General features: G+C 44.7%; 106 protein-coding genes, 1 other RNA gene and 3 pseudogenes (1 of these 110 running past the window's edge). 42 read left to right on the forward strand and 68 right to left on the reverse strand.

Translation table 11 applies throughout. The features are described from left to right. Window positions 1-100, forward strand: a pseudogene (locus FTU42_RS09560) (IS1 family transposase); the annotation flags it as partial. Here FTU42_RS09560 and FTU42_RS09565 read toward each other — a convergent pair. The 6 genes from FTU42_RS09565 to ssrA all read right to left on the reverse strand — a co-directional run bounded on the left by FTU42_RS09565 (window position 81) and on the right by ssrA (window position 4,162). Then, window positions 81-401: a hypothetical protein gene (locus tag FTU42_RS09565; protein ID WP_180083328.1), complete on the reverse strand. Its 321-nt coding sequence runs from the start codon at window positions 399-401 to the stop codon at window positions 81-83. The pseudogene FTU42_RS09560 and the gene FTU42_RS09565 sit on opposite strands and share 20 nt — an antisense overlap. 1 nt (window position 402) lies before the next feature. After that, window positions 403-942, reverse strand: a complete 540-nt coding sequence (locus FTU42_RS09570) for a hypothetical protein (RefSeq protein ID WP_180037527.1) — start codon at window positions 940-942, stop codon at window positions 403-405. Between the two features lie 222 nt (window positions 943-1,164). After that, window positions 1,165-1,407: a hypothetical protein gene (locus tag FTU42_RS09575; protein ID WP_081241765.1), complete on the reverse strand. Its 243-nt coding sequence runs from the start codon at window positions 1,405-1,407 to the stop codon at window positions 1,165-1,167. Between the two features lie 125 nt (window positions 1,408-1,532). Beyond that, entirely contained in the window at window positions 1,533-2,357 is an 825-nt protein-coding gene (locus FTU42_RS09580) for a hypothetical protein (RefSeq protein ID WP_180083329.1), read from the reverse strand. Window positions 2,358-2,429: 72 nt separating this feature from the next. After that, entirely contained in the window at window positions 2,430-3,629 is a 1,200-nt protein-coding gene (locus tag FTU42_RS09585; protein WP_180037523.1) for a tyrosine-type recombinase/integrase, read from the reverse strand. A gap of 174 nt (window positions 3,630-3,803) precedes the next feature. After that, window positions 3,804-4,162: a transfer-messenger RNA gene (gene ssrA, locus FTU42_RS09590) on the reverse strand. 130 nt (window positions 4,163-4,292) lie between these two features. Here ssrA and glpK point away from each other — a divergent pair. Next, on the forward strand, window positions 4,293-5,768 hold the full coding sequence (glpK, locus tag FTU42_RS09595; protein ID WP_159138468.1) for a glycerol kinase GlpK: 1,476 nt from the start codon (window positions 4,293-4,295) through the stop codon (window positions 5,766-5,768). Between the two features lie 82 nt (window positions 5,769-5,850). Here glpK and FTU42_RS09600 read toward each other — a convergent pair whose 3' ends face one another. Further along, on the reverse strand, window positions 5,851-6,348 hold the full coding sequence (locus FTU42_RS09600) for a thioesterase family protein (protein WP_005172294.1): 498 nt from the start codon (window positions 6,346-6,348) through the stop codon (window positions 5,851-5,853). Between the two features lie 105 nt (window positions 6,349-6,453). Between FTU42_RS09600 and hemB the strand changes: the two genes are divergently transcribed. Both hemB and thiO read left to right on the forward strand, forming a co-directional pair. After that, window positions 6,454-7,467: a porphobilinogen synthase gene (gene hemB / locus FTU42_RS09605; protein WP_159138477.1), complete on the forward strand. Its 1,014-nt coding sequence runs from the start codon at window positions 6,454-6,456 to the stop codon at window positions 7,465-7,467. Between the two features lie 15 nt (window positions 7,468-7,482). Next, entirely contained in the window at window positions 7,483-8,610 is a 1,128-nt protein-coding gene (thiO, locus tag FTU42_RS09610; protein ID WP_159138469.1) for a glycine oxidase ThiO, read from the forward strand. Here the strand turns inward: thiO and FTU42_RS09615 are convergent. Beyond that, a complete protein-coding gene (locus FTU42_RS09615; protein ID WP_159138470.1) occupies window positions 8,599-9,504 on the reverse strand; it encodes a TIGR01777 family oxidoreductase in 906 nt (301 codons plus the stop codon). The two genes, thiO and FTU42_RS09615, sit on opposite strands and share 12 nt — an antisense overlap. A gap of 152 nt (window positions 9,505-9,656) precedes the next feature. Continuing rightward, complete coding sequence (locus FTU42_RS09620; protein WP_005096058.1) at window positions 9,657-10,118, reverse strand: ABZJ_00895 family protein; 462 nt, start codon at window positions 10,116-10,118, stop codon at window positions 9,657-9,659. A 468-nt stretch (window positions 10,119-10,586) separates the two neighbouring features. On the opposite strand from FTU42_RS09620, the gene FTU42_RS09625 reads away from it, so the two are divergent. The 3 genes from FTU42_RS09625 to FTU42_RS09635 are packed head-to-tail and all read left to right on the forward strand — an operon-like array spanning window position 10,587 to window position 16,569. Then, entirely contained in the window at window positions 10,587-11,840 is a 1,254-nt protein-coding gene (locus FTU42_RS09625) for an exonuclease SbcCD subunit D C-terminal domain-containing protein (RefSeq protein WP_005096057.1), read from the forward strand. 8 nt (window positions 11,841-11,848) lie between these two features. Further along, a complete protein-coding gene (locus tag FTU42_RS09630) occupies window positions 11,849-15,460 on the forward strand; it encodes an AAA family ATPase (RefSeq protein ID WP_159138471.1) in 3,612 nt (1,203 codons plus the stop codon). A 5-nt stretch (window positions 15,461-15,465) separates the two neighbouring features. Then, window positions 15,466-16,569, forward strand: coding sequence for an acyltransferase (locus tag FTU42_RS09635; protein ID WP_159138478.1), 1,104 nt, complete (start codon window positions 15,466-15,468; stop codon window positions 16,567-16,569). 33 nt (window positions 16,570-16,602) lie between these two features. On the opposite strand, the gene FTU42_RS09640 is transcribed toward FTU42_RS09635, so the two are convergent. Continuing rightward, window positions 16,603-17,289 carry a YggS family pyridoxal phosphate-dependent enzyme gene (locus tag FTU42_RS09640; protein WP_159138479.1) on the reverse strand — a complete coding sequence of 229 codons (687 nt, stop codon included), beginning with the start codon at window positions 17,287-17,289 and terminating at the stop codon, window positions 16,603-16,605. Window positions 17,290-17,412: 123 nt separating this feature from the next. Here FTU42_RS09640 and FTU42_RS09645 point away from each other — a divergent pair, with 123 nt between their 5' ends. Next, the gene (locus FTU42_RS09645; protein WP_004279279.1) at window positions 17,413-18,450 is read left to right on the forward strand and encodes a type IV pilus twitching motility protein PilT; all 1,038 of its coding nucleotides are present in this window, start codon (window positions 17,413-17,415) and stop codon (window positions 18,448-18,450) included. A gap of 30 nt (window positions 18,451-18,480) precedes the next feature. Further along, complete coding sequence (locus FTU42_RS09650) at window positions 18,481-19,602, forward strand: PilT/PilU family type 4a pilus ATPase (RefSeq protein ID WP_074384137.1); 1,122 nt, start codon at window positions 18,481-18,483, stop codon at window positions 19,600-19,602. A gap of 71 nt (window positions 19,603-19,673) precedes the next feature. On the opposite strand, the gene fur is transcribed toward FTU42_RS09650, so the two are convergent. Beyond that, entirely contained in the window at window positions 19,674-20,111 is a 438-nt protein-coding gene (gene fur, locus FTU42_RS09655) for a ferric iron uptake transcriptional regulator (RefSeq protein ID WP_005096051.1), read from the reverse strand. Window positions 20,112-20,223: 112 nt separating this feature from the next. Here fur and FTU42_RS09660 point away from each other — a divergent pair, with 112 nt between their 5' ends. Continuing rightward, entirely contained in the window at window positions 20,224-20,622 is a 399-nt protein-coding gene (locus FTU42_RS09660) for an outer membrane protein assembly factor BamE (RefSeq protein WP_004279275.1), read from the forward strand. A 100-nt stretch (window positions 20,623-20,722) separates the two neighbouring features. Here the strand turns inward: FTU42_RS09660 and FTU42_RS09665 are convergent, their stop codons facing one another. The 9 genes from FTU42_RS09665 to FTU42_RS09705 form a co-directional block, all read right to left on the reverse strand. Continuing rightward, on the reverse strand, window positions 20,723-21,055 hold the full coding sequence (locus tag FTU42_RS09665) for an RnfH family protein (RefSeq protein ID WP_005096050.1): 333 nt from the start codon (window positions 21,053-21,055) through the stop codon (window positions 20,723-20,725). Further along, entirely contained in the window at window positions 21,055-22,134 is a 1,080-nt protein-coding gene (locus tag FTU42_RS09670; RefSeq protein WP_159138472.1) for a hypothetical protein, read from the reverse strand. The genes FTU42_RS09665 and FTU42_RS09670 overlap by 1 nt, the downstream gene beginning before the upstream one ends. A 143-nt stretch (window positions 22,135-22,277) precedes the next feature. Next, window positions 22,278-22,733, reverse strand: coding sequence for a bacteriohemerythrin (locus FTU42_RS09675; RefSeq protein ID WP_005096048.1), 456 nt, complete (start codon window positions 22,731-22,733; stop codon window positions 22,278-22,280). A gap of 282 nt (window positions 22,734-23,015) precedes the next feature. Then, complete coding sequence (locus FTU42_RS09680; protein ID WP_159138473.1) at window positions 23,016-23,864, reverse strand: class II glutamine amidotransferase; 849 nt, start codon at window positions 23,862-23,864, stop codon at window positions 23,016-23,018. A gap of 132 nt (window positions 23,865-23,996) precedes the next feature. Continuing rightward, window positions 23,997-24,905, reverse strand: a complete 909-nt coding sequence (gene argB, locus FTU42_RS09685) for an acetylglutamate kinase (RefSeq protein ID WP_005096046.1) — start codon at window positions 24,903-24,905, stop codon at window positions 23,997-23,999. A gap of 10 nt (window positions 24,906-24,915) precedes the next feature. Beyond that, on the reverse strand, window positions 24,916-26,334 hold the full coding sequence (locus FTU42_RS09690) for a phosphomannomutase/phosphoglucomutase (protein WP_034608695.1): 1,419 nt from the start codon (window positions 26,332-26,334) through the stop codon (window positions 24,916-24,918). A 380-nt stretch (window positions 26,335-26,714) separates the two neighbouring features. Further along, on the reverse strand, window positions 26,715-27,167 hold the full coding sequence (gene dut / locus FTU42_RS09695; protein ID WP_005172331.1) for a dUTP diphosphatase: 453 nt from the start codon (window positions 27,165-27,167) through the stop codon (window positions 26,715-26,717). A 47-nt stretch (window positions 27,168-27,214) separates the two neighbouring features. Then, on the reverse strand, window positions 27,215-29,254 hold the full coding sequence (locus FTU42_RS09700) for a UvrD-helicase domain-containing protein (RefSeq protein ID WP_005096042.1): 2,040 nt from the start codon (window positions 29,252-29,254) through the stop codon (window positions 27,215-27,217). Between the two features lie 137 nt (window positions 29,255-29,391). Beyond that, window positions 29,392-30,045 (reverse strand): OmpA family protein, encoded by a 654-nt coding sequence (locus tag FTU42_RS09705; RefSeq protein ID WP_074384135.1) that lies wholly within the window; start codon window positions 30,043-30,045, stop codon window positions 29,392-29,394. A 253-nt stretch (window positions 30,046-30,298) separates the two neighbouring features. Between FTU42_RS09705 and FTU42_RS09710 the strand changes: the two genes are divergently transcribed. From FTU42_RS09710 to FTU42_RS09735, 6 genes are all read left to right on the forward strand, one after another. Beyond that, a complete protein-coding gene (locus FTU42_RS09710) occupies window positions 30,299-31,225 on the forward strand; it encodes an acyltransferase (protein WP_074384134.1) in 927 nt (308 codons plus the stop codon). A gap of 18 nt (window positions 31,226-31,243) precedes the next feature. Then, complete coding sequence (locus FTU42_RS09715) at window positions 31,244-32,308, forward strand: hypothetical protein (RefSeq protein ID WP_005172337.1); 1,065 nt, start codon at window positions 31,244-31,246, stop codon at window positions 32,306-32,308. 159 nt (window positions 32,309-32,467) lie between these two features. Then, complete coding sequence (gene minC / locus FTU42_RS09720; RefSeq protein ID WP_005096035.1) at window positions 32,468-33,178, forward strand: septum site-determining protein MinC; 711 nt, start codon at window positions 32,468-32,470, stop codon at window positions 33,176-33,178. Window positions 33,179-33,244: 66 nt separating this feature from the next. Continuing rightward, window positions 33,245-34,057 (forward strand): septum site-determining protein MinD, encoded by an 813-nt coding sequence (minD, locus tag FTU42_RS09725; RefSeq protein WP_005096033.1) that lies wholly within the window; start codon window positions 33,245-33,247, stop codon window positions 34,055-34,057. A 2-nt stretch (window positions 34,058-34,059) separates the two neighbouring features. Next, window positions 34,060-34,332 carry a cell division topological specificity factor MinE gene (gene minE / locus FTU42_RS09730; protein ID WP_005096032.1) on the forward strand — a complete coding sequence of 91 codons (273 nt, stop codon included), beginning with the start codon at window positions 34,060-34,062 and terminating at the stop codon, window positions 34,330-34,332. Window positions 34,333-34,775: 443 nt separating this feature from the next. Continuing rightward, a complete protein-coding gene (locus tag FTU42_RS09735; protein WP_005096030.1) occupies window positions 34,776-35,063 on the forward strand; it encodes a PA4642 family protein in 288 nt (95 codons plus the stop codon). Window positions 35,064-35,127: 64 nt separating this feature from the next. Here the strand turns inward: FTU42_RS09735 and FTU42_RS09740 are convergent, their stop codons facing one another. Continuing rightward, on the reverse strand, window positions 35,128-38,181 hold the full coding sequence (locus FTU42_RS09740) for a DNA translocase FtsK (RefSeq protein ID WP_180083330.1): 3,054 nt from the start codon (window positions 38,179-38,181) through the stop codon (window positions 35,128-35,130). A 250-nt stretch (window positions 38,182-38,431) separates the two neighbouring features. On the opposite strand from FTU42_RS09740, the gene trxB reads away from it, so the two are divergent. The 3 genes from trxB (at window position 38,432) to FTU42_RS09755 (ending at window position 41,055) form a co-directional block, all read left to right on the forward strand. Then, the gene (trxB, locus tag FTU42_RS09745; RefSeq protein WP_005172342.1) at window positions 38,432-39,394 is read left to right on the forward strand and encodes a thioredoxin-disulfide reductase; all 963 of its coding nucleotides are present in this window, start codon (window positions 38,432-38,434) and stop codon (window positions 39,392-39,394) included. Window positions 39,395-39,486: 92 nt separating this feature from the next. After that, the gene (gene aat, locus FTU42_RS09750; RefSeq protein WP_005172344.1) at window positions 39,487-40,218 is read left to right on the forward strand and encodes a leucyl/phenylalanyl-tRNA--protein transferase; all 732 of its coding nucleotides are present in this window, start codon (window positions 39,487-39,489) and stop codon (window positions 40,216-40,218) included. A gap of 21 nt (window positions 40,219-40,239) precedes the next feature. Continuing rightward, window positions 40,240-41,055 (forward strand): arginyltransferase, encoded by an 816-nt coding sequence (locus FTU42_RS09755; protein ID WP_005096022.1) that lies wholly within the window; start codon window positions 40,240-40,242, stop codon window positions 41,053-41,055. Window positions 41,056-41,067: 12 nt separating this feature from the next. Here FTU42_RS09755 and rimI read toward each other — a convergent pair whose 3' ends face one another. The 7 genes from rimI to FTU42_RS09790 form a co-directional block, all read right to left on the reverse strand. Beyond that, complete coding sequence (gene rimI / locus FTU42_RS09760; RefSeq protein ID WP_005096020.1) at window positions 41,068-41,526, reverse strand: ribosomal protein S18-alanine N-acetyltransferase; 459 nt, start codon at window positions 41,524-41,526, stop codon at window positions 41,068-41,070. A gap of 102 nt (window positions 41,527-41,628) precedes the next feature. Further along, the gene (locus FTU42_RS09765; protein ID WP_005096018.1) at window positions 41,629-42,513 is read right to left on the reverse strand and encodes a metal-dependent hydrolase; all 885 of its coding nucleotides are present in this window, start codon (window positions 42,511-42,513) and stop codon (window positions 41,629-41,631) included. Between the two features lie 196 nt (window positions 42,514-42,709). Then, the gene (gene tuf / locus FTU42_RS09770; protein WP_005095265.1) at window positions 42,710-43,900 is read right to left on the reverse strand and encodes an elongation factor Tu; all 1,191 of its coding nucleotides are present in this window, start codon (window positions 43,898-43,900) and stop codon (window positions 42,710-42,712) included. Window positions 43,901-43,992: 92 nt separating this feature from the next. Continuing rightward, window positions 43,993-46,128 carry an elongation factor G gene (gene fusA / locus FTU42_RS09775; protein WP_005096016.1) on the reverse strand — a complete coding sequence of 712 codons (2,136 nt, stop codon included), beginning with the start codon at window positions 46,126-46,128 and terminating at the stop codon, window positions 43,993-43,995. A gap of 128 nt (window positions 46,129-46,256) precedes the next feature. Beyond that, on the reverse strand, window positions 46,257-46,727 hold the full coding sequence (gene rpsG / locus FTU42_RS09780) for a 30S ribosomal protein S7 (protein ID WP_004279240.1): 471 nt from the start codon (window positions 46,725-46,727) through the stop codon (window positions 46,257-46,259). Between the two features lie 178 nt (window positions 46,728-46,905). Continuing rightward, window positions 46,906-47,280 (reverse strand): 30S ribosomal protein S12, encoded by a 375-nt coding sequence (rpsL, locus tag FTU42_RS09785; protein WP_002050319.1) that lies wholly within the window; start codon window positions 47,278-47,280, stop codon window positions 46,906-46,908. Between the two features lie 154 nt (window positions 47,281-47,434). Continuing rightward, complete coding sequence (locus FTU42_RS09790; RefSeq protein WP_159138582.1) at window positions 47,435-48,937, reverse strand: EcsC family protein; 1,503 nt, start codon at window positions 48,935-48,937, stop codon at window positions 47,435-47,437. A 275-nt stretch (window positions 48,938-49,212) separates the two neighbouring features. On the opposite strand from FTU42_RS09790, the gene FTU42_RS09795 reads away from it, so the two are divergent. Continuing rightward, window positions 49,213-50,442 (forward strand): beta-ketoacyl synthase N-terminal-like domain-containing protein, encoded by a 1,230-nt coding sequence (locus FTU42_RS09795; RefSeq protein WP_159138581.1) that lies wholly within the window; start codon window positions 49,213-49,215, stop codon window positions 50,440-50,442. 23 nt (window positions 50,443-50,465) lie between these two features. After that, complete coding sequence (gene hemJ, locus FTU42_RS09800) at window positions 50,466-50,918, forward strand: protoporphyrinogen oxidase HemJ (protein ID WP_100328923.1); 453 nt, start codon at window positions 50,466-50,468, stop codon at window positions 50,916-50,918. 57 nt (window positions 50,919-50,975) lie between these two features. On the opposite strand, the gene FTU42_RS09805 is transcribed toward hemJ, so the two are convergent. The 5 genes from FTU42_RS09805 to FTU42_RS09825 form a co-directional block, all read right to left on the reverse strand. Then, window positions 50,976-52,214, reverse strand: a complete 1,239-nt coding sequence (locus FTU42_RS09805; RefSeq protein WP_252766813.1) for a hypothetical protein — start codon at window positions 52,212-52,214, stop codon at window positions 50,976-50,978. A 171-nt stretch (window positions 52,215-52,385) separates the two neighbouring features. Then, window positions 52,386-53,825 carry an amino acid permease gene (locus FTU42_RS09810; protein WP_074384173.1) on the reverse strand — a complete coding sequence of 480 codons (1,440 nt, stop codon included), beginning with the start codon at window positions 53,823-53,825 and terminating at the stop codon, window positions 52,386-52,388. Between the two features lie 151 nt (window positions 53,826-53,976). Next, window positions 53,977-54,339: a RidA family protein gene (locus FTU42_RS09815; RefSeq protein ID WP_159138579.1), complete on the reverse strand. Its 363-nt coding sequence runs from the start codon at window positions 54,337-54,339 to the stop codon at window positions 53,977-53,979. 45 nt (window positions 54,340-54,384) lie between these two features. Continuing rightward, the gene (alr, locus tag FTU42_RS09820) at window positions 54,385-55,497 is read right to left on the reverse strand and encodes an alanine racemase (protein WP_159138578.1); all 1,113 of its coding nucleotides are present in this window, start codon (window positions 55,495-55,497) and stop codon (window positions 54,385-54,387) included. Window positions 55,498-55,520: 23 nt separating this feature from the next. Beyond that, on the reverse strand, window positions 55,521-56,780 hold the full coding sequence (locus FTU42_RS09825) for a D-amino acid dehydrogenase (protein WP_180071956.1): 1,260 nt from the start codon (window positions 56,778-56,780) through the stop codon (window positions 55,521-55,523). Window positions 56,781-56,918: 138 nt separating this feature from the next. On the opposite strand from FTU42_RS09825, the gene FTU42_RS09830 reads away from it, so the two are divergent. Next, window positions 56,919-57,386: an Lrp/AsnC ligand binding domain-containing protein gene (locus FTU42_RS09830; RefSeq protein WP_005095994.1), complete on the forward strand. Its 468-nt coding sequence runs from the start codon at window positions 56,919-56,921 to the stop codon at window positions 57,384-57,386. Window positions 57,387-57,496: 110 nt separating this feature from the next. Here FTU42_RS09830 and lysM read toward each other — a convergent pair whose 3' ends face one another. From lysM to FTU42_RS09860, 6 genes are all read right to left on the reverse strand, one after another. Further along, window positions 57,497-57,994 carry a peptidoglycan-binding protein LysM gene (lysM, locus tag FTU42_RS09835; protein ID WP_005095992.1) on the reverse strand — a complete coding sequence of 166 codons (498 nt, stop codon included), beginning with the start codon at window positions 57,992-57,994 and terminating at the stop codon, window positions 57,497-57,499. A 185-nt stretch (window positions 57,995-58,179) separates the two neighbouring features. Further along, window positions 58,180-58,416: an acyl carrier protein gene (acpP, locus tag FTU42_RS09840; protein ID WP_004646101.1), complete on the reverse strand. Its 237-nt coding sequence runs from the start codon at window positions 58,414-58,416 to the stop codon at window positions 58,180-58,182. Window positions 58,417-58,499: 83 nt separating this feature from the next. Then, window positions 58,500-59,234, reverse strand: coding sequence for a 3-oxoacyl-ACP reductase FabG (gene fabG / locus FTU42_RS09845; protein ID WP_159138576.1), 735 nt, complete (start codon window positions 59,232-59,234; stop codon window positions 58,500-58,502). Continuing rightward, window positions 59,231-60,217, reverse strand: a complete 987-nt coding sequence (gene fabD, locus FTU42_RS09850; protein WP_005095987.1) for an ACP S-malonyltransferase — start codon at window positions 60,215-60,217, stop codon at window positions 59,231-59,233. The genes fabG and fabD overlap by 4 nt, the downstream gene beginning before the upstream one ends. 222 nt (window positions 60,218-60,439) lie before the next feature. Next, entirely contained in the window at window positions 60,440-60,622 is a 183-nt protein-coding gene (gene rpmF, locus FTU42_RS09855) for a 50S ribosomal protein L32 (protein ID WP_004279227.1), read from the reverse strand. A 77-nt stretch (window positions 60,623-60,699) separates the two neighbouring features. Further along, entirely contained in the window at window positions 60,700-61,257 is a 558-nt protein-coding gene (locus tag FTU42_RS09860) for a DUF177 domain-containing protein (RefSeq protein WP_074384127.1), read from the reverse strand. A 97-nt stretch (window positions 61,258-61,354) separates the two neighbouring features. Between FTU42_RS09860 and FTU42_RS09865 the strand changes: the two genes are divergently transcribed. The 6 genes from FTU42_RS09865 to rluB all read left to right on the forward strand — a co-directional run bounded on the left by FTU42_RS09865 (window position 61,355) and on the right by rluB (window position 65,874). Further along, a complete protein-coding gene (locus FTU42_RS09865) occupies window positions 61,355-62,017 on the forward strand; it encodes an elongation factor P hydroxylase (RefSeq protein ID WP_005095983.1) in 663 nt (220 codons plus the stop codon). An 87-nt stretch (window positions 62,018-62,104) separates the two neighbouring features. Next, window positions 62,105-62,722 (forward strand): L-threonylcarbamoyladenylate synthase, encoded by a 618-nt coding sequence (locus FTU42_RS09870; RefSeq protein WP_005095982.1) that lies wholly within the window; start codon window positions 62,105-62,107, stop codon window positions 62,720-62,722. Between the two features lie 41 nt (window positions 62,723-62,763). Then, entirely contained in the window at window positions 62,764-63,048 is a 285-nt protein-coding gene (locus FTU42_RS09875; protein WP_005095980.1) for a hypothetical protein, read from the forward strand. Window positions 63,049-63,359: 311 nt separating this feature from the next. Continuing rightward, window positions 63,360-64,154, forward strand: a complete 795-nt coding sequence (locus FTU42_RS09880) for a ScpA family protein (protein ID WP_005172392.1) — start codon at window positions 63,360-63,362, stop codon at window positions 64,152-64,154. Beyond that, window positions 64,151-64,741, forward strand: a complete 591-nt coding sequence (gene scpB / locus FTU42_RS09885) for an SMC-Scp complex subunit ScpB (RefSeq protein WP_005095975.1) — start codon at window positions 64,151-64,153, stop codon at window positions 64,739-64,741. Before FTU42_RS09880 ends, scpB begins: the two co-directional genes overlap by 4 nt. A 41-nt stretch (window positions 64,742-64,782) precedes the next feature. Beyond that, the gene (gene rluB / locus FTU42_RS09890; protein ID WP_074384125.1) at window positions 64,783-65,874 is read left to right on the forward strand and encodes a 23S rRNA pseudouridine(2605) synthase RluB; all 1,092 of its coding nucleotides are present in this window, start codon (window positions 64,783-64,785) and stop codon (window positions 65,872-65,874) included. Between the two features lie 54 nt (window positions 65,875-65,928). Here the strand turns inward: rluB and FTU42_RS09895 are convergent, their stop codons facing one another. Genes FTU42_RS09895 through FTU42_RS09920 form a run of 6 tightly spaced genes read right to left on the reverse strand, consistent with a single transcriptional unit; the run spans window position 65,929 to window position 75,397 of the window. After that, window positions 65,929-67,665 (reverse strand): ABC transporter ATP-binding protein, encoded by a 1,737-nt coding sequence (locus FTU42_RS09895; RefSeq protein WP_159138575.1) that lies wholly within the window; start codon window positions 67,663-67,665, stop codon window positions 65,929-65,931. A 10-nt stretch (window positions 67,666-67,675) separates the two neighbouring features. Next, window positions 67,676-68,827, reverse strand: coding sequence for an ABC transporter permease (locus tag FTU42_RS09900; protein WP_159138574.1), 1,152 nt, complete (start codon window positions 68,825-68,827; stop codon window positions 67,676-67,678). Window positions 68,828-68,834: 7 nt separating this feature from the next. Beyond that, entirely contained in the window at window positions 68,835-69,773 is a 939-nt protein-coding gene (locus tag FTU42_RS09905) for an ABC transporter permease (RefSeq protein WP_159138573.1), read from the reverse strand. A 12-nt stretch (window positions 69,774-69,785) separates the two neighbouring features. Continuing rightward, window positions 69,786-71,792, reverse strand: coding sequence for a M3 family metallopeptidase (locus tag FTU42_RS09910; protein ID WP_100534700.1), 2,007 nt, complete (start codon window positions 71,790-71,792; stop codon window positions 69,786-69,788). A 19-nt stretch (window positions 71,793-71,811) separates the two neighbouring features. After that, window positions 71,812-73,617 carry an ABC transporter substrate-binding protein gene (locus FTU42_RS09915; RefSeq protein WP_100534764.1) on the reverse strand — a complete coding sequence of 602 codons (1,806 nt, stop codon included), beginning with the start codon at window positions 73,615-73,617 and terminating at the stop codon, window positions 71,812-71,814. 22 nt (window positions 73,618-73,639) lie between these two features. After that, complete coding sequence (locus tag FTU42_RS09920; protein ID WP_159138572.1) at window positions 73,640-75,397, reverse strand: ABC transporter substrate-binding protein; 1,758 nt, start codon at window positions 75,395-75,397, stop codon at window positions 73,640-73,642. Between the two features lie 744 nt (window positions 75,398-76,141). Between FTU42_RS09920 and FTU42_RS09925 the strand changes: the two genes are divergently transcribed. From FTU42_RS09925 to FTU42_RS09945, 5 genes are all read left to right on the forward strand, one after another. Further along, window positions 76,142-78,808 (forward strand): TonB-dependent receptor, encoded by a 2,667-nt coding sequence (locus FTU42_RS09925; protein WP_159138571.1) that lies wholly within the window; start codon window positions 76,142-76,144, stop codon window positions 78,806-78,808. A 150-nt stretch (window positions 78,809-78,958) separates the two neighbouring features. Beyond that, the gene (locus FTU42_RS09930) at window positions 78,959-79,660 is read left to right on the forward strand and encodes an energy transducer TonB (protein ID WP_159138570.1); all 702 of its coding nucleotides are present in this window, start codon (window positions 78,959-78,961) and stop codon (window positions 79,658-79,660) included. Window positions 79,661-79,696: 36 nt separating this feature from the next. Beyond that, entirely contained in the window at window positions 79,697-80,587 is an 891-nt protein-coding gene (locus FTU42_RS09935) for a MotA/TolQ/ExbB proton channel family protein (RefSeq protein WP_159138569.1), read from the forward strand. Window positions 80,588-80,603: 16 nt separating this feature from the next. After that, window positions 80,604-81,029: a biopolymer transporter ExbD gene (locus tag FTU42_RS09940; protein WP_159138568.1), complete on the forward strand. Its 426-nt coding sequence runs from the start codon at window positions 80,604-80,606 to the stop codon at window positions 81,027-81,029. Window positions 81,030-81,050: 21 nt separating this feature from the next. After that, window positions 81,051-81,467: a biopolymer transporter ExbD gene (locus FTU42_RS09945; protein WP_159138567.1), complete on the forward strand. Its 417-nt coding sequence runs from the start codon at window positions 81,051-81,053 to the stop codon at window positions 81,465-81,467. A 56-nt stretch (window positions 81,468-81,523) separates the two neighbouring features. Here FTU42_RS09945 and bfr read toward each other — a convergent pair whose 3' ends face one another. Next, entirely contained in the window at window positions 81,524-81,988 is a 465-nt protein-coding gene (gene bfr / locus FTU42_RS09950; RefSeq protein ID WP_005095949.1) for a bacterioferritin, read from the reverse strand. A 342-nt stretch (window positions 81,989-82,330) separates the two neighbouring features. Between bfr and FTU42_RS09955 the strand changes: the two genes are divergently transcribed. Next, complete coding sequence (locus FTU42_RS09955; protein WP_159138566.1) at window positions 82,331-83,398, forward strand: aldehyde reductase; 1,068 nt, start codon at window positions 82,331-82,333, stop codon at window positions 83,396-83,398. Between the two features lie 121 nt (window positions 83,399-83,519). Here FTU42_RS09955 and rlmF read toward each other — a convergent pair whose 3' ends face one another. The 6 genes from rlmF to FTU42_RS09985 form a co-directional block, all read right to left on the reverse strand. Beyond that, on the reverse strand, window positions 83,520-84,494 hold the full coding sequence (rlmF, locus tag FTU42_RS09960) for a 23S rRNA (adenine(1618)-N(6))-methyltransferase RlmF (RefSeq protein WP_100357348.1): 975 nt from the start codon (window positions 84,492-84,494) through the stop codon (window positions 83,520-83,522). Between the two features lie 226 nt (window positions 84,495-84,720). Then, on the reverse strand, window positions 84,721-86,760 hold the full coding sequence (gene ligA / locus FTU42_RS09965) for an NAD-dependent DNA ligase LigA (protein ID WP_159138564.1): 2,040 nt from the start codon (window positions 86,758-86,760) through the stop codon (window positions 84,721-84,723). Window positions 86,761-86,868: 108 nt separating this feature from the next. Beyond that, window positions 86,869-87,861, reverse strand: a complete 993-nt coding sequence (locus FTU42_RS09970) for a cell division protein ZipA C-terminal FtsZ-binding domain-containing protein (protein WP_159138563.1) — start codon at window positions 87,859-87,861, stop codon at window positions 86,869-86,871. 1 nt (window position 87,862) lies between these two features. After that, window positions 87,863-91,315 carry a chromosome segregation protein SMC gene (gene smc, locus FTU42_RS09975; RefSeq protein WP_159138584.1) on the reverse strand — a complete coding sequence of 1,151 codons (3,453 nt, stop codon included), beginning with the start codon at window positions 91,313-91,315 and terminating at the stop codon, window positions 87,863-87,865. Between the two features lie 11 nt (window positions 91,316-91,326). Next, window positions 91,327-92,022: a GntR family transcriptional regulator gene (locus FTU42_RS09980; protein WP_005095938.1), complete on the reverse strand. Its 696-nt coding sequence runs from the start codon at window positions 92,020-92,022 to the stop codon at window positions 91,327-91,329. 199 nt (window positions 92,023-92,221) lie between these two features. After that, window positions 92,222-93,025, reverse strand: a complete 804-nt coding sequence (locus tag FTU42_RS09985; protein WP_005095936.1) for a sulfite exporter TauE/SafE family protein — start codon at window positions 93,023-93,025, stop codon at window positions 92,222-92,224. Between the two features lie 27 nt (window positions 93,026-93,052). Here FTU42_RS09985 and FTU42_RS09990 point away from each other — a divergent pair, with 27 nt between their 5' ends. Both FTU42_RS09990 and FTU42_RS09995 read left to right on the forward strand, forming a co-directional pair. Further along, window positions 93,053-93,808 (forward strand): biotin--[acetyl-CoA-carboxylase] ligase, encoded by a 756-nt coding sequence (locus tag FTU42_RS09990; RefSeq protein ID WP_159138562.1) that lies wholly within the window; start codon window positions 93,053-93,055, stop codon window positions 93,806-93,808. 13 nt (window positions 93,809-93,821) lie between these two features. Next, window positions 93,822-94,565, forward strand: a complete 744-nt coding sequence (locus tag FTU42_RS09995; protein ID WP_100355527.1) for a type III pantothenate kinase — start codon at window positions 93,822-93,824, stop codon at window positions 94,563-94,565. On the opposite strand, the gene FTU42_RS10000 is transcribed toward FTU42_RS09995, so the two are convergent. From FTU42_RS10000 to ffh, 3 genes are all read right to left on the reverse strand, one after another. After that, the gene (locus FTU42_RS10000) at window positions 94,516-95,121 is read right to left on the reverse strand and encodes an alpha/beta hydrolase (protein ID WP_100534710.1); all 606 of its coding nucleotides are present in this window, start codon (window positions 95,119-95,121) and stop codon (window positions 94,516-94,518) included. The genes FTU42_RS09995 and FTU42_RS10000 overlap by 50 nt on opposite strands. A gap of 137 nt (window positions 95,122-95,258) precedes the next feature. Continuing rightward, window positions 95,259-95,831, reverse strand: a complete 573-nt coding sequence (locus FTU42_RS10005) for an alpha/beta hydrolase (RefSeq protein WP_005095930.1) — start codon at window positions 95,829-95,831, stop codon at window positions 95,259-95,261. A 150-nt stretch (window positions 95,832-95,981) separates the two neighbouring features. Further along, a complete protein-coding gene (gene ffh, locus FTU42_RS10010; protein WP_005095929.1) occupies window positions 95,982-97,388 on the reverse strand; it encodes a signal recognition particle protein in 1,407 nt (468 codons plus the stop codon). 138 nt (window positions 97,389-97,526) lie between these two features. Between ffh and FTU42_RS10015 the strand changes: the two genes are divergently transcribed. Then, window positions 97,527-98,336, forward strand: coding sequence for an inner membrane protein YpjD (locus FTU42_RS10015; RefSeq protein WP_005095927.1), 810 nt, complete (start codon window positions 97,527-97,529; stop codon window positions 98,334-98,336). Between the two features lie 60 nt (window positions 98,337-98,396). Here the strand turns inward: FTU42_RS10015 and FTU42_RS10020 are convergent. Then, window positions 98,397-98,663: pseudogene (locus tag FTU42_RS10020) on the reverse strand (class I SAM-dependent methyltransferase); the annotation flags it as partial. Here FTU42_RS10020 and FTU42_RS10025 point away from each other — a divergent pair. Then, window positions 98,652-99,044: pseudogene (locus FTU42_RS10025) on the forward strand (inner membrane protein YpjD); the annotation flags it as partial. The pseudogenes FTU42_RS10020 and FTU42_RS10025 overlap by 12 nt on opposite strands. A 102-nt stretch (window positions 99,045-99,146) precedes the next feature. Next, entirely contained in the window at window positions 99,147-99,623 is a 477-nt protein-coding gene (locus FTU42_RS10030) for a hypothetical protein (RefSeq protein WP_005095921.1), read from the forward strand. Between the two features lie 55 nt (window positions 99,624-99,678). On the opposite strand, the gene FTU42_RS10035 is transcribed toward FTU42_RS10030, so the two are convergent. The 12 genes from FTU42_RS10035 to paaA all read right to left on the reverse strand — a co-directional run bounded on the left by FTU42_RS10035 (window position 99,679) and on the right by paaA (window position 110,748). Beyond that, window positions 99,679-100,278 (reverse strand): DapH/DapD/GlmU-related protein, encoded by a 600-nt coding sequence (locus FTU42_RS10035; protein ID WP_159138561.1) that lies wholly within the window; start codon window positions 100,276-100,278, stop codon window positions 99,679-99,681. A gap of 31 nt (window positions 100,279-100,309) precedes the next feature. Then, on the reverse strand, window positions 100,310-101,248 hold the full coding sequence (locus FTU42_RS10040) for a PaaX family transcriptional regulator C-terminal domain-containing protein (RefSeq protein WP_159138560.1): 939 nt from the start codon (window positions 101,246-101,248) through the stop codon (window positions 100,310-100,312). A 63-nt stretch (window positions 101,249-101,311) separates the two neighbouring features. Beyond that, window positions 101,312-102,604, reverse strand: a complete 1,293-nt coding sequence (gene paaK / locus FTU42_RS10045; RefSeq protein WP_159138559.1) for a phenylacetate--CoA ligase PaaK — start codon at window positions 102,602-102,604, stop codon at window positions 101,312-101,314. 59 nt (window positions 102,605-102,663) lie between these two features. Further along, window positions 102,664-103,875 (reverse strand): 3-oxoadipyl-CoA thiolase, encoded by a 1,212-nt coding sequence (gene pcaF, locus FTU42_RS10050; RefSeq protein WP_159138558.1) that lies wholly within the window; start codon window positions 103,873-103,875, stop codon window positions 102,664-102,666. Between the two features lie 11 nt (window positions 103,876-103,886). Continuing rightward, a complete protein-coding gene (locus FTU42_RS10055) occupies window positions 103,887-105,440 on the reverse strand; it encodes a 3-hydroxyacyl-CoA dehydrogenase (RefSeq protein WP_159138557.1) in 1,554 nt (517 codons plus the stop codon). A gap of 3 nt (window positions 105,441-105,443) precedes the next feature. Continuing rightward, the gene (paaG, locus tag FTU42_RS10060) at window positions 105,444-106,235 is read right to left on the reverse strand and encodes a 2-(1,2-epoxy-1,2-dihydrophenyl)acetyl-CoA isomerase PaaG (protein ID WP_159138556.1); all 792 of its coding nucleotides are present in this window, start codon (window positions 106,233-106,235) and stop codon (window positions 105,444-105,446) included. Beyond that, window positions 106,235-107,005 carry an enoyl-CoA hydratase-related protein gene (locus tag FTU42_RS10065; protein WP_100355538.1) on the reverse strand — a complete coding sequence of 257 codons (771 nt, stop codon included), beginning with the start codon at window positions 107,003-107,005 and terminating at the stop codon, window positions 106,235-106,237. The genes paaG and FTU42_RS10065 overlap by 1 nt, the downstream gene beginning before the upstream one ends. A gap of 40 nt (window positions 107,006-107,045) precedes the next feature. Next, window positions 107,046-108,104 (reverse strand): 2Fe-2S iron-sulfur cluster-binding protein, encoded by a 1,059-nt coding sequence (locus FTU42_RS10070; RefSeq protein ID WP_159138555.1) that lies wholly within the window; start codon window positions 108,102-108,104, stop codon window positions 107,046-107,048. A 75-nt stretch (window positions 108,105-108,179) separates the two neighbouring features. Then, window positions 108,180-108,680: a 1,2-phenylacetyl-CoA epoxidase subunit PaaD gene (gene paaD / locus FTU42_RS10075; RefSeq protein ID WP_005172460.1), complete on the reverse strand. Its 501-nt coding sequence runs from the start codon at window positions 108,678-108,680 to the stop codon at window positions 108,180-108,182. 28 nt (window positions 108,681-108,708) lie between these two features. Beyond that, window positions 108,709-109,464: a 1,2-phenylacetyl-CoA epoxidase subunit PaaC gene (gene paaC / locus FTU42_RS10080; RefSeq protein ID WP_159138554.1), complete on the reverse strand. Its 756-nt coding sequence runs from the start codon at window positions 109,462-109,464 to the stop codon at window positions 108,709-108,711. Between the two features lie 17 nt (window positions 109,465-109,481). Then, a complete protein-coding gene (gene paaB, locus FTU42_RS10085) occupies window positions 109,482-109,772 on the reverse strand; it encodes a 1,2-phenylacetyl-CoA epoxidase subunit PaaB (protein ID WP_004279183.1) in 291 nt (96 codons plus the stop codon). A gap of 31 nt (window positions 109,773-109,803) precedes the next feature. Then, window positions 109,804-110,748, reverse strand: coding sequence for a 1,2-phenylacetyl-CoA epoxidase subunit PaaA (paaA, locus tag FTU42_RS10090; protein WP_005095897.1), 945 nt, complete (start codon window positions 110,746-110,748; stop codon window positions 109,804-109,806). 262 nt (window positions 110,749-111,010) lie between these two features. Between paaA and paaZ the strand changes: the two genes are divergently transcribed. From paaZ to FTU42_RS10105, 3 genes are all read left to right on the forward strand, one after another. Next, a complete protein-coding gene (gene paaZ, locus FTU42_RS10095) occupies window positions 111,011-113,122 on the forward strand; it encodes a phenylacetic acid degradation bifunctional protein PaaZ (protein ID WP_159138553.1) in 2,112 nt (703 codons plus the stop codon). A gap of 193 nt (window positions 113,123-113,315) precedes the next feature. Further along, window positions 113,316-114,755, forward strand: a complete 1,440-nt coding sequence (locus FTU42_RS10100) for an MFS transporter (protein WP_159138552.1) — start codon at window positions 113,316-113,318, stop codon at window positions 114,753-114,755. Between the two features lie 185 nt (window positions 114,756-114,940). Beyond that, window positions 114,941-115,343, forward strand: the beginning of a protein-coding gene (locus FTU42_RS10105; protein ID WP_005095890.1) for a tRNA-dihydrouridine synthase. The gene runs 533 nt beyond the window's last position; the window shows 403 of its 936 coding nt (coding positions 1-403); its start codon is at window positions 114,941-114,943; the stop codon falls past the right edge of the window.

The following is a 115,343-nucleotide window of genomic DNA, read 5'->3' on the forward strand; positions in this document are numbered from 1 at the left end:
GCGAGGCTTTAGGAGAAGCTGCAACTTCTCCAAAAAGCTTGAAAATCATTTCAAAGCCTTTGATTTAGTGTTCTTTTATATCAATAATGGATTCGTTTAATGCCAGCATACTTTTTGAAACACCACCCCGAATCTTTAACATTTTTATATAAAATGCAGATACTTGATGACCCTAAAATACTTTTATATTGGGTTTTAGCTTTATTTATGTTTAAATATGAATATATACTTTCACATAAAACTTTTAATTCCCTCATAAATTCATCAGTCATATAAGTATTATGAAAATCTTTTAAATCACATGATTCTAATAGAAGCAAACCTTCTCTATATGAAGATAAAATTTCAGTTAAACAAGCACACCTTGATTTAAAAACTTCTAAATCTAATTTATTATTCATTTCAGCATTCCACAATATCAACTTTCGATTTTTCAAAAATATTTCTAGGTAATTTAAAATAATTTACAAAATCTGTTTTATAAATTATTTTAGGAATATGATATTTATCCCTCTTCAAGATTTCCTTATTAATTAAATAAAATAAATTTTCATCTTCTAATTTAGTTAAATAATCAAAAAGTTCCTTATAGAAGTTAATTCTATATTCACATTTTATTTTGTGACTTTGAAGATAAGTAAATAGCTCTGACCAAAAAATATAGTTAGCTTGATTCTTAAACCAATCTTCATGACTTTTAGCTTCAATAGATAAAAGATACGTATGTTGTGTAAGACTCAAATAGTCTTTCTTAACGCGAGTAATCATTGAATTTTTCAGTCGATCTTTTGCATTTTTTTGATCACCTACCTCAACATTAGTAAGCTTTATTGTCTGGTCGATTATGTCGGAGAATTTTCTTAGCGAACTTTCAGTTAATTTGTCTTGTTTCACACAAGATAGCTTAGAACTCTTCTTTGGTTTAGCTTGTTTTTTGGACATTATTAGCTCCAAATTCATCATTCTAAAAATTTCATAAAGGCTTTTTTTGAGCATGAGAAATCTTAGGACCTAAATCTCAATCAAATTTAAGCTAATGATATTTTTAAAAAATCAATTATAAATTTTTTCTGGATGAGCTAGCTTTTCTTGTTATTGCGTGTCTTTTTTAGATCAAATGCAATAAGACTTAATAACATGAAAAACTAGCTCTATTTGAAAGAATTAGCGAGCCTTTTTCAGGTTCTCATGCCATTCTACAATTTCGTCATAATCAAAATATAATGCGCTTTGTCGAGCAATGCCCTGCTTTATAGGTCTAGGAAAGTCTGGATCAGATGCCAATAAATCCTTAATTGTTTGACTCGTTACATCCAACATTCGACATAAGGTAGATTGCTTAATGCGTATTCTATCCCTTGGAACCAAGCTATTCGCTTCAAGTAACTCTTTTACTTTATCAGCCATATCAAGATCACTCCTTATCATTTAAGATCTTGAAGCGAGTTTGTCAAAAAAAGTTAGGTGTTTTTAAGTGCCACTATAATAAATAGTAGTGACACCAAATCATAAATCATTGATTTAATAAAAAATTATCTTTTATTTATATTTGTGACTCTTTTCAATCTTAATCTATCATTAGATTCTTTTATTATTTTTCCCTCTGCATCAACAGTAATACTTCCTATATCTCTTTCATTTAGAAACTTATTGGCTAGCTGCTCATGTGACAATTTAGGCTTTCCATTTTTGTAAATAAAATCCCACAACTCCATACACTTCCTCATCTCTGGAGCATATGTTGGAGATTTTTCATTAAATGCAGGATGATTATAAATATCACTCAAATTTTGAGCTTCCTTTAAAGTATTATTCTCTTTTTCCAATCGTTCATATTTAGATCTAAGAATTTCCAGCTCTCTTGATAGACTTTTTTCTTCTGAAAGGATATTCATAAATTGATCTTTATCAACCAATAAACCACTAATATCCAACCACAATCCATCTAATCTTTTATTTGCAATTAAAGAAAACTTACATGGTAAATTAATTTTATAAGATTCAGGTTTTAAATTTGCTATGCAATATTCCAAATATGATCCATTTTCAGAAATAGACACATAATCAATCAAAATTCTATTTTCTAATTTTGTATTACTCATCATTTTATCTAAAAATTTTAAAATATTATCTCTTAATAAAATTTTTAGCTCACCTTCATGTTTTTTAAATCTAATTAATTCCAATTCAAAAGAACTTCGATCAATTGAATAATTATATATCTCTCCTAAGTAACCATCATAATAGCAATATATATCGAGCTTATTATTTTTAATTAAATTATATACATCATTATAATAACAAGAAAATTCTTCTGCTTTCTTCAAGGCAATTTCTAGTGGGATATAATCAGGCATACTTAGTCCAAAAAAAAGGTAGTGAAACATTCACTACCTTTATAGCCATACTTTTACATGTATGTCCAAATTCTATGCTGAAATTTCATCCAAATAGTCAGCATATTCCTGCATCAACTCGACTCTTTGAGAAAAATACTTTGCTTTATTATATTTTCCCTTCACACCACCCTGTACATGGGCCAATGAGAATTCAACATGCCGCTCATCATAATCCTGCTCATTGAGAATCGTAGATGCAATATGTCTAAACCCATGCGGCGTTTGACGACCAGCATATCCCAAACGGCGTAAAGCCATAATAAAGACTGTATCAGAGGCTGGCTCATTTACATCTGTTCTGCTTGGAAAAAGATAATCACTTTTTGGATTAAGATCTTTCAGTCGATTTAGTAATTCACACACTTGATTAGGCAACGGAACAATATGTTCTCGCCGCTTCTTCATTCTTTCAGCGGGTATAGACCAAATTTTCGTCTTGAAGTTAAATTCGTCCCAAGTCGCTTCCCTAAGCTCAGAAGGACGACAGAATAAATAACTAAGTAGCAATAAGCCTATTCTCGTTTCTTCTGCTGGATACCGTCGAATAGTTCTGAGTAAATCTGGAACATCTTCAGTACCCACATGTGGCATACTTTTCGACACACCATTTTCTAGATATTTATGTATACCTTCTAATGGATTATATTCAATACGTCCCGTAACTTTTGCTAGATTATAAATATCACGACACATGGTTAAAATTCTTTTAACCTGTTCATTAATTCCCTGTTCAACTTGAATAGCTCGCAAATGGTTAAACCATTCAACAGCTAGAATCGAATCAAAAGGTCTATGACCAAATTTTGGGAAAATATGTTTTTCTAATGCACCTTTATTTCTAACAAAAGTAGCTTCAACCCAGTTCCCTTGACGGATCGTTAGCCATTCTTGAGCTAAGGCTTTGAACAAATCTTTACGCTCACTAAGTTCTTTCTCTTGCTTCTGCTTTTTAGTAAAAACTGGATTTTTACCATCAACTATATCATTAAGTAATTCCCGAGCTTTTTTTCTTGCCTTAGCACCTGAGATTAGCGGATATGCTCCCAAACTAATCCAAGACCATTTTCCATCTTCTCTTTTATAACGAAAAACCCAAGATTTTTTCCCACTTGGCGCAACCCTAAAATAAAGACTTTCACTGTCTTTAATTCGGTACTCACTTGCCTCAGGTTCTAGGTTTTCCAATGCTGTATCAGCGATTGGAAAACGCTTTATTTGCGTCCGCTTCATGATTTGTACACATCCAGTTCAATTTTTCCGTTGTGTACACCCTATGTGTACAGCCTCACTTCAAAATGTTCTTAAATGATATGTAATGATCTTAAAACAAAAAAGGCTTGAACCCTTACGGTTCAAGCCTTTAGCTGAAGATCTTGGAAGATCTTCGGATTTACTTTTGAATTTTGGTGGAGGTGGCGGGAGTTGAACCCGCGTCCGCCAGCACTACGCTCGAGAATACTACATGCTTAGATATCGTCTATTGTTTTAACTCTTTGTGACCCGACGAACAGGATACAAATCGCGATCCTCTTAGTTTAGTACAAAGCCCCGAGGCTTGGCTTTATACGGACTTGTGTGCGTGCGCTTCAGTCGGACTCTCTAACCACAAGTATTCGGAGAGGCGGACAAGCTGCCCTTAGGCAGCTAGAGCGTATGATTCGTCGTTTGCGACTAAAAAATGCAAATTTGATTTACGAGAGAAAATGCGCTCTCGGCATGCATCTATGAGTTTCATCACCAGCGTCGAAGCCAGAAACACCCCCAAAGTACAAGGCAATCATAGCATAGATGTCAAAAATTACGATGCATTTTCTAAACATTTACACAACTTGATGCGCTTAATTACATTATTGCGCTAATATTTTACTTTTCAAGCCGAATAACAGAAAAATTATGAGCTATTTACTGGCCCTAGATCAAGGAACCACATCGAGTCGGGCTATTATTTTTAATGAACATGGACAAATTCAGGCAACGGCTCAACGTGAAACCCATATTCAGACGCCACATTCAGGTTGGGTCGAACAGGATGCTCAGGAAATCTGGAGCACGCAGATTGCGGTGGTACAGCAAGCGCTTGCTACGGCGCGTATTCTCGCCAAAGATATTAAAGCCATTGGTCTGACCAATCAGCGCGAAACCACGGTGGTTTGGGATCGAAGAAATGGTAAACCGCTCGCGCCGGCCATCGTCTGGCAAGACCGTCGAACGTCTGACTGGTGTAACCAGCTGATTGAACAGGGCTGGATGACCAAAATTCAGCAAAAAACCGGTCTACGGATTGATCCTTATTTTAGTGCAGGAAAATTGGTCTGGTTTCTGGAGCATGTAGAAGGCGTACGTGAACTGGCTGAACAGGGTCATGTCGCTTTTGGTACTATCGATAGCTGGCTGATCTGGAACCTGACTCAAGGCGCAGAACATGTGATTGAAGCCAGCAATGCTTCCCGTACCATGCTGATGAATCTGCATCAACAAACTTGGGACGAAGAACTACTGGAGCTGTTTCATATTCCTGCTTCGGTCTTACCAAAAATTATTTCCTCGGATAATTATATCGCTGACACCGCTTCAGGTTTACTCGGTGCCAATATCCCCATTACCGGTATTCTAGGTGATCAGCAATCTGCACTGTTTGGTCAATCCTGTTTTGAAGTGGGGAGCGCAAAAAATACCTATGGCACCGGCTGTTTTATGCTGTTCAATACCGGTCAAGACATCCAGCTCAGTCAGAATAAACTGCTTTCTACCCTTGCCTGGCAAGCGCAGGGTCAAACCACCTATGCACTGGAAGGCAGCGTGTTTATGGCGGGTGCGGTAGTGCAATGGCTACGTGATGGTCTCGGGATTATTCAAAAAAGCAATGATATCGAAAAACTGGCCTGTAAAGTTGAGGATACCGACGGCGTGGTTTTGGTTCCGGCCTTTACCGGACTTGGCGCACCGCATTGGGACAGTGAAGCGCGTGCCCTGCTCTGTGGCATGTCTCGTGGTACGACTCAAGCGCATATCGCCCGAGCAGCCTTAGAATCAATCGCTTTTCAGGTATCGGATGTCCTCAGTGCAATGCAATCCGATATTGCCCACCCTTTAAAAGAATTACGGGTCGATGGCGGTGCCAGTAGCAATGACATGCTGATGCAGTTTCAGGCAGATATTCTCAATGTGCCGGTGCTGCGTCCGAAAATGCTGGAGTCTACCGCTTGGGGGGCAGCCGCCATGGCCGGATTAAAATCCGGAATATTTTCCAGTCTGGAGGAAATTTCGCAGTCTTGGCAACTTGAACGTGCCTTTGAACCAAAAATGCAAAATGATGAGCGTGAAGCTCATTTAGCCAAATGGCAGAAGGCCTTAAATCGGGCCAAATAAGATCTATAACCTGTATCAATCTGAAGGTCGAAAGCTAAAAAAGCACTGTTCAACAGTGCTTTTTATTTTCTATCTCTTACCCTCAATAAGCATAAGATGCAATCGCTGTAGCAATTGGCTTATCTTCATCATTGATCATGGTCATACGCATGGTGCAGCCCTTACGCCCCAAACGTAAGGTTTCTGCCCGCGCGATAAAATATTTACCGCGCCCGGGTGCCAGATAATCCACCCGCATATCCACTGTCGCCAAACGCGAGACTTTTTTAATGGTATCGGCAATGGTTTCAGGTTCGGCTTTTTTATATAGCTCCCCCATCGCTACAATTCCACCGACACTATCGAGTACCGTGGCCGCAAGACCGCCATGCAAAATTTGAAACGCGACATTACCAATCATAAAATCCTGCATTTCGACATAGGCTTCGATCTGGCCTTCCACCACCCGCATGCTCATACCATTATGCTTAAAAAAAGGAGAGCTATTAAAAGCATGTACCAACTGATTTAAGACCACATCAATATCCACCTTTGCCCCCAAGTGTATATTACCTGTCCAGCTTTTCTCTGTCTTAGTCATCACTCTGCTCAAATCCACCGCAATAAAAAACCGCTAATTTATGCCCAAAAATTTCAGTTAGGGCTACAATAGGTGCCTAGTTTAATACTGATTGCTGAGATTTTTATGACCTATACGTTCAATCGTCCCGCGTTTCCTGCAACTCGCATGCGTCGTATTCGTAAAAATGAGCATTTACGTTCTATGGTACGTGAAACGCATATCAGTGCAGATCACCTGATTTATCCAGTATTTGTACTGCCGGGACAAAACCAGAGTCAAGATATTCCCAGTATGCCGAATATCCAGCGCCTGTCAGCAGACTTGCTGTTAAAAAAATCAGAGCGTCTGCTGGAACTGGGTGTCAATAAACTGGCACTGTTTCCAGTCACACCACAAGAAGATAAAAGCCTGACCGCCGAAGCGGCTTGGCGCGAAGATGGTCTGGTCCAACGCACTTTGCGTTTATTAAAAAAAGAACTGCCAGAAATGGTGCTGATTACTGATGGTGCACTCGACCCATATACCACGCATGGTCAGGATGGCATTATTGATGAGACCGGTTATGTCTTAAATGATGAAACGGTCGAATGTCTGATTAAACAGGGTCTCAGCCATGCCGAAGCAGGCGCAGATGTATTTGCCCCAAGTGACATGATGGATGGCCGGATCGGTGCAATTCGTCAGGCCTTTGAACAAAATGGGCATATCTATACCTCAATCATGGCTTATTCAGCCAAATATGCATCCAGCTTCTATGGTCCATTCCGTGATGCAGTCGGTTCTGCCAGCAATTTAAAAGGTGGCAATAAATACAATTACCAGATGGATGTCGGTAACCGTGCCGAAGCACTGCATGAAATTGCGCTGGATATTCAGGAAGGCGCAGACATGGTGATTGTCAAACCGGGCATGCCTTATCTGGATATCGTCCGTGAAGTTAAAGACACTTTTGGTGTACCAACCTTTGTCTATCAGGTCAGTGGTGAATATGCGATGCTGGCCGCTGCCATTCAAAATGGCTGGTTATCTGACAGCGTGATTATTGAATCGCTGATGAGCTGCCGCCGCGCCGGTGCCGATGGCATCTGGACTTACTTTGCCGAAGAAGCTGCGCTTAAACTGAAAGACATGAAGTAAAAGGATTTCGGCGCAATGCATATCGCCATTATCGGCGCTGGCATCACCGGGTTGATGTCGGCGCTGGAACTGCTTGAACAGGGATGTTCTGTCACGATTTTTGATCAGCAAGTTGCCGGGAAGGCTGCGTCCTGGGCCGGAGGCGGGATTCTTTCTCCGATGTATCCCTGGCGCTACCCCGCTGCAGTCAATACGTTGGCCCGGCATGCCAAACCGCTCTATCAGGACTGGAATCAAAAACTGCAGCCAGTGACCGGTATCGATTTCCAGATTCATGAAAGTGGTATGCTGATTTTTGATGAAGCTGATTTTGAGATTGGCTTGTGCTATGCAGGAAAATATCAGGATCCTCAGCAACAGGCCGAATTGCTTGATCAGACTCAGCTACAACAAATCAATCCCCGAATTGATCAGCGCAAGTTCAAACAGGCGATTTACTTTCCGGAACTGGCCAATATCCGCAATCCGCGACTATTACAGTCGGTCATCAGCTATTTAAAACAGCATCCGCATGTCACCTGGCAAGAGCACTGTAAAATCACTCAGCTCAATATTCAGCAAGGCTGGGTAACGAGTGTGTCCAGTGAAAGTGGTCAACACTTTCAGGCAGATCAGTTTGTAATCGCCACAGGCGCATGGTCTGCAGGCTGGTCAGAACAGCTTGGCTGTGAAATTCCGGTGCAACCGGTGCAAGGACAAATGCTGCTGTTTAAAACCCCAGAAAACTGGCTACCGAGCATGTGCATGAACAAGGTCATGTATCTGATTCCACGGCGCGACGGACATGTTGTATGTGGTTCCAGTATGCGTCAGGTCGGTTTTGACACCTCGCCTTCTGCTGAAATCCGGCAAGATATTCTACAGGCTTGTCTGGAGATGGTGCCGGAACTGGCGGATTTTCCGCTGGTCAAGCAATGGGCCGGATTAAGACCCAGCTCACCCGATGGTATTCCCTATATTGGCAAAATCCCCGAATTGCAAAATGCCTGGGCCAATTTTGGCCATTTCCGCAATGGCTTATGCATGGCCCCAGCCTCAGGCAAGCTACTTGCTCAATTGATGCTTGAACAAACGCCGACCATTGTAGATCCACAGCCCTATGCTCCGGCCCATCTATTGGAGCCAGGTCGCTTAGTGCTTTAGGATATTATGCAGCGCTTCTTTCAAGGTTGGATAATCAAACTGAAATCCCGCATCCTGTAAAGCTTGAGGCTGTACATACTGACCGTTTAAAACCAGTTGCGATTGTTCTCCCAGCATCATTTTCAAGCTGCATGCTGGCAGTGGCAGTAAAGGTTTGCGTTTCAGTAGCTGTGCAGCAGTCCGGGCAAACTGTGCCTGACTGACTTTTTCCGGAGCAACCACATTAAAAATCTGCCCGGTCGTCGTTTCAAGCATCAAGAATTCAATCGCACGCAATACATCTTCTAAATGCACCCAAGTGACTGGCTGACGCCCATGACCAATCCGCCCGAACAGATTCAGTTTAATCGGCAATAACATCTGCGGCAGAATTCCACCACCTTTGCCGAAGACCACAGCAAAGCGAACAATTTTGGTGTTCTGACTGCTATAGGACAAAGCCAGTTGTTCCCACTTCGCACAGAGCTCAGACATAAAAATATCTTGTGGCGGGCTTTGTTCCGTACAGACCTGCTCCCAGCACTCACTCGGGTCAATACCATAATAACCAACGGCTGAGGTTGAAATAATCCGTTTCGGTTTGATCTGGTATTTTTCTAAATAGTCAAATAACTGTTTGGTGGTGTCTAAACGGCTATCCAGCAATTGCTTTTTACGCGCTGCTGTCCAGCGTCCCTGACCGATGCTTTCGCCAGCCAGATTAATCACATAATCAATCTGAGGCTGTTTTAATTCATCCAGCTGGTTAATCCAGTGAAAATCTGGATGCGGTTCAGATTGATTCTTGCGGCGGGTCAGCCCAATCACCCGATAATCACGTTCCAATAAAAAACGCACCAGATGACTGCCAATAAAACCACTCGCTCCGGTCACCAACACTACAGGTTTATCCATAAGTCATTCTTAGCCCTGTTATTTTTTCTATTTAAATTATACGCAACTTATTCTGGGGTTTTTCAATCAATGCCCTCTTTGTCGTGGTGAATTTGTATCCTGCCTGATGCGATCAATCTATCAAGATCAATCGTCATAAAGCCACCTACCTATCAGGCCTGCGGCGAATTGCCAAACATTTGATCTGCCATACGCTGTGCCTGCTTGCCATAGAACCAGTAAGTCAATAGATATAACGGAATCGCGATCAGCAAGAACATGATCAGCACAATACTTATAAATTGTGGCTGCTGTAGATATAGCAAAAAGTCCTGCCAAGCATTTGGATTAGAGCGCGTAGCAATCAGAATACCAAGTAACAGAAATAGCAGGTTATAGCCCCAATAAATCAGACTAAACCCCAAAGTGAATTTTTTACGTTCCGACTGCGTTGGGGCACGTTTTTGCTGTTTTAAAAACTTAAATAAGATCCAGATCATGGCTACCAGATAAGGAACAACCGTCAGTACGGCGCCCATCCCCGTTGGCATCAGTGCTGCCAGCACCCCGCAAATGCAGGTAAAAATAAAGCAGATAATAAAAAACCAGATAAAATAACGGGTTAAAGGCAACATAGGAATCACTCGGTGACATTCATCAAGCTAGTATAAAAAAAAACAGGTTTTTTTTCATTTTATTGTCAACCATCGGCCAGAAGGTGACGTTATATAGGGTACAAGGTACAAAAATTTGGACTGGCATCCACGAATTTTTGCTGACCTTAGAGCTAAAGCAATAAGTCCAGTGTACAGGGAAATTTTGAATAGCAGCCAAAATCTTCATGTAACACAAATTTGACCGACGATTTCACATCACTCGAATCGTCGGTTTTTATTTTTTAAAATTCCGATTTTTCAGCCTGATGAATTGCATGACTGTTCAAGACTGGGTGATTTAGACATGACTATCCTGCCATTTTGCCTACTGATTAAAATAAATTCAGCCTGACATCAGCAACAATTCGCTGAAATATCTTTTTTAAGTAGATTTTCCCCTCAGCTTTTTCCTATAGTAGCAAGGCAGACATTTCAGGGTTCATCTACATGGCAGTTCATTTTCTTCACACTTCCGATTGGCATCTGGGGCAATTTTTCCATAACCATGACCGTGAATTTGAACATGCCCAGTTTTTGACTTGGTTGCTCGATCAAATTAAAACAAAACAGCCGCATGCCTTGTTGATTGCCGGTGATATTTTTGATGTGATCAATCCAGCCTCAAGTGCGCAAAAGCAACTGTATCAGTTTCTGGCCGATGCACATGATCTGGCCCCGCATATGCAGACTTTGATGATTGCCGGCAACCATGATTCCGGTTACCGGATTGAGCAGGTTGAACCTTTTCTGTCTAAATTCAATGCCAAAGCTGTGGGAATTGTGGGCCGAACCGCAGAAAACACCCTGAATCTAGATCGCTTGCTGATTCCGATTTATGATCAGGATAAAAATATTATCGCCTGGTGTCTGACCCTGCCCTATTTACGCAGTGCCGAAATTACCGGGCTGAATGAACATACCAGCAATAGCCAGAATGCGATTAGCTATCTGCATCAACAACTGATTGCCGAAGCCAAGGCCCGTAAACAGCCGCATCAAGCTCTGATTCTAATGTCGCATGCACATATGCAAGGTGGCGAAACTTCCGACTCGGAACGGCCAATTATTGTCGGTAATGAAGAAGCGCTCTCGACGGCGCTGTTTGATGAAGTGATTGATTATGTCGCACTCGGTCATCTGCATAAACCACAAAAAGTTGGTCAGCCGCATATCCGTTATAGTGGCTCACCGATTCCGCTGTCATTTAGTGAAATCAACTATCAACATCAGGTGGTTGAGGTCAGAATTGATCCTGAGCAAAGCCCGGAACAGCGCTTTCAATACGATGTTCTAAAAGTGCCACGCACCGTCGAGCTGTTCCGGATTCGGGAAAAGCTGGAAGATTTAATTGCTAAACTTCAGGCCTTGCCTGCCGGAGAAATCGAACAACTGTCGGCACGACATTTTCTGGAAATAGAATACACCACCGATGCGCCGCCACCAGTCGATTTACGCCAGCAAATTGAACTGGCTTTACCCACCAACCGTTACCGCTTGCTGCGCATCAGCCGGATTTATCAGCAACAGGCCGAACATACGCAAGGAGATTCGAAAATTGATCTGGCACCACCGACGCCGGAATCGCTGTTTTTGAATATCTGGAAAAAAATGGGCTATGAACATGATCATTCTGTACAACAGGATTTTCAGCAACTTCTGGTTGAAGCCCAGCACGAACTTGCTCAGAAACAACAAGCCTAGGATCGGCCATGAAAATTTTACGTTTGAGTCTCAACAATCTGGCCTCCCTCACCGGCACCCATCATATTGATTTTGAATCCAGTCCTTTAACACATGCCGGCCTGATTGCGATCACTGGAAAAACCGGGGCTGGAAAATCGACCCTGCTCGATGCCATGTGTCTGGCGCTCTATAACGAAATTCCACGTCTAAAAGGTGCGACTGGCAGCCTGAAAGATGCCGGCGGTCAGGATGTTTCGATTAAAGACTCCAAGAATATTCTACGCCGTGGCTGCGTGCATGGTTTTGCCGAGCTGGAGTTTATTGCACTGGATAGCAAACGCTATACAGCACGCTGGGAGATTCGCCGGGCACGTCAGAAAGTCGATGGCAATCTAAAAGTAGATCGTTATATCAAGTGCATCGATGATGATACGACGCTAACGCAAAAAATATCTGAAGTTACTCCCTTAATTGAAAAACTGCTGGGCCTGAGCTTTGAACAGTTTACCCGCGCGGTACTGCTGGCGCAGTCGGAAGTTGGCGCATTTTTAAAAGCCAAAGATCATGAACGTGCAGACTTGCTGGAATATCTGACCAATTCGCAGATTTTCAGTGAGGTCAGTAAAAAAGCAGCGGAAAAGCATAGTCAGGTTCGACAAAAGCGCCATGAACTGGAAAACTGGCTCGGTCATCTGGAATTATTATCCGAAGACGATATTGCCCAGCTGCAACAGCAACATACTGCCTTCAACCAGATACTTGAGCATTTTAACCAAAGTGAAAAATTACTAGAAAATGACCTAAAATGGCATCGGCAGAAACATGCTTTATATACTGAAATTCAGGCCAAAAAAGAAATTTACGATGTACAGCTGGATGCCAATCAGAAGCTGACCGCACAAAAGCAGTTGCTGGTTCATTTGGATCAGTTTCAGGGCATTCGCGAACAGTTTATCCAGCAGAATCAAATGCTCACGCAGCAACGGCAGCTTACGATACAACAACAATCATTCGAACAGCAGCTGCAACAGGTACAACAGCAACGTGATACTGAATTTGCACAACTTGCTCAGATCCAGCAACAACAGCAGGCCCAGGTTCAACATATGCATGCCATGCAGCCGCATCTGGAACAAGGTCTAAAACTGGATCATGAGATGCATCTGGTCGGCAATGACTATAAGAAAAAATCAGCAGATTTATTGGACTATGCACAGCAGTATATCCAACCCTTGCAACAACAGATTGAATCATCGAAACAGCAACTCGCATCTGCTGCCGAGCAGCAACAGCAACGCCTGACGCAACTTGAACAGCAGGCTGATCTTGCCGTGTTTGATCTGGAACCACAAAGTACACTGCAACGACTGCAAGACTATCAAAAGCTGTATCAACAGATGCAGCAACAGGCGCCGGCAGTACTCTCTCAATCGCGTACTGAACTGGAACATTCCCGGCAGCAGCTGGCTCAACAAATCGAAAGTTTGCAGCAACAATTTGGCAATCAAGCCCAATTGGAACAACAGCTTCAGCAGCAGCAGACTGTACAGCAACAGAGCACGACTCAACTGCTTAAACTGGAAGGCTTGATCCAGCACGTGGCACGTCTAGCGGAACAGGAAGCCGAACAACAGCAACTCAAACAAGACGTAGCGCATGCACAGACAGAATTAACCCAGCTTGAACATACGGAAATTCAACTGCAGCAAATAGTCAGCAACACCGAACAGGAATTTGAACAACTACAAAATATGCTGCAGCAACAGCGCCTGCTGCAAACCCAAAGCGTGCAGGAACTGCGCGCGCAGCTCAAACCTGATGAAGCCTGTATGGTCTGTGGCAGCCAACAGCATCCGTTTGTCCAACATCAAGCATTATTAGACACAGCGCTAAACCAGCTGCAAGATCAACAGCTGCAACAGGCACAACAACAACTGAATCAGCTTAAAGATGATTTAAAAGCAACCCAGATTCAACAATCCAAAATCAAGATGCTCCTTGAGCAAAAACAACAGCGTTTAATCCACATTGAACGGATACTGAATGAACAGCACCAGACATTACAACAAAACTTAAAAGAGTTAGGACTTGAGCCAGCCAATCCTGATCATTCAGCTCAGTTGCTCCATCCCCTGCAAACACAGCTTGGCCAATGGCAACAGCAACACACTCAGGCAAACGAACAGTTCAAAATCCTGCAACAGACTTGGCAAAACTGGCGACAACAGCAACAGCAACTCGACAGCTTACAACTGAGTCTGCAAAAAATGCTGCAACTGGATCAACTGATTGAGCCAGTTCTTACAGTACTGCCCGAAGCACAGCAGCTCGCTTGGCATAAGAATGCGCCTGCTGCCTGTACCCAGCTGCAACAACATTTGCAGCAGCGATTACATCTTGTCAATCAAGTCAAAACTGCGGAACAGGAGCTACAAGGTTTCAAGCAGCAACTGAATCAGGCTCAACAGCAACTTCAGCTACATGAGCAGCGGCATACGCAAATACAGGCCGAGACCCATTATTTGCTTGAACAAGGCAAAGACTTACGTCAGCAACTCAATCAGCTGACCGAACAACATGCCGGTCAGACCTATAAGCTGGCAGCAGAATGGCGACTGCAACTGGATACCCAGTTAAAAGCGCTTGATAGCCAGCTTCAAGCACAACGTCAGGTATATGAACAGCATGAGCAAGCTCTGCATCAGGCTTTGCTTAAACAGCAGGCTTTGCTGACCCAAATGCAACAGCTAACTCAACAGCAGGCACAATCTGATCAGGCCATCCGTACATGGCAAAATCTGCATCGACATTTTAATGCGGAACTGATCCAACAATGTCTGACCATTGGTCTGAGTGAACATCAGCAAATCCGGCAGCAATTACAGGCACAACATCAAGCACTGGAAAATGCCAAAATTGCCTGGCAAACGCTGGAAGATCAATACCAGAAGCATCTCCAGCAACAGCCTGAACTTGCTTTTGAGGAAGTGGAAGCACATTTAAATAGTTTGGCACAGGAAAAAACCGAGCAACAAAACAGCTTCAATGAGATTGATACCAAACTGCGTATGAATGCCAATAATCAAAATACCTATGCCAAATATCAGCAACAGATTGAACAGGTCAAAGCCGAAGAATATCGCTGGGGCCGTATCTACGATTTAATCGGACATAAGGAAGGTACCAAGTTCCAGAAAATTGCTCAGGAACATCATCTGGATATCTTGGTGGAATACGCCAACCAACAACTGCAACCGCTGGCACCGCGCTATCAGTTGCACCGTATTCCAGACAGCCTGAGTCTGGCGATTATTGATCTGGACATGAACAGCGAAGTACGTCCGGTCTTGTCTTTATCTGGCGGAGAAACCTTTCTGGTTTCTCTGGCCTTGGCACTGGCGATTGCCAATATGGCTTCCGGTTCGATGAAACTGGAATCGCTATTTATTGATGAAGGCTTTGGTACTTTAGATCCAGCCTCATTACATATGGTGATGAATGCACTGGATCATTTACAAAGTCAGGGTCGTAAAGTGGTCTTAATCTCGCATGTGCAGGAAATGCATGAACGGATTCCAGTACAGATTCAGGTCAAGCCAGTCGGTGCTGGCGCCAGTACCATTCAGATTATAGGTTGACAATGATGCACCCTGCCCCAGACAAGCTCTCGCCCTATTTCAGCTTACAGCTCGAGAGCCTACGGGGCATCAGTGCCATTGTTGTACTGTTCACGCATTGCTTTCAGGCCTTTATCGCCCCTTTTGACCTCAGCCTGTATTCATGGGTGCGCCTGCTTGGTCAGGCCGCGGTCATGATTTTCTTTGTTCTGAGTGGTTATCTGATTGGCTATTCGATCCAGCACAATATTCATCAGCATGGTCAGTTCAATCTGCGCCGTTATACCCAACAGCGTTATCGCAGGATTTTGCCACCCTTTCTGTTTGCCATGGCTCTGAGCCTGTTGTTGTATCTGTTGGCACCACTACTCTTTGCCACTCAAAGCCATGCCTTTCAAAACAGTTTTGGCATGATGATCCGGACTGACTATGGTCTCGATTCAGGTGATTTTATTGGCGCTCTGCTGTTTTTGAATGGCTTCATCACGCCTACAGTTTCAGCCAATGCCCCGCTCTGGAGCCTGAGTTATGAAGTCTGGTTCTATGTCTTGGCCGGATTTCTGCCTTTTTTCAAAGATTCAGAAATAGCCAAAATCGGCTTTCTTAGTGTTTTAATCGTTTTATCCATCCTGAATATTCAGTTTTTTATTTATTTTCTGGTCTGGCTGATGGCCTTTGCCTGTTCATTTCGTCATATCCAGCGACATTTTCTAAACCGGTTACAAGTGCTTAAACTGGGGTTATTTGGCTTGGCATTTCTAATCGCCTGCATTGATGCTTACCAGTTTCATATCGTCGATCAAGCCCGACAATATCGCGCTGCAAATTTTACTCTCTTTAATTTCTGTATCGGCCTAGCATTTAGCTGCTGGCTGGTACAACTCCAGCAGCAGCGCAGTCACTACAATCCGGTCTGGGTACAATCCGCTGATTTTTCCTATACCTTGTATGTAACCCATTTCCCTTTGCTGCTGTTTATTCTGGGCTGTGTTCCGGCAACCTTGGCTTATGGTCTGGGCGGCGCTGTTTTAGCCTTGCTCGGCAGTATGGGCAGCCTGATTGTCTTTGCCTGGCTCATGGCAAAATGGCTGGAGCCACAAAGAAAAAAAGCGTTATCGAATAACGCTTAATCATACTTTTTCAAAATAACCCGACAACGCCTGTTAATCCTTTTGAGGACGTGCACCAAATAATGCCGTGCCGACACGCACCATGCTGGAACCGGCAGCAATTGCAGCCTGCATATCGGCCGACATGCCCATACTTAAAGTATCCCAATCTTCAGGATGCGCATGCTGAGCTTTCACCCTATCAAATAAAGCTTTAGCCTCGATGAAAGCTTGAGGATTGCCCGGCGCTGGAATCACCATCAAGCCACGTAAGCGCACATTTGGCAGTTGGCTGATTTGTCTAACTAAATCAGTAACTTCTTCCGGTTGGCAACCATCTTTCGTATCCTGAGCATCAATATTGACCTGAAGACAGATATTCAGCGCGAGCTGATCTTCTCTACGCTGATTGGATAAACGCTCGGCAATAATCAGACGATCCACCCCATGCACCCAGGCAAAATTTTCTGCCAGATGTTTGGTCTTGTTACGCTGTACATGGCCAATAAAATGCCATTCAATTTCCAAGTCTTTTAGAGCCGTAATTTTTTCCAGCGCTTCCTGCAAATAGTTTTCGCCAAAGGCACGTTGTCCCGCCTGATACATATCAGCCAGTACTGCACTCGGCTGGGTCTTGGAAACGGCCAGCAGTTGCACCGAATCTGGCTCACGACCGGCCTGAGCACAGGCTGTTTCAATTTGCGCTAAAACCCGATTTCGTGACTGTTGCAACATATTCATTGATGGGGTTCTCATTTCATTCATCTTTTTTTCCCTTGCCCATAAACTAAGGGTTGGTTAAGCTGTGGGAAAGCCTTATTATTCTATCAAAATAATTAACATTTTAATGAACTCGGGGACCTTATGGATATCACAGAATTGTTGGCATTTTCTGCTAAAAATGGTGCGTCGGATTTACACTTGTCTGCAGGCTTACCGCCAATGATTCGTGTCGATGGGGAAGTTCGTCGTATCAACCTGCCAGCATTAGAACATAAAGAAGTACATAAACTTGTTTATGACATCATGAACGATAAACAGCGCCGTGATTTTGAAGAAAATCTGGAAACTGACTTTTCTTTTGAAGTACCCGGTGTGGCCCGTTTCCGTGTCAACGCATTTAACCAGAACCGTGGTGCCGGTGCAGTATTCCGTACCATTCCATCCAAAGTTCTGACCCTTGAAGATCTGGGCATGGGACAGATTTTTAAAGACATCTGTGAATATCCGCGTGGTCTGGTACTGGTCACAGGGCCAACCGGGTCGGGTAAATCAACCACCTTGGCGGCGATGCTGGATTATATTAACGACAACCGTTATGACCATATTCTGACCGTCGAAGATCCAATCGAATTTGTGCATCAATCCAAGAAATGCCTGATCAACCAGCGTGAAGTGCATCGTGATACGCATGGCTTTAATGAAGCCCTGCGTTCCGCACTGCGTGAAGACCCTGATATTATTCTGGTCGGTGAGATGCGTGACCTTGAAACCATCCGTCTGGCCTTAACTGCGGCAGAAACTGGTCACCTGGTGTTTGGCACCCTGCATACCACCTCTGCGGCCAAAACCATTGACCGTGTGATTGACGTATTCCCTGCCGAAGAAAAAGATATGGTTCGTGCCATGTTATCGGAATCATTGCAGGCTGTGGTTTCACAGGCCCTATTAAAGAAAAATGGCGGCGGACGTGTTGCAGCGCATGAAATCATGATTGGTATTCCTGCAATCCGTAACCTGATTCGTGAAAATAAAGTCGCACAAATGTATTCTGCGATTCAGACCGGTGCCAACTATGGCATGACCACACTGGATCAGACTCTGAAAACCCTGGTATCTAAAGGTCTCATCAGCCCGCAAGTGGCACGTACTGCAGCCAAACAGCCAGAAGCATTCTTATAAGAAAAATTAATTGTATTGGGGTTTTTATACATGGATTTTAACGGCTTACTCGATTATATGGTGGAGAAAAAAGCATCGGATCTGTTCATTACAGCCGATGTCGAACCTTCAATCAAGATTAACGGGCAGATTTTACCGATTGGTTCGATAAAATTACCCGGCGCGGCAGTAGGACAACTGCTCCATTCCATCATGAGCGACAAGCAGCGTAAAGAATTTGCAGACACGCGTGAATGTAACTTTGCCATCAGTACACCGGATAAAAGTGCCCGCTTCCGTGTCAGTGCCTTTCAGCAGCGTGATCAGCCGGGTATGGTGTTACGTCGGATTGAAACCGTGATTCCAACCATGGATGAACTCAAATTACCGCCGATTCTAAAAGAACTGGCGATGACCAAACGCGGCATCATTATTTTTGTCGGGGCAACCGGTACCGGTAAATCAACTTCGCTGGCCTCGCTGGTCGGTTATCGCAATGAAAATTCCAAAGGTCATATCATTACCATTGAAGATCCGATCGAATTCGTTCACCAGCATAAAGGCTGTATCATCACCCAGCGTGAAGTCGGGATTGATACCGATTCCTTTGAAATTGCCCTGAAAAACACCTTACGTCAGGCACCGGACGTGATTCTGATTGGTGAGATTCGTTCGCGTGAAACCATGGATTATGCGATTGCCTTTGCCGAAACTGGTCATCTGGTCTTTGCGACCCTGCACGCTAACAACGCCAACCAGGCCATTGACCGGATCATTCATTTCTTTGAAGCAGACCGGCATAACCAGCTGTTCATGGACTTGTCACTGAACATGAAAGCCATTGTGGCACAGCAACTGATCCCAACCATCGATGGCAATGGTCGTCGTGCCGCGATTGAGATTCTGATTAACTCCCCCCTGATTGCTGACCTGATCCGTAAAGGTGATGTGCATGAGATCAAGGACCTGATGAAGCGTTCCCGTGAACTGGGCATGCAAACCTTCGACCAGGCACTGTATGACCTGTATAAGGCCAAGCAGATCAGCTATAAAGATGCGCTGAAACATGCGGATTCACCCAATGACTTACGTCTGCAAATCAAACTGGCAGAAGAAGGCGGCAGTCATTTATTACGTGCACATTCCAATATCACCTTTGATGGCCAGTCCTGATCAGATTGAACACATAAAAAAAACAGGCTTCAATCGAAGCCTGTTTTTTTTTGTTTCAACCGGAGCGCAAATTATTTTTTACGAAACACTTCCTGACAGGCCGGCGCATCGCAGTAGCCATACAGATTCAGAGAGTGACCGGTTAATTCAAAACCAAATTTTTCAGCAACATCATGCTGCTCTTTTTCAATCGTATCATTGATGAATTCAACGACTTTGCTGCAATTCAAACAGACTAGGTGATCGTGGTGATCTTCCTGCATGATCTCGAAAACGGAATGATTGTTTTCAAAATTATGACGCTCAATAATACCCGCGGCTTCAAACTGTGTTAACACACGATACACAGTTGCTAAACCTACATCTTCACCCTGATCGAGTAAAGTCTTGTAAATATCTTCCGCACTTAAATGATGTTGTCTTGAATTTTCTAGTAATTCTAATATTTTAATTCGTGGAAGGGTAACTTTCAGTCCAGCTTTTCGTAAATCTTGGTTTGAAATAGTCATGTAAAAAGGTCTCTCAACAAAATCAAAGTTGGAATATGCAACAAACTTTAGATGCAGTATGATCTATCCTTGGATCAAATGCATCATAATTAATTTGGGATAGTTTAGCAAAATGCAAAAAATCATGTTGACGTTATTCGTCACTTCCTTGCTCGTCGGCTGTTCGACATTAGGTGTTTATAAAGTAGATATTCCACAAGGAACCCCTTTAACCCAAGCTCAAGCCGCTAAAATTCAAGTGGGAATGAGTCATCAACAGGTGCGTTTCTTACTGGGCAGTCCAACGGTAAGCGATCCGCTGAATCCTTTACGCTGGGACTACATCTATAACTATACCCCAGGAACCTACGCTAAAAAAGCCAAGATCCCGGCAGCCCAAGGCCAGCATTTGAAAATTTACTTTAACCAGTCTGGTATCGTGGAACGTGTTGAAGGTCTGGAAACCATTCCAGAATCTCAACCCGGCTTACCAGGTTCAAAAGAAGCAATTTTAAATGCGCCTCCACTATAGTCGCTTTCTCATGAAAAAGCCCCTGAATCATCAGGGGCTTTTTTGATTAAGTCGATTGATTGAGCAGATCATTGAAACTAATGCTCATTCAAGCCGCTTTCTATTCGGAAGATGGTTTCAGCTTTCTTAAAAGATTGCCTCTGGCATAACGACCCACCGGATTTTTCTCGGCACGTTTACGTCGGATATCTTTAGGATTGATAGTCAGTGCTCGGTAAATTTCGACTCGATCACCTGCTGCCAGTGGCTGCTGATGATCTTGCAAGCGTACACCGAAGATACCCAAAGACAAAGGTTCAGGTAGGGTAACCTGCTCTACTATGCCACTTTGCTGGATGGCATCCAATGCTGTCATGCCGGGCTGAAATGGTACAGCCAGATGAAACTGTTGCTCCGGAGTCGCATAGGCCACCCAGATCAGTGCATTATTCATCAGAACAGTTGTCCTAGAACAGCGACCATCGCCACGATAATCGAAACAGGCAATACCACACGGACAGCAATACGCCACAGGTTATAGAACCCTTCAGAGCTAAAATTCATTGATTTACGTAAATGGCTGATCTTCATGATCCAGCCCGCAAAGAGCGCGTAAATCAAACAAATCAATAAGCCCCAAAGCAGTAAGACTACGTTGAACATTGGTGTCACATTTGGAATGGCCCAGATCAGGGTGACGACAGCCATAATCGCCCATTGAATCGCAGGGTGAAGCTGACGTTGCTGTAACTGCTCTCGTGCCATCTGCAGGATGAATGCAGCAGTCGCTACAATCGCGGCCACCAACGTAAATGCAGGGATTTGTGCTGGTACAGCAAAGAAGGCAAATACAATCACAGCAAGCAATTGTGCGATCCAGATCGGCAAGACCGTCTTGCTGGCGACATCCTGCTGTTGTACAGCACTCAGGCTAGACTGCCAGTACAAGCCCATGCCTAGGCCACTTGCAACCAGTGCCAATACGGTGGCATTGCCCCATTCCGAGAATTCAACTGGCGTGACTTGCCATGCAGGTAGCGCAGTTCCCATCACATTTGCCAAGATCAGAGATGCCAGTACGCCAATCGCCGTAATAACTAACAAAATTTGACGCGGCAGCAGTGACAAGACCAGAGCGGCAATTACCAGACCTATAAACAAAAGATTCGGTGCAAGATCAAGAGCAGCAAGCGCCAGAACATTGCTGGCATTGTTCAGCATGGCACCGGCCAGAAAAGGAATAAAGATCACACTGAGCCAGCCGACTATACGCCATTTTTGTGAGGCATCTGCTTCACGGGTCAGCGTTGACAGTGCCTGTAATGCCGTTGTTTTAGAGCGCTTGGCCAAAGCAATTTCCAAGTAGCAGATGGGAAGCGCCAGAATCAGCATAGTGGCTAACCAGAGCATCCAGAAATCCAGCTGACGATCAATCTGTATACCCGTTATCGGTGCGAGCGTCGCGATGATAATAAACGATAAACAGAAAGCCATCAGCGGTGATAACCATTTTGACATAGCATTGTCCTGCATGATGCATTCCTATAAAAATCTAGCGCTATTTTGCCTTGTGAAGCGGTGAAAATCAAAAACAAAAAGCAAACCACCATGACAGTGATTTGCTGCGCAAAATTTATTATTAAATTGTAATTTTTGTTATCTCGTTACGTCTTTTATTATGAGAAGAAACGAGCGAACCAGTTTTTACCTTTTTTCTGTTCTTTTTCTTTGATAATGCCCATCATATTTTCTTTGACTGCGCCGACATAATCAGCGTCATCGTGCTGAATATGGTTGATTAACCATTTAGATAATACTTCATGCAGCTCTGATTCAATCGACTGCCCCAGTTCAAAACGATCACGATAAGACTCGATTTTCTTGATAAACAGGTCATGTACACGTTTATGTGGAACTCGGTATTTATAACCCGCTTCTTCCTGAAGAGATTCTTCAAAAGTAAAATGCGACTGGGTATAATCGATAATATTTTCGAGGATCTGTTTAATACGGGCACGGTCGGTATTTACATTGATCTCATCAATTTCATTGATATAATCGAGAATTCGTTTGTGCTGATCGTCAATCACATCGATACCAGTATTATAGTCTGGAACCCATTTCATTTTCATTACGACCACCTATAAAATATTAAGGACTTATCACATAAAAATCATCATATAACGTATTGATTTGAATAAAAATGAAGTAAATTAGTCGGCTTTCGGCTTAATTTAAGAGAAACCTTGCAATTAACTGTTTTCATTAGGAATATATTTTAAACCCGAGTATAAGAATCAGATATTTTTTAATCAATCTACTATTTCTAATAATATGGTTTCTCTTTAATTTAAATAAAAAAGATATTAAAAAATAGGAATTAAATCCCATCTTTAAAATAAAAAAATCTATTTTTAATATAAATCTGCTTTGGTCACACGTTTTAAGGACGGATCTAGACGTTCCCGTTCCAACCGATCTACCCGAGTCAGTTGCGAACGGAACTTGGTACCCTCTTTAAACAGAATCATTTCACCCGGCTGAAAAGCGGTCCATTCCTCATTTTGTGTCAATGGCTCGGTGGTAATAACCGCAACCCTGTCCTTAGGCGTAGTGACCTGACTAAAGTCCACCTCGACATCAATATCAATCAGCTGTGCCGGTCTAAACGGGTATTCACGCACCAGCCAGTGCAATTTGGTAATGGCATAGCTAAACAGCGCCTGCCCATTGGAAAGACAGAAATTAAAAGTGCCGTGTTCTGCAATCGTAGGTGAAACCTCAGCAAGTAGTTCAAAGACCTGATCCAGACTCGGTTCATCATAACCAAAGCGTTTGACCAGCTGATCGAGCAAATAGCAAAAAGCGCGCTCACTATCAGTATTGCCGACTGGGGTAAAACGGCCACTCAGCACCGGAAAATACTCATGCAAATCGCCATTATGGGCAAAAATCCACTGCCGGCCCCACAGTTCGCGGCTAAATGGATGCGAATTTTCCAGATTGATTTTGCCTTGGGTGGCTTTACGGATGTGCGCAATCACATTACGGGATTTGATCGGATAGTTACGCACCAGCTCGGCAATCGGAGATTCAACCGCAGACTGGTTATCGACAAATAGGCGACAGGCTTTATCCTCAAAAAAAGCAATTCCAAAACCGTCGGCATGATCCGAGGTAATTCCGGCCCGCTGGGAAAACCCACGAAATGAAAAGGTAATATCCGTCGGGGTGGCACAATTCATTCCGAGCAGTTGGCACATGGTCTGGTTTCAGCTTTCTATTTTCTTAGATGCTTATTGTGCATGACTACCCGAGTCATTTCAAATAGCTATCAGTTATAAATAGAGATAAAAAAGAGCCTCAATTGAGGCTCTTTTCCGCAAAAAAACAACTTATGGACGAGGTGGATGGGCACGGTTGGTAATCAGTGTACCAACGCCATGATCGGTAAAAATTTCCAATAAGCTGGCATGTGGCACACGACCATCTACAATATGCGCGCTCACTACGCCACCTTTGACCGCATCCAGTGCACAGCCGACTTTAGGAATCATGCCACCATAGATCACACCTGTTTCAATCAGACGGTCAACTTCCTGAGTGCTTAAACCCGTCAGCAGGTTTTTATTTTCATCCAGAACACCTGTAATATTGGTCAGCAGAATCAGCTTCTCTGCACCTAGGGCTTCTGCGACTTTACCTGCCACCAAGTCTGCATTGATGTTATAGGTATTGCCTTCTTCATCCACACCCAGCGGTGCAATCACGGGAATGAAATCGCTGTTGGTGAACATTTCCAGCACATCGGTTTTTACGCCAACGACTTCACCGACCAGACCCAAATCAATTTGCTGAACCGAACCATCTTCAGCCACTTTTTCCATCAGCAGTTTTTGTGCACGAATCAGGTTGCCGTCTTTACCGGTCAAGCCAATGGCACGACCACCATGCTGGTTGATCAGGTTCACAATCGATTTATTGACACTACCGCCAAGTACCATTTCCACGACTTCCATCGTGGCAGGATCAGTCACGCGCATCCCGTCGATACGGTCTGATTCACGGCCCAACTGTTTCAGCATGGAATCGACTTGTGGCCCCCCACCATGCACCACAATCGGATTAATACCAACCGTTTTTAATAATACGATATCACGTGCAAATGAACTTTCCAGCTCAGGATCGGTCATCGCATTACCGCCGTATTTTACTACCAGGGTTTTACCCGCAAAGCGTTGAATATACGGCAAAGCTTCTGTCAAAATCTGTGCTTTGTCGATGCCTGTTTGTTGATTTGGCATTCGCCTCTCCTTATTGAGCATCTAAAATATCTTGAGCGATCTGTGGATAACGGTCACGCAACATGGCTACAAACAGCTGACGAATTTCATTCAGGCCCTGAGCATCATTGGCATCAAAGCGCACTGTGAAATACTCACCTGTATTGGATGCTCGAATGATGCCAAAACCATCCTCAAAATCAAGACGTATCCCATCAATTTTACTGATTTGCGCACGAATTCTTTCAGATTGCTGTTCAACAAAGTCTAAAAGTTCAACCGGATGCACATGATGCGTTGCAATATAAAGATCTTCGGTCCCATGCCGTTTCGGATAAGCCGCTAAAGCTTGTGCAAGACTTTGACCAGTTTGATCCAGATATTCCATGACTCTGAGCGCTGCATAGAGTCCATCATCATAGCCCCAGCCACGGCCATCATTAAAGACATAATGCCCGGCATATTCTCCACCAAAAATCGCCTGCTGCTGAGATTGTGCCAGATAAGTTCTCAGAAATGAGCTTCCGGTACGAATCATCACCGGCTCACCGCCCAAACGTTGCACGGTGTCTCGCACCAGGGTTGAACATTTGACATCATAAACAAACTTGCGTGGTGCTGAGTCAGTGAGGCAAATTTCGGCAAACAGGCACAGTAACTGATCCGCCGTGATAATCTGGCCCTGTGCATCAATCAAGACCACGCGATCGCCATCGCCATCCAGGGCAATGCCCAGATCAGCCTGCTGTTGCATGATGCTTTGGCGTAAAGTCTCCAGATGTTTGTCTTGCGAAGGATCTGGTGCATGGTCTGGAAAATGCCCATTGGCATCACAACGCAAAGCCATCACCGCACAACCCATTTTTTGAAGCACCAGATTGGCACAGCGCCCGGCTGAACCATTCAGACCATCCAGAACCACTTTAAATGAGCGCTTCAACTGGATATCTTTTAATATACCATGCTGATATTTTAGACAAAATTCTGGAATAACTTGATGAGTCTGTTCGTCTAGGCAAAGCTGCTGATTGCTATAATGTGGTTTGGCCAGATGAGCCACCTGCTGGATCATCTCTGGGCAAGGCGGCTCACCAGAGACAATCCATTTAATACCATTATCTTCTTTGGGATTGTGACTGGCCGTGACCATGATGCCATTGCCATCAAATTGCCGTGCGGTGAAATACAGCATCGGACTGGAACAACAACCGACAATGGTGGCTTCAATCGAATAAGCTTGAAAAATACGGCGAATGGTTTCTGCAAAAGCCGGACTGCTAAGCCGTGCATCATAGCCAATTGCGACACGTGTCTGTCCCGCAGCCTGATATTGCTGTGCTAAACCGTGAGCAATTGCATCGATAATCCCAGCACCCAGTACACTGACTTTACCGCGTATGTCATAGGCTCGAAAAATGTGCATGGGGAATAGATGATTCATAGATCCCATAAAACTGTTCTTTTCACTAAATATAAGGAGATATAAAATGACTTATTTCATCATCATGACTTTAAACATTTGTTTTTGTTTTAAGACCCGCTACTTTTAAACCATTTCAATGTAACAATCAATTATAAAAATATTACCGTTAACTGAATAATCAGAAAATTTCTGTGATGAAATAGTCCTTATTTAATTATATTTATTTTTAATTTCCCCGGCTAAAATTAAAATAAAGATATAAATTTCAATTTTGAATAACTCTATTTATATAGAAAATAAATTTTTATTTTTAACTCCATTTTAAGCGTCATATTATGTTTAGGATTTACTTTGTTGTATTTAAGAAATGACCTACATCCATTCATTGTTTGCAGGTCATCTTCTCTTTAGTTTTTACCGGTATGGCCAAAGCCACCAGCACCACGCTCAGTGGCTTCAAATTCACTGACCAGATCAAATTCAGCTTGTACTACCGGCACCAGCACATATTGCGCCAAACGTTCACCCGGCTCCAGACTGAAAGCAGTCTGACTACGGTTCCAGACCGATACCATCAATTCACCCTGATAATCTGAATCGATGAGACCTACCAGATTACCCAGCACAATCCCGTGCTTATGACCTAAACCTGAACGTGGCAAGATCAAACCTGCAAAAGCAGGATCTTCGATATAAATCGCCAAGCCTGTTTTCACTAAAACGGTTTGACCCGGTTCAATCACTGTCGTTTCATGGACGCAGGCACGTAAGTCCAATCCTGCTGAACCTGTCGTGGCATAAGTTGGTAATGGCCATTCCTGACCGAGACGCGAGTCAAGGACTTTCACCTGAACTTTCATGTGTTCATTCCTGTTGTTGCATTTAAAATATGTATAAGCGTTGAACTTTATCGTTTGATAAGATTGCGCAAATTATCCAGATAATGCTGCGCCTGTAATTTCGGATCGATATTACCCGCCAGCTTTTTCTTGCGACCTAACCATTCCAGTTCATCTTCCGGTAATTCATCCAGAAAACGGCTTGGAGTCATTTGCTTCATCTGTCCGCCAGCCTTGCGCTGTTCGGCCAAGGTAATGGTCAGACCCTGACGTGCACGGGTAATCCCGACATACATCAGGCGACGTTCCTCTTCAACCGTCTCCGCAGCAATCGAGTTCTTATGCGGCAGAATTTCTTCTTCCAGCCCGATCAGATAGACATAAGGGAACTCAAGCCCCTTAGAAGCATGTAAGGTTAACAAGTTGACTTTGTCAGTATCTTCTTCTTCCTGTTGCTGCTCCAGCATATCCAGCAGCACCATTTTACGAATCACGCTTTCAATATTTTTTTCATCGACATCTTCAGCGCGGTTAATCAGGCTTTGGATGCTGCTGTAAAGCACTTCAATATTGTCGAGCTTGGTTTTTTCCTGTGCCGGCGTGGCTGCAGTTTCCTTGATGTAATCGATATAACCTGCTTCAATCATCATCTGACGGATGATCGGTACCGGTTCATCATCATCAAGTAAATTGCGGGTAAAGCCCTCAATGAAGTCGGCAAACTCTGCCAATTGTGTGGTGGCCTTTTTCGGAATCGCCATGGTCAAACGCTGATCCGCTGCCGCAGCCAGCAGTGACAGGTTATTTTCCTGAGCAAAGAGACCCAGTTTTTCCAGTGTCACCGGCCCAATGGCACGTTTTGGCGTATTGATAATCCGTAGGAAAGCGCTGTCATCTTCAGGGTTAATGATCAGGCGTAAATAACTCATCATGTCCTTGATTTCGGCACGCGCGAAAAAAGATTGACCGCCAGACAATTTATACGGAATCTGCATCTGACGGAGATGGGTTTCTAAAATACGCGCCTGAAAATTGCCGCGATATAATACCGCATAATCTTTCCAGCTTTTCCCATTCATCAATTTATGCGTGATCAGGTCTTTGACCACGCGTTCTGCTTCATCATCATCATTACGGCAAGTAATCACCCGGATCACTTCACCATGGCCTTTGTCTGACCAGAGTTTTTTATCAAAAATATGCGGGTTATTGCCAATCACGGTGTTGGCTGCTTTAAGAATACGACTGGTCGAACGATAGTTCTGTTCCAGTTTAATCACTTTTAAATTCGGGAAATCTTGTTGCAGCAAGGCCATATTTTCCGGTTTAGCCCCACGCCAGGCATAGATGGACTGGTCATCGTCGCCTACGGCGGTGAACTGCCCCATTACGCCAACCAGCAATTTCACCAGAATATACTGTGCAGTGTTGGTGTCCTGATATTCATCGACCAGCAAATAACGCACCCGGTTTTGCCATTTATCCCGTACTTCGGCATTTTCCTGTAGCAGACGTGTCGGCATCACGATCAGGTCATCAAAATCTACGGCATTATAGGCACGCAGATTACGTTCATAAAGCTGATATAAATGCGCAAACTGGACATCTTCGGCAGTTTCACAAGTGGTATGCGCCTGCTCGGGTGGAATCAGATCATTTTTCCAGTCCGAGATCATTTTCATGGCTTTGGCAATCAGTTCTTTGCTTTCTGCACCGGATAAATTGTCACGATGCATCAAATCCATCAGAATACGTTTGCAGTCGTCAGCATCCAGAATCGAAAAATTATTTTTAAGGGGGGTATGTTTCAGCTCCAGACGCAGCATATTCAGGCCAAAGGTATGGAAAGTCGAAACTGAAACGCCTTTACTTTCTTCACGGGTTAACAATTTGCTGACACGCTCTTTCATCTCACGTGCCGCTTTGTTGGTAAAGGTCATTGCAGTAATACGATGCGCAGGAATCCCGCAATGCTTGACAAGATATGCGATTTTTCGCGTGATCACTGAAGTCTTGCCTGAACCCGCTCCTGCAAGTACTAACAAGGGTCCTTGAGTGTATTTCATGGCTTCAAGTTGCTTGTCATTTAACTGACTGGCGAGTGACATATGGCTTCCTCTTCTAGATTCGGCTCCGATTATAGTCATCTCTGCCTCAGTTGCCTAATTTAAAATACGATTAATCAGGTCAATGTTCAGATATAAAAAAACCACCCGAAGGTGGTTTTTTTATATGCGTTTAAAGATTATTGAACAGCATATACCGCGATTTCTACACGACGGTTTTGTTCTTTACCCGCCGCAGTTGTATTGTCTGCGATCGGGTTGGCTGAACCTAAACCTTGAGCATTAATACGTGTACGTGAAACACCTTGACCTGATAAATAAGTTGCTACAGAGTTAGCACGTGCTTGAGACAACGGGATGTTGATTGAGTCATTACCGGTACTGTCTGTATAGCCAGTGACCAAAATACCGCTCTGGTTATCTTCGGTTAATACTTGAGCCACTTTATTCAAAGTGCCATAGAAGTTTGGTTTGATGTTCGATTTGTTGGTATCAAATGTAATGCTACCTGGCATTACAAGGTTAATCGAACCATCTGCATTACGGTTAACATCTACGCCAGTTCCGGCTGTTGCTTGACGTAATTTTTTCTCTTTGTTATCAAGATAAACACCTGCTGCACCACCAACAACAGCACCAATCGCTGCTGCACGGTTGTTTTGACGGCTGGTATTCGCATTACTCTTAGAAACACCGTAACCTGCTGCAGCACCAATTAAAGTACCTAAAGCAGCTTTATCATATTCCACACCACCGAGGTTATTACCAGTTGATTGACAACCTGTAAGTGCTACGGCCCCTGCTACAGCTGCTGAAATTACTAGTGCACGCATCGCATGACTCCTTATTGTATGCTTTGTTGTATAAGCGAAATAATGATTTAAATTGAACGGGATAACCATTGAATTTTTGTTAATAATAAATCGTTTCGCAATATTTTGTAATGTTTATATGTAACTAAAACAATGGACTTCATCACAATATCTTCATAGTTAGGCCTTTAGGCTTTTTTATTTGCCTCACTCTCATTATATTATTCAAAATATGAAAAAATTTAAGCGATTAATCTCTGGGGACTGTTTTGATATGTCATCGAATAGCAATAAACAAGCAACTTTAAAAAAACTTACACGTGGCTTGGCTGTCACCTCAGTGATGACAGGCAGTACTTTTTTTCATGGCCCTCCGGTTCTGGCGCTGGGTTTTACCAAGTTTTTTAAAAAATCTGCAAAAGTTGATGAAACCAATATCAAGATTACCAACAGCTGGTTAGGCGTCAATAACTGGCTGATTGACAATGTGCTCAACAATACCGAATGGCAAATAACAGTAGATGAATCACTTGATTTAAATATGCAGGGCCGTTATTTGATGACCTGTAATCATCAAAGCTGGGTCGATACCACCGTCAATCAGTACTTCGGCTTGACCCGTATGCCGCTGACGCGTTTTTTTACAAAATGGGAACTTATTTTTATTCCTTTTGTCGGTCAAGCCTTTAAAATCTTAGGTTTTCCGATGATGAAACGGCATAGCAAGGAACAGATTGCTAAAAATCCTGCGCTAAAATACCGCGATATGGAAGAAGCACGTAAATCCTGTGAGCAGCTGATCAGTCAGCCCTTTACCCTGTTAAATTATCTGGAAGGCACGCGTTTTACCAAAGACAAACATGATCAGCAGCAGTCTCCTTACAAATACTTACTTAAACCTAAGGCCGGTGGTCTGGCTTTGGCGCTGAGTATTCTCGGCGATAAAATTGATGCGCTGGTCGATATGACCATCGTTTATCCGGACGGTATTCCGGGTTATGGTGAATTTTGGTTAGGTGAAGTGCCACGAATTGCGGTAAATTTAAGAAAAATTGAGATTCCTGACTGGGTACTCGGCGGCAATTATGAAGATGATGCTGAATACCGTGCACGTTTCCAGAAATGGATTGATCAAATCTGGACTGAAAAAGATCAACTAATAGCGCAAATGCAGCAGAACTTTGACCAAAGCGCTGTCTGATTTTTTGCCTGAGTAACTATGAAGAACGACAACCCCGACATCACCTCTAGCTCATTTAAGTTTATTCGTAAAGGCACCTGGGGCTGGAAAGTTGCACTGATTTACGACATTTTTATGATGGTCTTAATCATCATTAATCTATTTTGTCTCAGTGCCAATGCCATTTTAATGAGCGATTTTGGTCAATGGTTGTTTGACTTCATTCGTTTGCCGGAAATTTTGCAGTTTTATAAAAGTGATTTACGCCCTTGGGTCGTTATTACTGAGGGCTGGTTTACCACCTTCTTGATCTGTGAATTACTGGCACGTTGGGGCATTGCCATTGTTCAGCGCCATCATCGGCGCTGGTGGTTTTTTCCATTCGTACATTGGTATGAAATTCTCTCCATTATTCCACAACTGCGCTTTCTGCGTCTGTTACGTGCGGTCGCGATTGGCTATAACTTGCATAGTCACGGTTATAAAGTCATTCCCGAGCGCTGGTATCGTCAAGGCAATTTTTATTACAACATGCTGATGGAAGAGCTTTCCAGCCGTGTGGTGCTGACTGTACTGGACGGTATTAAGCGTGAACTCAGCACCAGTACATCACATAAAAAATTGATTGATGATTTGGTAGAACATCATCGTAAATTACTGGCAGTTGCCTTGGCAGACATCTTGCAGGAATCTTTGGGTAAAGAGTTGCAGGCACAACGTTCCATGATTGCTAAAAATGTCGGGCAAGTGGTCAATCAAGCCATTGAAGACACCCCGGAACTGACCCAGTTATTGCGATTAATTCCACTTGTCGGCAGCCGGATTGAACAACAAATTCAAAGTATTGGCCAACGTCTAGGGGAAAATATCACCCAAGGTCTGATTGATCCCTTTACTCATACCGGCCAAAAAGAAAATCCGACTTTTACCCTAATTTCAGATAAAATCAGCCAGATTCAGATTGAACATAATCCACATATTGATAAGTTGGTCGAATCGGCTGTTTTTGAAACACTTGAAGCGATCCAAAAACAGGTGAAAGTCAAACAGTGGCAACAGATTTTAGAAGAACATGAGCAAAATCAGCGCTCAATAGATAGATAACATTTAAAGTGCAGAACCAGATAAAATCATCCGGTTCTGTTGGCATAAAAAAATAACTGAGATCGCTAGAGAATTACGCCAATTTGTTCTAGGATTTGCACTATTTACAACATTGCTTCGACATAAAACCAGCAAGTCAGAAGTATTTAAGGAAGAATTATGGCTGATATACGGATAAAAGGCAGAATGGTCAATGCAATACGCATTAGCTTAGATACCAATGATCATGATGCCATCCGCCAGCAACTTAGCCCAAAATTACAAGCTGCATTCCCATCTGGCACTTTGGCCGTCATTGAAAGTTCAGTTGAACAGGAACTGATTGCCCTGATTCAGCTGTTAATCGACTTAGATGTACAGCCAATGGCCGTGACTGAGGGTTTACTGGGTGATCAGGCGCGTTCCATTCAGTTCCCGGTTCTGCCACCCGATCGCCAGTTAGAAGAAGTGAAAGCCACGAAAGAACAGGTGGTAGAAGTTAAGCCAGAAGCAGCGACAAGTGATGATCAGGCAGCTGCTGCCCCAATCGTTGCGCATGTGACCTCATATCATGATGAAATTCTGCGGACGGGCCAATGTATTGTGCAGCATAATGGCGACATTATTATCAATGCCGGCATCAACAGTGGTTCAGAACTGATTGCTTCAGGCAATATCCATGTGTATGGCAGCGCACGTGGTCGTGTCATTGCAGGTGTCGGGGGGAATACGGCAGCTCGTATTTTCTGTCACAGCCTTGAAGCAGAACTGATCTCGATTGCGGGAACCTATTGCGTAGCGGATGATATTCCCCCGCATGTCGTTAAGAAATCAGTGCATATTTACTTGAATGATCAACAAGAGCTTGTATTTGAAGCTCTACAATTTTAATGTATAAATAAATACCAAAAACCCCATTTTAAACAGGGGATTTGAACCATAACAGGAGTGGATTCGGTGGCGAAAATTGTTGTCGTAACGTCAGGCAAAGGTGGTGTAGGTAAAACTACAACAAGTGCATCTTTTGCAACAGGTTTAGCCCTACGCGGTCACAAAACTGTTGTGATCGATTTCGATGTAGGTTTACGTAACCTTGATTTGATTATGGGCTGTGAACGCCGTGTAGTTTATGATTTTGTGAATGTTTTAAATAACGAAGCACGATTACAGCAAGCACTGATTCGCGATAAAGATATTGAAAATTTATATATTTTACCTGCATCACAAACACGTGATAAAGATGCCTTAACAGATGAAGGTGTTGCTCGTGTAATGGATGAACTTTCGCAGGAATTTGATTACATTATCTGTGATTCACCTGCCGGTATTGAACGTGGTGCTATTTTGGCCATGTACCATGCTGATGAAGCCATCATTGTCACCAATCCTGAGATTTCATCAGTACGTGACTCTGACCGTATTATTGGCATGCTTGACAGTAAAACTAAAAAAGTAGAACAAAACGAAGGTCGCATTCGTAAGCATCTGTGTATTACCCGTTTCAACCCGGAACGTGCCGATAAACAGGAAATGCTGACGATTGACGATATTTCTAAAGATATTTTACGTGTACCGACCTTGGGCGTTATTCCTGAGTGTCCAAGTGTTTTACAGGCATCGAACGAAGGTAAGCCGGTGATTCTTTTTACTGAGGCTGCAGCAGGTCAGGCTTATGATGACCTCGTAGCACGTTTCCTTGGCGAAGAACGTCCTTACCGTCATATCGAGGTAAAACCTAAGGGCTGGTTAGCACGACTATTTGGAGCGTAGACATGGCAGGATTCTGGAGTAAACTTTTTAGTGGCGAGGATAAACCATCAAGCGCACGGACTGCTAAAGACCGTTTGAAGGTTATCGTTGCTTCCGAACAAGGCTTGGGTCGTCGCTTGAGCCAGGACAAAATTGATCAGATGAAGACAGAAATCATGCAAGTGGTCAATCGCTATGTACGTGGTGTCGATGAGCAGCATATTCAAATGTCGGTACGTTCTGAAGCCAATATTGAAATGCTTGAGATGAATATCAATTTACCTGAAGAACGATAATCTGATTTTTGATTGGTCAAGCAAATTGATTCAAGGCAAAATATGAGGCCGGATTAGTAAAGCACGGCTTTACCCGGCCGCAAGACGAGAAGCTAGGCTTCGAGTGGGCTGGTCGTAAATACTGCTTTACCCAGCCGCAAGACGAGAAGCTAAGCTTCGAGTGGGCTGGTCGTAAATACTGCTTTACCCGGCCGCAAGACGAGAAGCTATGCTTCGAGTGGGCTGGTCGTAAATACTGCTTTACCCGGCCGCAAGACGAGAAGCTAAGCTTTGAGTGGACTGGATCAGTAAATTAAAGCACGGCTTTTAAGGATTTACTCAATCCCAAGACTAGAAACAATGTTTCTAGTAGACAGAGTCAGCTCAAAAGACACTGTCTCTTGCTCATACAAATTTTGCCTTTTTTCATGCCGAAAAAACTACATTAGATCAAGGAAATTGCGATGGCATTATCTCAACCAGCGACCTTTAACGAAGAATGGTCAGATGAACGTGTATTTGCCTACCTGAATCAGCTTCCTCCTGCAGGTGTAAATGCTGACTTTCACGTGCTTTATCATGCTTTCAAGCATATGCGTCCATTTGATTATGAACGCCTGTTGACGAAATTTGTCGCTGATGGCCGTGATGTCAATGCAACCAATCCTGAAGGGCAACGCATTCATGACGTGATTGCCACCTTCCCGCGTCAAAGTGCCGAGTTCTTGGCGGTATTGGCAAAGTTTGCCTGATTTTAGCTACCGTATTAAAAAAGCCTGCAATTGCAGGCTTTTTTATGGTTCAGTATAAAGAAACTTAAACTAGAATCTCGCGTTTACCATTGGCCCCCATGCCACTGACAATACCATTCTCTTCCATCTGGTCAATGATCCGCGCAGCACGGTTATACCCCAGACTAAATTTACGCTGTAGCGAAGACGTTGAAGCCTTACGGGTTTCGAGTACAAATGCTACGCACTGATCATACAGTGCATCTCGATCTGGGCCACCCTCTCCACCCTCTTCAAAACCGCGATTTGATGGTTCCTCATCATACGGCGTCAGGATTTCATCGACATAATTGGGCGCACCACGTTCACGCCATGCATCACAAATCCGGTTCACTTCATCATCGGCAATAAAGGCACCATGCACACGCTCAGGCTCAATTTTACCAGGCCCCAGGAAGAGCATATCACCATGACCGAGCAAGTCTTCTGCACCGCCTGCATCCAGAATAGTACGTGAATCAATTTTTGAGTTGACACGCAGTGCTACACGGGTCGGAATATTGGCTTTGATTAAACCGGTGATCACATCCACCGATGGACGCTGAGTGGCAAGCAGCAAGTAAATACCGGCCGCACGGGATTTTTGTGCCAGACGCGTAATCATTTCTTCAGCTTTTTTACCGACCTGCATGATCATGTCAGCAAATTCATCCGCGACAATCACAATCGAAGGCAACGGCGTTAAACGCGGTGCACGCTCACCCACCACTGAATCGCTGGCCTTCCAGGTTGGATCGATCAGGTCTTCACCATTGGCAATCGCTTCTTCGACCTTGCGGTTATAGTCACTGAGTTTACGAATTTTCAGGAAAGACATCAGTTTATAGCGACGTTCCATTTCATTGACACACCAATTTAATGCGTTGACTGCATCTTTCATATCGGTGACGACTGGCGTCAATAAATGTGGAATATCATTATAGTTGGCCAGTTCCAGCTGCTTTGGATCGATCAGAATCAAACGCAACTGTTCAGGGCTGTATTTGAGCAACATCGATAGAATCATCGAGTTGACTGCCACCGACTTACCTGAACCCGTGGTACCCGCCACCAGCATATGCGGTGCCTTGCCCAAGTCAGCAATTACCGGATTACCGGAAATATCCTTACCCATTGCCATCGAAAGAATGCTGTTCGGATCAGTGAAGGCTGGAATGGTCAGAAGCTCGATCAAACGTACCATTTCACGGCTGCTATTTGGCACTTCAATCCCGATATACGGTTTACCGGGAATCACTTCAACCACACGTACCGATGCCATCGACATCGAGCGTGCCAAATCTCGGGAAATATTAGTGACTTTAGAGGCCTTCACACCCGGCGCCAGATCCAGTTCAAAACGTGTCACCACTGGGCCCGGCTGTGCTTCAACCACCTTGGCTTTGACATTGAATTCCTGCAGCTTGATTTCAAGCAGTTCAGATAAACGCGACAATTGTTCTTCAGTGAAATTCACTTTTTTATTCGGATCGACTTCATCCAGCAGGTCCAGACCCGGAAGAGGCGATAAATCTTTACGGCGCTCAGCCACCTGCATCGCACGTGACATCGGACGGCCTGAAGCATCAGTTAAAGGTGCATCAAAATCAAACTCGTCTTCATCTTGTGGTTTTCCAGCCGTTTCTTGCCAGGCTTCTACAAATTCTTCTTTAGATAAAGCCTCGCGTACTGCGGCATGAGTTGCAGAAGAATCAGATACCGGTTGTGCTATAACTTGATGCTGAATCGGGGCCTGTACAAAAGCAGAAGATTGCGCATAGCTAGAGGCACGTATAGTTTGTTTTGGCTCATCCTCTTCAATCAGCAAATCACCCAGGTCATCCAGATCGGCTTGCAATGCACTATTTTTGACTACATGTGCTGTTGCGACAGATGCCAGAACCGGCGCCGCGCTTGTAACTTCTTCGGCAAAGCTCTGGGGTTTTGCAGCAGGCGCAGCATTAAATGGACTATGCACATCTGTCGCCGTTTTTCCTTGTGGAACGGCAGCCAGAAGTTCATCAAAGATTTCATCATCATCCCAGTCCAGCCCAGTATGCGTAGCAGGCGCTGTTCTGGCTTGAACATGTTGAGACGGCGCAGCTTGAGAAACCGCCAAGTGTGAGGCTGGAGCACTATGCTGCTCTTCTTCGGCAGCTTTAAGTAATGCATCAATATCCTGTTTATGGCGCTGATCTTCACTGGAATGTAAGGCACGCCATACTTCGCCTGTTGCCACGACGCGGTCTGGCTGTTGCGGCACTTGCGGTGCTTGCTTCAATGTCTCGACTGGCTCAGAAGCCTGCTGTACAGCCTCAGGAATATCGTCATGTAACTGTGGCTGCTGCGATTCTTTATCAGCAAAATCATCAAATAAGCGTTCAGCAACCTGATCACGCACTACCGGATCGATGTCTACCAGTTCATGCTCAGGTGCAGGGGTTACTGCGACCATTTTCTTCGCAGCATTCACTGGCTCTTTTTTAATCACAGGCGCAGTCCGGTCAAAATCGGACATACCTTCAGGGATATTGCGATAGAACAGATCCTGTAAATAAGCCGGTGTTGCTTTGAGACTGCTCCAGGTCTTGTTCCACTTCACCCCAAAGGCCAGTGTAAATAACATCACCCAAAATACCAACAGGAAGAATGCAGCACCATATACCGTCAGCAACTGTTCTAAACTCTGGCCTAATTCATAGCCAATAATACCGCCGGAAGAGTTATCCAGCGTATCGGCAGGCACTTGCCAGAATAAAAACAGCAGTGCTGACGTGGTCAATAACAGGAAGAATTGCGCAGCATAGCGGAATGGCCGGTTCAGGAAGCTACGTGGCCACCAGACCTGAACCGCTTCCATAAACAGATAGACAGGAATCAGCAGGCTTGCCCAACCGAGAAAGCCAAACAAAAGGTCTGCAATCCAGGCACCCGCAACCCCACTGGCATTCGAAACGGTCTGCGTATCACTAGAGATATGCATCCATCCCGGATCAAATGGCGTATAGGTCACTGTTGCAAGAAACAGATAAATCCCAAATGAGACTAAAAATAATGTCATTACTAAGCGCTGTGCATAGGCACTCGACACCGCTGTCATATACTGTCCTGTAACCAATTCTTCATGAATATTCTTTTGCTTCAATGCTTGAAAAAAGCGACGCAATAAAAGGCATATTATGCACCTGTTCTGTGAAAAAAGATGCACTATTGTGCAAGCACACTGTGTACTTATTATATATAGCCCAAATCGATTTCAATGATCAATAATATCGACTTTAATCTCACCCCACTGTTATACAGTTTCACGTATAATTCAATAAATTTCTAAATAAAAAAGGATACAGCTGATGAGCGCACGTCACTCACGACTGATTATTTTAGGTTCTGGCCCCGCAGGCTACAGCGCAGCAGTCTATGCAGCGCGTGCAAACCTAAAACCAACCCTCATTGCCGGTTTGCAACTGGGCGGCCAATTGACCACGACCACGGACGTGGATAACTGGCCCGGTGATCCTGAAGGCTTAACCGGTCCAGCATTGATGGAGCGTATGCAGGCGCATGCAGAGCGCTTTGGCACTGAAATCGTGTATGACCATATCAATGAAGTAGATCTAAACCAGCGCCCTTTCGTATTGAAAGGCGATATGGACGAATTTACCTGTGATGCTTTAATCATCTGTACCGGTGCAACAGCTCAATATTTAGGTCTTGAATCTGAAGCTGCCTTTATGGGTCAAGGCGTCAGCGCTTGCGCCACTTGTGATGGTTTCTTCTACAAAAACCAGAAAGTCATGGTTGTGGGTGGTGGTAACACCGCTGTTGAAGAAGCCTTATACTTATCCAATATCGCTTCGCATGTGACTCTGGTTCATCGCCGTGATTCATTACGTTCTGAAAAAATCTTGCAAGATCATTTATTTGCTAAAGAAAAAGAAGGCAAGATCAGCATTATCTGGAACCATCAGGTGGATGAAGTTTTAGGGGATGCACAATCTGGTGTGACCTCGGTACGTATCAAGTCGACCCAGGATGACTCTACTCAAAACGTCGATGTAACGGGTATGTTTGTTGCCATTGGCCATAAGCCAAACAGTTCAATGTTTGACGGTCAGTTGCAGCTGCGCGACGGTTATATTCAGGTGCAAAGTGGTACTGCGGGTAATGCAACCCAAACTTCGGTACCGGGCGTATTTGCTGCGGGCGATATTGCTGACAGCATTTACCGTCAGGCCATTACTTCTGCGGGTTCAGGCTGTATGGCTGCACTCGATGCAGAAAAATATCTTGATGCGATGGGCAAACTAGACTAAGCAGCAAGAATAAAAATGCCGTCCATTATGGGCGGCTTTTTTATTGCTAGAATTAGCTTATGATTCATCTATAGTTTTATTTCAGGTTTGCCATGCATCTACTTCCTCCCTCACAATTTATCTTCCCTGACCCGATGCAGGTTGACCCTGAAGGCGAAGGACTGATTTGTATTGGTGCTGACCTCTCCCCTTCCACACTTTTTGAAGCCTATACCCATGGCTTATTTCCCTGGTTTTCTGAGGGAGAACCTATTTGCTGGTGGAGTCCGGAACCGCGCTGCATTATTCGGCCCCATGATTATCATCCAAGTAAATCCCTGATCCGCAATATGAAAAAATGGGATTATCAAATCACGGTCAATCATGCTTTTGAAAGGGTGATTCGTTCCTGCTCATTGCCGCGTGCTTATGCAGAAGATACCTGGATCAGTGAAGATATTATCGCAGGATACTGCGACATGTTCGATGCCGGATATGGCTATAGTATTGAGATCTGGGATGAAAATCGCATTGTAGGTGGGCTTTATGGTGTGACGATTGGACAGGGTTGTTTTGGTGAGTCCATGTTTAGTACACAGACCGATGTTTCTAAAATGGCTTTTTATACTTTAATGCTGATTGGACAGGAAAATAAGCTGCCCTGGATTGACTGCCAGTTGGTCAATGACCATCTTTTAAGCCTCGGCGCCTGTACACTTTCTCGCCAAGACTATCTTAATTCGTTACAAGATGTTGTAAAACAGCCTGCTATCGATTGGAAAAAGTATCAAGAGGGTGTATTTTCAAGTAAAACAATAGCGCAAAACGCGCGACTCAGTGAATGAAAATAACAGAGGGTACTTGTTATGAACTCTTATCAGCCAAAGTCCCTACTGAACGATTTACAGTATTATATTACGCCGCCGCACGATTGCAGCTACTTGCCCAACAAGTCGGCACGTATGGTTTTTCTGGATCCTGCGCATCGCATTGATGTGCTGACCCTGTCAGAACTGTCGCGCACCGGTTTCCGCCGCAGTGGCGATTTTGTTTATCGTCCGGAATGTCATCTGTGTCGTCAATGCTTATCTTCACGCGTGCCAGTGGCTGAATTTTCCATGAACAGTTCACAAAAAAAAGCCTGGAAACGCAATCAGGATCTTCGGGTGAAAATTACCAGTCCAGAGCAGGCCGGTGATACGCATTATGCGCTGTATGAACGCTATATCAATGAACGCCACGCAGATGGTGACATGTTCCCTCCGAGTCGCGATCAGTTCGAAAAGTTTTTATTGCAAAGTTGTACGGACAGCTTCTTTTTAGAATTATGGCTGGATGATCGCTTGATCAGTGTTTCCACCTGCGACTTGCTGGATGATGGCATCTCGGCTGTATATACCTTCTTCGATCCGGATGAAAATCGCCGCTCTCTCGGTGCATTTGCAATCTTGAAACAGATTGAACATGCGCAAAAACTTGGCTTGCAATTCATCTACCTCGGTTATTGGGTGCCACATTCCAACAAGATGAATTATAAATCTCAGTATCTGCCGCTAGAACTCTTGATTGATGGTCAATGGCGACGTTTAAACCGTGCGCTGAGTGAGCTGGAGATTCAGCACCTGGGAAACTCATTGATGACGACCTTACCCAGCGGATGGAATCACCAGATTATTAAATAAGGTCGTCAGTTTCTATTTGAACAGGCTAGCAAAGTCATCCGTACATGCCTTGACCATAATGATGGCATGTTCGCGTGTTCCGTTTGAACCCGGATAATAATTTTTGCGTAAATCAATCTGATGAAAGCCTGACTTCTCATAAAGCTTGATGGCAGCAATATTAGTTTCGCGCACTTCCAGGAAAATCTGCACCGGATTATTTTTCAGCATGGCGACTGAGGCATCCAATAATTGATAACCCAAGCCCTGACCTTGCTGGGCCGGATCAATTGCCATAAGCAGTAAATTGGCTTCATCCAGCACCGGTTGTAAAATACAAAATCCCAGCACCTGCCCTTGCTGCTCGATCACGGTACTTTGATAAGCAGTCACCGCATCTTCAAACTGTTTTAAAGTCCAGGGATGTGATTGAACAGATTTTTCAATCTTTGCAACGGCTGCTACATCCGCTGCTTGCATTAAACGAATCATCTTCGTTCATCTTATATAGAATTAACTTCCGCATTATAGAAACTTCATCCAAAAAATCGAGTAAAAAAAAGAGCAATTTCAATCGCTCTTTAATTTTCAGTCCTATTCAAGTCCGAGTTTGGCTTTCCAGACTGTTAACAGGCCATGTGTATCATGAGCATTTGGATGAAAGCCAGGTTTAAAGTACATTAACATTTCACGACCCATGCCCGTAATTACCCCTTTTGATGGGCTATACGCGTAGGTATATATCGATTTCAGCGATTCCAAATTCAATTGATTGTCCTGCTTGAGTAAACGTGCCAGAAAATAGCTTTGTACAACAGCTAAGGTTGCCATCGAAATGACCAAAGATGAGGTCCGTAGCGCATAGGCTTTTAAACCGTTACCAAAGACAGCTTCAAACACATCATAGGCCACCGCTTTATGTTCATTTTCTTCAATCGCATGCCACATCCACATATTTTTCATGGTTTTATCAGTCATCAGTTCCTGGATATGAGCGTTACTTAACAGCTGCGTTGCGATGGTCGCGGTAAAATGTTCCAGTGCTGTGGTTGCAGTCAAATCCACCATTTCTTGGCTAATACCAACTGGCTTCAGCAGTTTGGCCATGACTTTACGCGTGGTCTGAATCACCTGATCGGTATAATGATCCAGTGTCTCGACATCATGTCCATAGCGCTGTGCGGAGGCATTAAAACCGACATGTTCATGCGTGTGCATAGCTTCTTGACCAATAAAGGCAGAAATTTCTTTTTGCAATTCTGCATTATCTTTGATCGCTGGATGCTGACGCACGGCCCGAACGCTATCGATAAAGAACTTTTCACCTGCCGGAAACAGTGCAGATAAGGCGGTCATAAAATGCGTTAAACCGGCTGATCCATGCATCCAGTATTCCGGGACATGATCAAAATCAAAATTCATACGACGAACAGGAAAGCTTGCACCAGCACGCTCTGAAATTTTTACTTTTACGTTCATTGTAGGCTCCTTTCAAGCACAGCTGCCTGAATCTATTATTCGTTTTATTGAGCCTAGTTTTATTGATTTTTATCGTATAAATAAGTGCAGTTTAGGTCATCGCACTATCAGTTAAGGACACTCATGAGTGATTGTCTGACAAAAATCCAGACAAAAAAAACGCCTCAAAGAGGCGCTTTTTTTACACAATCAGCGATTATGCAGTTACTTTAGCAACTACACCAGCACCCACTGTACGACCACCTTCACGGATCGCAAAACGTAGACCTGGGTCCATTGCGATTGGGTGGATTAGCTCTACTGACATCTCAACGTTGTCACCAGGCATAACCATTTCCACGCCTTCTTTAAGCGCGATCGCACCAGTTACGTCCGTAGTACGGAAGTAGAACTGTGGACGGTAACCGTTAAGGAATGGAGTGTGACGACCACCTTCTTCTTTAGAAAGTACGTATACTTCCGCATCGAATTTAGTGTGTGGCTTGATCGCACCTGGTTTAGTCAATACTTGACCACGTTGTACGTCTTCACGCTTAGTACCACGTAGAAGAACACCACAGTTCTCGCCTGCACGACCTTCGTCAAGCAATTTACGGAACATTTCAACACCAGTAACTGTAGTTACTTGAGTATCACGGATACCAACGATTTCAACTGATTCGCCTACTTTAACAATACCAGTCTCTACACGGCCAGTTACTACTGTACCACGACCAGAGATTGAGAATACGTCTTCAATTGGCATAAGGAATGGAAGGTCGATAGCACGTTCTGGCTCTGGAATGTAAGAGTCAAGTGCTTCAACCAGTGCAACAACAGCGTCTTCGCCATACTGACCAGCTTCACCGTTAAGTGCAGCAAGTGCAGAACCGCGGATCACTGGAGTGTCATCGCCCGGGAAGTCATAAGTAGAAAGAAGTTCACGAACTTCCATTTCAACCAGTTCAAGAAGCTCTTCGTCATCTACAAGGTCGCATTTGTTCAAGAATACAACGATGTAAGGTACACCTACCTGACGAGAAAGCAGGATGTGTTCACGAGTCTGTGGCATAGGACCATCAGTCGCAGCACATACAAGGATCGCGCCGTCCATCTGAGCAGCACCAGTAATCATGTTTTTAACATAATCGGCGTGGCCCGGGCAGTCTACGTGAGCGTAGTGACGAGTTGGAGAATCGTATTCTACGTGTGAAGTATTAATTGTAATACCACGTGCTTTTTCTTCTGGTGCAGAGTCGATTGCAGCGTAATCACGCGCTTCGCCACCGAATTTTTTCGCACATACAGTTGCAATCGCAGCTGTTAAAGTTGTTTTACCATGGTCGACGTGACCAATTGTGCCCACGTTAACGTGTGGCTTATTACGTTCAAACTTAGCCTTAGCCATGAGATCTTCCTTTTTAAACTACTCATGCAGGATCACTGCATGAGCACTTGGGTTTAACTATGAATTAGTTTGGGCTTATAGTAATCGAAAGATTACTCGTCGTCACCTTTTTTACCGCCAGACTGGAACTTAGAAATGATGCCTTCAGCCACGTTACGTGGAGTTTCAGCATATTTAGCAAATTCCATAGAGTAAGTCGCACGACCTTGAGACATAGAACGCATATGAGTTGCGTAACCAAACATCTCAGCCAATGGAACTTCAGCACGAATGGCTTTAGTACCACCAGGTAAATCGTCCATACCCTGAACCATACCACGACGACGGTTTAAGTCACCCATGATATCGCCCATGTAGTCTTCTGGAGTTTCTACTTCAACTTTCATGATTGGTTCAAGCAAGATTGGATCTGCTTTCATGAAACCATCACGGAAGGCATAAGAACCCGCCATTTTGAACGATAATTCGTCAGAATCGACATCATGGTAAGAACCGTCGAACAATGTCGCTTTGATGCCCACTACTGGATAACCAGCAAGTACACCATTCTTCATACGTTCTTGGATACCCTTGTCAACCGCGCCGAAGAATTCTTTAGGTACTACACCACCTACAACTTCTTCAACGAATTCGTAGTCTTTACCAGCGTCTTCAGCAAGCGGTTCTAGACGTACGTATACGTGACCGAACTTACCTTTACCACCAGTTTGACGTACGAATTTACCTTCTTGTTCAACTGACTTTTTGATCGTTTCACGGTAAGAAACCATTGGTTTACCAATGTTGGCTTCAACACCGAATTCACGCTTCATACGGTCAACAATGATGTCAAGGTGAAGTTCACCCATACCAGCAATAATGGTTTGACCTGATTCTTCATCAGTACGTACGCGGAATGATGGATCTTCTTTCGCCAAACGACCTAAAGCAACTGACATTTTTTCTTGGTCAGCTTTAGTTTTAGGCTCAACTGCAAGTGCAATTACTGGCTCAGGGAATTCCATACGCTCTAGTGTAATTACGTGGTTTTCATCACATAATGTATCACCAGTCGTTGTGTCTTTAAGACCTACACATGCCGCGATGTCGCCCGCACGAATTTCTTCGATATCTTTACGGTCATTCGCATGCATCTGTACGATACGGCCAACACGCTCACGCTTCATTTTTACTGGGTTATAACACGGGCTACCCGCTTTAAGAACACCTGAGTAAACACGAACGAAAGTCAAGTTACCTACGAATTTGTCATTCATAATTTTGAATGCAAGTGCAGAGAACGGAGCTTCGTCAGACGCTTCACGAGAACCTTCAGATTCGTCTTTGTCGTCAAGGATACCCTTGATCGCTTCAACGTCAGTCGGTGCTGGCAAGAATTCAATTACAGCATCCAACATACGTTGAACACCTTTGTTTTTGAATGCCGAACCACAAAGCATTGGTTGAATTTCGTTTGCCAATGTACGCTTACGGATACCAGCAACGATTTCTTCTTTAGTTAGCTCTTCGCCTTCTAGGTACTTGTCCATGAGTTCTTCTGATGCTTCCGCAGCAGCTTCAACCATGTTAGTACGCCATTCTTCAGCAGTAGCAACTAAGTCAGCAGGGATGTCGCCATATTCGAATTGCATACCTTGAGATGCTTCATCCCAAATGATTGCTTTCATTTCGATTAGGTCAACAACACCCTGGAAGTTTTCTTCTGCGCCGATTGGAACAACGATTGGCACTGGATTACCGCCAAGACGTGTTTTAACTTGTTCAACAGCACGGAAGAAGTTCGCGCCAGTACGGTCCATTTTGTTAACAAACGCAATACGTGGAACTTTATATTTATTTGCTTGACGCCATACCGTTTCTGACTGAGGCTGAACACCACCTACAGCACAGTAAACCATGCACGCACCGTCAAGAACACGCATAGAACGCTCAACTTCAATCGTGAAGTCAACGTGTCCCGGGGTGTCAATTACGTTAATACGGTGTTGTTCGAACTGGTTCGCCATACCTTTCCAGAAGCATGTTACAGCTGCTGAGGTAATGGTAATACCGCGTTCTTGCTCTTGTTCCATCCAGTCCGTAGTTGCCGAACCTTCGTGAGTTTCACCAAGTTTATGGCTCTCACCTGTGTAGAACAAAATACGTTCAGAAGTGGTTGTCTTACCTGCGTCAATGTGCGCAGAAATACCAATGTTACGGTAACGAGAAATTGGGGTTTGACGTGCCATGATTTCTAGCATTCCTAAATTTTGTTGTTTAAAACAGGACGCTTTAAGCTGCATAGCAACTTAAAGCGCTTTGGTGACAAAACCATGACGGTTTTAGCACTTTCCTGAATAGGGCCTGTTTTATCTGCTTAGAAACGGTAGTGAGAGAATGCTTTGTTGGCTTCAGCCATACGGTGCACATCTTCACGTTTCTTAACCGCAGCGCCTTTGCCTTCAGATGCATCAAGCAACTCGCCAGCAAGACGTAAAGCCATAGTTTTTTCAGAACGCTTAGCAGCAGCATCTACTAACCAACGCATAGCTAGGGCAGTACGACGGGATGGGCGTACTTCCATAGGTACTTGGTATGTAGCACCACCAACACGGCGTGCTTTTACTTCGACCATAGGACGAACTTTTTCAAGAGTAGTCTCGAAAAATTCAACTGGGTCTACTTTAGATTTTTCTTGAACGCGGTCTAAAGCACCGTAAACGATACTTTCAGCAATAGATTTTTTACCATCTTGCATTACGTGGTTCATGAATTTAGCGATTGTTTGGCTGCTGAACTTAGGATCCGGAAGGATTTCACGAGCAGCGACTACGCGACGTCTTGGCATTTTAAACTACCTATAAAGATGACACTTCAGGTTTATCCAGCATGAGCACAAAGTGTCATGTGCATTCGCTGGCCTTACTACACGTCGCTTGAATTTCACAAAATTAAATGCAGAAATCAGACAAGCGAGACGATAAAGGATTGCGGTTCTACGTTCTTAAAATTTAATTCTCGACGAATTATTTCTTAGGACGTTTAGTACCGTATTTAGAACGAGACTGGTTACGATCTTTAACACCAGCACAGTCTAAAGAACCACGAACGGTATGGTAACGTACACCTGGTAAGTCTTTAACACGACCACCACGGATAAGAACAACACTGTGCTCTTGCAGGTTATGGCCTTCACCACCGATGTAGCTAGAAACTTCAAAACCTGAAGTTAAGCGAACACGGCAAACTTTACGCATTGCTGAGTTAGGTTTTTTAGGTGTAGTTGTGTAAACACGTGTACAAACACCACGGCGCTGTGGACAAGCCTTCAACGCAGGAACTTTAGATTTTTCAACTAAAGTCGTACGACCCTTACGGATCAACTGATTTGTTGTTGCCATTTGGCAATTCTCCCGTTAATAAAAAGCCCCAAAAACATACTGCTTTTTGAGGGCATGCAATTGTAATTCAAGATGTAAAATTGGTCAACCTGCTCAGGTCGACCAAATATAATAACAACTATACGCTATGCTGCTATTTTCTCTCAGAATTCATTTACTTTTTCGGATTCTTCGCAGTTTTTTTTGTAACATCTTGAGCTTTAGATGTTGTTGAGGCTGTTTCAGATGCAGAATCAGGATCCTCCTGCCCCTCTAGCCCCTCATTTTCCACGGTCTCCGATTCATTTTCAGCAGTATTATCTGCTTGTATCTCTGCTTCCACGTCAGGATCAAAAGAAGTTTTGGTTAAAGCAGGCTGTTGCGATTGTTTATCTGCCACAGGTTCAACCAATTCATCACTGAGGGCATCTAGACCTTCACTGACTTTTTCATCTTTTTTCACTTCAGCTTCTTCAGAACTGAGATCATTCTTTTCTTTCTTAACCAGTTTGACCTGAGTAATTGTATCATTGCCTTCAATTGTAATATCCTGATCCAGAATTGGCTCGTCTTTTGGCGCCTCGATCGACTGAGATGAACTGTCTAATAATTTAGGTGCAGCCTGTTGCAATAAATTGACTGCTTTTTCATAGGCCGCATAGGGAGACAATTGCGAATCTTGATGCTGAATCAGATATTGTCGAGCATGTGAGAAAGCTTCTTGAGCTTTCTGATTTACATCATCAACAAAACGGTGACTATAAACTGCTCCGATTCCAGCACTTGCCAATGGTGTCAATTTCGTTAATTTTTCTAAAATAGAAATTTTTGGCAGATTGTTCACCCATTCCCATTTTGCCTCGCCCTCATGGTTGTTTAACCATTGCTTGATGGCATTCATATCATTATCAGAACCTAGCATGGTCTGAAGCTGGGAAATATCGTGGGTTTTAATTGTATTACTCAGCGCTTTTAAGCCCAATAATAAGGTCTGCTTTTCAGCAATCAGGCCAAGGTCTAGCTGTCTAAAAATATGTTGTACGATTTCCTGATCATCATCTTTGCTCAGGTCAAAACCATAAGAACGACCGACCTGATAAATGGTACGTAGCGCCATTAACAAAGAAGCCGGAATATCAATCGCTGTACCAAGCACCCCAGAAGCACCGCTGATTGCACCCTGTACCGTTGCAATCCATTTGTTTTGCTCACCCAAAGCCTGTGAAATCCGCTTAGAACGATCGACATCCTGAGTCAACTCTTCCAAGTCTTTTGCCCCTGCTTCATTCAGAATGGTATCGACCGAACTGCTCTGGTTACTAAACTGGTTAAGGCGGTCATAAAAATAGTCTGATACTTTCTCCGTCAGTTCAGGAGAAACAAAATGTGCCACGTTATTGACGGTATTAAAACGGTGTCCTAGAAGCTGGCGAGATACATTTGGCAAATGTTCACGAAGCATTTGCTGTGGATTATCATATTTTTTAGCCGAAAAAACGCTTTTTGTCTTCGCCGAACCGTCAATCACCTGACCGGAATTTGACGGCTTAAGTGCTTTCGTCACCGAGTCTGGTGCAACATGATTCAATAAATCCAATCCGGTTGAACTGAACTTTTTCGCCACTCCAAAGGCATTCGAAATCAGACCATTAGATTGTTTATTATTAGCATTTACCATTTTTTACCTCAGCATTCACGTGCTTGTATTTGATATAAATACTAGGTGTAGTCAGCATTTATCTCAACTTTATTCTGTGTCATTTAGTAAAATCCCTACATGCCGACTCACAAACCCAACCGACTGTCACACGGCATAACATTTGCCATAAGATTTCAAAAGTCTTTCTGCTATCATGTTCTCCATCATGAAATAAGGCTAGAGGCCGGATTTGGAGATTTTATATAACCCATTTTCTGCCACTGGACGTAGAGCTAAACTATAAGGATCTGTAGATGAAACGTGTTGTCATCACTGGCATGGGTATTAACTCGTGTATTGGTAATACATTAGAGGATGTAAACCATTCTTTACAAAATGGGATTTCAGGAACACGTTTTAATCCGACTTATGCTGAACTCAATTTCAAAAGCCATGTGAGTGCTGCGGCCGAGCAGGATTTCGACGGTATTGACCGTAAACTCAAACGCTTTATGGGCGTATGCGCAATGTATGCCTACAACTCGGCACTTGCTGCAGTTGAACATGCCGGTTTAAAACAAGAAAATCTGGCAAATAATCCACGCTATGGTATTGCCGGTGGTTCAGGTGGTGGTTCAACTGCCTCAGTGGTTGAAATGAAAGAACTTCTAGATACCAAAGGTGCGCGTAAAATTGGTCCTTTCTTTGTACCACGCAATATGACCAACACCATTACTGCAAACGTCGGTGTCGCTTTTAAACTACAAGGCGTAGCACATACCATTACCAGTGCATGTGCAACCTCTGCCGATGCCATTGGTTATGCTTATAACCTGATCCAACTGGGCAAACAAGATTTGATGCTGGCTGGTGGCGGTGAAGAAGATCACTGGTCACAAAGCTTATTGTTTGATGCGATGGGTGCGCTTTGCTCTAAATACAACGACACGCCTGAAACTGCATCTCGTCCGTACTCTGCTGACCGTGACGGCTTCGTGATTGCCGGTGGTGGCGGTTTTGTGGTGCTTGAGTCACTTGAGCATGCACAAGCACGTGGTGCAAACATCTTGGCTGAAGTGGTGGGCTATGCGGCCAACTCGGATGGTGCAGATATGGTTGCACCAAGTGGTGAAGGGGCTACACGCTGTATCCTGATGGCACTTGAAGAAGCCAAACAACATGGTGTTGAATCGATTGATTATGTGAATACTCATGGTACATCTACACCTGCTGGTGACGTGACCGAGCTTCAAGCGATGGCACGTGCATTTGGTGAAGATAAAGTTCCACCACTGAGCTCAACCAAGTCTATGACTGGTCACAGCCTGGGTGCTGCTGGCGTCCAGGAAGCAATTTACTCGATCCTGATGATGCAAAATGACTTTATTGCTCCAAACATTAACGTGACCGAGCTGGATGAAGGCGCAAAACCATTTGATATCGTGCTTGAAAAACGTGACGCAAAATTGAATACTGTGATGAGTAACAGTTTCGGTTTCGGCGGCGTAAATGCTTGTCTCATCTTCAAAAAATGGGAAGGCTAAGCCGCCCATTTTAGGGTGACTTGATGGATGCTCCTTCTGATGCTTTCCTTTGGGTAAAAGCATTACATATTATTGCGGTGGTTTGCTGGTTCGCTGCGTTGTTCTACTTGCCACGGTTATATGTTTACCATGCCATGAGCGAAGATGCCGTAAGCCACGCGCGTTTTCAGGTGATGGAACGCAAGCTGTATCGTGGCATCATGTGGCCTGCCATGCTGGCCACCCTCATTACAGCGCACTTTCTGGTCGATTGGGGTGATGCAACACGTCACTATCATGAAGCTTTATGGTTTTACCTGAAAGTGGGTCTGGTGGGTTTATTGGTGATTTATCATCTGGTATGTGGCCATTACCGCAAAAAACTGATGGAAAATGCCCATTACAAGTCACACAAGTTCTGGCGTTATTTTAATGAAATGCCAACCCTGATCTTATTTGCTGTGGTAATTTTGGTCGTGGTAAAACCGACCTTCTAACGCATAGAGCAAAAATAAAAAATCCCTGATTCGTCGGGGATTTTTTATTTTGGCCTTCTAGATTTTTACACAGCTATCCTGCTTCAGATTCAGTTCAGACAATTTCTGTTGAGAAAATGGCAGTGCTATACATAACTTTCCATCTTGCTGAAAATAACGTCGCCCTGCTGCATTTTGATTCAATAGCTCTATCTCTATACTGCCTGAATTGACTGCATTAAAAGTCATAATTTTATTGCTTAAGACATGATTCATCACAATATATTTTTCAAAGTTGGGCTTACTGATCTGCGCTAGAACATGTCCAATCGCATTTTTTAGTCGCCATTTAGACAGTGAAGAAGGCTCACTTGTCGTAAACCGCTCTTGCAGTTCAACATACGGTGTTTCCGAAAGCATCCAGTACACCTCATATTGTGCTGCAATTGCATTAAAGGTGGTATTGGGTAAATACAGCCATTTTAGCTGTACAGGGCTGATTTCAGAGGCATGTGCCAGATATTGGGTCAGCAAATAATGTCCCATTAATTCATTTTGCAGACTTGCTTTTAAACCCAATTGATCTGAATCCAGATTGTTAAGCATGACTGGATTGCTTTCATTTTTTTGCTCGATCCGAATCAGATCAATCATTTGACTGAGCCAATTCTGCAGCAGCATTTTTTCAACCAAAGACAAGCGGTTCCGGCTAAAGTCTAAAACCTGATGAAATTGCTGTGCATAATCCTGCACTTTAGAGTCTGAATTAAGCTGGATGTGAACCAGTTTCAGCAACTGTAAGTTTTGAATATAGCGATAATCAGGCCCGCCTGCCTGCGGCGGAATCACCAATGAAATATAATCCTGGTGTTCCAATAAATCTGAAAACCGTTGTAAAGGAATACGCTCACGTTCCAGTAAAGCGTGTAGCAATTTTTTATGTTCTACCACCAATACAGAAAACTGCTCAGCTGAATTAGCCAAACGCATTTGCAGATTTTCAAGAAGTTCTTTTTCCTGTTCAGAAAAACCAGCTCGGCTCAGCTGGCGGTTTAATCCTGAGTCACTCTGCAAATTTTCAGCAGCATTCTGATCTCGAATATAATTTACCCATTCCCGATGGTAACGATAACGACCCAGTGCCTGAGGGTGAACCTCATCTTTGGCAGCAATTCCCAATAAGTAAAAATATGAGTGTTGCTGAACATTCGCCCTATAGATTAAATCTGGCTGAATAAACTTTTTTGCCGTATCCGTTAAAGGCTGATCTGTACGCAGCCATTTTGCAGTGAATACCAACAGAATGGCTATTCCCACAAGAATGCCAAGCGACCATAACCCCAGCCTGTTTTTACTCCATCCCCTCATATAGATCCTTATTTTTAATTATAAATTTTTCTTCAATTCTAAGGGCACAGGACAAAGTTCACAAATGATTCATCACACCATAAAAAAATCCCCGATCAGGCGGGGATTTTTTAAGCTATTTTATTGTGTTTCTAATGCCGCTTTTCTCGCGGCTGCGACACGCGGCCGATACAGTACATAATAAGTCACTGCCAAAATAATCAACCATAATGGACTGATTTTTAATGCATTAAATGTATCTGGCTCCAAACTTAAAATGACCAGAGCGAAAGCCAGAAAAGTTAGTACGATATAGCTCATCCATACCCCGCCCGGCATTTTAAAGGTGGAGTTGGCATGCTGTTCAGGGCGTAATTTACGGTAGCGTAAATAACACACCATAATTAAGCTCCAAATACTAATAAACAAAATCACGCACAGCGACGTGGCTAAAGTAAAAGCTTCCAGGGTGTTTGGCACGAAGTACTGCAAAGCTGCACCAGCCATAATAAAGGCACATGAGAACATTAAACCCTTGGCTGGTACAGAACGTTTCGATAGATGCGCCAAAGCGGCAGGTGCCTGTTGGCCACGCGCCAATCCGAAAAGCATACGACTGGTTGAGAATACACCACTATTCATGGAAGACATGACGGATGACAAGACCACCAGATTCATGATGATCGCCGCCGCACCAATACCGGCATGCATGAATAAGCTGACAAAAGGACTTTGATCCGCAGGAATTTTAGCCCATGGAGTCACTGACATCACTACAAACAATGACAACACATAGAACAAGATAATACGCGTTGGAATTGCATTGACGGCTTTGGGTAAATTTTTCTCAGGATCTTTGGTTTCAGCTGCCATCGTACCGAGCAATTCCACACCGACAAAGGCGAATAAGGCAATCTGGAAGCCTGCCAGGAAGCCATCCGCACCTTTGGGGAACATACCACCCGACCAGACATGGCTAAAGCTTGCAGTACTGCCATCTGGTGCCTGAAACTGGTTCAACACCATAAAGCCGCCAATAAAGATCAGGCCTAAAATGGCTAAAATCTTAATCAGGGCAAACCAGAATTCAATTTCACCAAACAGTTTGACCGTCAGCAAGTTCAAACCCAGAACCAGCAACACACAGCCGACACTGATCAATGCCTGCCCGATGGGGGTAAAGGCCACACCCTCAGGCAACCAGAAACTTAGATAATTAATAATCGCTGCTAAATCGGCAATCCCGACCAGAACCCAACCGAGCCAATAAGACCAGCCAATATAATAGGCCGCGCCCGGACCTATGAGGTCGCGCGCCATATCAATAAATGATTTGTAATGTAAATTAGCCAACAATATCTCACCCAATGCGCGCATCAGGAAAAAAAACATAAAGCCAATAATCATATAAATAAATAAAATTGAAGGGCCGGCCAAAGAGATAGTTTTACCCGATCCCATAAATAAACCGGTACCAATTGCACCACCAATGGCAATTAACTGCAGATGCCGATTGGAGAGCTTGCGTTGTAGCTCATGTTGCGACGGCGCTGCGTCATCTTTAGCGGATGTTGTATTCATGTTTAGTTCCTTTTTTGCATCAGACCCTTGCCCATCTGATCGGATTTCTTCCTGAAATCCTGAATGCAGATGAAGTTCCATTTAAAAAGCTAAATGACCGGATCTAATGTCCTTACAAAATTAAGTTGGGAGATATAAAAATCAAAACAACTCAAGCCTGTGCTGCAATCACTGCAATTTCAATCAGCCAGTCAGGATTGACCAGATCTGCCTGAATGGTGGCACGTGCCGGAGTTCCCTGTCCTTGCAACCAGTGAATCCAGATCTGGTTCACGGTTTGAAAATCTTCCAGATTTTTCACAAATAGTTGTGCCGACAGCAGTCGGCTTTTGTCTGTTCCTGCCAGCTTGAGCAGCTGATCAATTTTCGTCAGCACTTCCTGCGTTTGACCGCTAATATCCTGACGGGTGCTATCCGGCACCTGCCCTGATAAATACACGGTCTGGTTGTGAATGGTGACAGCACTCATGACCTGATTGCTGTTAATACGCTGGATATCGGTGTGTTCCATCATCATATGTCCTCTCAATTTCTTCCGTTATTTGGTCAATATTTAGTTTTAGCTTTCGATCCGAACCGGTACACGAGCCGTAATCGCACACATCAATTCATAGCCTACGGTTCCTGAACCGGCCGCGACCTCATCAATTGATAAAATTTCACCTTGCGAAGATTTCCCCCAAAGCACCACTTCACTCCCCACAGTCGCCTGAGGGACAGCGGTCAGATCGACTGTAAGCATATCCATACTGACCCGACCAAGAACTTGAGTCTGCACTGAATCCACCAGAACTGGTGTACCTGTGGCTGAAATGCGCTGATACCCATCGGCATATCCACATGCCACTACACCAATGCGCATCGCCTGCTCCGCAACGAAGTTAGAACCATAACCCACACTTTCATCAGCCTGAATATACTGAATCGCAATGATTTCACTGCGCAGGCTCATGCCGGGCTGCAGATTCCAGTCATAAATAGTATGGTCAGGATAGTCAGGCGAACTGCCATACAGCATGATGCCACTACGCACAATGTCGGATTGAATGTGGTGATGATGGCGCAGGATGGCTGCACTATTACTGACAGAAGTTTTTCCGGCTAAAGACCCAGTGATTTGCGTGAACATTGAATATTGATAATCAATGCCGTTCTGGCCAAAGCGCTGACCATCTGCATCGGAAAAATGCGTCATATGGCTAACTGAGCGCACATTGCCCAGTGCCTGGACTTGCTTAAAAATATCCGTATATTCGTGGGCCTGAAAACCCAAACGGTTCATACCGCTGTTAAGTTTTAAGTACACATCAAATTTTGCGTCTGGATTGATCTGCTGAAACTGCGTTAACCAGGTGATTTGATGCTGGCTATGTAGACTAAAACTTAAATCTAATGCAGCACAGACGTCTAAATCGTCTACAGCAAAAATTCCTTCGAGCAGTAAAATTTTGCCCTGCCAACCGAGCGCACGCAGACGCTGCGCTTCAGCCAAATCCAGCAAGGCAAAACCATCGGCTGATTGAAATGCTGAATAGACTCGCTCAATACCATGACCATAGGCATTGGCTTTAACCACAGCATAGACTTCGGCATTTGGCGCTGCGGCTTTGGCGATCTTCAGGTTATGCTGCAATGCATCTAAGTGCACTACAGCTTGAATTGGGCGTGGCATAGCTTCTTCCTTGAAACAGCAATTTAGGCCGCGTGTGAATAACGTCCGAGTGAAAGTCCTTCAGTGCTGATTTCGGTTTTATGATTCAACACAATGTCACTGATTAACTTGCCCGAACCACAGGCCATGGTCCAACCCAGGGTGCCATGTCCAGTATTCAGGAACAGATTTTTAAAACGCGTTACACCAATAATCGGGGTACTGTCTGGGGTCATTGGACGTAAACCGGTCCAGAAACTCGCTTCTGCCAGATCCCCGCCTGGGAATAATTCCTGAGTGACCATTTCCAGAGTGGCACGGCGATTGTCTTTCAAATTGTGGTTAAATCCACTTAGTTCGGCCATACCGCCAACACGGATCCGCTGGTCAAAACGCGTGATGGCAATTTTATAGGTTTCATCCAGCACCGTAGATTGTGGTGCAAAGTTGGCATCAACAATTGGAATGGTCAGTGAATAGCCTTTGACTGGATAAACCGGCAAATCCAGATTCAAAGGTTTTAAGAAATCACGCGAATAACTACCGAATGCCAATACATATTTATCAGCCGTCAGCACTTCACCATTGACCACCACCCCCTTAATTTCATCGCCTTCAATCACCAAACGCTCAACATTTTGGTTAAATTTAAACTGCACGCCCAATTCTTTGGCAACATTGGCTAAGGCATTGGTAAATAAATAACAGTCGCCTGTCTCATCATTGGGTAAATGCAAGCCGCCCACCAGTTTATCCTGGACATGCGCCAGGGCTGGCTCAACTTTGGCCAGATCAGCGCCCAACAACAATTCATGCGGTACGCCGCATTCTCGCAATACCGCAATATCACGTTGCACCATCTCTAATTGCGCTTCGTTACGAAAGACTTGCAAAGTACCTTTAGAACGGTGTTCATAACTGATCCCGGTTTCTTTACGCAATTCACGTAAACAGTCACGGCTATATTCAGCCACACGGGTCATACGTTCTTTGTTAATCGCATAGCTGGCTGGATTACAGTTTTTCAGCATTTGTGCCATCCAGTTCAACTGCCACATACTGCCATCTAAATTAATGGCTAAAGGTGCATGATGCTGGAACATCCATTTCACTGCTTTAAATGGAATGCCCGGTGCTGCCCATGGCGTCGAATAGCCCGGAGAAATTTGCCCGGCATTGCCAAAACTGGTTTCTTCAGCCGGCCCGGTTTGACGGTCAAGCACTGTAACTTCTGCACCCTGCTGCGCCAGATAATAGGCACTCGCCACACCGATTACACCACTGCCTAAGACCAAAACGCGCATCTTACTACCCTCAAATTTTTCTAGTTGATTTAACTAGTATATTTTTGGATCAATAGTGAATTTAACTATATTGAGATGATATATTTAGTGAAATAAACATTTTTTTCGGGCAGAATTAAAAAAAAGAGGGAAATATTGATGCGTAAATTAGACCGCATTGATCGCATGATTCTGGATATCTTGCAACGCGATGGCCGGATTGCCATTAGTGAGCTGGCAGCACGTGTGAACCTGTCAACCACACCCTGTTCAGAACGGGTAAAACGGCTGGAGCGCGAAGGCATTATCATGGGTTATTACGCGCGCTTAAATCCGGAACTGCTAGAACGCAATTTGCTGGTCTTTCTGGAGATTAAGCTTTCTGCAAAATCGGGTGATGTATTTGATCAAGTGGCGCGGAATCTGACCGAAATTCCAGAAGTACTGGAATGTCATTTGATTTCCGGTGACTTTGATTATCTGGTCAAGGCACGTCTCAAAGAGATGAGTGCCTATCGGCGTCTGTTAGGCGATTTGCTAAAAAAATTACCTGCTTCTGCTTCCTCACATAGTTATGTGGTCATGGAGGAAGTAAAAGAAAGTCTCTATCTGGATCTTGGCGGGTAATTATTTTTATCTTTCAACATTCAGCGCTCAAACAGTTTCCAAAAAAATAATGCCCCAAATGGGGCATTATGGTGAACAATATATTTAGATATTTATTTTCGACTTAAAAATCAGGCTGGAATACGCAATACCTGTCCCGGGAAAATATCATCAGCATCTTTGAGCAATGGGCGATTGGCCTCAAAGATCTTATTGTACTGATTGGCATCACCATAAAATTCTTTCGAGATTTTTGACAAGCTATCCCCCGATTTTACCGTATAGAATTTGCTTTCCGGTTCAGGGCTGCTGACCGTAAGCTGATCATCCACTTTGGCCACATGATCAATATTCCCCACCGCCAGAATAATTTTTTCACGATCGGCCTGACTTTGCACCTGACCTCTGACCGTGGCCAGATCCGAGGTTGAATTATAACTGATGGATAAACCAGTGATCGGAAGACCCAGACCTTTTACATGACCAAGTAATTTATTTGCGACTTCTTGGGCAGAAGGCTCTGCGGGCTGTGCTGCTGCGGCTGGAGTAGTATTTGCTGGTGCGGCCTGCGGCTCTGCGGCAGCTGTATTTTTCTTACCGATACCTTTTACAAAATCAAAAAGACCCATATGGAACTCCATTCTTGTCGTTAATGTCATATCACTCTTATTTTTATAATGAAAATAGCCAAGGCATAGTTAGTCATTGGTGACAGAAAGGTAATCGATTGTAAAATTTCCATTTAGGTGAAAAGCAGACACAAAAAAACCACCGAGAGGGTGGTCTTTATGCTCAGCAAAGCTGAAATCGGCGATTAACCCAGTTTCTTAGAAACATAGTCAATTGCAGATTGAACAGTTGTGATTTCGTTAGAATCTTCATCAGGAATCGTGATGTCGAAATCATTTTCGAAAGACATAACCAGTTCAACTAGATCTAGAGAATCTGCACCTAAGTCATCCATGAAAGACGCTTCGTTTTTAATCTCTTCGATTTTGATACCAAGTTGTTCTGCAACTGCTTGCTTAACACGTTGTTCGATATCGCTCACAGGAATTCTCCTCATTGCTTGTGGCGTTTTTAATGCCGTTAGTTTAATTGAATCTAAAAAATTTGGAAAGTTTATACTTGAGCTTAGCTCATGTATAAGCCCCCATTTACATGCATAACTGTACCAGTAATGTAACTGGCTTTGTCTGAAGCCAGGAAACTTACAGCATTTGCGATATCTTGTGGGTCACCCAAACGGTTTAACGCCACTTGCTCAGTCATTTTTTTACGAATTTCTTCGCTTAACTGTTCCGTCATTTCAGTTGCAATAAAGCCTGGTGCGACCGAGTTAACCGTAATCTGACGGCTACCCATTTCTTTGGCCAAACTACGACTGAAGGCTTCAATTCCGGCTTTGGCAGCAGAATAGTTGGCCTGCCCCGGGTTGGCAAAGTGTGCCACCACAGAGCTGATGTTGATGATGCGTCCGAAACGTGCCTTGGTCATGCCTTTCAGCACACGTTTAGACAGACGGTAAACGGCTTTCAGGTGAATATTTAAAATATCATCCCAGTCATCTTCAGACATGCGAAGCAATAAGTTATCTTTGGTAATACCGGCATTATTAACCAACGCCAGCACTGGACCATAGTTCTGTTCGATCTCCGTCACCAGTGCATCAATCGCAGCACCATCACGTACATCTAAAACTTTGCCCACACCATTTTCAGCAAACTGTGCAGATAATTTTTCAGCGCCCGCTTCAGAGGTCGCAGTACCCACGACAAAATAACCATCCTGAATCAACTGTTGTGCGATCGCAGCACCAATACCACGACTTGCACCTGTTACCAAGGCAACTTTCGGTTCCTGTGTCATGCAATTTTCCCTTCTGCCGTCAATACGGTGTTCAATGCATCTTCCAGACGAGATTTGCTATCCAGTGGAAGTGCTTTTTCGATATTCGGTAGGCGTTTCGCCAAGTTACTCAATACATTACCCGGACCACATTCAACGATGTACTGAATGCCTTCATCTTGAAGGAATTGCAGGGTTTTGGTCCATTGTACTGATTCATAAAGTTGCGCTGTTAAGGCCTGACGCAATGCAGGGACATCAGCCGCAGCTTCAGCGCCTACATTTTGTAATACAGGAATGCATGGCAGCTCAATGGCGGTTTGTTCCAATGCAGGCGCAAACTGTTCTGCCGCAGGTTTCATCAGTGAACAATGCGATGGAACCGATACCGGCAATGCAATCGCCTTAGCGCTATTTTCTTTGGCCAGTGCCATCACTGCTTCAACGCGATCTTTATTGCCTGCAACCACAACCTGCCCTTGGGCATTGTAGTTTGCCGCTTCAACAGAACCTTCACCTGCTGCAGTTGCCTGTGCACACAGCTCAATCACTTTGGCATCATCCAGACCTAAAATAGCAGCCATTGCACCGACACCCTGAGGTACAGCCGTCTGCATCAGTTTACCGCGCAGGTTGACCAGTTTGACTGCATCACCCAGGCTTAGGCTACCCGCTGCCACCAGCGCGCTGTACTCACCCAGTGAATGGCCTGCCAGATATTTCGGTGCCACACCACCAGATTCCAGCCACACGCGCCACAAGGCAATACTTGCAGTCAGCAATACCGGCTGGGTAAATTCAGTTTGATTTAAGTTTTCGCCAGTTTGCGCAATCTGCCACAAATCGAAGCCGACAGCTTCAGAGGCTTCTGCAAATGTCTCGCGAATAGCAGAAAACTGCTCTGCAAGTTCAGCCAGCATGCCGGCTTTTTGTGAGCCTTGACCTGGAAATACAAATGCAGTTTTCGTTGCTTGTGCTGCTTGTTCGAGTTGTGTCGCAGACATAATAAAATCCTTTCATTCAAGAGGTGTCATCTTCAGTTGTAGCAAGAAGACTGGCCAATAAAGCCACCTAAATCATTGTGGAGCGCAATTTAGCATGTAATTTTGCTGGCGGTAATTGCCAAATACAACAAAAAACCGATGCAAGCAAAAATCAAGGACAAAAAAAAGGGAGCTAAATGCTCCCATTTTTTCTACTAAGCTTGACGCTTAATACATCATCAATTATTCAGCAGATGCTTTAGCGAATAATTGACGACCACGGTAGATACCATCTTTAGATACGTGGTGACGACGGTGAGTCTCGCCAGTAGCTTGGTCTACAGTTAATGCATTCTCGGTTAAAGCGTCATGTGAACGGCGCATGTCACGGCGAGAGCGACTTTTACGGTTTTGCTGAACGGCCATGATGGCTCCTTACAAAGATCGAAAAAATGGATCAGAACAAATTCGATTGTCTTATACACAAGAGTATAACACAAAAATTAGTTAAGTTTACCCTTCAGAGCTGCCAAAACATCAAACGGATTATCTCGTTTTTCTTCGACAACTTCTTCTATGGCAGGCTGATGCTTATGTTCGCAAAACTCATGTTTAGGCGACAACGGCACCAACAATAACAGTTCATCTTCTATCAGCGCGAGCAAATCAGCGGTCGCAGGTGCATCATAGTCACCTTTGGTCGTTGCTTCACTTTCACCTAGGACGATGAAATCAGCATCCTCATCCAAGCGCTCTATCAGTGACTCATCATCCACAAGTGCCAAATGGAACGATGAAACCAGTTCAATCTCTACAGTTTCCAGACAACGCTGGCATTCCATAGGAACTTTTGTTTCAACGTGACCATCTAGCCATGCAATACGATGATAGGCATCCATTGATAGCTTACAGTCTATGTTAATCAATTGATCATCAATTGATCCAACAGCTTCACGAGCGATACGAACAAAGCGGGATAAAGGCAGTTGACCTGACCATTTAAAGCCCTGTTCAGCCCATTTAAACGGCTCAATCTGTGCCGGAAAGGTATTTGCTGACATAATTAAGGCGGCAATTCTACAAATTCATCAGTACTCTGTCAAAGATTAAGATACAATTTTGTACTTATTTCGACAGACCATTTGGGTAACTCAAGTCATGCATCTGTTGCAGCCGCAAACAGAAGTGAATGTTTCATCACTCGTTAGCACAATTCCAAGCCTTGATTCTGACAGTTCAACACAACAAGTGCAACTCTCGCCATGGACGAATTTATCGTCAGAAGCGCAGCAGGTGGACTGGCTCATCTTACACTTTAATCACTGGTTTTCCCATTTAAATGTGACTTTAGTCCGTGGCGAATTTGAACCTGAATATTTTCCTGCCGATGCCGATACTCCTGCCCGGATTCAGTTTGCACATGGATTCTTTAATAGTGCCTTGCATGAAATCAGCCATTGGACAATTGCCGGGGATAAACGCCGGGAACTTCCGGATCTTGGTTACTGGTATGCCCCGGATGGGCGTACAGCCGAACAACAAGCGCTGTTTGAACAGGTAGAAATTAAACCGCAGGCAATCGAGTGGATGTTTGCCCAGGCCTTTGGGCGTAAATTCCGGGTATCGCTGGATAACCTGACTGGTGACGGCGGTGACGGAACCCGCTTTAAAGATCATGTCTATGCACAAGTGCAGGCTTATTTTCGTGGTGAGGCAAAATTGCCACGGGATGCACAACGCTTTATTCAATGTATCTGTGCCTGTAGCAGAGGTGGCAAAAGTTTACAATCTGATGAATTTATACGTGAAATGCTTGATTAAATTACACAAATCTACCTTTTTGGTGATTGCCAGACGCTGCCTGAGCGCCACATAATAAGCCATCAGCCCAAGCTTGGAGTAGCCTCTATGCTGCATTTACGCGTACACCCCGATAACCCGCAACCGCGCTTAATCAGTCAGGCGGTAGAACGAATCCGTGCTGGCGATGTGGTGGTCTATCCCACGGATGCTGCCTATGCGATTGGTTGCCAGATTGGGAATAAAAGTGCCATGGAACGCATTGCGCAGATTCGCGGACTTGGCCCAAAACATCAATATGCAATTTTGTGCTGTGATTTATCCGATATTGCCACCTATGCCAAAGTGGACAATGCCATGTATCGCTTACTCAAAAACAATACACCAGCAGTCACCACTTTTATTTTACCGGCCACCAGTGAAGTGCCGAAACGCTTGATGCATCCCAAAAAGAAAACCATTGGCCTGCGCATTCCGAGCAATCCGGTGTGTCAGATGCTGCTCAAAGAACTGGGTGAGCCTCTCTTGACCTCTACCCTGATTTTGCCGGACCAGACCGATCCGCTGGATGATCCTTTTGAGATTGAAATGCAATTGGGCAAACGCATTGATGTGTTTATCGATAGCGGTTTAGGTACATTAAGCACCACCTCGATTATTGATTTATCTGGTGATCATCCAGAAATTATTCGTCGTGGCGTGGGTGATGTCAGCGCATTTGAATAAAGAATGCCATCTTATTTCCAGCCGACTGCAGGAGTCAGTCTATGGATTTATTTTATATCCTTCTGAATCAGCATGAATTCTCTGCCCAATATTGTATCTATGCAGAACTGCCTTGGACACTTCAATCCAGGGCCATCATGATCGAAGCATATCCTTCGCCCAGTCCCACTCTAAACATTGATGCTACTGAATATCAGTTTTTCATGAATTTGGCTTTGCTTCGACAGCTATTACAGATCTATTCAAGCCAGAACCTATGCCTGGCAGAGACTTGCCAACGTATGATTGAGTTTGCACTGAGTGAATATCCTTCCTCACCGCGCTGAAGTTCTTAGCACTCAGATAGGTATTAATCATATCGCAGGATACTAAAACATGGATATGGTCATAGCTTCCACCCGTAACACATTGACTCTTTGCCCCGCTTATCTGGCTGTTTTTTTTGGGGCCTTCTTTTAAATTGCAAATAAATTCCATTATTTTTTCAAGTTTTTATGCCTTTGACTCCTTATTTAATTTATTTAGAGTTACTTTTCCAGTACAATGACGGCACTTAATTCTATGCTTTTTCTTTCGATGAGATACCGAAGATCAAGCCTTTGCATGCCTTTGAAAATTCGCGTGGCCTATAATTGTAATGACTCAAATTATCCATAACACAATGGAATCTGCTCCGCACATTCGGGTTCTGGATGAATGGCAGGATACTATTCCAGAGGATCTGTATATTCCTCCCGCCGCATTTGAAATCTTGTTAGAACATTTTGAAGGCCCACTCGACTTTTTAATTTACCTGATTCAAAAAAACGGTTTTGACCTGTTGCAAGTCGATATCGCGCCGATTGCAGCGCAATATTTATCCTATATGGATGCAATGAAATCCCTGAATATTGAGCTGACCGCAGATTATATGGTGATGGCTGCTTTATTGGCAGATCTCAAATCGCGTCTGTTATTGCCTAAACCGAAAAGCCTGTCTGCGATTGAGCAAGATCCAAAACAAGAACTGATCGACCGTTTAGAAAATTATTTAAGAATTAAACGGGCAGCAGAACGTCTGGGGCAAATGCCTATTCTGGAGCGTGATACATTCCTGACCCATGTCAGTCTGGGCGACGTTCAGCAGAATAATGAAGGCTATTCGATCGATTTACTGCGTGATGCCTTGTTGTGTATTTTTAACCGTCCTGAACCGGTGATTCATCAGGTGCAACAGGAACCGGTACTGCTCGAAGAACGGATTGCCTATATTGAAAGCTGTCTGGAATCTGGCGAAGTCTTATCTTTTGCCGATTTACTCAAACCGAGTCAGGGACGCATGGGGATGGTGGTGACCTTTATGGCAGTGCTGGAGCTGACCCGGCAACAAAAAATTCAGATTATTGCTACAGGTATTGAAGCCCCGCTCGCAGTTCAAGGAGCCAGTCAATGACACTAGAGCCAAATACGCTGTTTTCTGCAGAAGATCATCTGCATGAGGTGTTGATGCAGCTTGAGGCGATTATTTTCGCCAGCGACTCTGCGGTTTCATTGGCGCGTCTGAAAGAGGCTTTTCAGGATCGCTATAGCAAACAGGAATTACGTCAGTATTTACAACAACTTTCCATGTTAATGCATGGCCGTTCGATTGAACTGATTGAAACAGCACAAGGTTATCGTTTTCAAGTGCGTGCAAAATATCGTAATATTATTGCACAGACCTGGCCTGAGCGACCAACTCGCTTGTCGCCGGCCTTACTTGAAACACTTGCAGTGATTGCTTATCACCAGCCGGTGACCCGAGCCGATATTGAACAAATTCGTGGTGTGACGAATAACAGTCAGATTTTGCGTACGCTGTTTGACTGGAACTGGATTAAAGAATCCGGATTTCGTGAACTCCCTGGAAGACCTGCGTTGTTAATGACAACGCCACAATTTTTAAATGCGTTTGGCTTGAATTCTTTAGGCCAATTGCCTCCCCTGCAGGATGCCAAGGAAGCTTTTATGGCCCTCGATGCAAATGCACCGAAGTCATAAATAGGTGAACTGTTGATAATTATTTCTAAGGTTATGCTGTCATGAGTGAAAAATTGCAAAAGGTGCTTGCACGCGTTGGTTTGGGTTCTCGCCGTTATATGGAAGAAGTCATTGCCGCGGGTCGTGTAAGCGTCAATGGGCAAATTGCCCAAGTGGGTGAACGAATCGAACCAGGTGATGAGCTTCGCATCGATGGTCGTAAAGTTGCATTTCAGATTGAAGACGAAATTCGTCGTCGTGTGATTATCTATTATAAGCCTGAAGGCGAAATCTGCTCACGTAGCGATCCTGAAAACCGCCCAACCGTGTTTGAACAGTTGCCTGCGATTCCGGGCGATCGCTGGGTAATGGTCGGCCGTCTGGATATTAACTCGACCGGTCTGTTACTGTTCACCAATGATGGCGAACTTGCCAACCGCTTGATGCACCCATCGAATGAAATTGAACGTGAATACGCAGTTCGTGTCATGGGTGAGGTGACACCACAAATCAAAAACACCATGCTTAAAGGCGTGGTATTAGATGACGGCCCAGCGAAATTCGAATCGTTCTCTGAACTCGGCGGTGATGGTATTAACCGTTGGTTCCAGGTCGTAGTAAAAGAAGGTCGTAACCGCGAAGTACGTCGTATCTTTGAATCACAAGGTCTGAAAGTAAGCCGTCTGCTGCGTACCCGCTACGGTACTGTGATTCTGCCACGCGAACTGCGTACCGGTCGCTGGATTGAACTGGATAAAAACGATATCGACAACCTGACCAAAGCTGTGGAACTGAAACCACGTCAAGGTACAGGCCTGTTTGGTATGGCAAAACGTCGTAACGAGCGTATGCAGGATAAACCGATGGCTGCACGCCGTGGCGGTTTCTTGCGTCAGCAACGTCGTGACAGTGATGAACAACAACCACAGAATAACCCTGGCCGCGAGCGTCGTGATGACAATGCTTATGGTCGTCGTGACAGAAATGAAAACCAAAATGGTACGCAGTTCGTACGTCGTGACAACCGTGATGGCAATACTCAATTTCCTCGCCGCGAAACTCGTCCAGATCAAGCTTTTGGTCGCCGCGAAGAGCGTGATGAAAATGCGCCGCGTCGTCCATACGGTGTCAACAAAGGCTTTAAAAAGTTTTAATTAAGATAAATAAAAAAAGTCAGGCAATTGCCTGACTTTTTTATGCCTTATGTATCAGTCACTTTGTGGAATCCCTTGCGGAATGGCACTGAGTAAACGCTTGGTATATTCATGTTGTGGTGACTGATACAATTCATCTGAATTGGCAATTTCCACCAGTTCCCCATGATTCATCACCATGATCTGATCTGAAATATACTTCACCACCGATAAATCATGTGAAATGAAAATATAACTGAGTCCAAATTCATCCTGCAAATCTTGCAGTAAATTCAAGACCTGTGCCTGTACCGATACATCCAGCGCCGAGACCGACTCATCACAGATCAAAATTTCAGGCTTCAAAGTCAGGCAACGTGCAATTGCAATACGCTGGCGCTGACCACCGGAAAATTCATGCGGATAGCGATAAAAAGCCTGGGCAGGCAAACTGACCCGCTCCAGCAGGTCCAAAGCCATTTGCTTGCGTTCTGCATCATCCTGACCAATTTTATGAATCTGCATCGGTTCCATCAGGATTTGCCCCACGGTAAAACGCGGATTTAAAGAGGCATAAGGATTCTGGAAAATGATCTGGATTTTACGTTGATACTGGTTAAATTCCTTTTCAGACATGGCCAAAATGTCCCGCCCCTGAAATAGCGCTTTACCGCCTGTTGCCTGTTGCAAACGCATCAATAGCAAGCCAATGGTGGTTTTGCCCGAACCGGATTCTCCGACCAGCCCCAAGGTTTTACCTTTGGCCAGCTGAAAAGAAACCCCTTTCACCGCCTGAAATTCATCTTTGCCAAACAGACCTTTGCGGCTATAAAAAGATTTTTTCAGATCACGTACATCCAGAATAATTTCTTCTCCGCCCTTGAGTCCGCGTGAGCGTTGCGGAAGTTGAGTATTCAGGTGGATATCGTCCAGCCAGGTTGAACCATCCTGTTTCATAAAATCACTGATCATCGGCAAACGTAACGGACGTTGCGACAATTGTGGACGGCAATGCAATAAAGCCCGGGTATACATATCCTGAGGTCGATCCAGTACGTCCTGAACCAAACCCTGTTCACGAATTTCCCCATGTCGCATCACAATCACCTGATCGGCAATTTCCCCCACCAAAGCCAGATCATGAGTAATGAACAGCATCGACATCTGACGGCGCTGACGCAGAGATTCCAGCAAGTCCAGAATCTGCTTTTGAATGGTGACATCCAGGGCAGTGGTCGGTTCATCCGCAATTAACAGCTTGGGTTCACAGGCAATGGCCATGGCAATCATGACCCGCTGCTGCTGCCCCCCCGAAAGCTGTCCCGGATAGGCATCGATTTTAGTTTCAGGTGCAGGAATACCCACTTCTTTGAGCAGTTCTAAAGTACGTTGCCGCGCCTGTTTTTTATTCATACCCAAATGGAGTTGCAGGATTTCTGCAATCTGCATGCCTACCGTAAATACCGGATTGAGCGAGGACATCGGCTCCTGAAAAATCATGGCAATGTCTTTACCACACATCTGGCGCATGTCACGGGTTTTGAGCTTAAGCAGATTTTTCCCTTCAAAGATAATCCGGCTGTCTTCGGAAATACGCGCGCTTTCCGTCGGGAGCAAGCCCATGGTCGCCAGTGAAGTAACCGACTTGCCACTTCCCGATTCTCCCACCAATGCCACCGTAGTATTGGCCGGAATTTCAAAAGAAACCCCTTTTACGGTTTCGATATATTGTTTATTTTCACCTTTAAAACTGACACGCAGATTTTCCACGCGAAGTAACGCAGGTGCTGTACTTGGATTGATTTCAGACATGGTTGCGCTCCTATTTCAGTTTCGGATCTAATGCATCACGGAGTGCATCGGTAAACATCGAGAAAGCCGTCACCAGTATTGCCATGGCAATCGAGGCTGCGGCCAGTTGCCACCATTTTCCTAAAATCAGCTCACTTTGCGCTTCATTCAGCATACTTCCCCAAGACACTACTCCGATTGGCACGCCAAAACCAAGGAAGCTGAGAATCACTTCAGATTTGATAAAAGCCACCACCAGAATGGACATTTGTACCAAGGCAATATGACTGACATTCGGAAAAATATGTACAAACATACGCCGTAAATTACTCACCCCAATCGCCTTGGCAGCCAGTACATATTCACGCGCCGTATGTTTCATGTACTCGGCACGAACCAGACGAAAAACCCCAGTCCAGCCGGTCAGACCTAAAATCAGGATGATTGATAAAATCCCTTTCTGTTGCAACACCGCAGCAATTGCCAGAACCAGCAGTAAATAAGGAATTGAAGTAAAGACATTATAAAACCAGTTGAGGAGATCATCGACCCAGCCACCAAAATAACCGGCAAGTGCACCAAGTACGGTGCCAATGATCACAGCGACCAAAGCCGCAACCAGTCCGACCAGAATCGAGGTTTCCGCACCTTTAATGGTTTTCTGTAAAACATCCTGTCCCCATTTATCCGCACCAAAGATCAGACTCTGTTTTAATTCGCTGTCCTGATCCATCAGCTGACCACCGAGCTGCTGGTTAATGACGCGCATGTCTTCTGCCAGCGGATCTGTTACACCATAATAATCAATGCTGCCCCCCATCCTTTGCTCAGCAGCAATTTCAGCATTGAGTTCTGCAATCACCTCTTTTAAAGGATCGACTGGATTGACCGGTAAAACGACCAATTCTGCTTCCTGTTCTTCACCGGAAACAGCCGGCATAGGCGCTGCACTGATAAAACTTGGCGGTGCATAACTGACCGCCACTTCTTTATTCCAGTCCTTGGCAATAAAACCGCTCATGGAAAGCAAAAGTAGCAGCAGATAAAACAGCACCACCAATAAGGAGAACATGGCAATCCGGTCACGTTTCAAACGGCGCATGGCCAGTTGCCATAATCCTGTCGAAGTAGACTCAGGCACGGCTTGAGCGTGTTGCTCTTTTTTAAATATCGCACTCAGCATAATTCACCTACTTCAACTGTACGCGTGGATCGACCCATTTATAGATCAGATCGGCAATCAGGTTGAATATCATGGTCGCAGCGGCAACATAGACCGTAATCGCTTTAATCACCGGGAAATCCGAACGCTCTACGGCAATAATCACTTCACGACCAATCCCCGGAATACCGAAAAAACGCTCAATCAGGAAAGCACCGATCAGCAGTGCTGGAAGCCCCGCCATCACATCGGTAATAATCGGAATCGAGGCATTGCGTAGCACATGCACGCCCAGAATCCGGCTCTCGCCCAGACCTTTGGCCCGTGCAGTACGCACATAGTCCTGATTGACTTCATCCAGTACGAAACTGCGGTACAGACGTAAGGTCGGGGCAATACTCACCACCAGCATAATCAGTACAGGCAACAAGGCGTATTTGAAAAGATTGTCAGCGAAATTATCACTCCAGCCCTGCACCGGAAACCAGCTCAGCTCATAAGCGAGGAAGTACTGAAACACAATGATATAGACAAGAATACTGATCGACATACCGATGGTACACAGCATCATGATCATGCGATCGGTCAGACTGCCGCGAACTGACGCCACACCCAAGGCTAAAATGATGGAAATAATGGTTTGCAAAATGGTCAGTGGAATCAGAATGGTCAGTGAGGGTCCCAGACGCGTACTAATAATTTGCGCCACCGACTCGCCGGTACTCCAGCTCACCCCATAATCGAAGGTTAAAATCTGCTTGGTGAAAATCCACAGTTGCACATAATACGGTTGATCCACGCCAAGCTGTTGCCGGATGTTTTCAATCTGTTCTGCATTGGCCATTTTACCGGCGAGGATATAGGCAGGATCGCCCCCCACCCAGTTAAACAGCAGGAAGATCAGCAAAATCACCCCGAGCATGGTGGGGATCATTTGCCAGAGCCGTCGAATAATATATGCCAGCATCGCTTGCCTTCCTTAATTTTTTCCAGAGATTTCATTAAAGAAAGCTTTGCTGTCTGGATCACGACCCAGAAAGTCTTTCACCATCTGCTCGCCATGTTTTTGTCCGCCTTGCGCCAAGACCGTATTGCGATAATGCGCACCGACTTTTTTATCCATCAACTGATCGCCAAAGGCAGAGAGCATATCTAGCGCAATCACCTCGGACCACATATAGCTGTAATAACCTGCCTGATAGCCGCCCATCACATGCCCGAACTGTCCCGGGAACTGCTGACCGGGTACATAACCCAAGGCAGTTTTGCTTTCCATCTCTTGCCATAATTTTAATGGGTCGGTCTTGAGGGCATCTTTACTGTGTAAGGCCATATCGTACTGCGCATATAAAGTCTGACGCGCATAATGCAGACCGCGACCATAGTTTTTTACGTCTTTGAGACGCTCAGTCATGGCAGCATCGACACGTGGACAAGCCGGTTCACAATAATCGGCCACTTTTGATAAGGTTTCCAGACGGCGTGCCCACTCTTCATACATCTGTGAAGGTGCTTCCACCAAGTCACGCTCTACCGATGTACCAGACTGTTCGGAATAGCGGGTTTTCGATAAAATCCCGTGTAAGGCATGCCCCATTTCATGCACAAAGGTTTCCAGCTCGTTGCTGTTCAAACCTTTGCGGTTGAAGTTGGTGACCAGTACCGACACCGGACGACGCTGATTCAGGGTACTGCCACCATAGGCGCCCCAGACGGCCGCGTGTCCATATTTACCTTCACGCGGGTATTTATCGACATATAATCCGCCCAAGAATTCACCTGAGGCAGTGTCATGTACCGCATAATATTCCACTTCATTGTGCCAGGCCTTGACTTTCATCGGCCTGAAATCAATCCCGTACAGTTCTGATGACACAGCAAATAACCATTTTTGTGCCGCTTCGGTCGGGAAGTAATCGCGCAGTTTTTCCTGATCGACCTTATATTTGGCCTGACGCAGTTTTTCACTCCAATAGCCCTGATTCCAGCGAGTAATATCTGCTTTCTCTCGTGGAACTTTTAAGGTCTCGGCTTTGAACTGGCGTAACTCCTCTACATCTTGCTTCTCTAAAGGTGCGACTTTGCTATATACATCCTCTAGAAAAGAATTCACCGCTTCAGGGGTTTTTGCCATACGAAATTCAAGGGCTGAATGTGCATAGCTTTCTTTATCAAAAAGTTGGGCCATCTCATAACGCAGATCAATGGCTTTTTTCATAAATTGCAGGTTTTGCTCTGTCCCACGGCGGGTATAAGCCATCTGATAACGTTTACGCGCTTCATCACTTTCTGCCAGCTCCATGAATGGCTGGTATTCCGGATAATCAAAGCCAAGCAGATAATTGCCTTTTTCATTTTTCTTTAACCCCGCCATATAGCTGGCTGGCAGACCTTTCATTTCTGCTGGGGTAAATTCGACTTTATGCGGATTATCACGTACATTTTTGGCGAAATCCTGAGACAGCTTGGTCGATTCTTCGATGATATCTTTCAGGCGCTTTTGTTTTTCTGCACTGAGTTGTACCCCTGTTTTTTCAAACTGCTCCAGAATATCTTGCAAGAATTTTTGATCAATCGGATCACTGGCTTTCAGTTTCTTGAACTGGGCATACAGTTTCGGATTCTGGTACAGCGTGGTCTGGTACTTGCTGATTTTTAGCTCACAGTCATCTGCTGCCTGACGCAATGCAGGGTCTGGATCGACATTACTATACAATCCGACTGCTGCACCAAAATCCCGGGCTTTGGCATGTAATTCATCCCATTCAGCCAGATAAGGCCCTGCCTTGGCCTTATTTTTAATTTTCTGATTTTCAAATATCTGAATATCTTTTTGCATGCTGGCCAGATTGGCATCACATAAAGATGGAATCTCTGCTGCCTTAAATAATGGCAGTAGCTGCGCTTGAGTCTGTGCCGCTACCCCCTGATACCCCCCCATTATGACTAAACATAAGCTACTTAATTTTAAAGACTTCGATTTCATATTTATCTCCAGATTTTTCTTACTTTTTGCTATCAATATCGATGTACATCCACTCTGAAGACAGAATCGGATGGTTTTTATAACCAATGACCCGAGGTTGCGACAAGACATTACGATAGGTGCTATATAGCATCAGTACCGGCATATTCACTTCCAGAATCCGGGACATTTTGCGATAGATTGCATCACGTTCAGGACTGGCTGGCATGCTTTGGGTTTGCTCATACAGGCGGTCAAATTCAGGATGTTTGAAGCAGGCATTGTTGGTGACATTGACATTTTTGCCATAAAAAAGCTGCATGAAGTTGTCGGCATCCGGATAGTCAGCAATCCAGGCCGAGCTTTTAAACATGGTCTTACACTGTTTTTCCAGCTTGATCGCCTCGGCAAATGGCATGGCTTTGCTGACCATCTTGATCTGAATATTGTCCAGGGCTTTTTTCCAGAATTCTGCCTGTTGCTGACCACGACTGGTATTACCGACAATCAGTTCAATCTCTAAAGGCTTACCATCGGGTTGTCTGCGCCAACCATCGGCCCCGACTTTGTATTGATAACGGTCAAGCAGCATATTGGCCGCCTTGACCGAATAGGGAATACTGCTTTTATAATCCGGCGAATAACCAACCACTCCGGGTGGTACCGGCATCTGTAACTTATTGGCATCGCCCTTGAGCAAGACACTGATCATATTGTCGGTAGAGTAAGCCATGGCCATGGCACGACGTAGCGCAATTTTTTCCTTGCTGAACCCACCGACCACAGGATTCTGCATATTCCAGTAATGGTAGCCAATCAGCGGATCGGTAATCCTAGATAACTGAACCCCTTTTTGTTTTAAGGAGGGTTTGAGTAGCCCATTTTCAAGCGCCTGAACCACCATGTCGCCGTCGATTTCAGTCATGTCCAGTTCATTTTTATTAAAGGCCAACCAGCGTGACTGGGCTTCTTCAATGACCCGGATATCAATCGTGCCAATTTGCGGCATTTTTTTGCCTTGCAATGCATCCACAATGGGCTGGTCTTCGCTGCTACTGGCTTTAAAATTCCAGACAAAACTCCGGTAGTTCGGACTGGCTTTTAAAATAATGCGTGAACCCGGAGTCCAGCGTGACAATAAATAAGGGCCTGTACCGACTGGTTTGTCCATCGCAAAGCCTGCTTTATTACGGTACTTTTCAATAACTTCACGGGCAACTGCAGCTGCTGGGCCATGTGCCAGTAACATCGGAAAGTTTTGATCCGGTTGGGTCAGTTTCAGAATCAGGGTATAACGGTCTGGCGTTTGAATGCCTTCAAAGGGGTTTTCATAGACTTTGCCATTCTTTTTGCCTAAGGCGACCCATGCTTCCAGCCCTTTAATCCGGCCATCCAGCAACCAGCTATTTGGTGAATGCAAGTTGGGATCGATCAGACGTTTTAATGAATAGGCATAATCATAAGCCGTCAGTTCACGTTTCTGACCTTTAAAAACGGGATCATCGGCGAAGTAAATGCCTTTTTTGATTTTGATGGTATAGGTGAGACCATCTGCACTGACTTCTGGCATGGCAACCGCGGTATTAGGAATCAGCTTGGCTGGGGTTGCCAGATAGTCATAGCTAAACAGGTTTTCAAAAATCGCGCTATTAACCCGGGCTGAATAGGCATCGTGCGTTGCGGCGGGATCAAATCCGGTTTCTGCCACCGGAAAAACATCCCGAATCACCTTGTTAGGATCTGCAGGATTAATGGCCCATGCAGAAACGATCCCCGAGCAGAGCAAACTTCCCAGCAGAACACTACCCGTCAGTTGCTTGAATTGCTTTGATAAATTTCCCTTCATCATACTCTTCATCTAAATAGGTTTATTTTTTGACTGGTTCAATATCGAGATATTGCCAAACGGAGTTCATGATTGGATGTGCCTTAAAGCCTTGAACCTGAGGATGGATCAGCCAGTTACGCACCCGGGTATTGTGTAAAATCCAGGGATTATCGGCTTCGATTTGCCGGTTCATTTTTTCATAATAGGGCGTACGCTGATCTGGTGGCAGCTTCATGGCAGCCTGATACAGAGCATCATAGGCTTTTGAGGTATAGCAGCTCAGGTTGCCCTGCTGTGCATTTGGGCCATATAAGAGTTGAGCAAAATTTTCACCCTCCGGATAATCTGCAATCCAGGCACCGCCCCACAGCATATGTTTACATTGCGTGGCTTCTTTCAGGTTGTCGGCGAAATTGCTGATTTTAAATTCAATACGTAGACCAACTGCATCCAGATTTTTTTTCCATAATTCCGCTGCAATCACTGAAGAGCTGGAACTGGTCGAGTTCATTTTCAGTGTCAAAGGTTTGCCATCAGGCAAAGTCCGATAGCCATCTGCACCTTTTTTATAACCGAAACGGTCGAGCAGCTTATTGGCCAAAAGCGGATTATAGGCAATGCTATTTTTATAAGCTGGATTATGCCCATTCACGCCTTCGGGAATGGTCATTTCAGCTTTATCTGCATGTCCCTTATACAGCTGTTTAATGGCTTCATTCTGGTTATAAGACAAGGCGATTGCCCGACGCAGAGCGATTTTTTCTAGTGAATTTCCACCGACCACAGGATCGCGCATATTCATGATGGTATAAGTGATTTCTGCGTCTTTATTTGGATAATGTAAAATGCCTTTTTGCTTGTATTCGTTTTTGAGCTGTTTATTGACCAGGGCCTGTTCGGCACCGCTTGCAGTGAGCCGGTCATAATCCAGTTGACCCGATTTCAGCGCCAGCCAGCGCGATTGTTCTTCTTCAATAATACTGACCTTGACCATCCCAATTTGCGGCATTTTTTTGCCGCTCATTTCTTTCACCAGACGTTGATCCCAGGCCGTATTTTCACCCTTAAAATTCCAACTAAATCCCCGGTAATCTGGATTGGCCTTTAATTCAATCCGGCTACGCGGCACATATTTATGCAATTGATAGGGCCCTGTCCCGACTGGATGCTGACCTGCACGCGCGCCATAATGCTCAATGACTTCTCTGGCGGTACCGCTAAAAGTGACATAGGCCATGATATAAGGGAAATTAAAGTCGGAACGCGTGAGCGTGATTTGCAAGGTATATTGATCAAGTGCCTTTAGTCCTGCAATTGGCGCATCGTAATTAAATTGACCAGAACTTTTGGCTTGCTGAATGGCAGCATCTGCACCGAGAATTTTGCCCTCAATAAACGAAAAGGTCGGCGAATGATTTTTAGGATCCATGACCCGCTTCATGGAGTAAATATAGTCCTCGACAACCAGTTCACGTTTTTTGCCCTTAAATGCCGGATCAGCACTAAAGTAAATTCCAGGCTTAATCTTGAAGGTATAGACTTTGCCCTCCTGCTCGATCTTGGGTAAGGCTTCCGCAGTGTTCGGGGTTAAAGTGGCGGGTCGTGCCAGATAGTCGTAGCGTAATAAGGGTTCAAAAATCGCTTCGGCAATACTGCCACTATAAAAATTATAGGTCTTGACCATATCAAAACCGTCATCAGGCGCTTCAAATGCAATATTTAAAACTTTATCTGACTGCGCAGGCGATTTTGCCAAGACCGCCTCCCCCGATCCGATGGTCAGTGCTAAAACGGTCATCTTTAACATTGCTGATTTCAAAGTCATACCTATTTTTGTTTATTTAAGCTATTAAAATGAATAAGTTTTTATATGTATCTATCACTTTTTATCTGCTTCATGTTTTTTATTTTTCAACATTCAGCCTATATGATGAACCTAATCTTTCAAAGCTAAGCTAATTTCATGCCACTCTAGGCTTTAAGTAATAATTAAGTTCTTTGTACATCAAAAAACATATTTTTATTAATTATTTAAAATAATATTCATTTATAAAATCACTCAGATACAATTCGGAGTATTTGTTGCATTAATCCTACAATGACTTTCAATTTATTGCACAGAAATAATTCACTAGTGAGTCATTTTATAGCATTCCTGCGGTACAGCACTTCTCGCTATAAATAAAATAAATCTATATTTTTTAATTATTAAGCTTATTACTATAAAAGTTTTAAATCATAGTCCTAAGCCGTATTACAAAGGCATTACAAAATTTTAAAATGCCAACCAGTTACCATATTTTTTACATAATACTTACTATTAAGCCATAAATACTGATTTTCAATATCATTTTTTCTTATTTATTCAAATACCTTTTATCTGCTTTCCCTGACGCATAAGTTCTTTCTTTCTAAACCGTTATAAATTAAATACTTCTTAATATTTTGAATATTTTTACAAGAATTACAGCTAAGTTGGCACTTGCTTTGCTTAAAAAGAATACAGCATTATCTTCACACAACAAGAAAGGTGAACTTTACGATGAAAATAAATAAACTAGTCGGATCTATGGGGACTCCAACGGTTGGCAAAACGATACTCAAGTTAAGTACGCTTACCTTAAGTATGATGTTTTTGTCTTTAGCACATGCAGCGGATGAAGCAGAAAACTCTGCGGCACAACCGACCAAAGTTCAGAAAGTGACAGTGACGGGGTCGTCGATTAAAGGGGTTGCAGCACAAAGCGCATCACCAATTACTGTACTTAAAGTTGAAGATCTGGTGAACCAAGGGGTCACCACGGTTGAAGAAGCCATTAATAAAGTCAGTGCTAACCAAGCCGGCTTCGCTGTTTCACAAAATATCGGTAAAAGTAATACTTCGGGTTCAGCTGCCAACCTGCGTGGTATTGGTACCGATAAGACTCTAGTTTTATTAAATGGCCGTCGTTTAGCAAATAGCCCTTTCAGTACCTCTGAAGTTAACCTGAATATCATTCCACTGGCGATGGTTGACCGTATCGAGATCCTGCGTGATGGTGCTTCTGCGGTATATGGTGCAGATGCAATTGCCGGGGTAATTAACTTTATTATCAAAAAAGAATACCAAGGTTTTGGTATTTCGGGCGGACTGCAAGCACCGGAAGAAAAAAATGGCGACAAGTATGATGTTTCGATTTTCGGTGGTTATGGGGATTTGGACGAACAGGGATTTAACGTTTATGGTGTAATCGACTATCGTACTTCCGATATGATTATGGCCAAAGACCGTAAAGTCAGCCGTCGTGGTGGCTTGATTCCTGAACTCAACATGTCAATTGGTTCCGGTTCGGGCTTTCCTGCTAACTTGCAATCCTCAACTCTAGGCATAGTTAACCCTTATATTAATCAGAACTGTAATAATGCTCCAAATATGTTCATCTCAGGGAGTCGCTGCCTGTTAAATACTCAAGCACTCATTGGCATTACTCCAGATGAAGAAACCTTTTCTGCTTTAGCCAAAGGTACATTTAAACTCACCGATTCATTAAATGCCGTTGCTGAATATATTTATACCGAAAGTGAAGTGACCACTTCAATTGCCCCAGATGTATGGGCTGGAACCCTTTCTATTCCAGATACCAGCAAATACTACCCGGGCCAAGGTATTACGCCAGGCATTGCTGGTCTTACAGATACAAGAGTCCCACTTTTTTTACGTTCACAGTCAGGTAACCGCGTTTCTCAATCAGTGAATGAATCAAACCGGTTCTTTGCAGGAATCGAAGGTGAGGTTTTAGGCTGGGATGTAAATGGTGGCGTAACTTATGCCAAAAGTGAAGCAACTGACAATTTCGTCAGTGGTTATCTGAACCAGAGTCAGGTTCAGGCTGCGCTTAATGATGGCACCTTAAATCCATTTGGTCCTCAGGCAGCTGCAGATGCTGGAAAATGGTCGACCTTTGATGTAGCAGGCGCGACCAATATGGCTAGCTTGGATTCCACCACCTTAGATTTCACTGTCAGTCGCCCAATCTACGAACTACCTGCGGGTGAAGTTGGCTTTGCCTTGGGCGGAAGCTTTACCACTCAGGACTGGGAAGCCAAGGTCAATGCGGATCTGGTTCGACAGGTTCCAGGTAGTGGTATTGATCCGGACAAGCCTGCAAGTTCTGGTGACCGTGATATCACTGCAGTATTTACCGAATTTCACATTCCAATCTTGCCGAGCTTAGAAGCTCAACTTGCGGCGCGTTATGATGACTATAGTGACTTTGGTGACACTTTTAATCCAAAAGTATCTCTACGCTGGGAACCAATGAAAGAACTGATGTTCCGTAGCTCTTATAGCACCGGATTCCGTGCACCAAGTATGTGGGAAATTAACTCCTTACAAAGTGAAACCAATACCAGCACCAACTTTAATAACCCGCGTTTTTGTAATGCAGACGGCACACCGAACAACATCGAGTTTGCCGATCAGTGTGGTATGCAGTTCAAGCGTAAACAGGGTGGTAATCCGGACTTACAGCCGGAAGAGTCAACCTCTTTTACAGCCGGTTTCGTCTATGAACCGATCAAGAATCTGGTCTTCACTGCCGATTACTACAATATTGACATTGAAGGTCTAGTTAGCTCAGTTACACCTAATGATATTTTCAATGATCTTGATCGCTATGGCAACCTGATCGTTTATGCACCAGATGGCCGTATTCAGTATTTAAACACCACCTTACAAAATATGGGTGGCTTAAAAACTGAAGGGATTGACCTTAGCCTGAATTATTTAACCCCAATGACAGCGACCGGCCGCTTCGGTTTCGGCATTGATGGGACCTATGTCATCAAAATGGATGAGCAAGAAGAACCGGGTGGCTCATGGAAAGGTTTGGTGGGCATCTATGATGATCCTGCAGTCGTTCGCTGGAGACATATTGCCAATATTAACTGGTCTTATGAAAACTGGAAAATGAGACTAGAACAACAATATATCCGTGGTTATGAAGACTTTTCACAAGAACGTGATGTAAGTGCTTATACGCTTTATAACTTTGCAGGAACCTATAACGGATTCAAAAATCTGGAGCTAACTGCTGGTATCCGTAACATGTTTGATGCAGAACCACCTGCTTCTGATGCAACCAATAATGCCCAATACGGCTATGATCCTCGTCATGGTGACCCAATGGGCCGTACCTACTTCTTACGTGGTACCTATAAATTCTTTTAATTAATCTTTTCGCAAACACTGCTGCCAAGCGGTGTTTGCAGTTTTCCCCGTTTAATTTTAGTCGAACAAAAAAATAATGCTGCCTGTAACCAAAAACAATTTTCTCATCAGTGCACTATTTCCTGTTTGTCTTAAATTCTAGGAGTCATGATGGGCACAAAGTTTGAAGACTTAGAAAAAAACTCCGCCAAGAAACTGACGGGTATTGGGGTGGTGGTTTTTTTGCATATCCTGGTTGGCCTGGTACTCATGGCGGGTATGGCAAAAGACATTATTAAACCGGCCGAACAGCCGGTTGAGCTGATGATTATCCAGGATATTAAGCCACCTGAACCTGAACCACCAAAAGAAACCCCGCCAGAACCACCGAAAATAGTGGAAAAAGTGGCACAAGTGCCTGAGCTAAAACCGGTTGAAAAAGTGGTTCCTGTACAGAAAATACTTGCTACACCCACACAAGCAACGACTGTTGCAGTACCTACACCTGTTGCCGCCAGTCCTTCGCCAAGTCCCGTGGCAGCACCGGCTCCAGTCGTCGCAGCTGCTCCAGCACCAACTCCTCCACCCGCTGGTGTAACTCGCGGTGTGGCACAAGGTGAAGCAGGTTGTAAACGTCCTGACTATCCACGCGATGCACTCATGAATGAAGAACAAGGTGAAGTCCTGATCTCTGTCTATGTAAATACCGACGGTAAGGTCAAAGATGCCAAAGTAAAAAGTTCGAGCGGTAATCGCTCACTGGATCGTGCAGCATCTAAGGCATTCAGTTTATGTACCTTTAAGCCGGCCATGAAAAATGGTGAGCCGCAAGAATCTTGGTATGACATTCCCTATGAATTTGTCCTTGACTAACAGATACAACAGATAAAGAAAAAAATCAGGAGATCTATGATGAAAAAATCACTAAAACCTTTAAAAAATATGACTGCTGCTGGTGTGATTGCCATAAGCGCCTTATTACCTTTGCAAGCTGTTTTTGCAGAACAGTCCGCTACTCCAAATACGAGTGCAATCACTGAAACAACGGCTACAACACCCGCAACACCTACTCCGCCACCACTTCCGGCTGAACCCGTAGCCGAAGAGCCTGCGTATAATCCTTATGGTTTAGAAGCCATGTGGAAAGAAGGTGATATCGTGTCTAAAATCACCCTCTTTATTTTGGTTGTCATGTCGATCGGTACCTGGTACATCATGATCAGCAAATGCCTGCAACAAGGCAAAATACGCAAACAGGCCAAACAAGCTGAAAATACCTTCTGGGAATCTTCTTCTCTGGATAATGCGACCGAAAACCTCGACGAAGCCAGCGTCTACCGTTTTATTGCGGAAAAAGGCATCAATTCAACCAAAAATCATGGTGGTAATTTACTTGAGCGTATCGATTTCAATACCTGGGTCACCATTTCGATTTCGCGTGCAATCGACAAAATTCAGAACCATCTGAGTGGCGGTCTGGCCTTCCTTGCGACAGTCGGTTCGACTGCACCCTTTGTTGGCCTGTTTGGTACAGTTTGGGGGATCTACCATGCACTGACTGCCATTGGTGTTTCAGGTCAGGCATCAATCGATAAAGTTGCTGGCCCGGTAGGTGAAGCACTGATCATGACTGCAATCGGTCTGGCAGTCGCAGTACCGGCAGTACTCGGTTACAACTGGTTGACTCGCCGTAATAAAGCGGTCATGGAAGAAGTGCGTACTTTTGGTTCTGATTTGCACGCAGTATTACTCAGCGGTGAAATCACGACCAATAATTCTGTTAATCGTGACGTAAAGTAAGAGTGAGGCATCAGCCATGGGAATGATGGTCAATTCAAACGACAGCGATGATGAGGTAATTGGAACCATTAATACCACACCTCTGGTTGATATTATGCTGGTTCTGCTCATTATCTTCCTGATTACTGTGCCGGTCGCAATTCATACCGTCCCTGTCGATCTACCTGAAGAAAGAAATGTGCCCTATGAAACCAAGCCAGACAATGTTCAGCTGGCCGTCAATAAAACTGGAGATATTTTCTGGAACGAAATTTATATTGCAGATAAATCCGTTTTACTGAGCCGCTTACAGGCTGAAGCGCAAAAGACACCTCAGCCTGAAGTACATATCCGCGGCGATCAGTTAACCCCTTATGAGGCGATTGATCAGGTGATTAGTACCACCCAACAAGCCGGTATTGGCAAAATTGCTTTTGTCACGACACCGCCCGCTACACCTTAAAAGTGAAGAAGGATTAAGTTTATGGGTATGAATGTGGGTTCGAATCAAGATGATGATGTGATGTTGGATGTCAACATGACGCCACTGATTGATGTCATGCTGGTCTTGCTGATTATGTTTATTATCACGATTCCATTACCAAATAATTCTATTAATATCGATCTGCCCAACGGAACGCCACCTGTGACCGATGAAAAACCGCCTGAGCTGGTGGAATTACGTCTGGATGCACAAGGCAAAATGTTCTGGAATGAACAGCCTGTAGAAAGCCCTCAGGCTCTGGAAATTCTGTTTCAAACAGTGGCCAGAAACGCAGATCAGGATCAGATTAAAATCAAAGCGGATCGTGCCACCGAGTATAAACATATTGCGATGGTCATGGCTTCTGCACAGCGTCTGGATGTCAAAAAAATTGGAATTATGAGTAATAACAACTAACTATTTACAACATATAAAAAAACCCAGCATATGCTGGGTTTTTTCTCAATCCGATTTTACATCTGTGATTGAATATAATTTTGCAAGCCAATCAGTTCAATTAAACGCAACTGTTTTTCTAACCAGTAGGTATGATCTTCTTCGGTATCTGACATTTGCTGGCGCAGCATATCACGGGTGATATAGTCCCCTTTTTCTTCGCACAGCTTGATGCCCTGTGCCAGTTTTTCCCGCACATGGTATTCAAGTTTCAGGTCGGCTTTCAGACAGCTCACCACATCTTCACCAATCTCAACGTCATCGCGTTGCATGTTTGGTGTACCTTCCAGGAACAGGACACGACGGATAATCGCATCCGCATGCTGGGCTTCTTCCTGCATTTCATGGTCGATACGTTCAAAGATTTTGGTTAAACCCCAATCTTCATACATCCGAGAGTGAATCAAGTATTGGTCACGAGCAGCCAGTTCGCCACCGATCAACATATTTAAATAATCTACGACTTCTGGATTACCGCGCATTTGAATTACTCCCTGCCTTTATCTGGCTATTATGGAGAAACTCAAAAGATTTTGCAAAGCCTAACATTGGTTAAATATATGATTTTTATATAATTAAAATGAGAAGTACTTGCATTTACAGTTCGATCCAGACTAATTCCCATTTATAAAACAATACTTTGCACTGTCACGACTATTCACTTTAAGCAGAATCTGCCGGATAAATGCATCAGTTAAGATTTGTAAGTATTCATTAAAACCCGCAAGATTGCTTATTTTTGTATAAACATCACCGATTTGGCGTACTTAATGCATAAATTTCGCTTATCATTCAGACAAATTTAAAACAACAACGGTTTAAATATGACACATCCACATACAACAGCACCTGTTCTGGTCACCGGTGCATCGGGTTATATTGCCAGCTGGGTTATCCAGAAATTACTCACGCAAGGCTATACTGTACATGCCACGGTACGTGACCTGAACAAAAGCAAAAGCTTTGCCCATTTAGAAAAAATTGCCGAGAACAGTCCAGGCACCCTCAAATTATTTCAGGCCAATTTACTGAGCCCAGGTTCTTTTGATGCTGCCATGCAAGGCTGTGAAATTGTGTTTCATATGGCATCGCCCTTTGTGGTCACCAATTATAAGGATGCGGTCAAAGATATTATTGAACCTGCGATTTTAGGCACTGAAAATGTCCTGAAAAGCGTCAACCACACCGAATCCGTGAAACGTGTGATTGTTACCTCGAGTATTGCCTCTACTTATGGCGATGCCATTGATATTCTGCAAACTAAAAATAACAGTTTTGATGAATCACACTGGAATAGCACCAGTTCGGAAACTCATCAGCCTTATCCTTATTCCAAAGTCATGGCAGAACGTAAGGCTTGGGAAATGGCAGAAGCACAGGATCGCTGGCAGCTGGTCTGTATCAATCCAGCGCTGGTTTTTGGTAAATCCCTCACTCCCAATACCCAGTCTGGCAGTGTCGAAGTACTGCAACAGTTTGCCAATGGCATGACTTTGCTCGGCGTTCCACCGATGTGGAATGGCGTGGTCGATGTGCAGGATGTGGCCGAAGCGCATCTTCGTGCCGCGTTTAAGCCGGAGGCGCAAGGACGTTATATCATTTGCAGTGAAAGCCTGAGCCTGCTGGAAATGGGGCAGATTTTACGAGCACATTTTGGCAATAAGTTCCCCTTTCCGCGCAATCAGTTACCAAAGGCGGCCTTTAAACTGTTTGGACCATTGGCAGGTTTTAGTCCCAAGTTTGTGGAACTGAACATGGGTTATCCGATCTACTTCAATGCGCAAAAGAGTCAGGATGAACTGAGCATTCAGTATCGTCCGGTACGAGAAAGTCTGGTCGAGCATTTCCAGCAATTACTCGATGATGGCGTAGTCAAAAAATATATTCCTTAATCGTACTAGCTCAAACCTGATCTGACAGTTACCGATTTTTTTATTGTATCTGTCAGATTAAATTTGAGCGACTACACCGACTTATGCGCCCACAAGCTCACTATTCCTGCCTAAAAACAAGCTAAGCAGAAGTCCAACGCGCATTTTTCCACGCTTGCTGTTGCTTTGCATCTAGGAAAGTCCAAGCCACAAAACGACTCTCTTTTTGCCCCTGCGTCATTTTAATGGTTTTTAAATCCACTGCACCGCACTTACGCAAGGTATTTAACAGCATAGGCAATGTGGTTTTCTTAGAAACCAGTGTACTAAACCAAAGACATTGCTCAGCAAATTGTGTGCTCTCTTGTACCATCTGGCAAACAAAGCGTTCTTCTCCACCGTCACACCACAGCTCGTTCTTTTGTCCGCCAAAGTTTAACACCACTTTAGACCGATCAACCGGTTTGCCAAGTTTGCGTAATTTTTGCGTTGCTGTGGCATTTGCTTCATCTTGCGAAGCATGAAATGGTGGGTTACACAGAGTCAAATCAAAACGATCTGAAGGTTTAATCACGCCTTTGAAAATATTGCTCGGTGTCTTTTGCAATCGAATCTGAATCCCCTTTTTGAGATTTGGATTTGCCTCCACAATAAATTGAGCACTTTTAACCGATGCAGGATGAATGTCTGAGCCAACAAATTTCCAACCATAACTACGATGACCAATAATCGGATAAATACAGTTCGCGCCCACCCCAATATCTAATACGTGAACGGCGTGTCCTATTGGAATCTGACCTTTATTGCTATCACTCAACAAGTCCGCCAAATAGTGAATATAGTCGGCTCTACCCGGAATAGGTGGACAAAGATAATCTTGAGGAATATCCCAATATTGAATACTATAAAAATGCTTGAGCAATGCTTTATTGAGCATTTTCACAGCTTGAGGATCAGAAAAGTTGACTGAAAGATCGTTATATTGATTCGGGCTGACAAAAGGCGCAAGTTCCGGACAACTCTTGATTAACTGAGGAAAATCGTAACGACTGCGATGCAGATTTCGTGCATGTAATTGCGATTTTTGTTGCAGAAAAGATTTCTTTGCTTGAGCCATGTGTATGTCAATCATCAACGGGAGAACAGAATCAATAAGGCAGGATCTATACCTGCGAATGAATCGATATTGTACGTGAATTCAACTCACATTGCCGAACCCGTCCTTGTATTTGTCTATCCTCCCCCCTCTCATTCACCTATAGTTTTGAACTAGCAATAAAAAAGACACCTCAAGACTCATCATCCTTAGTGTCTTTTTTATTTAAGTCATTGTTTAGAACTGATTAGTCTTCGATTTGCCCATGCTCTTTCATCAGGGCAATGAACTGTTCCTCATTGATGACCGTTACACCCAGCTTTTCTGCCTTGTCCAGTTTAGAACCGGCTTTTTCACCGGCTACCACGCATTTGGTTTTACTGGATACACTGCCGCTGACTCGCGCACCCAGTGCCTGAAGTAATTGAGTCGCTTCATCGCGCCCCATACTGCTTAAGGTTCCGGTCACGACCCAACTTTCGCCATTGAGTGGCTGACGGGTCGGTGCAACTGGCGCATCCCAGTGAATGCCCGCGGCCAGTAAACGGTCTAGAACTTCCAGATTATGCGGTGCCTGGAAGAAATCCAGAATCCATTCAGCAGTAATAGCGCCCACATCCGGAGTTTTCTTTAATGCCTCCAGATCTGCCTGACGCAGTGCCTCCAGTGTCTGGAAGGTATTGGCCAGCATACGTGCTGTGGTTTCACCGACGCCACGAATACCGAGTGCATAAATAAATGCGGCCAATGTGGTTTTCTTACTGTTCTCAATAGAGTCTATTAAATTCTGAACCGATTTGGCTCCCATCTTTTCAATACCGAGCAAGGTCTCACGATGTTTATGCAGGTGGTAAATATCCGAGACATCCTTGAGCAGGTTCAGATGCAGCAAAGATTCTGCCCAGCGATCGCCCAGACCTTCAATGTCCATGGCCTTGCGCGAAACAAAATGACGAATCGCCTCAATCCGCTGTGCGGCACAATACAGTCCACCCGAACAACGTGCCAAAGCTTCACCTTCAGGCATCACTACCGGTGAATCACAGACTGGACATTTTTCTGGTAAATGCACTTCAACGGTATCTACCGGACGGAATTCCGGCCAGACTTTTTCGACTTTAGGAATCACATCACCACTGCGGTAAACACTGACCGTATCGCCAATGCGTACATCCAGACGGTGAATTTCACCAATATTATGCAGGGTCACATTGGATACCGTGACACCGCCGACCGCCACCGGATTCAAACGTGCCACCGGTGTCAGAGTTCCGGTACGACCCACCTGCCAGTTAATATTTTCAACGGTGGTCAAGGCGGCAACTGCCGGAAATTTATAGGCGGTGGCCCAACGCGGCTCCCGGCTCAGAAAACCGAGTTGCTGCTGCTGTTTCAGGTCATTGACTTTAATCACCATGCCATCAATTTCTACACTGAGGCTGGCACGTTCCTCAATGATCTGTTCATAGACTTTTTGCACGTCCTGAATACTGTCACAAATAAAGTGGCGCTCACCTACAGCAAAACCAAACTGACTCAGCCATTCCAGACTGTCCGACATGCTGCGTTGACCATGATACGGTACACACTGCGCAATTCCATAAGCATAAAAAGCCAGTGGCCGTAATGCGGCAATATTCGGATCGAGCTGGCGCAAACTTCCTGCCGCGGCATTACGCGGATTGGCAAAGGTCTTTTCACCTTTTGCTGCATTGGCGGCATTCAGTTTTTCAAAGCCCGATTTCGGCATCAATACTTCGCCGCGTACTTCCAGCAAATCGGGAATAACGCCATTTACTGCTGATAACAGCTTCGGCAGGTTGCGAATGGTTCTGACATTCTGGGTAATATCTTCACCGGTTTCCCCGTCGCCGCGAGTCACACCACGGGTCAATACGCCATGCTCATACCACAGGGAAATGGCCAGACCGTCAAATTTCAGTTCTACATCATATTCGATTTTTTGATTCGGCAAACGCTCTTCAATACGGCGAGCAAAAGCAAAAAGATCGTCCTGATTAAAGACATTGCCCAAGGACAGCATCGGAACGGCGTGAGTAATGCTCACAAATTTTGCAAGTGCCTGCCCGCCGACTTTATCGGTCGGGCTATCCGGCTGGATCAGATCGGGATATTGTTGTTCTAAAGCTTTGAGCTGATGAAAGAGCTGATCATATTCACTGTCTTCAATGCTCGGTTGATCCATCACATAATAAGCATGATTATGCTTGGCAAGCAGTTGAATCAGTTGACGCATTTGCGCAATGACAGTGGCATCTTGGGTCATAATTTCACCATAAAAAAGGGCGGAAAATCCGCCCTGTAGAATATTCAGCTTTTGGCTATTATAAAAATTGCAGTCCACAGATTCAACTTGCAGATCGAACAAAACCGCTTAAACTTCTGTAGGTTGACCCGCGCGATAATCAATCGCCTGATGGCGCCAGAATTCACGTAATTGTGGTGTAAATTCCTGCTGGTTCTGATCGTAGACCAGACCATCCACTTCACGGGCAATCAGACGTGAAATACTGTCCATGGTATCAAAGGCATTTTGTACATCGCTATGCGGCAAAGCCAGGAAGAAGGCCAGACCTTTGACTTCCTGAGTCGAGAGAGTTTCCAGATCAAAACCTTCCATGCCGGTATCCGTCATTTGCAGTACCGAAAACAGCAGTTTTGAATCATCTTCACTATAGCGGTGGAAACAGGCCAGTTCGCCATAACGCAGACCATATTTCAACAAGACTTTCAGGGTTTTATCACCTGAAAGTACCCGGCCTTGCGGATAGATATGCAATGAAATAATCGTTTCAGCATTGGATAAGGCACTTTCTTCATCCACTATTTTCTGTTCATGCAGATGAGCATCCAGAATACTGCTTTCATCATTAAATTCAGAAATTTCCGCTTTTTCAATACTGCTGTTCAGACTGAATTCAACAGCGGTATCTTTATCTTCCGTCTGGTTATTTTCCGCTTCTACTTCGGCCGGCTTTTGCTCCACTGATGTTTCGGCTGCTTCTGTGCTTGCAGAACTTGCCACCACTTCAGCTTCGGTCATTGGACTCGGCTCGACCGCTGCAGCTGTCTCAAGCACTGCTGGCTCAGCCAAGGTCGGTTCAGGCTTGCGAAATGCCGAAGGTTTTTCAGGAGCCTTTTCTTCTACGCTCAGGCTCGGCTCTATACGTTGTGCCGGATCTGCGTTCTGCTTTGCCAGTTGCGATCGTACATGCCGAGGAATGACAGGGGTCTGGCTATCCGGATCGATATGCAGGTTAGCATCTAGTGAAGGGACTGCCTCTACAGGTTTTTTGAGCAGCATTCTGATGCCCAACAGCATGATGATAATTGCAATAACAATCCCGATAATGGTGGTGATTTCCATATTATACCTCCGCAGCTAAGCCGTATTCTTTTGCCTGTTCCAAATTTACTGTCACTAATTTTGAGGTTCCCGGTTCAGGCATGGTTACACCTAAAAGATCAGTCGCCATCATCATTGCAAGTTTGTTATGGGTAATATAAATAAATTGCACGTGTTCAGAAAGCTCTTTGACTAAATTACAAAAACGTCCCACATTGGCATCATCTAGTGGTGCATCGACTTCATCGAGTACACAAAAAGGTGCCGGATTTAAGCGAAAAATCGCGAATACCAGTGCCAATGCAGTTAAAGCCTTCTCCCCACCGGAGAGTAATGCCAAGGAGCTATTACGTTTACCCGGTGGTCGGGCCATCAGTTTTACACCCGATTGCCATCCATCTTCAAGACTTAAACTCGCCTCGCCCCCTTCAAATACTTTCGGGAACAGGTTTTGCAGTTCGGCATTGACTTGATCAAAAGTGTGCATAAACAGTTTGCGGGTTTCCTGATCAATACTTTTCATCGCAGCTTGTAGCTGTTCCACAGTATTTTCCAGATCCTGCATCTGGTGGCTCAGTTCCTCATAGCGTTTCGAGACTTCTTCATATTCTTCAGAAGCCGCCAGATTCACTGCACCGAGCTTATCGAACTGCGCCTGAGCTTTTTCCAGTTTCGCCTGATGGGTTTTGACATCAATAGTTAAACCGCTGATGACTTCATGATTCAGTTCTTTTAATTGTTCTGAATAATGCTGCAAATCAGATTTGGCTGCCTGCCAGGCCAGACGTTTGGCTTCCAGTGCTGTACGCAGTTTTTCATCCTGCTGCTGGAAACTGTGACGCTGTTCGGTCAGCTGCTGCTGTTTGCTCTGCACCTGATTTAATTCGATCTGCCAGTCGGCCCAGGTTTTTTGCAGTTTTTCAGTGATCTGCGCATGTTCATTGAACTGGCTCTGTAAAGCAGGCAATTCTAGCTGTACCGGATCGACAAATTTCTTGGCTTGCTCGATTTGTAGATTAATTTGTTGATACTGTTCTATTAAAAATACCTGATCTTTTTCCAGCAATTCAATCTGCTGCTGACTCTGTACGCTTTGACGGCGCAGCAGTTCCAGTTCCTGCTGCGCTTGCTGGCTAAGCTGCTGCGAGTCATCTAACTGAGTGCTCAATGCTTCCAGCTGGAATTGCAGGGTTTTATAATTTGGTAGCGCTTGTTCCAGCTTAATATTCAGAGCATGCAGATCAATTTCCAGATCGTCTTTCTGCATGGCATCTTCTTCTAGCTGCTCATCGAGTTGTTGCAGCTGATGCTGTAATTGCTGCTTCTGTAATGCGAAAGCCTGAGCACTACTTTGAACTTTGGCAATATTGACATCGAGTTGTTGCAGTTGCTTTTGTGTGTGCTTGTACTGCTCACTGATCGTTTGAATCTGGGTTTTTAACTCCTTCACCCGAAGATTCAGTTCAGGCAGTTGCTCTTCAGCCTGACTAAGTTGGCTATTCAGTGCTGATAACTGAAGCTCGATTTCCTCCAGACGGATACGATGACTCAATGCGCCCTGAGCGGCTTGGCTCGATTCATCATAATCCAGCGCAATCACCCAATCAGGCCCAACCTGATAGCCATCCAGACTGAGTAGGGTCTGACCTTGCAAAAGCCCAGTTTGAAGTTTCAAGGCTTGCGCTAATGAATCTACAACTGCAACCTGCTGCCACAGTGAATACTGTGGAGATTCAATCCAGTCGGCCAGACACACCGTATTGGCAATCTGAATTTTATCCTGTACAGCATATGGTTTTAACTGACGCGCCCGATCTTCAAGAAAGTTTTCACCCTCTGCCAGAATCTGGGCAGACAGCCATTTTGCCAGAAACTTTTCGATCAGCTTTGCATGGTCTTTGCCTGCATCGTTGAGCTTAAGTACATGCATCAGCTGTAGTGCATCGGCCTTGGCATGTGGATTGGCTTTGGTCAGCAATTGACTGAGGTTTTTCTGTTCTGAATGCAGCACCTGAATTTCAGATTTTAACTGCATCAAGCACTGCTGCTGTTCTGCCTGCTCGGTCTGAACTTGGGCCAATTGATCTTGCAATACAGTGCGTTGCGCTTCACATGTGAATAGCTGCTGTTCGATCTCAGTCTTGTCTTGTTGATATTGCTCTAGCTCATCTTGTTGCGCTTGATGCTGAATCTGTATGCTCTGTTGCTGTACGGTCTGTTTTTGCTGTTCAATCCGCTCAATATTCTTGGCTAGTTGTTCACTTTGAGCCAACATTTGTAATTTACGCTGCTGCTGCTGTTCGACCTGAGTTTTGATTTGGGCAAATTGTGCCGCGACTGTTGTATGTTGTGATTTGAGATCAGCCAGATTTTGGCTCTGCGCCTGATTCTCTCCATCTTGCTGCTGCAATTGTGTTTGCTGATCTTCAGCTTGCTGCTGCAAGGTATCGAGTTGCAGTTCAATCAATTGCAAACGCTCTTTGGTCTGGGCTTTTTGCTGTTCCAGCTTGACCAGACTGGTGGAATTTTGCTCGAGCAAAGACTGTTTTTGCTGCAAGGTCATTTCCAGTTCGGCCAGTTTTTTCTCGGCCTGTTGCCATTCACTTTGCAAAGGTGTCGATTGCTGAATCAGACGCTGAAACAGTTCACTGGTACTTCCTAAATCATGTTCAACCGTAGTCAGCTCGGAACGTACCAGCTTAAAATTATCTCCGAGAGTATTCATCTCCACGGTATATTCTTCTTGCAAGCGCTGGCTTTGTTCACATTGAAAAGACAGGATTTCGATCTTGATGCTGCGAATCTGTGCTTCCAGTTGCTTATATTGAATCGCGCTTTCAGCCTGACGTTTCAGGGTTTTTAACTGAGATTTAAGTTCAGAGGCAATATCTTCCAGACGCGACAGGTTTTGCGTAGTGTGATCCAGATGCAGCATGGTTTCACGGCGCCGTGCCTGATAACGCGAAACCCCGGCAGCCTCTTCAATATAGACCCGCATTTCATCCGGCTTGGCATCGACCAGACGGTTGATCATGCCCTGTTCAATAATCGCGTAAGAACGTGGCCCCAGACCGGTGCCCAGAAAAATATCGGTAATGTCACGACGCCGGCATTTGCTGCCATTCAAGAAATATTCAGACTTGCCATCGCGGTTGACCTGACGGCGGACTGCCAGTTCATTATAGGCATTATAAGCGCCGCCCAGTTTGCCATAGGTATTGTCAAAGCGCAGTTCTACACTGGCCATGCCCACCGGTTTACGCTTGGCAGTTCCGGTAAAAATCACGTCCTGCATGCTGCCACCACGCAGCTGGCGCGCACTGGACTCACCCATGACCCAGCGTATGGCATCAATGACGTTAGATTTACCACACCCGTTCGGTCCCACGACTGCAGTACGATTATCTTTAAAATGTAAAGTGGTACTGTCGGCAAAAGATTTAAAGCCTGAAAGTTTTAAACTGCTTAAACGCATAATGTCCTGATTTAACGTCGTGAGCGTCTGGCCCACGCGAGTTCAATTTGTTTCATCCGTGTCAGAGATTCCAACACAAGGTTGCGTAAGTGTCGACAAAAATCTTCCATAAATAAAGCGGCCTGATGGGTTTTTCGTATCAAAATTGCTTCAGTGACCAGTTTAAATAAGTCGAAAGATTCCTGTAACTCGCGTCTGGAAATATTCAGGGTCAGGAAATAGCTACGCCGCAAGCAAGGTAACAGTTCCTGATAGTAGCGCATCAGATAGGGATTTCCGACCATCTCATGTTGCTGGGCCATGCCCTGAAAGATCAGATCATAAAACTTTTCTGTATGTCCTTGGCGAGTTTCTGCTTCTAATTGTTCTAATAATAGCTGAATGCGCTCGGCTTCATGACTCCGCCAGGTTTCAGCCATACGATGCACCATCTGCCCCAGCAATAAAGAGGTAATATCAAATAGGGCACGCACCTGCAAGGCCGACATTTCCGAGACAATGGCACCGCGACGCGGATAAATTTCAATCAGCTGGGTGCGTTCCAGCAACAGCAGGGCTTCACGAACCGACCCTCGACTGACATCCAGCTCCGAGGCAATCCTGAGTTCCTGTATACGTTCGCCTTCGACCAATTCGCCGCGAATAATCTGTTCGCTAATGTGTTTGGCAATCTGCTCAGACAAACTGTGTGCTTGTTCTAATGGCATACCGTTCCTGTCTTTATTTTTATGGATACTGGTTCAGCCCGTGATTTGGGCTATGTTGCTATTAGACAGAATTTTTTCGATGAATACTGTGACATTGTCAGACAATCTTGTGTCTCTACAGCCAACTCAAGTTCATAAAAAAGAAGAATAGTGAACCATTCTCCTTAGGTGATACATCAGTTCAACCTAAAAAATTAAATCAGGCCATAAAACCTTGATAAATAAAATACAGACCGACGGTGGTCAGTAAAGCCGCAAAACATTTTTTCAGTACCGCAGGTGAAAGTAAATGTGCCACTTTTGCACCGAGTTTGGCGGTAAAAAAACTCATCATGCTGATGCCAATAAAGGCATAGATATGAATATAGCCAATCGTATTTGGTACTGCGACCTGGGCCTGTTGACCAAACCAGATAAAGCCCAGTGCGCCTGCCACGGCAATCGGCAACCCACAAGCCGCAGAGGTCGCCACGGCTTTTTGCATCACGATGCCACAGCGATTCAAAAACGGGACTGTCAGACTACCGCCACCAATCCCAAAGATCGCCGATGCCACACCAATCCCACCGCCCGCAGCGAGTTGTACCGGGGTTGAAGGCAATTTTTTATTCGGATCGACCTGAACATTGGCGCCTTTAAACATTCTAAACGCCACCCAGACTGCAAAGAACCCGATCAACAGCTGCAAGCCTTGACCAGATAAATAGTCAGCAATCCCTGCGCCCAGGAAGGAACCAATAATCAAGCCGGGTGCCAGATTACGAAATACCGACCACAACACGGCACCTCTTTGATGATGCGCCATGACAGAACTGATCGAGGTGACAATAATGGTAGCCAGAGAAGTCCCCACCGCCATGTGCATAATCACGCTGGGATCGTACTGGAGCTGGGTAAAAACAATGTACAGAATCGGCACAATAATCAAACCACCACCAACCCCAAACAGGCCAGCGGTAAATCCTGCAATTGCACCAATCAATAAATATATGATTAACTCCATAACGATATTTACCACGTTTAGATTCAAATGGATGTAGAAACTCGTGAACTGCAACAACGATTAAGCGATGCAGGCCAGCTTCCGGAAGTATTGCTCATCAAACCGATTACCACATCGACCAATGACGATGTGCGGGAATTGGCAACCAAGGGGGTACAGCAGGTTCTGGTCTGCAGCCATGTGCAGACCCAAGGCCGTGGACAGCGCCAGCGTCAGTGGATTTCACCTGAAGGGAATATCTATTTAAGCACATTGCTGCATACACAAAAACCCATCGATGGCCGTTTGGCTCTGGAAATTGCGTTAAATATCCTGCAAATGCCCAGTCTACAAGGGCTGGACTTGCAAGTAAAATGGCCGAATGACCTGTATAGCGTCAAAGGCAAATGGGGCGGCATTCTGGTAGAACCAATTTCACCTACGCAAGTGGTGGTCGGGGTCGGGATCAACCTCAGCCCAATGTCTGCTGAGGTTCCCGAGCAGCAAGTGACCTCATTGAATGAGTTGGGCCTGCATCCGGGTTCACGCATTCAGCTGATTGCAGAACTGTATCTGGCGATTCAGCAAGCCGGACAATGGTTTAGATATGGCAGCCAGAATCTGTCTGGTCGTTTCAATCGACATGCCGCTTTTATCCAAGAGAGGGTTGAATTTACCGATCTGCAAGGGCAATATTCAGGAAAATTTCTGGGTATTCAGGATGATGGCGCTGTTAAAATCGCAACTGAAACAGGTGTCCACATCTTTTACCAAGGTCAATTACGGCTCAAAAATAATCCTTGAACAGGCATAATCCATGAAGAAACTATGGCTAGATATTGGCAATACCCGACTCAAATACTGGATTACCGAACAAGATCAGATCATTGAACATGCAGCGGAATTACATTTACAATCCCCTGCCGATTTGTTACTTGGCCTGATCCAGCACTTTAAAACGCTGGATCTGGATCAGGTCGGATTGTCTTCGGTTCAGGACAAAACCAATAATGAGCGCATTCTTAGTATATTAGATGGTCTGCATATTCCAGTGATTTTTGCTCAGGTGCAGGCCCAATATGCTGGCCTGATTTGTGGCTATGATGAACCCGCACAACTGGGGATTGACCGCTGGCTACAGGTACTTGCTGTCGCGACCCAGCCTCATGAGAATTATTGTGTGATTAGTTGTGGTACAGCGCTGACCATTGACCTGATTCAAGGACAACAACATTTAGGCGGTTTTATTCTGCCAAATTTATATTTGCAACGTGATGCACTAATTCAGAATACCAAAGGCATTAAAATTCCGGATGCCGCATTTTCTGAGCTCAATCCCGGACGCAATACCATCGATGCAGTACATCATGGCATTCTGCTCGGTCTGCTCAGCACCATTGAAAAAGTGCTGCATGATTTTCCGGCACAGCTGGTACTAACCGGTGGAGATGCTCCACTGTTTGCCCAACATCTTGAGCCGTATCAGCCGAGGATTGAACCTGATCTTCTGCTTAAAGGTTTGCAGCATTTTGCGGCTCATTTGCCAGATACAGTTTCATGATTTCGAGCAATTGAGGAAATTCGGTAAATCCATCACATTTGTTAAAATGTCCGGCTTTTTTAATCTCAAAAATTTGAGCATTTAAGCTGTGGGCCAGGCGCAAGGAAACCGGTGCAGGTACAAAAGGATCATTACTGGAGATCAGTATGACCGCGCGTTTATAGCTATACGGCAGGTTGTTCAGATCCAGTCGTGTCGCCTGCAGCATTTTATTCAGTTCCGACCAGGCCACCAGCGGTGTATCGAAAGCTGAAACCAGAATAACCCCGCCGGTCTTGCGGTGCTGCTGGAGATAATGTTGCTGTAAAAAACTTAAAACACTGAGTCCACTCAGGCCATGGGCAACTAAAAAAGTATGCTCATCCAGGTGTGGAATATGCAGTTTCAGATTCTGCTGCCATTCTTCTAGATCAGGCTGAAAAGGATTGGCCAGCATAATCCGTTTTGAATCAACACCGACATTTTTGAGTTGGCGACTCAGCCACGGATACCAATGGTCATTTGAGGTGGCCTGATAATCAGGCACGATATAGACTTTATTGATTATATTTTTCATCGTGTTTTACTTATTATAATTGAGCACAAAGTGCTTTGGCAAAAACTACTATTAAACAGTCTGAAGATGAAATTCAAGTAACTTTTTGCATCCCATCTCAGACTCAATTTACAAATTGAACGAATCCAACAACCTGCTTAAGATTCAGCTTTAATCAGATAAGGCTCAATCACTTTCCAGAGTTCTGGCAGATCGGTACAGCCTTCTGAATCGATAAAATGTCCCTGATGCTTGGCACTCACCACAATCGCATCCAGACTGTCTGCCTGTTCCAGGCTAAATTCAGGCTCCACCCGATCATCGCCTTCAGAATAAATCACCACCCGTTCTGCCACCTGCTGTTTAAGCAGATCAAAATCGATCTCAGCAGCATCAATAAACGGATTGACTTCATCTAAACGACCCAAGCGGCCATTAAATCCTGCGATCAATACCAATTGCTGAATCTTTTGCTGTTTTAACTCTCTGGATAAGTAATGCAATACAGCCACAGTTCCTAGGCTATGCCCGATAAAAATACTGTCTTCATCAATCCCCTCAATCTGCTCACGCATTTGCTGGTCCCACACCTCTAGCTTGGGTGTGGTCGATGGGTCAAGTCGCAGTACTTTTAAGCTGACATTTTCCTGTTGGGCTTTTTCCTGAATCCATGGAAACCAGTTTTCTTCCGGGCTTGCAGTATAACCATGGACGATGATCACTTGAGCCATTTTAAATTTCTCTTTGTTTTGTGCTGATGTTCCTGAGTCTGCCTGATTGGATTTTTATTTTGGGTAAGTAAATGTTGTTTTGTTTAAACCGGTTTTCTGATTGATACATAATAAAAAAGGCGCATTTCGCGCCTTTTTTAAATCAGAATCTTATTTCTTGTCATTGCCGCCGAACAGTGGACCCATGCCACCGCCGCCGCCAAACTGTTTCTGCAAACCACCGAGTGATTTCATCATTTTTGCCATACCTGACGGATTGGCAAATTTCTTCATCATCTTGGCCATTTGCGCATGTTGTTTAATCAACTTGTTGACTTCCGCCACTTCCATACCACAACCTGCTGCGATACGTTTTTTACGGCTTGGGTTCATCAAGTCTGGATTACGGCGCTCTTTGATGGTCATCGACTGGATAATTGCTTCCATTTTCTTGACCTGCTTTTCAGGATTGGCCTGGGCCAACGCATCTTGCAGACCGGCATTGCTCATGCCAGGAAGTTTGTCCAGGAAGCCCATCATGCCGCCCATCTTGTTCATCTGCTCAAACTGCATCAGCATATCTTCAAAGTTGAAGCTGCCGCCTTTTTGCAGTTTTTTCGCCATTTTTTCGGCTTTTTCTTTGTCGACCTTACGCTCAAGTTCTTCGACCAAAGAAAGGACGTCACCCATACCCAAAATACGCTGCGCGATACGTTCAGGATGGAATGGCTCCAAGGCATCAAGCTTTTCGCCCATACCCAAGAATTTGATTGGCTTACCGGTAATGGCACGTACAGACAATGCTGCACCACCGCGTGCATCACCATCGGTTTTGGTCAGGATCACACCGGTTAAAGGCAAGGCATCATTAAAGGCTTTGGCCGTATTCGCCGCATCCTGACCGGTCATGGCATCGACCACGAACAGGGTTTCAGTCGGGTTAATCGCCGCATGCAGCTCTTTAATTTCGTCCATCATGTCATTATCGACATGTAAACGACCGGCAGTATCGACAATTAACACATCAGCAAACTGGATTTTTGCCTGTTCAATCGCACGATTTACAATCGTAATCGGTTTTTCGTCTGCGCTAGATTCCAGGAAAATCGCACCGACTTCGCCTGCAACCGTTTGTAGTTGCTTGATCGCTGCGGGACGATAGACGTCGGCAGAAACCATTGCCACTTTTTTCTTTTGACGTTCTTGTAAAAAGCGTGCCAATTTTGCTGCAGTGGTGGTTTTACCTGCACCTTGCAGACCTGCCAGCAGGACAACGACCGGTGGTTTTGCGGCAAGGTCAAGGCTTTCATTGGCCGCGCCCATCATTTTGGTCAATTCGTCATGAACGATTTTGACAAAAGCCTGTCCAGGAGATAACTGAGTCATCACTTCCTGGCCCAATGCCTCTTCCTTAACTTTCGCGATGAATTCACGAGTTACAGGTAACGCAACATCGGCCTCAAGAAGCGCCATACGCACTTCACGTAACGTATCTTTAATATTGTCTTCGGTTAGCTGCCCTGAGCCAGTAACATTTCTTAAACTCTGCGTGAGTCGTTCTGTTAAGGTATCAAACATTGCAAAATCCGCTTAAAATAGCCATGAGCAAAAAATTGTTTCTTAAAATAGAAAATTTATGCATAGAATGCTATAGGATACTGTAGTTCGCAGCGAATTTATATAAATGAATATTCATCACCCTTAAAAAGGTTTGACATGGTTAGCCTCCCCTTGGTTTATACGATCTTAGCATTAGTCGCTTATACCGCTTCCTTCTGGTATCTGTTCATTCATTTAATGTCTAAACGTGCTCCTAATCAATGGTTTGTTTCGCTAACTGCCCTGCTTGGACTGGGCTTACATGCGCTGGTTTTATATGGCGATATGCACACCCCGCTTGGCATTAATTATGATGTCTTTGCCCTGTTTTCCTTTACCTCTGGTCTGATGCTGTTACTCAGCATTATTTACAGTACTTATCGTCCAATTATTGCCCTGAATCTGATCGGGATTCCAGTGGCTGCCACGGGTTTAATTCTCGGCTTTGTCTTTACCCAGCCTGCAAAAATCATCGCACAAAACTCTTTGGGTCTGGATATTCATATTATCCTGTCTTTATCTGCTTATGCCGTATTGCTCATGGCGACCATTCAGGCCGTGATTTTGCGACTGCAGGATCGTGAACTCAAAAAGAAACAGAAACGCCGGGTCTGGGTCAGTTTATTACCTTCTTATCAGGACATGGAATCACTGCTGTTTGATATGCTGATGACCGGTTTTGTTTTACTTACCCTCGCTTTAGGCTTTGGCTTTTTTACCATCGACAATTTCTTTGCCCAGCATCTGGCACATAAAACAGCGTTCAGTATTATTTCCTGGCTGGTTTATGGTTCACTATTAATCGGACACTGGAAGTTTGGCTGGCGTGGCCAGAAAGCCGTGCGCTTTACCCTACTCGGTTTTGGTTTGCTGGCACTGGGTTTTATTGGTTCTAAATTCGTGCTGGAAATGATCTTGGGGCGATAATTCTGAGCCTTGAAATATTCAATTCATTGTTCAATGAAAAGGCTTTAGCTTGAGTATTCTTTAAAGGATTATACGCCCCGCACGCACTGATAATGGCCAGCGAATCACTCTAGGCAATTCTGGATCTTCCCATTCTGGCAATAAGGCATCTGCCAGTACATTCAGTGGATTATGTCCGAGTGCTTGAGTTGCTGCTTTCACGGCTGACCAGGTACTCATATAAACAATCAGCTGATAAAAATTCCACTCCACCTCAAGCATAAGTGGTGAAATTGAAATTTCCTGAAATGGAAATGGTAGATTTTTATATCCTTCATCTACATGGCGACCATTCAGGCCGTGATCTTGCGGCTTCAGGATCGTGAGCTCAAAAAGAAGCAAAAACGCCGGGTCTGGGTCAGTTTATTACCTTCTTATCAGGACATGGAATCATTGCTCTTTGATATGCTGATGACCGGTTTTGTTTTACTTACGCTCGCTTTAAGCTTTGGCTTTTTCACCATCGATAATTTCTTCGCCCAACATCTGGCACATAAAACTGCGTTCAGTATTATTTCCTGGCTGGTTTACGGTTCACTATTAATCGGACACTGGAAGTTTGGCTGGCGTGGCCAGAAAGCCGTGCGCTTTACACTTTTAGGTTTTGGTCTGCTGGCACTGGGTTTTATTGGTTCTAAATTCGTGCTGGAAATGATTTTGGTACGTTAACATACGCTAACCTAAAGCCCACACTACGTTTGAGTGCCGTCATCAAAATGTCATATTCAAAAATTATGGTTAAAGTGCATTAAAAATACACCAAGGATCATGATGATAAAATTACTTTCAGGTTTAGCACTACTTTGTTTATCCAGCGCAAGTTTCGCAGATTATCACTGTCACGGTAGCATTAAAGATCGCACGATTGATGACAATGTCAGTATCAGCCAAAACTGTCAGATTGATAATGCCACCATTAAAGGCAATGTCATGTTGTATCAGGGTGCTCAAGCAGTAATTTCAAATACTGCGATTGATGGCAATCTGGAATCGAAAGGACGTTTTAGCTCGGTTCTGGCACAACATAATCGGATTGACGGCAATATCCAGCTAGAAGGCGGTCAGACGATTCAGCTCACTGCCAATCAGGTAGAGGGTGACATCCAGCTGAAAAAGAATACCCAAAAAATTACTGTAAATGACAATGTGGTTGACGGTAATTTGCAATGCGAATCCAACCGCATTCAACCGATCGGTGGCAATAACCGGGTCAATGGTGACAAAGAAGGTCAATGTCGCCGTTTATAATTTTTATAAATGAAATAAAAAACTTGGCTGATACGATCATCAGCCAAGTGCTAAATTAATGATTCTTTTTAATTTGATATTCCGCATCAAAGGCCTGATAGTTCAGGCGATCTGCTGAATCTTCAGACAATGGTTCAACTTCCTGCATCGAAGAAAGACAGCGTTCTGTCAGCTGAATATATTCCTGCGTTCCCTTGCTTTTCCAGGCAATTTCTTTGGCGTCCAAAGGACGGATGACCCGCGCCGGACTACCCAGCACTAATGAGTTTTCTGGAATCTGGGATTTGGCCTTGACCATACTATTGGCACCAATAATGGTATTTTCACCAATCTCGGCTTCATCCAGAATCACGCTGTTCATGCCCACCAGTACATTTTTGCGAATGATACAGCCATGTAAAATCGCGCCATGTCCGATATGGCCATATTCTTCAACCAGCGTAATACTGCCGGGAAAGCCATGAATGGTACAGGAATCCTGAACATTGGCATTTCTCTGGATGTGAATCCCGCCAAAGTCAGCTCTCAAGGTGGCAAAAGGCCCGATATATACGCCCTCTTCAATCACCACATCCCCAATCAAGACGGCTTGTGGATGTACATAAGCGCGAGGGCTGACCACAGGAATCACACCATCAATGGCATAACACGGCATTATTTTATTCCTTTAAAAATGCAGAATTAGATTAACTGACGGCTTCTAGTCGCAAACCGCCAAAACGTTTATAAAATTGTGGATGTACCGGCGGCATCGAACCTTCCGAAGTCCGCGCGATTTCTATAAAGAATTCATCACCTGCTGCAACCACAGTTTGATATAAATTGCTGCTCAGATTACGGGCATTCAGGGAAAGCCAGTTAGATGGCAATAACTCAAAAGGCAGATTCGGATCTTTTAATAAAATCCGGCGGAATTGATGAATCAGCAAAATACGCAACTGAAATGCCTGTAGCGGATCTAGCTCATCTTCCTGTTCCACCAGATGAAAAAATTCCCGAAAATCGGTGATAAATTTTTCATAACGCTGATGTAATTCCTGCACCGGCCAGTTGGTAGCAACCATGCGCTTCACAGTTGGATAAGATTCCTGCCAGAGCTGTAAGGTTTCGGCTTTAAACACCACCACCTGATCGGTCATTTTCAAATTCAGCAGCAGGTTTTGCAGTTTCTGGTGGTCACAGCCCGGATAGGCCATAACATTGGTGGCGATATTGGCAAAGCCCAGCCATTCCAGTTCTTTTTTCAGAATCAGTTTATTGTCCAGTTCCACTGAACTGAGCAGCACCAGATCCCATTTCTGATCCCATTCCTGATGGCTAAAACTGTAAATCTTTTGGTCAGCCATAATAAAACGCTGGCGGCTGCTTTCGGTGACACGGTAATAACTGGTGCGGCCAATTTTCTCCGAGAACAGCCAGCCATTTTGTACCAGACGAAATACAGCAGTTCTTACTGAACGTTCATTAAAGCCGAAGACATCCATGAGCTGGATCAGGCTGGCCAGACTGATAATGCCACCGCGATGAAAAATACAGTCACCGAAGATGGTCATGATTAATGAGGTTCCGCTGAGTGCTTCATTTTGAATAAAGTCATCAATGATTTGTTTTAATTTCGGATTCATTACGCTTAACTTTACCTTGTAGAAACTGGATGATAGACCATTTAGTCATCATCCAGTAGGACTTCATGCAGACTTGCGGATATCGAAAACGCGCTGTGCCTTGCCTTCAGAACGTGGCAGACTGCCTTCTGGCAAAACTTCGACACTGACACTGATACCAACCATGGTTTTAATCTGGCTTTTTAGCTGAGTTGCCAGCTGGTGCGCCATAATATCACTGCTATCTTTACGCATTTCGGTACGGATATGCAATGTATCCAGATGGCCTTGTTTACAAATCTGGATCTGATAGTTCGGAATCAGTTGCTGGATCTGTAAAATCTGCTCTTCAATCTGCGACGGAAACACATTCACTCCACGGATAATCATCATGTCATCACTGCGGCCAACAATCTTGTCCATACGGCGCATGGTACGTGCCGTGCCAGGCAATAAACGGGTCAGATCACGGGTACGGTAACGGATCACCGGCATGCCTTCTTTGGTAATGGTGGTGAAGACCAGTTCACCGAGTTCGCCATCGGGCAGCACTTCACCGGTTTCAGGATGGATAATTTCCGGATAAAAATGATCTTCCCAAATGGTTGGGCCATCTTTGGATTCCAGACACTCCATGGCGACGCCCGGGCCCATCACTTCTGACAGGCCATAAATATCCAAGGCATCAATGCCGAGACGCTCTTCAATTTCCTTGCGCATTTCATTGGTCCATGGCTCTGCACCAAAGACGCCGGTTTTAATCGAACAGTTTTTGGCTGTACCAAATTTCTTTTCCAGCGCTTCAATAATATTCAGACAATAAGATGGCGTAACCATTAATGCCGTCGGCTTAAAATCATGAATCAGTTGCGCCTGTTTATCGGTTTGTCCGCCAGACATTGGGATCACAGTTGCACCCAAGCGTTCAACGCCATAATGCGCACCTAGACCACCAGTAAACAGGCCATAACCATAAGACACCTGAATGATATCTTTACTGCTCAAGCCGGCTGCGCGTAATGAACGTGCCACTACATCCGACCAAACATTAATATCATTCTGGGTATAACCGACCACGGTCGGCTGACCGGTGGTGCCAGAAGAGGCGTGCACACGTACAATCTGTTCCTGTGGTACAGCGAACATGCCAAACGGATAGTTATCGCGTAAATCCTGTTTGGTGGTAAACGGGAATTTGGCCAGGTCTTCCAGAGAATTAAAATCATCCGGATGCACACCCGCATCATCAAATTTCTTTTTATAAACCGGGCTATTCTGATAGGCATGCTGCAGGGTCTTTTTCATCCGCTGTAGCTGGACACTGCGTAACTCATCAACCGATACTTTTTCAATTTTTTCCATTGCATTGTTATTCATATTCTTACTCCTAACGCAGTCTTCCTGACCACGATTTAATTCATTGATTGAATGATGTCTTAATCCATATTTTCTAAAACCAGTGCAACACCTTGACCAACACCGACACACATGGTGCACAGTGCATATTTGCCTTGACGGCGTTTCAATTCATGCATGGCGGTAATCACCAGACGGGTGCCACTCATACCAAGCGGATGACCCAAAGCGATGGCACCGCCATTCGGGTTGATTCTTGCATCATCGTCTTGCAGGCCCAATTCCCGAATCACAGCCAGCGATTGCGCTGCGAATGCTTCATTCAGCTCGATCACGTCCATCTGTTCGAGGCTGAGTCCGGTTTGTTTCAAGACTTTCTGTACCGCTGGCACCGGGCCAATGCCCATATATTTGGCTTCAACACCGGCACTGGCCATCCCGATCACTTTGGCTTTCGGGCGCAAACCATACTGCTCGGAAAATTGCTGATTGCCGAGTAATACGCAAGCCGCACCATCATTGACACCCGAAGCATTGCCGGCGGTGACCGAACCGCCTTCTTTACGAAATGGGGGTTTTAAGGCGGCCAGATTGTCCAGTGTCGTCTCTGCGCGCGGGTGCTCGTCCTGGGAAATGGTCAGGATGGTTTTCTTTGGCCCTTTAACCTCTACCGGCAGAATTTCTTCGGCAAAAATACCTTCTTGCTGTGCTACTGCGGTTTTCTGCTGGCTGCGATAGGCAAACAGGTCCTGATCTGCGCGACTGATCTGATACTTTTCAGCCACGTTTTCGGCTGTTTCCGGCATGCTGTCAACGCCAAACTGGGCTTTAAATTTTGGGTTGATAAAACGCCAACCAATAGTCGTGTCATAAATTTCTGGAGTACGGCTAAACGCTGAGGTCGGTTTAGACTGCACAAAAGGCGCACGGCTCATGGATTCTACCCCACCCGCCAAAATAAATTGTGCTTCACCCGATTTGATGGCACGTGCGGCAAGTCCAATCGCATCCAGACCTGAGGCGCATAAACGGTTCACGGTAAGTGCGGGAACAGATTCAGGCAGTCCTGCAAGTAAAGCCGCCATACGCGCAACGTTACGGTTATCTTCACCGGCCTGATTGGCACAGCCCAAGATCACTTCATCCAGTTTTGCCCATGGCAATGCCGGATGCTGCTCTTTCAGATATTGAATCGGTAGCGCTGCCAGATCATCAGCACGGATACTGCTCAGCCCACCGGCATAGCGTCCGATCGGGGTACGAACTCCATCAAAAATATAAACCTGTTCCATGATTTTTCCTTTTAGCCAGCCACGCGTAATGGGTGCTGCTGAGTTTGCTGTGCCTGTCCCTGCACCGCTTTCTTTGCTAAATATATACTAGTTCTATAGCGATCTTCACCATAAATACGATACATATTTTCTAAAATTTGTAAAATTGTGTAATACCCAATTTTATCTGCCCATTCGAATGGACCACAAGGATAATTCACTCCATATTTCATAGCAGAATCAATATCTTGCTCTGATGCAATATCATGCAATACTGCTTCACAGGCTTCATTCACCAGCATGGCAATACTACGTATAACATAAAGACCTGGATGATCTTTAGACCAAATAGGTATCACATTCATACCTAGGAGGAATAGCTCTACTACCTGGCGCTGTTCTTCACTACAAGCGGGTGATGCAACTACCGGAATCGCTTGAGCATTGGCCCAATCTGCATGCCAGTCCATCAACACCACAGGCTCATGCGGATAGGTAAGTTCAACCGATTCGCCGAGCGATAATCGCAGGGAAAGATCTCCAATCAGGATTTCATTCTGTTCTGCTGCCTGAAAACTCAGTTCCAGATGAGAGGCCTGTTTTAAACGTGCAATCAGTGCTGATGAATGCAGCCATTCACCTTTTACCGTGACTTTGAGCTTATTCAGCGACTTGGCATAACACACTGGTAATTCGTACGCAGGTGCAGGCTTGGACTGTGTGTAATTATAAAAACCTTGACCGGACTTGCGGCCATAACAGCCCGCATCGACCAACTCTTTTTGAATCAAGGATGGGCGGTAGCGTGGCTCATAGAAAAATTCCTGATAGACACTTTGCGTGACCGAGAAATTTACATCCTGTCCAATCAGGTCTGTGAGTTCACACGGTCCCATGGCAAAACGGCCACATTCGCGCATGATGTAATCGAGCTGTTCCGGTGTGCTGGCATCTTCCTGTAAGGCGCGAAAGGCTTCGGCATAATACGGTCGTGCAACACGATTGACGATAAAACCGGGAGTCGATTTGGCCCGTACCGGAACTTTGTTCCAAGATGCCATCAGAGCAAATACTGCATCGGCAATGGCGGCTGAGGTTTTCAGTCCACGGATAATCTCGACCAGCTTCATGATTGGCGCGGGATTAAAGAAATGCAGCCCAATTACCCGCTCTGGATGCGGAATCGCCGAGGCAATCGCGGTAATGGAAATCGATGAGGTATTGGAAGCAAAAATCGTCTGTTCCGGGCAAATGGCAGCCAGCTGTTGAAACAGATTTTGTTTCACTTCTTTCTTTTCGACAATGGCTTCAATAATCAAGCCCGCATCGACCAACTGTTGAATATCTTCGGCCACGATCAGATTGGCGAAGGTACTCTCCAGCAATTGCTGGGTCATTTTGCCATTCTGTACCCGCTTGCTGAGCTGCGCCTTTAAAGCAGTTAAGGCACTCTGAACTTTGCTGCTGTCGAGGTCAAACACATAGGTCGGATGCCCGTGCATGGCTGCCAGTTGCGCAATGCCAATCCCCATGGTTCCCGCACCCACCACAGCAACTTTGACGTGTTCCAAATTGATCTGCTGCATGATTTAGCATCCTTTATATTCAGGTGTACGCTTCTGCATAAAGGCTTGTACACCTTCTTTATAATCACTTGAACGTCCAGCCAGACGTTGCAGGTCACGTTCCAGAATGAGCTGCTGATCCAGATTATTGTCGGCTGCGGCATGAATGGCTTTTTTGATTAGTGACAGGCCATAAGTCGGCTGCTTGGCCAAATGCTCGGCCAGTTTTTTCGCTTCCACTTGCAGTTGCTCATCTTCAACCACCTGCCAGATCATGCCCAGTTGTGCTGCGCGCTCAGCCGGAATTTTATCGCCGAGCATCGCTAAGCCCATCGCCTGGGCACGCCCGACCAGACGCGGCAAGAACCAGGTGCCGCCTGAATCTGGTACTAAACCTAGACGACAAAAGGCCTGAATAAAGGAAGCCGATTTTGCAGCAACTACAATGTCACAGGCCAGTGCAATATTGGCACCGGCCCCTGCCGCCACACCATTCACCGCACAAATTACCGGTTTTGGCATTTCAGTAATCAGTTTGATTAAAGGGTTGTAGTATTTTTCAATTGACAGGCCTAAGTCCGGTGCATCAGCATTCGGATCGACCACACGATCATTTAGATCCTGGCCGGCACAGAAACCACGGCCTTCAGCTGAAATCACCACGGCACGAATCTGGCTGTCTTTGGCCCAGGCCTTGATGACCTTGGAGACTTCCTGATGCATGGTTTCATTAAAGCTGTTGAGCTGTTTCGGACGGTTAAAGGTCAGGTAGCCCACTGCATTTTTTTCTTCGACAATAATTGTTTGATATTCCATTACACACCTCTAAATTCTGGTTTTCTTTTTTGTAAAAATGCATTGATGCCTTCTTGGCGATCTTGGGTCGCCGCCAGCCAGACAAAATGCTGACGTTCCAATTTCAGTCCCTGACTTAATGTCACTTCATGAATCGACTTTAAAGATTGCTTGATGGCGCGAATGGCCAGCGGTGCCTGCTTGGCAATTTTTTCCGCTAGTTCCAGTGCGTATTGCACGGTCAGTCCTGTCGGACAAACCTGACTGCTCATGCCATGTTGCAATGCGGTCTGTGCCGAAATCATTTCACCGGTCATGGCCCAGCGCATCGTTAATTGCTGACCGACCAGACGGGCAAGGCGCTGTGTTCCACCGGCGCCCGGCAACATGCCTAAACCAATTTCAGGCAAGGCAAACTGGGCATTGTCGCCAGTTAAAATCATGTCACCATGTAGAGCCAGTTCAAACCCTGCACCAAAGGCATAACCATTCACCGCCATGATTACAGGCTTGGAAAATTCATCAATTTTTTTCCAAAGCAGTGGCCGCTGATCCTGCTGGATGCTGACCACATCTAACTGCGCCAATTCATTTAAATCAGCACCGGCAGCAAAGCATTGCGTATTTCCGGTAATGACCACGGCTTTCACGGCAGCATCTGCTTCCAAGTCCTGTAAACAAGCTGCAATACCTTGCAAGGTCGCATTATTTAGGGCATTGCGCTTTTCCGGGCGATTCAGCTCAATCAGGACTACGCCGGGTTTTGGTGAGCTGGTTTTAATATAGGTCATCCTTGAACTCCTGCTGTGCTCAGTGCTGTAAATTCAGCTGTTATTCATCAAAACTCAGACGTACATTGGCCGTGGTTGGACGTGCCTGACAACTGAGCACATAGCCTTTCTGGATTTCATCTTCTTCCAGACTGTAATTCACCGCCATTTCAACCTGGCCCTCTAACACCTTACATTTACAGGTGGCACAAACACCGCCCTTACAGGCATAAGGCAGATCGGCTCCGGCACGTAGCGCAGCATCTAAAATACTGTCATCCTGTTTGGAGACTTCAACAATCAGCTCGCGACCATCGAGGATGATATTGACGCGTTCTTCGCTGCGACTTTCAATCTGCTGGGCGGTTGCTTTCGGTGCAGTACCCGTATTGAAGCGTTCAGTGTGAATCTTGCTGCGTTGAATGCCCCAAGTCGGTAATACCGTTTCGACCGCCGCCATCATTTCTTCAGGACCACAGGCAAAACAGTGATCTGTGTCGGCTGAAATCAGATTGGCCTGAAACAGCTGCTGCAATTTATCCGCATTGATACGACCGTTAAAGATTTCGCTGTCATTCAGTTCACGTGAAAAAATATTTACCAGTTGCAGACGTTCCTTAAAACGGTCTTTCAAGTCCATGATCTGTTCAGAAAACATGGTCTGTTTCCAGGAACGGTTGCCATATACCAAGGTAAATGTGGCTTCTGCTTGACGGTTTAGCACCGATTTTACAATCGATAAAATTGGCGTAATGCCACTGCCTGCTGCAAACCCTAGATAATTCTGGCCACCGGCCTTGGCTGCTTTTTGAAAGAACACCCCTTGCGGTGGCATGACTTCCAGTACATCGCCCGCTTTGAGATGCGCATTGGCCCAGGTCGAGAACTGACCTTGATCAATTTTTTTAATCGCAATACTCATGTCTTCCTGAGTATCACTACAAATCGAATAGCAACGGCGCAGCTCGCCATCATCACTTAAATAGCGAATGGTCAGGTGTTGACCCGGCTGATATTGAAAAGCATCCATCTGCTCAGGCGCGAGATCAAAAGCAATACAGATTGCCTGCTCGGTTTGTGGCTGAATCGATTTAATGGTTAATGGGATAAATTGGCTCATGGCAAAATCCTTCTTTTAGGTGGCGGTGTTCAGGCTTGTTATTGGTTTACCCTGCCCACCGCGCAATCGTTACAATCAAATACATTTGAAATAGTCAAAAGTTTCTAAGCAGTCCCGACATTGATATAAAGCTTTACAGGCGGTCGAACCGAATTCACTTAATAGTTTGCTGTTGTTACTTAAGCACTGTGGACAGGTGATGCCATCGGTCAATGCCACATGCGTACCACAGCTATGTGACTGGCCTTGCGGCGGGGCAATACCATATTGCTGTAATTTGTGTTTGCCCGATTCACTCATCCAGTCCGTGGTCCAGGCTTCAGACAGATCGACAATGACTTTGACCGGCGTCAAACCGTTGGCCTCGAAAGTCTGGGTAATTTCTGCTTTTAATACATCCGTGGCCGGACAGCCGCTGTAGGTCGGCGTGAGTCGCACCACAATTTCATCCTGCTGATTCAGCTCGACGCCACGAATCATGCCCAGATCAATCACTGACAATACCGGAATCTCTGGATCAGAAACCTGTTGCAAAACGTCCCAACATTGATCTTCTACGTGTCGAATCAGATTCATGCGACTCACTCCCTGTGATTGTGCCGAATTACCAGTTCATGTTTGGATAAGAGCGCTGCATATATTGCAGTTCAGCCAAAATAAAACCGAGATGTTCTGTATGTAAACCCTGTTTAGCCCCACTACGATAAGCGCCCAGCTCTGGCAGGCTTAATTCAAATCGGGCTAATTCGGCTGTAATTGTTTCTAGCCACTGGACTTTTAAATTTTCAATATCTGGAAGGACACCACTATTGACCAGCTGTTTTTCATCTGCAGTCAATACAAAAAGTTCCTCAGTAAAACGCCATAACTGGTTTAAACCTTGCTGAGTTTTTTCATGCGCTTCAGCTGTACCTAGACTTAGGCGTTCCATCCAGGTGGTGGAAAAACGCTGGTGATATTTCACTTCTTTGAGTGACTTTACTGCAAAGGCAGCCAACTCCGGATGCTGACTTTGACTTAAGGCACTAAACAATAAAGCATGATAGTGACCCATCAGCCACTGACGCACCAGAGTCTGGGCAAAGTCACCATTCGGCTGTTCACACAGCAGTAAATTACGATAGTCACGTTCGTTTCGGAAATAAGCCAGCTTGTCTTCATCACGGCCCTGTCCTTCCACTTCACCTGCCAGACTGAGGGCAGTACGTGCCTGACCCAATAAATCCAGTCCGATATTGGCCAAGGCAATATCTAGTTCCAGTTCAGGGGCATGGCCACACCATTCTGCCAAACGATGCGACAACACCAGTTGACTGTCGCCCACATGTAAAAGAAATTCTGCCAATACTTGATTTGTCATAATCTTCACCTTTCCCTTTACATGTGCTCGATGCCAGCTGGAATGTTATAAAAGGTTGGATGGCGATAGACCTTGTCCAAAGCCGGTTCAAAAAATTCTGCTTTTTCATCTGGCTGGGAAGAGGTAATCAATTCAGATTTCACCACCCAGATACTGATCCCTTCATTGCGGCGGGTATACACATCGCGGGCATTTTGTAGTGCGACCTCCTCATCTGGCGCACGCAGGCTGCCAACATGACGGTGACTCAGACCCTGTTTACTACGCACAAACACTTCATAAAGTGACCAGTTGTTTTTGTTATTCATGAGCAAATTTCCCTATATTGATCAAACTGTTTTAAGCAACTTTTTGTGCTGCTGACTGTTGCTGCTGTTTTTGCGCATAGACTGCTGCTGAATCACGTACCCACTTACCGCCTTCCCAAGCTTTGCGGCGTGCTTCAATACGCTCATGGTTACACGGTCCCTTGCCTGCAAGAATCGCAAAGAACTCATCCCAATTGATTTCACCAAATTCATAATGTCCGGTTGCTTCATTGAATTTAAGGTCTGGATCGGGAACGGTTAAACCCAGCTGCAAGACTTGCGATACAGTGTTATCGACAAATTTCTGACGTAAATCATCGTTGCTGAATAATTTAATTTTCCACTGCATGCTTTGTGCACTATTCGGTGAATTATCATCACTTGGACCAAACATCATCAGTGCCGGCCACCAGAAACGGTTCACCGCATCCTGTGCCATCTGCTTTTGTTCCGGCGTACCATTGGCCAATTCCATCATGGCTTCAAAGCCCTGACGCTGATGAAAACTCTCTTCCTTACAAACGCGCACCATGGCACGGGCATAAGGACCGTAAGACGTACGGCACAGCGCAACCTGATTGACAATAGCCGCACCATCCACCAGCCAGCCAATCGCTGCAACATCGGCCCAGCTCAGGGTTGGATAGTTAAAAATTGAGGAATATTTCATGCGACCGGCAATCAGTTTATCCATCATGTCGTCACGATCGGCACCCAGGGTTTCTGCAGCACTGTACAGATACAAAGCATGACCGGCTTCATCCTGAACTTTTGCCATCAGCACGGCTTTACGTTTTAAAGTCGGTGCACGGGTAATCCAGTTGCCTTCCGGCAACATGCCCACCACTTCAGAGTGTGCATGCTGACCAATCTGACGAATTAAAGTTTTACGATAAGCCTCCGGCATCCAGTCCTTCGGCTCGATGGAAATATCCTTTTCAATCTTTTGATCAAAGATTTGTTGTTGATTATTCATTGTTCCCTCACTTATCCCAAGTGTTGATACACTCAAATTAAAACGATACAAAATTAAAATCAATATCTATTTATTGGTATCATTTAATTTTTATTGCTTATTTTTAATAAATGATTGTTTTATATAGTTTAATATTTTTTATTTTATTCCTAATCATTTTTAAACACAGATTTATGATTGACATTTTCACTTTTTCAACACAAATTATGAAACATCAAAATTAAAATACATCTCAAAACGTATCATAAATGGAGTTTTTACCATGTTAGAGTTAGACAGCAACTCAAGCACAATGGATTATCAAGATACTGAATCAACTCATAATCCTATTGCCATCAAAAGCTTAGCTTCACTGGTGTACGGCCAGGAATACACAGCGCAAGCCGATTTACGTACGGTTTATCATGCCATTAGCGGTGAAGCGGTTTATCAGGTCGGCAGTCAGGGCATCGATACCCAAGCTGTAGTCAAGTATGCCAAACAAAAAGGCGCGACTATCGCCACATGGACCTTCCATCAACGTGCCAATGCACTGAAGCAAGTGGCACAGTATTTGATGGAGCGCAAAGAAGACTTTTATGAACTTGCCAAGGCGACCGGCTGTACCCGTAAAGATGCCTGGATTGATATTGAAGGCGGGATTGGCACCTTATATGCCTATTCGAGTTTGGTGCGTCGTGAACTGAGTGATGAAACAGCATGGGTCGAAGATGCCTGGATTCCTCTTTCTAAGCAAGGTAGCTTTGGCGCGAAACATATTCTGACGCCTAAAGCCGGTGTTGCCGTGCATATCAATGCCTTTAACTTTCCAATCTGGGGCATGCTGGAGAAAATCGCTCCTACGCTACTGGCAGGCGTACCCTGTATTGTCAAACCGGCGACCGAAGGTGCCGAGCTGACCCATGCCGTGGTCAAAGCCATTCATGAAAGCGGTTTCTTGCCAGAAGGTTCATTGCAGCTCATTTGCGGACAGGTTTATGATTTGTTTGATTATTTAAATCCTCAGGATACGGTCACCTTTACCGGTTCTGCATCAACCGGGCAAAAACTGCGTTCGCATCCACACTTAAATGCCTACTCGATTCCATTCACTATGGAAGCAGATTCGGTCAATAGTGCGATTTTGACGGCGCAAGCCAATGATGAAACGATTGATTTATTTGTTCGTGAAGTTTTCCGTGAAATGACCACTAAAGCCGGACAAAAATGCACCGCCATTCGTCGTGCCTTTGTTCCAGCCGAGCTGCTGGATACAGTACAAGACCGTCTGATTGAAAAACTGAAAAAAGTGGTTGTCGGTGATCCGGCTCAGGAAGGCGTGACAATGGGTGCTTTGGCCAGCGTCAAACAGAAACATGATGTCGCGGCAAAAGTTGAACAGCTCAGCCAGGATGCAGAAATTGTGTTCGGTAGTCACTTGCGTCAGGACTTTAAGATTCAAGTACAAAATACTGAGAAGTCCGCATGTTATCCACCAACAGTTTTGGTCTGCAAAGCACCGGCTCAGGCAGAAAATATTCATAAAATTGAAGCCTTTGGACCTGTAGTCACTTTAATGCCATATACTGACCTGGCTCAGCTGGCTGACCTGGTGGCACGTGGCGAAGGTAGTCTGGTAGCATCCATCGTACGCAATACCGATGAAAATATTGAACAACTGCTCAGCAAAATTGCGCCATGGCATGGCCGTGTCCATATTCTGGATGCTGAAAGTGCCAAAGAAAGTACCGGACATGGCTCGCCACTACCTTTGCTGGTGCATGGCGGACCGGGACGTGCCGGTGGCGGTGAGGAGCTCGGTGGCTTACGTGCAGTGAAACATTATATGCAACGGACTGCAATTCAAGGTTCCCCGAATGCCATGACCCAAGTCGGTCATAGCTGGACGGCTGGTGCTCAGGTCTTTGAAGACCGTGTGCATCCATTCAAAAAATCATTTGATGAATTGCGTATCGGTGAGCGTTTACTGACTGCACGACGTAGCGTGACCGAAGCCGATCTGGTGAATTTCGGCTGCCTGAGCGGTGATCACTTCTATGCGCATATGGACAAGATTGCTGCAGCAGAATCCCTGTTTGGTGAACGTGTGGCACATGGCTATTTCGTGGTATCTGCCGCGGCCGGTTTATTCGTTGATGCTGCTCAGGGCCCAGTCATTGCAAACTATGGTATGGACAACTTGCGCTTTGTTGAACCAGTGAAAATTGGCGATACCATTCAGGTAGAATTGACCTGTAAGCAGAAAACTCCAAAAGCACTGCGCGATCCGGCACAGAAACCACATGGTGTCGTGGTCTGGGATATTAAAGTGAAAAACCAGCGCAATGAACTGGTTGCAACCTACGATATTTTAACGCTGGTTGAACGTGGCTAAAAATTCATACAAAAAAAAGGAATCATTATGATTCCTTTTTTTTATCTTTAAAAATTATTTGTATCTATTTTTAAAAACAGATTGACGTCTATCTATTTAGCCTCTAGATTACTTAAATGCGATACAACATAAAAATAACAATCAGATTAAAAGTATCAAATAAATATCTCAAACGATCAGCACAGGATGTTGCATGATGAATGATAAATCGCTGAACCTAGAAATAGTTGAAAGGACGATTCAACCAACAGATCAAAATTTTGAGCCTATACCGACAGAAACGGCCGTACCGCTGTCTGAACAGATTGAACCACCACCGGAAAGCAGCACCTATCAATGGTATGTGGTGGTCATTTGTATGGTGGCTTACATTCTGTCATTTGTAGACCGTCAAATTTTATCGCTCATGATTGAACCGATTAAAGCCGATTTAATGCTGAGCGATACTCAGTTTAGTCTGTTACAGGGTCTGGCCTTCTCCTTATTTTATGCCATTATGGGCTTGCCCATTGCCGCATTGGCGGATCAAAAGTCACGGATTAAAATTATTGCAACCGGGATTGCATTCTGGAGTCTCGCTACAGCGGCTTGTGGCCTCAGTAAAAACTTTATTCAAATGTTTATTGCACGTCTGAGTGTGGGTGCCGGTGAAGCTGCGCTTTCCCCTGCCTTTTATTCAATCGTTGCCGATTTATTTCCGAAAGATAAATTAGGCCGTGCACTCGGTGTATATGCGATTGGTGCCTTTATTGGTTCGGGCCTAGCTTTCCTGATTGGCGGCTATGTGATTGGCCTGCTAAAAGATGTCAGCTTCGTAGCCTTACCCCTCATTGGTGAAGTGAAAACCTGGCAACTTACCTTTATGATTGTGGGTCTTCCAGGCGTATTACTAGCCCTACTCATGGTGCTGACGGTGCGTGAACCTGCACGTAAGGGTATGAAAGTCGATCAGGATGGCCAGGTCATTAAAGCCTCTTTCAAAAATTCGATTGGTTTTATCAAGACACATAAAAAGACCTTCTTCTGTCATTTTATTGGCTTTTCTTTTTACACCATGATGCTGTATTCGCTGCTGGGCTGGGCACCTGCCTATTACATGCGTAATTTCGGTCTGGATGCGAGTCAAACCGGTTATATCCTTGGGACGATTATTCTAGTCGCGAATACTTCGGGTGCCTTATTCTGTGGCTGGTTGATCGACTTCTTCTCGAAACGTGGCTATAGCGATGCTGCAATTCGTACCGGTGCCATTGGCTGTGCGGCGCTGATTATTCCGAGTGTGCTGTTCACTCAGGTCGATAATATGCAGCTTTCATTTGCGCTGATTTTTGTGGCGATGTTCTTCTCCACTTTCCCGATTCCTGCATCGGCTGCTGCTACGCAAATGCTGACACCAAACCAGCTACGCGCACAGGTATCTGCCAAGTTCCTGCTGGTTTCAAACCTGATTGCCTTAGGCATCGGAACCACCGCTGTGGCATTAATAACGGATAAATATTTCCAGAATACCTTAATGGTTGGTAACTCGATCTCGATCGTCAATGCCATTGCCGGATTGATTGGTTGCTTCCTGTTGTACAAGGGCTGTCAGTATTATCGTGAGAGTATGAAAGTCGAGAAACTGGCTGATTAAAATGGCTGGATATCGCTAAATCATCCTAAGCTTCACTTTTAAAGGCCTTTAATCCACATTAAGGGCCTTTTTATATCAGCCCAAAAAGTTCAATTTTCAGGTTCTCAGATTTCAATTCCCATCCAGCCTAGACAGGCTGCCTAAAAAAACGTATAACACCGTTTTAAATTTACAGGTGTGCACCGTTGAAACTTGTGCTTGCTCCCATGGAAGGCTTAACCGATCCGATTATGCGTGATGTGCTGACATCCGTAGGTAGCTTTGACTGGTGCGTGACCGAGTTTATCCGTGTCACCGACTCTATCCTGCCCGATCATGTTTATCACAGTTACTGCCCGGAATTGCTCAATGATGGCAAGACGGCGGCGGGTACGCCGGTACATGTGCAGTTTCTGGGAAATAATCCGGAAATGCTGGCAGCAAATGCAGCCAAAGTTGCCGCGATGGGTGCACCGGCAATCGACCTGAATTTTGGTTGTCCTGCGAAAACCGTGAACCGTCATCGCGGCGGTTCCGTTTTACTGGATGAACCCGAAGTGGTACATGAGTTAGTCAAAGCCGTGCGGGATGCAGTACCGGCGCATATTC

It is taken from the genome of Acinetobacter sp. YH12102 (assembly GCF_013419125.1).
Taxonomy (GTDB): Bacteria; Pseudomonadota; Gammaproteobacteria; order Pseudomonadales; family Moraxellaceae; genus Acinetobacter; species Acinetobacter pseudolwoffii.

Bases quoted from the DNA above. Each gene is read 5' to 3' on its own strand.
- FTU42_RS09565 (WP_180083328.1), bottom strand. From the start codon at position 401: ATGAATAATAAATTAGATTTAGAAGTTTTTAAATCAAGGTGTGCTTGT.
- FTU42_RS09570 (WP_180037527.1), bottom strand. From the start codon at position 942: ATGTCCAAAAAACAAGCTAAACCAAAGAAGAGTTCTAAGCTATCTTGT.
- FTU42_RS09575 (WP_081241765.1), bottom strand. From the start codon at position 1,407: ATGGCTGATAAAGTAAAAGAGTTACTTGAAGCGAATAGCTTGGTTCCA.
- FTU42_RS09580 (WP_180083329.1), bottom strand. From the start codon at position 2,357: ATGCCTGATTATATCCCACTAGAAATTGCCTTGAAGAAAGCAGAAGAA.
- FTU42_RS09585 (WP_180037523.1), bottom strand. From the start codon at position 3,629: ATGAAGCGGACGCAAATAAAGCGTTTTCCAATCGCTGATACAGCATTG.
- glpK (WP_159138468.1), top strand. From the start codon at position 4,293: ATGAGCTATTTACTGGCCCTAGATCAAGGAACCACATCGAGTCGGGCT.
- FTU42_RS09600 (WP_005172294.1), bottom strand. From the start codon at position 6,348: ATGACTAAGACAGAGAAAAGCTGGACAGGTAATATACACTTGGGGGCA.
- hemB (WP_159138477.1), top strand. From the start codon at position 6,454: ATGACCTATACGTTCAATCGTCCCGCGTTTCCTGCAACTCGCATGCGT.
- thiO (WP_159138469.1), top strand. From the start codon at position 7,483: ATGCATATCGCCATTATCGGCGCTGGCATCACCGGGTTGATGTCGGCG.
- FTU42_RS09615 (WP_159138470.1), bottom strand. From the start codon at position 9,504: ATGGATAAACCTGTAGTGTTGGTGACCGGAGCGAGTGGTTTTATTGGC.
- FTU42_RS09620 (WP_005096058.1), bottom strand. From the start codon at position 10,118: ATGTTGCCTTTAACCCGTTATTTTATCTGGTTTTTTATTATCTGCTTT.
- FTU42_RS09625 (WP_005096057.1), top strand. From the start codon at position 10,587: ATGGCAGTTCATTTTCTTCACACTTCCGATTGGCATCTGGGGCAATTT.
- FTU42_RS09630 (WP_159138471.1), top strand. From the start codon at position 11,849: ATGAAAATTTTACGTTTGAGTCTCAACAATCTGGCCTCCCTCACCGGC.
- FTU42_RS09635 (WP_159138478.1), top strand. From the start codon at position 15,466: ATGCACCCTGCCCCAGACAAGCTCTCGCCCTATTTCAGCTTACAGCTC.
- FTU42_RS09640 (WP_159138479.1), bottom strand. From the start codon at position 17,289: ATGAATATGTTGCAACAGTCACGAAATCGGGTTTTAGCGCAAATTGAA.
- FTU42_RS09645 (WP_004279279.1), top strand. From the start codon at position 17,413: ATGGATATCACAGAATTGTTGGCATTTTCTGCTAAAAATGGTGCGTCG.
- FTU42_RS09650 (WP_074384137.1), top strand. From the start codon at position 18,481: ATGGATTTTAACGGCTTACTCGATTATATGGTGGAGAAAAAAGCATCG.
- fur (WP_005096051.1), bottom strand. From the start codon at position 20,111: ATGACTATTTCAAACCAAGATTTACGAAAAGCTGGACTGAAAGTTACC.
- FTU42_RS09660 (WP_004279275.1), top strand. From the start codon at position 20,224: ATGCAAAAAATCATGTTGACGTTATTCGTCACTTCCTTGCTCGTCGGC.
- FTU42_RS09665 (WP_005096050.1), bottom strand. From the start codon at position 21,055: ATGAATAATGCACTGATCTGGGTGGCCTATGCGACTCCGGAGCAACAG.
- FTU42_RS09670 (WP_159138472.1), bottom strand. From the start codon at position 22,134: ATGCAGGACAATGCTATGTCAAAATGGTTATCACCGCTGATGGCTTTC.
- FTU42_RS09675 (WP_005096048.1), bottom strand. From the start codon at position 22,733: ATGAAAATGAAATGGGTTCCAGACTATAATACTGGTATCGATGTGATT.
- FTU42_RS09680 (WP_159138473.1), bottom strand. From the start codon at position 23,864: ATGTGCCAACTGCTCGGAATGAATTGTGCCACCCCGACGGATATTACC.
- argB (WP_005096046.1), bottom strand. From the start codon at position 24,905: ATGCCAAATCAACAAACAGGCATCGACAAAGCACAGATTTTGACAGAA.
- FTU42_RS09690 (WP_034608695.1), bottom strand. From the start codon at position 26,334: ATGGGATCTATGAATCATCTATTCCCCATGCACATTTTTCGAGCCTAT.
- dut (WP_005172331.1), bottom strand. From the start codon at position 27,167: ATGAAAGTTCAGGTGAAAGTCCTTGACTCGCGTCTCGGTCAGGAATGG.
- FTU42_RS09700 (WP_005096042.1), bottom strand. From the start codon at position 29,254: ATGTCACTCGCCAGTCAGTTAAATGACAAGCAACTTGAAGCCATGAAA.
- FTU42_RS09705 (WP_074384135.1), bottom strand. From the start codon at position 30,045: ATGCGTGCACTAGTAATTTCAGCAGCTGTAGCAGGGGCCGTAGCACTT.
- FTU42_RS09710 (WP_074384134.1), top strand. From the start codon at position 30,299: ATGTCATCGAATAGCAATAAACAAGCAACTTTAAAAAAACTTACACGT.
- FTU42_RS09715 (WP_005172337.1), top strand. From the start codon at position 31,244: ATGAAGAACGACAACCCCGACATCACCTCTAGCTCATTTAAGTTTATT.
- minC (WP_005096035.1), top strand. From the start codon at position 32,468: ATGGCTGATATACGGATAAAAGGCAGAATGGTCAATGCAATACGCATT.
- minE (WP_005096032.1), top strand. From the start codon at position 34,060: ATGGCAGGATTCTGGAGTAAACTTTTTAGTGGCGAGGATAAACCATCA.
- FTU42_RS09735 (WP_005096030.1), top strand. From the start codon at position 34,776: ATGGCATTATCTCAACCAGCGACCTTTAACGAAGAATGGTCAGATGAA.
- FTU42_RS09740 (WP_180083330.1), bottom strand. From the start codon at position 38,181: ATGACAGCGGTGTCGAGTGCCTATGCACAGCGCTTAGTAATGACATTA.
- trxB (WP_005172342.1), top strand. From the start codon at position 38,432: ATGAGCGCACGTCACTCACGACTGATTATTTTAGGTTCTGGCCCCGCA.
- aat (WP_005172344.1), top strand. From the start codon at position 39,487: ATGCATCTACTTCCTCCCTCACAATTTATCTTCCCTGACCCGATGCAG.
- FTU42_RS09755 (WP_005096022.1), top strand. From the start codon at position 40,240: ATGAACTCTTATCAGCCAAAGTCCCTACTGAACGATTTACAGTATTAT.
- rimI (WP_005096020.1), bottom strand. From the start codon at position 41,526: ATGATTCGTTTAATGCAAGCAGCGGATGTAGCAGCCGTTGCAAAGATT.
- FTU42_RS09765 (WP_005096018.1), bottom strand. From the start codon at position 42,513: ATGAACGTAAAAGTAAAAATTTCAGAGCGTGCTGGTGCAAGCTTTCCT.
- tuf (WP_005095265.1), bottom strand. From the start codon at position 43,900: ATGGCTAAGGCTAAGTTTGAACGTAATAAGCCACACGTTAACGTGGGC.
- fusA (WP_005096016.1), bottom strand. From the start codon at position 46,128: ATGGCACGTCAAACCCCAATTTCTCGTTACCGTAACATTGGTATTTCT.
- rpsG (WP_004279240.1), bottom strand. From the start codon at position 46,727: ATGCCAAGACGTCGCGTAGTCGCTGCTCGTGAAATCCTTCCGGATCCT.
- rpsL (WP_002050319.1), bottom strand. From the start codon at position 47,280: ATGGCAACAACAAATCAGTTGATCCGTAAGGGTCGTACGACTTTAGTT.
- FTU42_RS09790 (WP_159138582.1), bottom strand. From the start codon at position 48,937: ATGGTAAATGCTAATAATAAACAATCTAATGGTCTGATTTCGAATGCC.
- FTU42_RS09795 (WP_159138581.1), top strand. From the start codon at position 49,213: ATGAAACGTGTTGTCATCACTGGCATGGGTATTAACTCGTGTATTGGT.
- hemJ (WP_100328923.1), top strand. From the start codon at position 50,466: ATGGATGCTCCTTCTGATGCTTTCCTTTGGGTAAAAGCATTACATATT.
- FTU42_RS09810 (WP_074384173.1), bottom strand. From the start codon at position 53,825: ATGAATACAACATCCGCTAAAGATGACGCAGCGCCGTCGCAACATGAG.
- FTU42_RS09815 (WP_159138579.1), bottom strand. From the start codon at position 54,339: ATGATGGAACACACCGATATCCAGCGTATTAACAGCAATCAGGTCATG.
- alr (WP_159138578.1), bottom strand. From the start codon at position 55,497: ATGCCACGCCCAATTCAAGCTGTAGTGCACTTAGATGCATTGCAGCAT.
- FTU42_RS09825 (WP_180071956.1), bottom strand. From the start codon at position 56,780: ATGCGCGTTTTGGTCTTAGGCAGTGGTGTAATCGGTGTGGCGAGTGCC.
- FTU42_RS09830 (WP_005095994.1), top strand. From the start codon at position 56,919: ATGCGTAAATTAGACCGCATTGATCGCATGATTCTGGATATCTTGCAA.
- lysM (WP_005095992.1), bottom strand. From the start codon at position 57,994: ATGGGTCTTTTTGATTTTGTAAAAGGTATCGGTAAGAAAAATACAGCT.
- fabG (WP_159138576.1), bottom strand. From the start codon at position 59,234: ATGACACAGGAACCGAAAGTTGCCTTGGTAACAGGTGCAAGTCGTGGT.
- fabD (WP_005095987.1), bottom strand. From the start codon at position 60,217: ATGTCTGCGACACAACTCGAACAAGCAGCACAAGCAACGAAAACTGCA.
- rpmF (WP_004279227.1), bottom strand. From the start codon at position 60,622: ATGGCCGTTCAGCAAAACCGTAAAAGTCGCTCTCGCCGTGACATGCGC.
- FTU42_RS09860 (WP_074384127.1), bottom strand. From the start codon at position 61,257: ATGTCAGCAAATACCTTTCCGGCACAGATTGAGCCGTTTAAATGGGCT.
- FTU42_RS09865 (WP_005095983.1), top strand. From the start codon at position 61,355: ATGCATCTGTTGCAGCCGCAAACAGAAGTGAATGTTTCATCACTCGTT.
- FTU42_RS09870 (WP_005095982.1), top strand. From the start codon at position 62,105: ATGCTGCATTTACGCGTACACCCCGATAACCCGCAACCGCGCTTAATC.
- FTU42_RS09875 (WP_005095980.1), top strand. From the start codon at position 62,764: ATGGATTTATTTTATATCCTTCTGAATCAGCATGAATTCTCTGCCCAA.
- FTU42_RS09880 (WP_005172392.1), top strand. From the start codon at position 63,360: ATGACTCAAATTATCCATAACACAATGGAATCTGCTCCGCACATTCGG.
- scpB (WP_005095975.1), top strand. From the start codon at position 64,151: ATGACACTAGAGCCAAATACGCTGTTTTCTGCAGAAGATCATCTGCAT.
- rluB (WP_074384125.1), top strand. From the start codon at position 64,783: ATGAGTGAAAAATTGCAAAAGGTGCTTGCACGCGTTGGTTTGGGTTCT.
- FTU42_RS09895 (WP_159138575.1), bottom strand. From the start codon at position 67,665: ATGTCTGAAATCAATCCAAGTACAGCACCTGCGTTACTTCGCGTGGAA.
- FTU42_RS09900 (WP_159138574.1), bottom strand. From the start codon at position 68,827: ATGCTGAGTGCGATATTTAAAAAAGAGCAACACGCTCAAGCCGTGCCT.
- FTU42_RS09905 (WP_159138573.1), bottom strand. From the start codon at position 69,773: ATGCTGGCATATATTATTCGACGGCTCTGGCAAATGATCCCCACCATG.
- FTU42_RS09910 (WP_100534700.1), bottom strand. From the start codon at position 71,792: ATGAAATCGAAGTCTTTAAAATTAAGTAGCTTATGTTTAGTCATAATG.
- FTU42_RS09915 (WP_100534764.1), bottom strand. From the start codon at position 73,617: ATGAAGGGAAATTTATCAAAGCAATTCAAGCAACTGACGGGTAGTGTT.
- FTU42_RS09920 (WP_159138572.1), bottom strand. From the start codon at position 75,397: ATGACCGTTTTAGCACTGACCATCGGATCGGGGGAGGCGGTCTTGGCA.
- FTU42_RS09925 (WP_159138571.1), top strand. From the start codon at position 76,142: ATGAAAATAAATAAACTAGTCGGATCTATGGGGACTCCAACGGTTGGC.
- FTU42_RS09930 (WP_159138570.1), top strand. From the start codon at position 78,959: ATGGGCACAAAGTTTGAAGACTTAGAAAAAAACTCCGCCAAGAAACTG.
- FTU42_RS09935 (WP_159138569.1), top strand. From the start codon at position 79,697: ATGATGAAAAAATCACTAAAACCTTTAAAAAATATGACTGCTGCTGGT.
- FTU42_RS09940 (WP_159138568.1), top strand. From the start codon at position 80,604: ATGGGAATGATGGTCAATTCAAACGACAGCGATGATGAGGTAATTGGA.
- FTU42_RS09945 (WP_159138567.1), top strand. From the start codon at position 81,051: ATGGGTATGAATGTGGGTTCGAATCAAGATGATGATGTGATGTTGGAT.
- bfr (WP_005095949.1), bottom strand. From the start codon at position 81,988: ATGCGCGGTAATCCAGAAGTCGTAGATTATTTAAATATGTTGATCGGT.
- FTU42_RS09955 (WP_159138566.1), top strand. From the start codon at position 82,331: ATGACACATCCACATACAACAGCACCTGTTCTGGTCACCGGTGCATCG.
- rlmF (WP_100357348.1), bottom strand. From the start codon at position 84,494: ATGGCTCAAGCAAAGAAATCTTTTCTGCAACAAAAATCGCAATTACAT.
- ligA (WP_159138564.1), bottom strand. From the start codon at position 86,760: ATGACCCAAGATGCCACTGTCATTGCGCAAATGCGTCAACTGATTCAA.
- FTU42_RS09970 (WP_159138563.1), bottom strand. From the start codon at position 87,861: ATGGAAATCACCACCATTATCGGGATTGTTATTGCAATTATCATCATG.
- smc (WP_159138584.1), bottom strand. From the start codon at position 91,315: ATGCGTTTAAGCAGTTTAAAACTTTCAGGCTTTAAATCTTTTGCCGAC.
- FTU42_RS09980 (WP_005095938.1), bottom strand. From the start codon at position 92,022: ATGCCATTAGAACAAGCACACAGTTTGTCTGAGCAGATTGCCAAACAC.
- FTU42_RS09985 (WP_005095936.1), bottom strand. From the start codon at position 93,025: ATGGAGTTAATCATATATTTATTGATTGGTGCAATTGCAGGATTTACC.
- FTU42_RS09990 (WP_159138562.1), top strand. From the start codon at position 93,053: ATGGATGTAGAAACTCGTGAACTGCAACAACGATTAAGCGATGCAGGC.
- FTU42_RS09995 (WP_100355527.1), top strand. From the start codon at position 93,822: ATGAAGAAACTATGGCTAGATATTGGCAATACCCGACTCAAATACTGG.
- FTU42_RS10000 (WP_100534710.1), bottom strand. From the start codon at position 95,121: ATGAAAAATATAATCAATAAAGTCTATATCGTGCCTGATTATCAGGCC.
- FTU42_RS10005 (WP_005095930.1), bottom strand. From the start codon at position 95,831: ATGGCTCAAGTGATCATCGTCCATGGTTATACTGCAAGCCCGGAAGAA.
- ffh (WP_005095929.1), bottom strand. From the start codon at position 97,388: ATGTTTGATACCTTAACAGAACGACTCACGCAGAGTTTAAGAAATGTT.
- FTU42_RS10015 (WP_005095927.1), top strand. From the start codon at position 97,527: ATGGTTAGCCTCCCCTTGGTTTATACGATCTTAGCATTAGTCGCTTAT.
- FTU42_RS10030 (WP_005095921.1), top strand. From the start codon at position 99,147: ATGATAAAATTACTTTCAGGTTTAGCACTACTTTGTTTATCCAGCGCA.
- FTU42_RS10035 (WP_159138561.1), bottom strand. From the start codon at position 100,278: ATGCCGTGTTATGCCATTGATGGTGTGATTCCTGTGGTCAGCCCTCGC.
- FTU42_RS10040 (WP_159138560.1), bottom strand. From the start codon at position 101,248: ATGAATCCGAAATTAAAACAAATCATTGATGACTTTATTCAAAATGAA.
- paaK (WP_159138559.1), bottom strand. From the start codon at position 102,604: ATGAATAACAATGCAATGGAAAAAATTGAAAAAGTATCGGTTGATGAG.
- pcaF (WP_159138558.1), bottom strand. From the start codon at position 103,875: ATGGAACAGGTTTATATTTTTGATGGAGTTCGTACCCCGATCGGACGC.
- FTU42_RS10055 (WP_159138557.1), bottom strand. From the start codon at position 105,440: ATGCAGCAGATCAATTTGGAACACGTCAAAGTTGCTGTGGTGGGTGCG.
- paaG (WP_159138556.1), bottom strand. From the start codon at position 106,235: ATGGAATATCAAACAATTATTGTCGAAGAAAAAAATGCAGTGGGCTAC.
- FTU42_RS10065 (WP_100355538.1), bottom strand. From the start codon at position 107,005: ATGACCTATATTAAAACCAGCTCACCAAAACCCGGCGTAGTCCTGATT.
- FTU42_RS10070 (WP_159138555.1), bottom strand. From the start codon at position 108,104: ATGAGCCAATTTATCCCATTAACCATTAAATCGATTCAGCCACAAACC.
- paaD (WP_005172460.1), bottom strand. From the start codon at position 108,680: ATGAATCTGATTCGACACGTAGAAGATCAATGTTGGGACGTTTTGCAA.
- paaC (WP_159138554.1), bottom strand. From the start codon at position 109,464: ATGACAAATCAAGTATTGGCAGAATTTCTTTTACATGTGGGCGACAGT.
- paaB (WP_004279183.1), bottom strand. From the start codon at position 109,772: ATGAATAACAAAAACAACTGGTCACTTTATGAAGTGTTTGTGCGTAGT.
- paaA (WP_005095897.1), bottom strand. From the start codon at position 110,748: ATGAATAATCAACAACAAATCTTTGATCAAAAGATTGAAAAGGATATT.
- paaZ (WP_159138553.1), top strand. From the start codon at position 111,011: ATGTTAGAGTTAGACAGCAACTCAAGCACAATGGATTATCAAGATACT.
- FTU42_RS10100 (WP_159138552.1), top strand. From the start codon at position 113,316: ATGATGAATGATAAATCGCTGAACCTAGAAATAGTTGAAAGGACGATT.